This is a genomic window from Streptomyces sp. NPDC014889 (assembly GCF_043081205.1).
Taxonomy (GTDB): Bacteria; Actinomycetota; Actinomycetes; order Streptomycetales; family Streptomycetaceae; genus Streptomyces.
This window is the reverse complement of sequence record NZ_JBIBWH010000010.1, coordinates 1-112,540: the sequence shown is the minus strand read 5'-3', so window position 1 is coordinate 112,540 and position 112,540 is coordinate 1. Positions and strand designations below refer to the sequence as shown.

Below are 112,540 nucleotides of genomic sequence, written 5' to 3'. Positions count from 1 at the left end.
CGTCCGCCCGCAATGTCCGTTACGGCGTCAATAAGGAACCTCGGACATGGGATTTGGCGCCCTCATTGAGCAAATGTGGCGCACCACACGTTTCTTGAAGATATGAAGGAGCCCCTGGTACCGGTTGTTCCCATGTCCCACACCGCTCACATACGCAGCCACCGGAAGCCCCGCCGTAGCGCGTCGAGAGTCGCGATGCGGGCCGGAGTTGCCGGCGGCGTCCTCGGCACGCTTGCAGTGGCCGGCACGTCGGCCTCGTCGGCGAACGCCGCCGAGCCGGCGACCCAGACCCTCGAACTGCCCACCCTGACCTCCGACCTGGCCGCCCAGGTGGCCCAGTCGGCGGACGCGACGGAGCAGGCGGCCGCCAACTACCGCCTGGGCGCCGAGCGCGACGCGGCCGCCGCAAACGCCGCGAAGCGGGCCAAGGCGGACCTTGCCGACGCCAAGAAGAAGGCGGAGGCCCGCAAGAAGGCCGAGGCCGCCCGGAAGAAGGCCGCCGAGACCGCCCGCCAGGCCGCCGCCGACCGCGCCTCCCGCACGGCCGAGCGGCCGGCCCTCAGCGCCACGGCGGGCGTCGGCTCCACCTCCACGAGCGTGTCCACGGCGACCGGTTCGGCCGCTGCGGTGGTCTCGTTCGTCCAGGCCCAGGTCGGCAAGGCCTACGTCTCCGGCGCCACCGGCCCGTCCGCCTTCGACTGCTCCGGCCTGGTGCAGACCGCCTTCAAGCAGGTCGGCATCAGCCTTCCGCGGGTCTCCCAGGACCAGTCGACCGCCGGCACCCAGGTGTCGCTGTCCAACCTCCAGCCGGGCGACATCCTCTACTGGGGCGGCGCCGGCAGCGCGTACCACGTGGGTGTCTACGTCGGTAACGGTATGTTCGTCGGTGCGCAGAACCCGTCCACGGGCGTCGTCGAGCGTCCGCTGTCCTACGACCCGCCGTCCGGCGCGGTCCGGGTGCTCTGAGGACGCCGCGCACAGCCGTATGGACTGAAGGGCCGCAGCCGCTCGGGGGCAGCGGCCCTTCCCGCTTTCCCGGTTCGCCCCGCTTCAACCCCCCTATGACGCGGCAGGGGCCGGCTCATGACCGAGCCGGCCCCGCTGTCGTCCCCGTGTCCGCTCAGGCCTTCGGGGCCACCTTGCTCAGGCCGTTGATGATGCGGTCCATCGCGTCGCCGCCCGTCGGGTCGGTGAGGTTGGCCAGGAGCTTGAGGGTGAACTTCATCAGCACCGGGTGGGTCAGCCCGCGCTGGGCGGCGATCTGCATGACCTTCGGGTTGCCGATGAGCTTCACGAAGGCGCGGCCCAGCGTGTAGTAGCCGCCGTAGGTGTCCTTCAGGACGCGCGGGTAGCGCCGCAGGGCGAGTTCGCGCTGCGCCGGGGTGGCCCGGGAGTGGGCCTGGACGATGACGTCGGCGGCGAGCTGACCGGACTCCATCGCATAGGCGATGCCCTCGCCGTTGAACGGGTTGACCAGACCGCCCGCGTCGCCGACGAGCAGCAGGCCCCGCGTGTAGTGCGGCTGGCGGTTGAAGGCCATGGGCAGGGCGGCGCCGCGGATGGGGCCGGTCATGTTGTCCGGGGTGTAGCCCCAGTCCTCGGGCATCGACGCACACCAGGCCTTGAGTACCTCGCGCCAGTCCAGCTCCTTGAAGGACTCGGAGGTGTTGAGCACGCCCAGGCCGACGTTGGAGGTGCCGTCGCCCATGCCGAAGATCCAGCCGTAGCCGGGCAGCAGCCGGTCCTGGGGGCCGCGCCGGTCCCACAGCTCCAGCCAGGACTCAAGGTAGTCGTCGTCGTGGCGCGGGCTGGTGAAGTAGGTGCGCACCGCGACACCCATCGGGCGGTCCTCACGCCGGTGCAGGCCCATCGCCAGGGACAGCCGGGTGGAGTTGCCGTCGGCGGCGACGACGAGCGGCGCGTGGAAGGTGACCTCGCGCTTCTCCTCACCCAGTTTGGCCCTGACGCCGGTGATGCGGCCCGTGCGGTCGTCGACGAGGGGCGCGGACACGTTGCAGCGCTCGAACAGCCGGGCGCCCGCCTTCTGCGCCTGCCGGGCGAGCTGCTCGTCGAAGTCGTCGCGCTTGCGCACGAGTCCGTAGTCGGGGAAGGAGGCGAGGTCGGGCCAGTCGAGCTGGAGGCGGACGCCCCCGCCGATGATCCTCAGGCCCTTGTTGCGCAGCCAGCCGGCCTCCTCGGAGATGTCGACTCCCATCGCGACGAGCTGTTTGACGGCGCGTGGGGTGAGGCCGTCGCCGCAGACCTTCTCCCGCGGGAACTCGGTCTTCTCCAGCAGGAGTACGTCGAGTCCGGCCCGGGCGAGGTGGTAGGCCGTCGTGGACCCGGCCGGCCCCGCGCCCACGACGATCACATCTGCGGTGTTCTCGGAGAGGGGCTCAGTCACGGTCACGGCGGGATCTCCCCAAGGTCAGGAATTGCGTGCCGACCGGCACTGGACATGGGCAGTCTATGCAGCAGAATTGATCACCCGGCTGAAGGGCTGCCCCGTGAACCGAGCTCTCCCCGTCGTACGCCTGCGCGTCCCCACCGATGAGGACGCCGTCGCCTGGCACCGGATCTTCGCCGACCCGGACGTCATGGAGTTCCACGGCGGCAGCCCCGCGGAGCTGTCCGTCTACGAGGAACTCACCGCCCGTCAGCGGCGGCACGACGCCGAACGCGGCTTCTGCCTGTGGACGATGCTGGACGAGACCGGCCGGGTCATCGGCTTCACCGGCGCCCAGCCGTGGGAGCGGGACTGGGGCCCCACGGGCGAGATCGAGATCGGCTGGCGGCTCGGCCGCGAGCACTGGGGCCGCGGATACGTCACGGCGGCCGCCCGGATGACCCTGGAGCGGCTGCGCGCGGCCGGCCTGACGAGCGTGGTGGCGATGGTCGACGCGCGCAACAAGCGGTCCATCGCGGTCACCGAGCGGCTCGGCATGTGTCTGGCGCAGACCTTCGTGACGCCGGTGTCGGAGCGGCAGGGGCACTGTTACCGGCTGGAGCTGTGAGTACGGTCGGTCACTGTTCGTAATCGACTGTCACAGAAAGACACTTGCCGCTTCCGGGTGACACCCCTGGCCGGTTACCCTGCCAGTACCGCTGGGGGTGACGTCTGTGTACATGACACCCAAGACACCCGAAGTGCGCGTGCCGCACCTGGTCGGACTGATGGCCGTGGACGCACGCGAGACCGCCCGGGCCCAGGGCCTGTTCCTCAACACGCCGGACCGCCCGGAATTCCATCTCACCGTCGTCGAGCACGTCGTCCGCCAGTACCCGCAGCCCGGCGCCGAGGTGCCCCGGGACTCCATGGTGTACGTGTGGTTCGACTTCGGCCCCGGTGAGGGCGGCGGAGGCGTCCGCGAGCCGCGCATCCCGCGACCACCCACCGGCGGCCTCCAGCGCGAGCTGGACGAACCGGGCGACCCGTACGCGGTCAGTCCCGTGTGACCGCGGTCAGGGCCGTACGGCCGCAGTCGGGCCCGTGCGGCCGTGGCCAGGCCCGTGGGCGCCGCGGTCAGTCCCGTGGGGCCGCGGCCGGGCCCCCGTGTGACGGCCCGCAGGGCCGTCAGTCCTTGAACCCCCGGTGCAGGGACACGATCCCGCCGCTGAGGTTGCGCCAGGCCACCTTCGACCAGCCGGCCGTGCGCAGCAGCCCGGCCAGCGCGGGCTGGTCGGGCCAGGCCCGGATGGACTCGGCGAGGTAGACGTACGCGTCCGGGTTGGAGGACACCGCGCGCGCCACGGGCGGCAGGGCGCGCATCAGGTACTCGGTGTAGACCGTGCGGAACGGCGCCCAGGTGGGGTGGGAGAACTCGCAGATCACCACGCGGCCGCCGGGCCGGGTCACCCGGTACATCTCCCGCAGGGCCGTCTCGGTGTCCTGCACGTTGCGCAGCCCGAAGGAGATGGTGACGGCGTCGAAGGTGTCGTCCTTGAACGGCAGCCGCGTCGCGTCGCCCGCCGTGAACGGCAGCCAGGCGTGCCGCCGCTTGCCGACCCGGAGCATCCCGAGCGAGAAGTCGCAGGGGACGACGTAGGCGCCGGCGCGGGTGAAGGGCAGCGAGGACGTGGCCGTGCCGGCGGCCAGATCGAGGATCTTCTGCGCCGGACGGGCGTCCACCGCCCTGGCGACCTCCTTCCGCCACCGCCGGTCCTGTCCCAGGGACAGCACGTCGTTCGTCAGGTCGTACCGTTCCGCCACGTCGTCGAACATCGAAGCGACGTCGTACGGCTGCTTGTCCAGGGATGCGCGGGTCACCGGCCCATTGTGGCAGGCGGGGGTGGCGCTTTACGGAAGTGCCCCGGCGGCACAGCTTTCGGTGGCAGGCTCGGAAGGCGGTTCCCGGTCCGGTGACAGGCTCTCTCCGGACCGGGACCCCGCTGTGTTCGGATCCATGGACGGACGTCACGAGAGCTGGTGTATGCGCAATGAGGAGTTTCCTGACGCCGGTGGCCGGGCTCGCCTGCCTGGTCACCCTGGCCGCCACGGGCTGCTCCCCGATGTCCGACGGCACCTCGGACGCGGCCCGCAAGGCGGGCCGGTCCAGCACCTCGTACGCCCCTTACGTGAGCGCCACCACGGCTTCGGGCACCGACTCCGCCGGCTCGCCCTCGACGTACAACCTCGCCTTCGTCATCTCCGGCGGCAGTGACTGCACTCCGGAGTGGGACGGGATGACGGGGCTGGACGACGCCGAGGCGAAGTCCCGGATCGGGAAGCTGAGGAAGTCGGGCGCCACGGTACGCGTCTCCTTCGGCGGGGCCGACGGCAAGGAGTTGGCGACGACCTGTGAGAGCGCCTCCGCGCTGGCCGACGCGTACGGGAAGGCACTGGACGCGGCGGGCTCGACCCAGGCCGACTTCGACGTCGAGGGACGGACGCTGACCGACTCCGCCTCCGTCGACCTACGTTCCCGGGCGATCGCCCTGCTGCAGAAGCGGCGCCCCGGCCTGGAGGTGTCCTTCACACTGCCCGTCATGCCGTCCGGGCTGGACTCCCACGGCCTGGCCCTGCTGGAGTCCGCGAACGAGCACGACGTCCAGGTCGCGACCGTCAACCTCATGACGATGAACTACGCCGAGTCCTACACCGGCGACATGGGCGACTACGCCCTCGCCGCCGCGAAGGCCGCCCACGCCCAGTTGAAGAAGGTCTTCGGCCTCTCGGACGCCGACGCCTGGGAGGGCATGGCGCTCACCCCGATGATCGGCGCCAACGACATCGCCGGTGAGACCTTCACCCTCACGGACGCGGCCCAGGTGCGCTCCTTCGCCGAGGAGAAGCGGATCGCCTGGGTGTCGATGTGGTCCACCTTCCGCGACCGCCAGTGCGAGAAGGACGACCCGTCCAGGGACGACGCGGCGACGGACTGCAGCGGGGTGAAGCAGAAGTCGGGGGAGTTCGCTCGGGTGTTGGGCGGGTGAGGTTGGGGTGAGGGGGCGGGGGCTCGGGGCCTGAGGCGGGCGCCCGGAGGCCGGCTCGGGCTTCGCCGTCCGAGGCGGGTTGCCAACAGCTGAGGTGAGCGCCCGTCCGGGGGCCCCGGGTCGAGGAGACGGTCCCTTGAACGGTGTCCGCGCCGGTGGGGCGGCGAATGCCCGGCGGCGCACGGCGCGCTGGGGACGGCCGGCGGAGCCCGGAGGGCGGCGAGCGGGTCGGCGGGCTCGGCGGTGAGGCCCGTGAGGCTGGGCGGGGACCTGCATCCGAGGCGGGCGCGCACGGAGGCGGGGGCGGGCTGCGGGCCGGCTCAGCGTCTGCGGTGGACCAGGCGGCCCGCGCACACCGTGGCGAGGCAGGCGCCGGTGTCGTCGAAGACGGCGAGGTCGGCTCGGCCGCCCTCCACCAGAGCGGCGGGCCGGGGCCCGGCGAGGACGGCGACGTCGTTCCGGGCGGCGGCCTCCCGCAGTCCGGGCGCGTCGGCGTGCCCGGCGAGCACGGCCGTCGCGCCGAGCTTGAGGACCGCGTGGACCCGCTCGCGCGGACTCGGCGCGTCGGGCAGCGGCCCCTCGTGCACGCGCCCGGGCACGAGCACGCCCGGCCAGCGCCGCACGCGCGCGTGCGGAAAGCGCCGCTCCAGCTCGGCGAGCGTCCCCACGGCCGCGACCCGGGCGCCCTCGACCGCGACGGCACCGCCCTCGACCGGCTCCGCGTCCCGGCCGGCGCGGACCGCGTCCGCCGCGTGAATCGTCAGCACCCCTGCCTCGTACGTCAGTTGGAGGTGAGCAGCTTCAGCTCGGGGTGGGCCGTCCCGCCCGCGATCGCCGTCGACGAGATGTGGGACATCACGCGGTCGTCGACCGGGTCGTTCGCCGGGTCGTCGTGGACGACGAGGTGCTCGTACGTCGTCGCCCGCTGCGCCGGAACCCGCCCCGCCTTCCGGATGAGCTCGATGATCTCCATCCGGTTCGACCGGTGCTTGGCGCCGGCCGAGGACACGACGTTCTCCTCCAGCATGATCGAGCCCAGGTCGTCGGCGCCGTAGTGCAGGGTGAGCTGGCCGACCTCCTTGCCCGTGGTCAGCCAGGAGCCCTGGATGTGCATCACGTTGTCCAGGAAGAGGCGCGCGATCGCGATCATCCGCAGGTACTCGAAGAGGGTGGCCTGCGTACGGCCCTTCAGGTGGTTGTTCTCCGGCTGGTAGGTGTACGGGATGAACGCCCGGAAGCCGCCGGTGCGGTCCTGCACGTCACGGATCATCCGCAGGTGCTCGATCCGCTCGGCGTTCGTCTCGCCGGTGCCCATGAGCATCGTGGAGGTGGACTCCACGCCCAGCCGGTGCGCGGTCTCCATGATCTCCAGCCAGCGCTCCCCGGACTCCTTCAGCGGGGCGATGGCCTTGCGCGGCCGCTCCGGCAGCAGTTCGGCGCCGGCGCCGGCGAAGGAGTCCAGACCGGCCTCGTGGATGCGGGTGATGGCCTCCTCGACGGAGACACCCGAGATCCGCGCCATGTGCTCCACCTCGGAGGCGCCCAGCGAGTGGATCACGAGCTGCGGGAAGGCCTTCTTGATGGCGCTGAAGTGCTTCTCGTAGTACTCGACGCCGTAGTCCGGGTGGTGGCCGCCCTGGAACATGATCTGCGTGCCACCGAGTTCGACGGTCTCGGCGCAGCGCCGCAGGATGTCGTCGAGGTCGCGGGTCCACCCCTTCTCGGTGTCCTTGGGGGCGGCGTAGAAGGCGCAGAACCTGCACGCGGTGACGCACACGTTCGTGTAGTTGATGTTGCGCTCGATGATGTACGTCGCGATGTGCTCGGTGCCCGCGTACTTCCGGCGGCGCACGGCGTCGGCGGCGGCGCCCAGCGCGTGCAGCGGCGCGTCGCGGTAGAGGTCGAGCGCTTCCTCGGGGGTGATCCGTCCGCCCGCGGCGGCACGGTCGAGGACGGACTGAAGGTCGGCCTTCTCGGTCACCGGCGTCCCTTTCGCAAGGTTCGTAAGGGGTTGTGGACAGACCGAACCAGCCTACGTCAGCCGTTTCGCGGCGCCGCCCTCAGGTTGCGTACGCGCCGATCAGCACGCCCGCGAACGCCCCCGCGATCAGGAACGGCCCGAACGCGATGGCCGTCTTGCGGCCGGCCCGCCGTACGACGACGAGCGCGCCGCCGTACAGCGCGCCGAACAGGAAGCCGGCGAAGGTGCCCAGCAGGACGACGGGCCAGCCGTACCAGCCGAGGACGGCCCCTGCCCCGAGGGCCAGTTTCACGTCGCCGAACCCCATCCCGGCGGGGTTGACGAGGAACAGCACGAAGTAGCCGGCACCGAGCGCGAACGCGCCCTGCAACGCGGTCGGCCAGTGCCCGGCGTGCCCGGGAACCAGGGCGGCCAGGCCGAGGAGCGCGAGGGCGGCGCCGGCGAGGGGCAGGGTCAGGACATCGGGCAGCCGCCGCACCCGGAAGTCGACCACCGCGAGCAGCACACCGACGGGCGCGAGCAACAGCCAGACGACGAGCTCGGGCCGGGCACCGGTGGCAACGGCGAGCACGCCGCAGACGAGGGCCGCGACGACGGCTGTTGGCAGCGCGCGGGGGCCGTAGGAGGCGAGGGCGGGGGGTGGGGTGGGGGTGGGGGGCCCGGTCGGGTCGCCGGCGGGGGTGGTGGCCTGGTCGTCGGCGGGAGTGGTGGTCGAGTGGCCGGCGGGCGTGGTGGGCAGGTCGCCGGCGGGGGTTGTGACCGGGTCGGTCGTGGCCGCGACGTCCGCCGGGGCAGCTGCGGGGTCCGTGCCCGGGACGTCAGCAGGCATGGTGGCCGGGCTGTCAGGAGGGGCGGTGGCCGAATCGCCGACCGGGGTGATGGCCGGGTCGCCCGAAGGGGTCGCATCCGGGCCACCCGCAGAGGCGACAGCCGGGCCCTCGGCAGAGGCGGCAGCCAAGCCGTCGGCAGAGGCGGCGACCGAATCGCCGACCAGGGCCGCCGCAGCACACCGCTCGCACCGCCCGCGGCCGATCCAGCCCCGTACCGGATGCCCGCCCGGGCAGCAGTCCCGCCATCTCTCCCCCGACGGAACGGAAAACCGGTACGCGGCCCGCGGCAGCGACGCGCCCGCCGCCGCACCCCACAGCGCGGCGGCGGCGAGAAGCGGCAGAGCGGTCGACGGCACGGTGGTCATCCCGCCGCGGCGACGGCGGTGCGCCAGGCCGGCAGCAGTTCGTCGAGCAGGGCCTCGGTGCGCGGCGGCAGGCCGCGGGCGCCGCCGCGGCCGACGAGGTCGGCGGCGAGCGCCTGTAGCCGGGCGGTGTCGCCGGTGGCGTGCGTGGCGCGCAGCAGCTCGTTCCACAGGCGCTCGTCGGCCGGGGCGGTGCGCAGCGCGGCGTCCAGCGCCTCGATCGCCTTCTCCGCGCGGTCCCTCTCCAGGTGGAAGGAGGACAGCGCGAGTCCGATGTCCGCGACGATGAGGGGCAGTTGGGCGTCGACGATCTCGTGGCTGAGCCACCGGTACCGGCCCTCGGGCCGGTCGGCGAGCAGCGGTCCGCGGACCACCACCAGCGCGTCGGTGAGCAGCCGGCCGCGTACGGCCCGGCTGTCCGCGCCCTTCCCCTGCGTGGCCTCGTGGTACAGCGAGCGCAGTACGTCCAGGTCGGAGACGACGGACTTGGCGAGGGTGAGCCGCCCGGTGTCGTCCGTACGGAGCCGGGGCGCGCCGTCGGGGTCGGTGCCGAGCCAGGAGCGCAGCCGCTCGACGAGCGCGTCCCGTACGTCGTCGGTGACCCCGCGCGGCCACAGCGCGGAGGACAGCACCCGCGGGTGCACGCCCTCCCGGTGCAGGAGCAGCAGGGCCAGCGCCTCGTGCAGCAGCGCGCTGCGCTCGTCGTCCGGGGTGTCGAGGCCGATGATCTCGTACGGGCCCACGAGCCGCGCGTACACCGCGGGCCGCCCCTGCTCGCTGATGTCGACGAGGAAGGGCGGGGTGGGCGCCGGTCCGTCGGGGCCGTTCTCCGGGTCGGCCTCGACGAACAGCTCGACCACGGCCCGCTGTTCGGCCGACGGCAGCATCTGTGCGTCGAGTTCGAGCCCGAGCAGCGGGGCGAGCAGCCTGCCCTCGGCGGTGATCTCCATCTCCCAGGCGGCGCCGGGCAGTTCACCGGAGTCCGTGCCGACGAGATAGCCGATGCCCAACCGGGCGGCGTCGGCAGCGAGTTCGGCGAGCCTGCGGGCGTCCTCGGCCGAGGGCTCGGCGGCCAGCAGCACCAGGTGCGGGGCCCAACGGGTGTGCTGGGCGGGCCCGGTGCGGCCGGTGAGCACGGAGTCGTGCCCGGCGGCGCCCAGCGCGCCGCGCCGCTGCAGCGTCTCGGCCTCCATGGTCTCGAGGAGCGCCTCGATGCCGTCGAGGTGGCGCAGGCGGTTGGGCGCGAGCGGGGTGAGGTCCTGGCCGAAGCCGACGAGGGTGACGGTCATACGGTCCGACCAGCCGTTGGTGGCGAGTTCGGCGGCGACGGAGGCGAACACGGCGGTCCGGTCGGCAGCGCGGCCGCTCAGCGAGACGATGCCGGGCACGGCCTCCAGGTTGAGGAGCAGGCGCGAGTCGTCCATGGTGCCGAGGCTGACGAGTCCGGGGTACGGGGCGGCAGTGTCGGCGTCCTCGTACCGCTCGGCGTCGGCCCGCCCGAGCACCCAGAACGTCTCGTCCTGTCCGGTCTGCCAGGGCGCCGGGGGCTTGCCGGCCGGCTGCGCGAGCTGGAGGTGCAGGTCGCCTCCGGTGAGCCAGGCGGCGTAGACCACGGGCAGCGGCCGGGACTCGCCCGCGAGGGCGGCGGCGAGCCCGCGCAGGGAACGGTCCAGCCGCCGTACACCCTCGGGGTTGGCGCCCACCAGCAGCGCGTCCTGCACGTCCAGCGCGTCCCCGGCCGGCGTCGGCGGCTCCATGCCGCGCCGCCCGCCGACGGCACCGAGCGCCGACTGCCACAGCGCCTGCCGGCGGCGGTGGCCGAGCGCGCCGAGGAGACCGGCGGCGAGGAGCGGGGCGCCGAGGAGGGCTTCGGGCAGCCCGAAGGAACGCCCCGAGGAGGCGGGGGTGGCGGCGGTGTCACCGTTGTGGTCCTGATGCTGCCGCTGGGCGGGAACGGAGGCGTGGGAGCCGCCGCCCTGCTGGTGCCCTCCGCCCTGCTGGTGCCCGTCGGCGTGCTGCTGACCGCCGGCCTGGGCCTGGTCGCCGCCCTGGGCCTGGTCGCCGGTCTTGGCGTAGTCGTGGATCTGCTGCCGTACCTGCTCGGAGACCTCCGGCGCGCCGTCGGGCATCTCGACGAGCTCGCCGCCGTGCGCGTCCGCGGGCATCTCCATGATCCAGCCGGGCCGGATGAGGCTGGCCTCGGACAGCCGGGAGCCGTCGGGCTGGACCCGGTCCTTGTTGAGCGCGTAGATCTCCTTGTACCGGCGCCCGTCACCGAGGTGTCGCTGGGCGATCTCCCAGAGCGAGTCGTGGTGGCGTCCCTCGGGCGGCTGGATCCGGTAGTACTTCGTATCGCCCTGCCTGGCCTCCGCCTGCGCGGCGGCGCTCGCGGCCTGCTCGGCGACGGCCGCCGCGGCGTTCGCGGTCTGCTCCCGCTGCTGCCCGAACAGTCCCCCCGGCGTCTGCTGCGCGGCGGCGACGGTCCCCTTCTGGTTCCCCTCCAGGCCGTGCCCGAGCTGCGACAGGCCCGGCGTGAGGCTGGCGGCCGTGGCCCCGATGAGCAGCAGCGCGGCGACGAGCTGCCGCGCGAGCAGCTGACTGGGTCCGGCCCCGGGTACCCGCCCCGGCACTCCGACCCCGGAGAGCGCTGCCTTCATCTCCACGAGCACACAGGCGGTGAACTGCGCCCAGGCGAGCCAGACGACGACCGTCAGGATGTTCAGGAACGTCTGGACGGTGATCTCCTGCTGGAGCCAGTCCAGGCTCGGCACGCCGTGCGGCAACGGCCACCCGAACTGCACGGCCAGCGCCAGCGGTACGCCGACGAGCAGGACGAGCAGGGCCAGGAAGGCGAGGAACGCCTTCACGAAGTCCCCGACCGTGCGCCGCCGCACCCGCACCGGCTGGGGCGTCCGGTTCCTCGGGGCCGTCGAGCCTCCCGTCGGGCTTCCCGTCGAGCTTGAACTACGGCGTCGCGGCATGGCGGGCGTCCTGATGGTGTGTGAAGCGGGTGCGGTAAATGGGGCGTACTGAGCCTACAGAGAACCCATTGACGGGGTCGACACAGCTTCCGCCCGTCAACGTCGAACGCCCCCACGCCGTTCACACCAGCTACGCCGTACCTCTCAACTTCCCCCACAGCCCCCACCGAACGCCCAAATCCCCCTCTCGCACCCCTGATAACTTCGTTGCCCACTGCACACGTCGCCATCTCCGGGGGAGATCCACCGTGACCCGCCGCGCCCTGCCCACAACCGCCGCCGCCCTCACCGCCGTCGCAGCACTCACGCTGACCGCTTGCGGCGGGGGCGGGGACGCCAAGTCGGACGACATCAAGGGGGCAGACACCGCGACGGCTACGCCCACCGTGTCGGCGTCCTCCGGTTCCGGCCAACCCGATATGAACCTGCCGAGCGATTTGCAGGTCCAGTTCGACGTCACGCGGTCGTCCGACACCCGCCATGCGGCAGCCCTCGACAGCGCGAAGAACTACATCCTGGCCTTGAACCACGGCATCACGGCCCAGGACCCCGACGATCCTGCCTATCAGTTCTACTCGCTCGGCAACGCCACCAAGTACGCCCGGAACCAGATCCAGGCATGGGTGAAGGACGAGTGGACCGCCACTGGGACTGACAGCTACTACAAGGCCAGGACCGACGACGTCGGCACGTCCCGTGGTGTGCTCGTGACGATGTGCCGGGACCAGAGCAAGTTCTACGGCAAGAACGTCAAGACGCAGAAGATCAGATACACGAAGGAGAGCCTCGACTCCTATCAGGAGTTCCGTCTCTTCATGAAGCCCCCGCAGGGGTCCGAGAAGATCTGGAAGGTTCTGCAGATCGAAGTGCAGGGCCGTGTCAAGGAGTGTCAGCGATGACGCTCCCCGCCCGGGCTCGGCGCTGGTCCGCCGTTCTGGCAACCGCAGCCGTACTCGGGTCCGGGAGCAACGCGTACGCAGACGGCCCGGAGGGCAACACCACGGTGCCGCCGGCTGATCAGCCGAGCGGCAGCACCGACGGCAAGGGAGGCCTCAAGGCCTCTGTCTCCCATATCCGAATCACTTACGTGAGCGGCGGAAACGGCGGGGGCAAGCAGGGCAGCCTCGGTACGGTCGACCCCAACTGGAAGCCCCCGGCGTGCTGGTACGAGCCGGCCTTCACCCCGGCCGGGCTCAAGAAGTTCGTGGACTCGGACGGCGGGGGCGACGTCGGCATCCACGAGTCGTGGTTCGGCAAGGAACTGTGGACGGACCACTATCGCGACGGCAAACCCGCGGACAACTTCGACGCGCACGAGCCCGTCAACAGTTCCGCCGAAGGCTACAAGGACTACAACCTCGGCAAGCGCGGCTACTTCTGGCGCGGCGTCGCCCCCAACGCCGGCGACCCGAACTCCTGGGACTGCGGTCGCATCATGTTCTGGGTCGACGCGGGCAACCTCCCGAACGACCCGAACTCCCCCACCCCCAAAACCCTTGCCGAGTACGCCTACGACAAGATCAAGGTCCCCGGCACCGAGATCAAGGTAAAGCCCGAGTCCAAGTCCACCGTCAACCTCCCGACCTGGATCTGGCTGGACAAGGGCAGGTTCAAGGAGGTCAGGGTCCGTGCAGAACTGCCCAACACGGGCCTCTGGGCCGAGACGACAGCCAAGCCGGTCGCCCTCCACCTGACACCTGGCACGGAGAACGCCGAGACCTACCCGTCCTCCGGCAACTGCACGATCAACGACGACGGCTCGATCGGCACCCCGTACGCGAAGGGCAACGCGGACAAGACCCCACCGTGCGGCATCAGATACCTCCGCGCCACGAACGGACAGCCGTACCACCTCAAGGCGTCCCTCACCTGGCAAATCACCTGGACGGGCTCCGACGGAAGCGGCGGCGACCTCCCCGACGGCACCTTCGAGACAACCCAGGACATGAACGTCCAGGAAATCCAGTCGATCAACCGCTGAGACGAACCAGCCAACCACGACTGCAGAGCATGGGTCCGATTACGCGCCCCATGCCGTTCACAACAGCGACGCCGCATCCCTCGGCCGCCTCCCCAATCCCCCGCCGAGCACGCCAATCCCTTCCTGCCACCCCTGATAGCTTCGTTGCCCGCCACTCACATCGTCGTCCTCCAGGGGAGATCCACTGTGGCCCCGCCGCGCCTGCCCGCAATCGCCACCGCACTCACCGCCATCGCGACTCTCACGCTGACAGCCTGCGGTGCAGGCGGGGGAACCACGTCCCATGACACCAAGGGGGTGGAGACGGCGGGTGACATTCCGTCGGCTTCCGCGCCGGCGCAGCAGGTATCCGGGATCCAGCGCCCCAGCGTCAGGCTTCCGACGGAGTTCCAGCTGACGTTCGACAACTGGACGAGCAGTGACAGTGTCGAGCAGGCCATCCTCAACGACACCAAGGAACAACTCCGGGCGGGTTACGCCGCGATCACCGCCAACGAACCGGACGGCGGCGACGCCCTCGCCTTCTACGACACCAAGCCGGGCCTTACACAGGACCGACAGTGGATCAGGACCTACACGAGCCAGGACCTCACCGTCTTCGGTCAACTGCCGGCGCACGACCCCCGGGCCACCCTCATCGGTGACAAGAAGACGCGTGCCGTGGTGACGTACTGCACGGACGAGAGCAAGGCCTACACCAGGAACCGCAGGACGAAAGAGATTCAAGGGAATCCCGCAGGCTCGGACCCGAAGGTCTTCTACAGCGTCACGCTGACCAAGAACGCCGACGGCGTCTGGCAGAACGTCTCCACCCGCGCGAAAAGAGGTGGCTGCTGAGCGCGGCCGCAGATGACGAGGACGGCACAGCTTCCGCCCTCCACTTCGACTCAAGCCTTCGGCGAAGGCGATACCTCAGACCACCTCATCGCCACCCTCCACGAACAGGTCTTCCGCGCTCGCGGCATGGACCGCCCGCTGGGCCCATGTCCTGAGCTGCTCGCGGTCCGTACACGCCAGCACCCGTTCCCGAACAGCCTCCGGCACCGGGACCCCGCGCCACTCAAGGATGCGGAGTGTCATTTCGACGCTCTCCTCGACCCGCCCTTCTTCCCGTACCTGCTCGGCCACCGGGTGCCGGAAGAAGTAATGAATCGCTGTCATCAGGTCCCTCCAGATCTCCTTCGCCTGGGGGTCGGCCAGGCATGAGTCGACGAACTGCACAAAGACCGCCGCGCTCTCGGCGTCGATGGTCCGCAGGGCGGCAGCCAGCGGTTCCAGTATGGCCGCGGCCTGCGGTCCCCGACCATGCGTCATGGCCGAGAGCACGGCAAGCGACACGTCCCGCTCGGCCTCCTTTTCGTCCGCGATCAGCGGAACATTTTCAGGACCGAGTACAAGCGGCCTCACGGTCAGTGAATGCCAGCCCGGCACTCCCAGCCGGATGGGCCGTGCTGCCCAGCGGGCAGTGGCGCTACTCTGCGTGATCACAATGAGTACTGGCTCGCAGCGGTACTTCGCATACAGGTACGCAAGGTAGTACGGCCAGCTGCTGCGCTTGTCCTCGTCCTTCTTCCCCTGCGCCTCGACGACCAGGAGGTACGCCCCCTCGTCTGTTTCCACCCGCATCAGCGTGTCCACACGCCGCTCGACCGGCTCAATCTCCGTCAGGTCCGCGTTCAGCACCGCAAAGTCACGCGGCTCGGGGAACGGAACGCGCAGCACGCGCTGAAAGGCACGCGTCAACAGTGCGGGGTCTTTCTGGAACACCCGGTGCAACGCCTCGTGCGACGAGCTGACCATCAGCTCTCCTTCCTGTCCGACGTGATCAACGAGCTACGCCGCGGCCAGGTCACACCACACGTACTTGCCCCGGTTGCCTTCCCTGGACAGTGGCTGCCAGCCCCACAGGTCGGCGCAGGCCCGGACCAGGGCGAGTCCGCGCCCCTCCTCCAGGCCGACGACCTGCTCCAGCGGTGCCGGCGGCTCGGGCGGTGCGGGATCGGTGTCCCACGCTCCGATACGAAGTACGCCCGCCGACCAACGCACGCGCAGGCCGGCGGGACCCTTGGTGTGCCGTACGGCGTTGGAGACCAACTCCGTTGCCAGCAGCTCGGCCGTGTCTGCGACCCGGAGGAGGCCGTGCATCGTGAGGATCAGACGGAGAGTCCGGCGGGAGATGGTGACCGCACGGGGGTCGTTGGGGATGTACAGGGTGTACTCCCACGGTTCGTTTTCGGGCATGGGTACTCCAGTGACGTGAGGCGGGGTAGGGATGACGCCGCGGTGACGGGCGGTGGCCTTGCCGCAGCCGTCGTGGCAGGACGGAGCGGTGCGCTTCCGGGGCCCCGGGTTGCCGCAGCGTATGCGTCGCGTCACTGAAGGTAGGGGCCAATTTTGGTCCGGCGCAAGCCGTTGCGTAATCTGCCGCTCGAACGAGGCACCGTTGCAGGGCGGTGGCCTCAGGGAGGAAGCCATGCCACGCAGGCAGCAGGCGACTGCACGCCAGGAGCGTCTCGGCGCCGAGCTACGAAAGCTGCGCGAGGCCGCAGGCCTCAACGGACGTGATGCGGCAGCGCTGATCGGAATCGACTCGGCACGAGTGAGTCAGATCGAGGCCGGGATCGCAGGCATCAGCGAGACCCGCCTGCGCCTGGTCGCGGCTCACTATTCCTGCACAGACCAGGAATTGATCGATGCGCTGGTGAACATGGCGACCGACCGAACACGCGGTTGGTGGGAGGAGTACCGGGGTCTCCTGCCCAACTCATTTCTAGACCTGGCCGAGTTGGAGCACCACGCCAGTCATCGATGGGACGTCGACTTCCTGCATGTTCCTGGCCTTCTACAGACAGGAAGCTACGCCCGCGCCCTCTTCTCCTACGTCAACCCAGACTTTCCGGAGGGTGAGGTGGAGCGCCGGGTGGAGCACCGCATGAAGCGGAGGATCATCATTGAGCGCTCCAACCCGATCCGGTACGAGACCGTCGTCCACGAGGCTGCTTTGCGCATCAAGGTCGACGACCCCGCCACAGCCCGTACCCAGCTCCTCCGGATCCTGGAAATCTCAGAGGCCGATCACGTCACCGTGCGGGTCATCCCCTTCGATCTCGACGGCTTCGCCGGAGCAGGCAGCGCCATGGTGTACGCCGGCGGCCAAGTCCCACAGCTGGACACCGTGGTACGCGACGGGCCCCACGGCACCGTGTTCATCGACGCCGAGGCCCAACTCCGACGCTTTCGAACCCTCTTTCGTAGGGTAGAGGCCGTGTCACTGGAACCCACACGTTCGCGTGACTTCATCCACAGGCTGGCGAAGGAGTTGTGAGGCACACCATGACCACGCCCGACACCTGGCAGAAGTCGTCCTACTCCGGCGGGGGCGACGGCAACGCCTGCGTAGAGATCGCCCACCGCCACACCCGCATAGCCGTCCGTGACTCAAAGGCTCCCGCCCGAGCCACCCTCTCCTTCCCAGCCGGGGCCTTCGCCACCTTTCTCGACTCGCTCAAAGCGGCGGCGAAAGAGGAGCTTTGAGCCTGCGGCGGCACCTGAAGAAGCTCCTGCGCGAAACGGCACAGAACGTCGCGTACATGCAATCCCTGGGCGCACCAAACGTTCCGATCGACGTTGATTTCTCGTACTCAACACAGATCCCGTGGCCGTCGCTCCGGAAGTTCGCGCAGTTCGCGTACCTTGCCGAGCAGTACGGCTACCGCTACGCCGGGCTGGATCCGGACCTGCGAGAGTCCGGCACACCCTTCTTCGTCTTCCGGCGCCTGCCGGACGAGCCTGAGCGGGCTGCGCGCACGAGGGAACGGTATCCCGATGCCACCGACGGCGGTCGGCTGCCCGGAATGCGTTCCTGGCCCGTGCCGGTGCTGACGCTGCCGGAGGCACGCAGCGAGGTGAAGCTGCTGCACGCCAGGATCGCCATCGACTACTACGGTGCGATCCGGCGGCAGCCGTTGCGGCCGGTGCTCATCGGAATCCCGCTCGTCGTTCTTCTCGTTCTGCTGGTGAACGGTGAGCTGCACGCCGCAGGACTGCGGATTGCGGCCGGTACGGTCGCGGCTCTGCTGCTCTTGCTGGGTGCTTCCCGGATCTTCATGCATCGGCGCATCGCGGCGTACCGGCGGTTGCTGTCAGAGTGAGAGCGTCTTCGCGATCTCGTCGGCCTGCCGCTCAGCCGGCTCGTCCAGGACCGGTTCCGTCCAGGAGACCAGCATCGTGAGGGCCGTCTCCATGCCGTCCGGGCGAATGCCGTAGAACACCGTGTGGATCACCGGGCGTGGGCCGAAGAAGCCCTTCTTCTCGCCGATGAGGTTCTGCCGGATGCGGACCGCGTCGCCGAGGGGGAGCCGTACCTCGCGGACGTCCGGTTCGCCGAAGTCGTGACCGGACATGTGCTCGACCAGCAGGTCGAGGGTGACCTCGGGGAACGTCTCGTCGGGGTGGATGGCGTCGAGTTCCATGATGGCCGCCACCGTCTCGTGGCCGCTCACGTACCAGCCGAAGGCGGCCAGTGGCTCGCGGGTGTGGCAGTCGGCGGCCGTGTGCTTGAGGCTCCGGGCCAGGCGGCGGGCGTCGCCCTGCTCACCATCCTGCGCGTATCGCTGGGCGAGTTCCTCCCCCTGTTGCTTGGCCCATGAGTCCAGGTCCACACTCCCGGCGCCGGGGAAGGGAACCCAGTCCTCGGAGAACTCCAGGCCGAGGTTCGAGAGGTCGTCCGTCATGTTGTGGGCCACTCCGTCCAGGTGAGCGAGTCGGCGATCGCGTCGAAGAGTCCCGCCATAGCGTCGGCGATCGCCTCAAGTGGTGTGGAGAAGGTCAGCAGAAGGAACGCGGTGGTGCGCGGGACGGGGAGGTGATACTCCACCGAGAGTGAGTTGTGCGTGGACTCGGTGCCCTCCTCGTCGCCGGCTTGCGGCATCAGCCTGCGGATCCGGACGGCGGGACCCGTGCGCAGTTCCTCGATACTCACCGATCCTTCGCCCTCGGCGGCGAAGCGTTGTGCCAAGGCTTCCAGCGGCAGCGGCTCGGGGTGCCGCAGTGGCGCCAGGGTGACCAGCAGCGAGGCGGGAATGGTGAAGGGGCCGACCTCCTGGAGGCTGAGGTACAGCTCGATACCACCGCTGCGGTGTGCCTTGGCAGCGCGCCGCCGCAGGTCTCTGCGGAGGTCCTCCTTCAGGTGCGGCGCGTTGTCGATGCCGCGGAACTGTCGCTCCACGAGCGCGTCGATCGACTTGTTCCGCTGGTCGGGCTCCAGGAGGATCCGGAACCACCCGTCGGGAAGCAGCAGTCGGTAATCGCCCGGAGGGGCGGTCTCCTCGGTCTGGTTCATACGAACTGCTCCGTGGGTGTCTGTTCCGGCGCCGGTCGTTCCAGCCAGAGACGGCTGCGCAGTTGGTGTGCCGCGTAGGGCGCCGCCTGAAGGACGAGGCCGACCGCCCCCGCGAGGATCGCCGCCATTGCCGCCCGGGGGTGTGCGTCCTCGATCCAGAGACCCTGGCCGATGGAGAACCACGATCCGAACGCCATGATGGCCGTGGACGACAGGCCGGCGATGGTGCTGGGAAAACGGGCCAGACCACGCGCCGTCCGGACGGATTCGGGGCGCAGTTGGGGGCCGAGTACAGATTGCTTGGGCCAGAGAGCCTTCCCGCTCAACCTGCGCTCGGAAAAGGACAGTCCGGTGGCTCGGCGCAGCCTGGACCAGCCGTCCGCGCCACTCTCGCCGCCGAACCAGACTTGCCACGGGAGTACGGCTCGCACCTGGTCGTGTGAGCCTCGCAGTTCGACGCCGAGGGGCTGGCCTGTCCGGTCATGCACGAGCACCAGAGAAGTCAGAGCGTGCGGACCGGTGAGCGGAAGCCAGTATTCCCGCCCGCCGAGGTCGCGCAGGACAAGATCTCGGTCCTGTACACGCAACTCGGTGTCCCGGCAAAACCTGACAGTCGCGCCTAGCCCTGCTGCGGGCACGGGCCGGACCCGTTCCCGTACGACGGGAACGCACCGCCGCAGACGGAGCCGGGTCCACGCCCGGAGGGCAAGCCGCGCCACCGGGCCGACGAGGGCGGCGACAGCCAACAGCAGAATGACCCAGGGCTCAGTCGTCTCGAAGAAAAGGATCACCGTGAACAGGGCGAACCAGACTGCTCCGGCCACGGCTCGAACTCCCCAGTACCACAGCGGGAACGCAGTCCCAGGAGCCAGGGACTTGGCCCGACGGCGACTCGAACTGGGTGTCGCGAGGGGGTCGTTCCTGTCCCTGACTATGTGCAGAGGAATGCCCGCGGCCTTGAGTAGGTCAGCCACGCCGGTGCGGTCGAGTAGCTGTTGCCCCTGGACGGTCCGCTTGGGAAGCACCGGCGACTCGGGCAGCCAGCCCTCGATGTCGAAGGAGGCGATCAACGCACCGTCGCTATCCTGCAACTGGATCTCTCCCCACGAGCCGTCGATCGTGGGCCCCATGCGTTCCATGTCGGCACCGGGAAGGTCGAGAAAGACCGCACGCGTGATCCCGCCGGACCCAACCGGAAAGCGCCGCGTACGCGTCCGGGTCTGCAGTACGAGGTCACCGCCGTCTAGGTAAAGCCGTGAGCGGTGGCACATTTCGAGGCCGGGACCGCGGGAAGCCGCAGGTCTGAGCGCCGGCTCGCGGATCACCGCATGACCTTGTGGGAGAGGCCCGTGACCACTTCGTAGGCGCCTTCGGCCCCAGCCAGCATTCCCGTCGCGGTCGCCCCCGTCCAGACGATGGTCTGCCCCGAGAAGTTGCTCACCCCATGGGCGACATCCGGCAACTTCAGAGCCGCAGGTGCGATGCCCTTGAGATCAGAGGCGGCCCTGGCGAGTTCGGGGTCAAGTGTGGTCAGAGAGCGCGGTGCAGTCATCCCGCGGGCTCCTTCCCGCCAAGCCTGCTTCGAGAACGCGTTACCGATCGACTTCACGCCGCCCACGGTATCCCGGTAGATGGCACCTGGGCTGAACCCCTCCCTGAAGTTGCTCCGCGTCGGTAGCTTCCCTTTCGCCATGGCTGCCAGGGCCTTGGCCGCCGCCCCTCCGCGAATCGTTCCCTGGGCACCGTCGTTGGCGAATCTCCACGCCTTGTTCGTCTTCATGCCCGAGGCGATGGCCTGCTTGAACAGGTTGCTGCGGGCCAGGGCCTTGGTCCCGGCCGCCGCTCCCCTGGCACCTGCCATGGCAGCCCGCCCGATGCCGAACGTCGCAAGGCCCACAGCGTCGAGAAATACCGTTTTCAAGCTTCCCTCGCCGCCCAGCCAGAGCACCACGTCGGTGACAAGCGCGACGATGCTGGCCAGCAGCGCCACCGCGTTTGCCACGGCGGCGATGAACTGTCCGATGACGGGGATCCATCCAAGGGCGAGCGCCGCCACACCCGCCCACAAAGCGATGCGCCCCGCCCATTTGGAGATTTCCTTGAGCCAGCCGGCGTTCTCATGTACCCAGTTCTTGAACTTGTCCTTCCAGCCGTCCTTGAGCCCGTCGCCCTCGATGACGTCGTAAATCGCCTCGGCGGCAGCCTTCGCGGCGCGGTCGCGGATCCCCTTCGCGGTCTGGAGGGCCTCCCTCGCCGCCTTCAGGCTGGAAGAGGCCTGCTCCTTTTGGCGGTTGTACTTCTTGGCGTCCGGATCGTCCTTCGGAGTGTCGTCCGGCTGCCCGTCGAGGGAGCGCTGGGCCGAGGTGATGTCACCGTGGGCCTGCTCCGCGTCGGCCAGGGCATCGTCCGCCATCTGCTGGGCCCGACGCAGTTCGGAGGCGTACTCCTTGCTGCACACGTTCTCGCGCACCTGGGTGCCGAGGGCGGTGGCTGCCTCGTCGTAGCGCTTGAAGGCCTTGCGCAGCTTGTCGCCCGCGCCCTCCGCCGAGTCCTTGAACTCGCTGGCGGCCTCGCCTTTCCAGTTATCGACGGAAGCCAGCGCCTTGATCTCGCGGGCCTCCTTCTCGATGGCCTCGGCGGTCTTGCGCAGCTGTCGGCCGAGCCTCGCGACCTCGTAGGGATCACCGGGAATCGGATCGGACGTCTCGTCCAGCACCGACCAGCGGTGAGCGGCGGGCCGACCTGTCACTTCTTCGCCCCCTTCTGCCCTTCTTTGTCGGAATTCCGCAACGCTTCAGCGAGCTCGTGGTCGATCTTCTCGTACGACTCCGCCGCGGTCTTGGTGATGGCGTGCAGCGACGCCAGCTCCTCGGTGAGCTTTCGCCGGTGGATCTTCCAGTTGCCGTCGAACTTCGAGAAGGCGTCGAGGACCCGCTGCGAGCCGATTTCCGCGACGCCCAACCCCTGGGCCGGGTTGCCCCGTTCGGCGAAGGTGTCCCGGATACGCTTCAACGCCCTCGAGCACTCCTTGATCCGGTCGATGTCCGCTTGCTGATCGCTCACGTCAGGGTCACCCCACCTCGTTCTTCGCCACGGATCGGCCATGGACGGCCACGCTGCCCCCGTAGAACATGCCGGTGAAGACGGGTGAGTAGGTCAGCTGGATCTCGACCTGGACCTCGTCGGCGTCGGCGGACACGCAGTGGCTCGCGGCGATGTCGGCGCCCGTCATGCTCATCTCGCGGGCGAAGGCCTTCACGCGGGCGTCGCAGTTCTCGTAGTTGATCGGGGCGGGACCGCCCTCGTCGTTGTAGAGGGCCTCGCGGTCGATGTCCTGGGCGGCGTAGCGGGCCGCCTGTTCCGCGATGTCCGCGGCACGTTCGCGCTTGGAGATGGACAGGCCGCCGTCGATGACGAAGGCGGACAGGGCCAGGAAGACCAGCGCGAAGATGATGACCGCGCCGGCGCCCGAGCCGCGGTCGGACATCCGGGAGCGACGAGCCTGCCACCAGGTCTGTCGGGTATGCCTCACGCCGACCTCCGGAACGGATCCAGCGGCGAACTGAAGCTCGCCGACAGCCTCGTCGGGATGTTCAGGCCCAGCGACGCCAGGCCGCGCACCTGGCAGCTGACCTCGACCGTGAACAGGGTGTCGGGGGCGAAGCCCGCGCTCGTCTGCACCACCGAGACCGGTCCCGAGCAGACGTCGCCCAGGTCCGCCTCCGCGGCCTTGCGCGCCTCGGACATGGCCGTCGCGTGATCCTTCTGGATGGAGCCCGCGCGTGCCGCGTCCCGTGCCGCGCCGTCGACCGCGCCGCGGCCCTCGACGAGTTGGCCGAAGGCCACCAGCACCAGGATGAAAAGAATCATCACCGGGGCGAGGATCACGACCTCCACGGTCGACAGACCGCTGTCGTCGCGGGCGGACGGAAGAGACCTCCACGTTGTGCGGTTCATCTAGTTCCCGCCATCCCGCACGAACCTCTCCACCGGGCCCGTCGACTGCGCGTGCACCGTCAGGTTCAGGCCCGGGAACACCGTCGGGATACGCGCCGAAATCTCCACGCCCACGGTGTTCTGCTCCGGTTGCAGCGTCCTCACGTCCGGTGACAGGACCAGCTGCGGGCCCAGTTGGCGGATGTAGGCATCGACAACATTGCGTGCCTCGCCCCGCCAGGCGCCGGGCTGCTCGTCGGCCGTGGCGCGGGCCTTGCGGGCGCCGGCCTGGGCCGCCGCCTGGGCGACGTGGTCGGCGAAGAAGTACAGCGCGAACTGCACCGTCGCGAAGATCATGAAGAACAGTACGGGGGTGAGCAGCACGAACTCGATCGCGGTCATCCCGCGGTCGCCGCCGGTGGCGGCCGCCTCACGCGCGGCCCGCACCCTGCGGCGCACTACGCGTCGCACCCGTCCGCCCACGTCCGCCAGCATCCCCGTCCACCCCGTTGTGCTTCCTCGTCGTACGCGCCGCGCACCTGCCTCGTACGTGCCTCGCACGTACGTGCCTCGCACGTACGCTCGCCGTACGCGCGGTCAGCAGGTCTTGCCCGCGTCCGCGCCCTTGATGCAGTTGCCCACCTTGTTGGCGCCCTCGCTCAGCGCGGAGTTGATGATGGCGGCCACCACGCCGACGATGGCCACGACGACCGCGGAGATGATGACCCACTCGACCGCGGAGGCACCCCGGTCCAGTTCGCCGGAGCGGGCGCGCTGCACACGGCCGCCCAGGAAGGTGACCAGGAAGTCCACGGCCGGGATCCCGGTGTGGAAGTCTCGTCCGTTCATGACAGTGGTTTCCTCTCGAATTCGGGGCAGTTGGCAGGGATCGGCAGGGGCGGCGCTCACACCTGGAACACCCGCATCGCCGCCGGGTAGATCAGGAACACCAGGAAGCCTGCGCACAGCAGCAACTGGGCCACGAGCATCGACTGGGACTTCTCGCCCGCGCTGCCCTCGATCTCGGCGAGTTCGCGGTGGCGCATGGTCTCGGCGCGCGAGGCGAGCGACTCGCGCACCTTCGCGCCGTCGTCCGCGACCAGGGCCAGGGAGGCCGAAAGGTCCTTCAGCTCCTCGACGCCCAGTTCCTCGCCGAGCTGCCCGAGCGCCTGCCACTGGCTGAGGCCGGTGATCCGGGCGTCGGCGAGGGCGTTGCGGATCCGCTGGTTCGCCCAGCCGTCGGACACCTCGGCCGCCGCCATCAGCGCCTCAGGCAGACCACGGCCGCCGGCCAGGCTCATGGACACCAGGTCCAGATACGCGCCGATGACCCGGCGCAGGTCACGGCGCTTGTCGGCCGCGTCCCTCCGGACCTCCAGATCGGGCAGGAAGAAGAACAGCGCCGCGCACAGCAGCGCCATCCAGACCGGGATGACCGGGCTGCGCCCGAGGCCCATCGTGAAGACCACGGCGAACAGCAGGGGGCCGAAGAACAGCCCCGCCACCGACAGCAGCACCTTCGTCGCCAGGAACCTCTCCCAGCTGCGCTCCAGCACGGCGAGATCGGCCCGCAGCGAGCGCTGCTCCCAGCCCTGCTGGAGGTAGAACTCGGCGATTCGCGCTCCGACTTGGGCGCGGAAGGCACCGAGGCGGCCCGTCTCCTCGCGGGTCTGGGGCCGGGTCTCGTACGCCGCCCCCCGCGCCCGCATCGCGTCGATCCGCGCGACCTGCGCGACCGCGCTCCGCCGGGACGGCATCAGGGCGCGTACGAGGGCGTAGACGCCGAGTCCGAGGACCGCGCCGACCAGGACCGGCATCGTCAGGTTCACCGGCGTACCCCTTCCTCCTGCTGGGCGGGCGTGCGCGGCCGGACGAACTGCACCGCCGCCTCGTCCCGCACCAGGAAGCGCTCGGGCGTCTCGATCGTGGACAGCTTGCGCAGCCACCAGAAGCCGAGCGCGAACAGGCCGCAGACGAGCGCGAGGACGAGCTGGCCGACCGGTGTGCCGTACGGCGACACGAACTCGCGGTTGAAGACGGACAGTCCGAGCACGAAGGCGACGGAAACGGCCACGACGATCTGCACCGACCGGCGGGTCGAAGCCCGTTGGGCCATCACGCGCTGGCGCATGTCGACCTCCTCGCGCGCGGACTTGGCCAGCGCGCCGAGAACCTGGCGCAGACCGGGGCCGCGCAGCCGGGCGTTGAGGATGAGCGCGGCGACGATGATGTCGGCGGAGGCGTCGTCGATCTCGTCGGCGAGCAGCTGCAGCGCGTCGGGCAGCGGTGTGCGGGCGCGCAACCGGTCGACCAAGGCGTCCAGATGGGGACGCAGGACCGGGGCGGCGGCGCGCGCGGAGGCCGGGATGGCCTGCTCCAGGCCGACCGCGCCGGCGATCGTGTCGCGCAGCGACTCCGTCCAGGAAGCCAGAGCTTCCACCCGGCGCATGGCGGCCCGCTCCTCCGCCGCACCGCCGAAGAGCCGGTCCCAGAAGAAGACGAGGACACCGGCCGCCACGCCGGCGACCGCCCACCGGGTGAGCACGAGGACCGCGAGGCCGATGAGAGCGGCGAGGGAGCCGCGCCGCCCGGCGAAACGGAGCAGCTCGCTCGCCCGCCGGCTCGCCCGCTGCTTCTCGTGCTCGGGCTTGGCGGGCAGTCCGCGTACGGCGACGATCAGCAGCGCGAGACCACCGCCGACGGCGACGCCGGAACCCATCGAGTACAGGACCGTGGTGGAGAACAGGCCCCCCATGGAGCCGAGCGGGGCCAGTGCGGTGAGTGTCATGGTCACCCCCAGGATCCGTGGGGCTGGTAACCGTGCGCCATGAGGTCCTCCAGGCAGGCTATGGGCGCGTGCGGCACGACCCGGCCGTCGGGCGTCTCGGCGAACACCTCGCTGGACAGCACGCGGCCGTCGACGCCGTTGACCTCGCGGACCGAGGTCACCGTGCGCTGAAGCCGGCCGCCGGTCTGGAAGTTGTTGCGCCGCTGGACGAAGACGACGAAGTTCACCGCGCCCGCGATCAGCATCTGGCTGGCCTCGATGGGCAGCCGCTCCGTCGCCTGCAACGCGTAGGTGGAGATGCGGTTGAAGACCTCGCTGGAGCTGTTGGCGTGGATCGTGGACAGCGAGCCGTCGTTGCCCTGCGACATCGCGTTCAGCATGGTCACGATCTCGTCGCCGAGCACCTCGCCGACGATGACGCGGGAGGGGTTCATACGGAGCGACCGGCGCACCAGCTCCGCCATGGAAATGGAGCCCTGCCCCTCGGAGTTGGGCAGGCGCTCTTCGAACGCCACGACATTGGGGTGCAGTTCGGGGAAGGTGTCGAGTCCGAGTTCCAGTGCCCGCTCGACCGTGATGAGCCGCTCGTGCGGCGGGATCTCGTTGGCGAGGGCGCGCAGCAGCGTCGTCTTTCCCGCGTTCGTCGCGCCCGCGATCATGATGTTCTTGCGGGCGCGGACCGCGCAGGCCAGGAAGTGCCCCAGCTCCGGCACGAGCGTGCCGTTGCCGACCAGGTCGGAGATGAACACCTTGCCCATCCGGGCCCGGCGGATGGACAGCGCGGGCCGGCGGGCCACGTCCATGACGGCCGACAGCCGCGAACCGTCCGGCAGCCGCAGGTCGAGCTGCGGGTTGGCGGAGTCGAAGGGGCGCGACGACAGACCCGAGTAGGCGCCGAGCACCTGGATGAGCTCGATCAGCTCCTCGTCGGTCTCGGCGACCGGCTCCCCCTTGACCTCGCGCCCGTCGGCGTATCCGACGAACACCTGGTCGCAGCCGTTGATGTCGATGTTCTCGACTTGCGGGTCGTCGAGCAGCGGCTGGAGCCGGCCGACGCCGAACAGCGCCGCGTGCACGGCGGCCGCGTACTGCTCCTCCGTCTCGGCGTCCAGCGGCGTGCGGCCCGCGTTGATCTCGGCGCGGGCGTACTCCTCCAGTATCTGCGCTATGACCGCGCGGGCGTACTGCCGCTCGTCCTCGCCGGACATCGGCGTGACCCCGTTGACCTGGTCGAGCCGGCGCTGCTCGGCGATGCGGTCACCGGCGTCCTGCCGGAACCGCTTGACCAGCTGGTGGTCCACAGCGGTCATCGCCCGGCTCCTGGCCGGCCGTTGATCTGGGACGGGTACGGCTGCCCGCCCTGGGGCGCTTGCTGGGCCTGCGGCGCCTGCTGCCCGTGGTGGGCCTGCTGGACCTGATGGGCCTGCTGCGCCTGTGCGGATACGGCCCAGGCGGCGCCGTACTGCTGATACAGGTCGGCGGTGACCTTGCGGGCCGAGCGGATCAGCAGGGACTTGTCGAGGCGGCCGCGCCTGCGCCCGGCCAGCTGGTCGGCGCCCGCGGGGTCGTCGGCGATGGTGCCGACGACGCGGGCGCCGGTCTGGGCGTGCACCAGCATGTCGTTGACCTGGCCGGAGACCTTGCCCGCGGTGCCCGGCTCGGCGACCAGCACGACGCCGATCACAGGGGTGGCCAGGCTCGCGGCACCGCGCGGACCGCCGTGCAGCTTCGCGGACAGCGCGGCGGCGCGGTCGCGGACGCGGGCGATGGCCTCCGGTTCGGTGCGCGAGATCAGCAGGACGAGCGAGGCGTGCGGGAAGAGTTCCACGGCGGGGGTGTCGCCGCTGATCCGTCCGCAGTCGGCGACGACGTCGGCGGGCGCGTTCGGGGAGTCGGCGAGCGAGGCGAAGGCGCGGCCCAGGGTGGGCCACAGCCCGGCGAGACCGGCGGCCTGCTCGGCGCTGCCGAGTCCGACGAGGACCTCAAGACCGCCGTTCAACGGCTGTACGTGGTCCCAGAGTTGGTCGGGAACGAGTCCGCGGCGCGCGGTCGCGGCGATGGACAGCATGCCGACGTTCGGGTTGAGCGGACCGCCGTGTGCGGCGGCGCTGCGGTAGACGAGGTCGCCACCGGCCGGGTCCGTCTCGGCGAGCAGCACGCGCCGCGGCCAGACGGCGGACAGCGCGACGGCGGCGGTGGTGACGCCGGGCGAACCCTTGTCGGCGGCCAGTGCGATGAGGGCCATGGGTGTGCCGCCGCCCTCAGTTGCCGGGAACGACGACGACGGCGACGGAATTCGCGGACGCGGCCTGGGCCACGGCTGCGGCGTCGGACTGGTCGACGAGGAGGGTGAGCGACAGGTTGCCGGTGGTCACGGCGGCGTCGCTGTGGTCGCTCTTGGAGCTGACACGCGCCTTGTCCACGATGAGGTTGCCGCCACCGGCGGACGAACCCGTGGAGTTATTGCTGGAGTTGGAGCTCGACGCGTTGTCGCCGACGCGGTAGACGGCGACGATGTCACCGTTCTTGATGTCGGCCGGGTACTGGCCCTCCTTGAGGGCGACGCCGACGAAGGCCTTGCCGGCGGGCAGGCTGCTCTTCGCGCCGAACATCTCCCCCATCACGACCGTGCCCGCGAAGATGGTCGTCCTGGCCTTGAGGGTCTTCAGAGTGCCCAGTTGCGCCCACTGGACGTAGTTGATGGAGTCGTCGGCGGCCACCATCACCGAGGTCACATCACTGGAGGTGACGGACGCTCCGGCCGGGATGTCCTGCGTCACCTTGACCACCTCGATGCGGTGCCCGGCCTGCAGCACGAGCATCGTGGCACCCAGGGCTCCCACCAGGATGAGCAGCACGGCCAGGGCGGCCAGGGCCGGTTTGCGCTCGCGAGGCGCCGTGGGAAGCCGGTCACCGGCCGTCGGCTGAGCCGGAGCCGCGGCACGTCCCGCGCCCGCCCCCGTACGCTCCTGGATCTTCACGCAACCGCTCCCCGTACACCCAAGATGTCGTCTGCCAAGCACTTTGCCTGGGCTGCAAACCCGGACACTTCACCAGCGATCCGGGCGATGTCGCGTCTATCCGGCGCGGGGGCGAGTGTCAAGCCATGGCACGGTATCAGCCGCACATAAGCCCCTCAAGGCTGGCCAGACCCAATGAGCCACAACCGACTTGACGCTACCCGACTGCAACGAGCCGTCGGAGCGGCCCGGTTGAGCACGGGCAAATCATCCACTCCCGAGTGCGCGGCAGCAAATCCGCACCGCTCAGGGGTGAACAACTGGGCGGCTGACGATGCGTCGACCATCGGGTGGCCACGACCCCTGCACGAATTGCTCACGAAGTCGTAGGCCGGTCATGCCGCGCTCGTGGCAACCGGCCACCGTGGGCCTTGCGGCAGCACGGTCGTCAACGGTCACCGAGGAGCGCGAAGGCGAAGGCGAGCCGGCGGTCGACCCAACCGTCCCGCACTGTCACCTTGTCACTGCCCTCCGAGACCATGACGACCTTGTTCTCCGCACGCCACTCCAGGGACCGCGGCTTGGAAGGACGGTCGCCGCCCTCTCCCCCGGAGAGGGCGCTGTCGACGACCTCTTCGAAGATCTTCGCGGCGAATCGCCCCGCGATCTCCTTGGCGTCGCCGCTCGCCCACTCGTTGCGGCCCACGATCTCCGGGTGTCCCGGCTGCTCGATGCGCCAGGTGTGCTTGAACGGCCCGCGCTTGCGCGGAACTCGGACGACGGTTCCGATGCACTCTCCCCGGCCGTCCCGTACGTCGTGCCGTAGCTCCCCGGCACTGTCCACCGCCGGTTCCACGTAGCACAGCAGAGCCCGTGTATCGGCCTCGTACAGGGTGTGTCCTGGCCGGGAGGGCAGGCCCGGCTGCTGCGTATCGGCGGTTCCGAGGAAGGCGCACGGGGCGAGTATCCGAAGGTCCCGCGAGCCCCTGTGCACGCGTACCGCGGGCTTCCCCCACACGGCACGTTTGCGTTTGACGGTCGCCGGGCGCTCCACGGAGGACACGACGAACGTCTGGACATCGGCCCAGCCCACCGTCTCCATCGGCGGTTCCTCCATCCGCCGCCTGCCGAACACCACTTCGCCCCCACACCGTGCATGGAAAACCGACCGCTCGACCCTACCCGTGTGCGAGAACGCCCGCTGGGTCGACTGCGGGCCGTGTCCGAGCACGCCGGCCGCGGGTCAACAATCGCGCACGAGCACGTACGCGAAGACAAGCCTCCGGTCGAGCCAGGACGCCCGGACCAGGAACCGGCCGCGCCCGTCGGATGCCAGCACCGGCTCACCGTCGGCCGTCCAACGAAGTACGCGCGACGCATCGCTCGCCTGATCGCCGCCGTCCGCGCCGAGGTCGGCGACTCCCTGGAAGATGCCCTGCACCAGTTTGCCGGCGCCCCGCTGGAACATCTCCTTGGGGCCACCCTTCGCCCACTCCCCGCTGCTGACGATCTCCGCGTGTCCTGGCTGATCGATACGCCAGACCGGTGTCAGGGCGTGCTTGAGCGGAGCGATACGCCGGATGGTGCCGATGGCCTGCCCTCGACCGTCGCGCACCGCGAAGCGGCGTTCGCCTCCCGCCTTCACGGGTTCGTCGACGGAGCAGAGAAGCGTGCGGCCGTCCGCGTCCTCGTACAGACATGGTTCGAGGCTCTGCGACGACGGCGGCTGCTGGGGAAAGAAGGCACAGGGCGCGTTGACGCACTGCTCGCCTCTGCGCTGCGGAACCCTGAAGGCACGAGGCCCGAGCACAGGACGCCTTCGCCGCCCGGCCGGCGGCCGCTCCACGTCGCCGACGACGAACTCCCAGGCGTCGGCCCACGGCACGACAGGGGCGGCAGGTTCATCGATGTCCTTGTACTTTCCGAACACCCGCTTCTCCAAGGTCGCTCCACAACTGGCCCGCCGGGGCGGATGCCGATGTTACGGGCGAAGGCGACCCTCGCCCGTGCTCCTCCGCCACCCCTCGCATACCGTTACGGCCCATGTGGCCAGGAAAGCAGCAGTCAGGGAGCGGGCGGAATCCGCAACAGCCGTTGCACAGCGGGCAGTCGAACCCGTATCAGCAACCCGGCTACCACCAGCCGAACCCTTACCAGCAGCAGTCCCAGCCGTGGAACGTGCCGACACTGCCGTCCGGCGCGCCGGCACCGCGTCCACCGGGCGACGGTACCAACCGTACGAAGCTGATCGCCGTCATGGCGGCGGGAGCCATCGTGATCGCCGCGGGCGTGACCGGTTACGCCCTGCTCGGCAGCGACAAGGACGAAACCGTTGCCCCCGATCCGACCACGTCTCCCTCTCCGTCTCCGCACAGCGACGACGCCACCGTCAAGGGCTGGAAGGTCGTGGTGAACCCGGCTGTGGGGATCAAGTTCGACGTTCCGCCGGAGTGGGCCCTCCAGTCCCCCGACTGGGTCACCTACGTCTCCGACGACAACGACCCCGACGACAAGCCCCTGGTCGCGGTGCGCGCCCCCGCCTTCCTGAAGGAACGGTGGTGCTCCTCGGACGACGACAAGGACGGCGCGCTGGAGCACACGCCGCTGGCGGCGGCGGGCTCCAGGGGCAACAACGGTGCCAAGAGCACCGAGGAGATAGCCGACGCCGATCCGAAGTCCTGGGTGTACGGCCAGTACACCCAGCCCCACAGGACCAAGGTGAGGTCAGGCACCGTCGAGCCGTTCACCACGGACTCGGGCCTCAAGGGCAGCCTGGGCACCGCTTGGTCCACGGGCGTGGAGAAAACGCAGAAGTGCACCACGGACGGCAAGGCATGGACCTTCGCCTTCAAAAACGCCCAGGGAGACCTGGCGTCCTGGTCGTTCTTCGGCGCGAAGGGCGTATCGGACGAGGTACCGGACGCGACGATACGTCGAATAGCGGCAACGGTACGGGTCTACGAGGCTCCGTCCAACTGATTCGATCGCCTGCTTTGGACCATCGACTTCCCGCGCCTTAGTGCTGGCCGGGAGCCCCACTGTACGGACCATCGAAGGGCCCTGGCGAAGGTCCGGGGTACTGCCCCGGATAAGGCTGCGTGGGGTACGGCGGTGGGGCGGCGTGATCGCGCCATCGACCTCCTGCCCAGAACGCACACGTCACCGCCGCGACGAGGATGCTGGCTTCGATCCCGGAAGCAACATAGGCACCAGAGACGCTGGGGGCAGACAACTCCGGCCGGACTTCGCCCTCTGGGTCCTCGAAGACTTTCAGAGTGTCTCCCACAGCGAGGTGCGCGCAGTCGTCCAGAGCCCTGAGGACTCTTGTGCCGTCCTTCGTGTGCTGCAACTGGCAGAGAGTCTGGCGTCTGGGCCGCTCGATGACCTCGGCCACCCTCACCTCACTCCATCGTCCTCGTATTTGCAGTACATCGGCGGTGTGGCCCCACCACCAGCCCGTGGCCGTGAGCATGACCGCCGACGCGGCGTACAGCAGCGTGAAGTACCAAGCCCTGCCGAAGTAGTTGACCTCGGTGAGCAGGATCAAAAGGCTGAGCGCCACCATTCCGAGCAGGACGTACGCGGGCCAACTGTCCGAACGTACGAACAGCAGCCCCAGCCGTAGCGCGAACACAAGGACACAGGCGAGCAATCCGAGGACAAGGCCAGTCCAGGTCAGCGCAGTCCGTGAGGCCCTGAGCTCGAACTTGGCGAGCCCTTTGCTCAATACGTGGGCTGCGAAGGGGGTGCCGCTGTGCATGGTCACTCCCCCTGACCCATGTCCTGGACTTCCAACCCCGTTGTCCCCTCAACACTTTCGGCAAAGAAGGAGTTGCCTGCGATCAGCGCTACTACGCCGGCTAGCGGCACGACCTGCTCAGCATCCAGGCAGTTTCCCACGACCAGCAGAGCGCGCCCTCCCCCAGGTGGACAGGAGAGGGATATGGCCAGCCCAATGCGCCCCACCGCTGACGTTTCAGCGACCATTTCCTGTTCCTGCGTGGGGAAGAGGGTGAGCTCTCCTTCCGGAGACATCACCGGCTGTGAGATGACACCCAGCCCCAGTCCCATTCGCGTGGGATATGACTCGGTGTAGACCTGCCGCCCTTCCAGCTCCTCTCCGAGTAGGCGGACCATGATTTCGCTCAGATTGACATCTGTTCCAGCCGTGGGCACTTCAACCACCGAGGCCAGGATCTGCCATACAGCTGGGCCACCATCCTCTTCAGGGACACACACCAGACCGTAGGTGATCAGCCCTCGTTCCCGTAGAATCCGTCGCCACTCCATGAGAGCGGCCGTCAAATCGGCACGCAGTGACGGATCATGTTCAGGGTAGCTGCGATTGATGAGATCCGCGCAACGCTCTCGTGCAGACGCTTCGTCGCTGTCGGCTACGAGGTCGAACCAGTCTGTGGGGGCATACAACTCGACAGCACCGGAGGTCTGCCGACTGGCGGTCGGAGAGTCGCTTGCGAGCATGGCGATCAGAAACTCCCGTTGGGCAGGACGAGGGGGCCGGTCGGGGTCGGAAAAGTACCTGGCGTGAAGTTGGGGAATTTAGGCACGGTGAAAATGTCGGGCTTCTCACCTTTGCTGATTTGCTGCAGTGCGTCCGCTCCGCCACCGGGAACCAGCCCCATGAAATTACCTGCGACAGTGGTGGTGAACCGGGTGAACTGATAGGCAAACTCGGGTGTGTGCATGCCACCCTGCCCCAGTTGGCTGGCGAATCGGAAGTAGCCGGGCACGTCGGGCCCCACGTTTCCGACCTTCATCGTCTGCGCTGCGAGCTTCGGGTAGCTTCCAGCGGCGCCAGCCATCCTGCTCAACTTCAGCCCCGCTCCGAAAGCGGCGACGCCACACGCCAGTGTGACAGCATCAGTAATGACTGTCGGGTCGGTGAGGGCTGAGAGAAAGCTGCCAGTCGTTCCCACCGCGGCGAGGTAGTGGCTGGCAAGTCCGATGCCACCGAGGATCAACGCGGGGAGCGCGAGGAACTGAAGTCCGGGAATCAGAGACAGAAGTCCCAGCACGGTGCTGGCGAATCCAGCGAGATCTCCGATGACCTGCAAAAGGGGCGCCAGTTCCTTGAGCGCTTCCTTGACCTCTTTGAGGATCGCGTCTTGCAACTCGGAGATTTTTTCCGCCAAGTCGACAATCGCCTGGGCAATCCTGTCCCAAACGCCCGGCTCGTTGGGCGCGATGTCCATCGCGTGCTTGAGCCGGTCAGCGATGGCCTCGCCTTCCTCAACGTATCGCTCCCGCAGACGCTCTGCCCGCCCACGTACCGCCTCCAGGTCAGCGTTGGCGGTGTGCAGTAGCCTCTCTTTGTCGCTGCGCCTCGCCTCCTCCCGCTCCTGTTTCTCCTTTTCCCCGGGCGTCCTCTCTCGTGAGAGATCCGGGAAGCCGGGTCGGGCTGCCATATGGTCCAGCTCTCGCTGCAACCCGGCCGCTCTGTCCTTGGCGTCCTGGGCCTCGCCCTCGAGTTGCTCCGCGTAGCGTTGGTGGTCGCGCATGTACCGAGCCCAGTTCTCCAACGCCTGGGCGGCATCGGAGAACGAGTCGCGTGCGTCGTTGATCTTGGGCCGAAAGTCGTCATGAAATTGCTCGCGGAACGTCTCAGCAGTCTTACCCTTCCAGGCGCCGCGGCCGGTGCCGTTGAGGACGTCGGCGATGTCGTGCAACGCGCCTGCCGTCCGCCGAACGATCTCTGCCGCATGCATGGCGTCCGCCTGGTTCCCCGGGCAGGGACAGAACCCGATCGCTGGGAAGCGGGCATCGGCGACAGCGTCGGGGCGCAGCCAGACCGGCTGGGGGTAATCGGTCACTTCGCACCCTTCGAGGACTTGACTTTCTCCAGTTCATGGGCGAACTGCTCGTCCAGCTCCTCAAAGCTCTTCTTGATGTGACCCAACGCCTTCGCAGCCGACTTGGAGAATTTCGATAGCTGCTTGATTCCGTAGGACCATTCGTCACCGAAGGCGTCCATACGTCTGGCAAGTTTCGATACACCCATCGAGGCACCATCGACGTCCCCCATCTCCCGGCACGGCGCTGTCATGAGCTCATGGATGTGCCGAATGTCTTTTTGCGTCTTCACCAGCATTTCGAAATCGATGTACAGATCGCTCATGGCTTCCCCGTTCCTCTTGGATCACTTTCTTCTCGTCGGCGCCCATGGTGCCGAGAAGCAAACAGGGTGCGGCGGGACATCGCTCACACGCCCCACCGCACCCCCGGTCCCACAAGACCCCCGCTAGCCCCTCTGGCTCCGCGCCAGCTCCTCGTCCAGGTTCTCGTAGGCCTGCTTGGCCTTCTTCAGGAACTCGGAGAGGCCGTGGAGGCCCTGGATGGTCTTGACGGCGCCCTTGGCGAAGTCCTTCATGGAGTCCTCGTAGGCGCCGGAGGCCTTCTGGGTGGTGAAGCCGTTCTCCACCAGCTGCTTGACCCGCTTCTCGACAGACTTGATCTGGTCCTCGAGGTGGTGCATGTCCTTGAGAAGATCGCCTGCGGTCTTCTCCATCTCGGCATAAGTGAGGTCTGTGTCCTTGCCGCTCTTGCCCATGACGGCTCCCTCCCGTTGTGTTCGCCGCAGGGACTGCCCCCGTGGCGCTGTGACGCGGATGCCTCGGATGCGTCGGCCGGCAGCCCTCGTCCGGCCGTCCGCGTGAGCAAAGATCTTACGGGTGGGGCCGTGGGGATACAGGGATGGCAGTTGGAGGAACCGTGAACCGGTGCACAGCCCGTTGCACCGGGGAACCACCCGGCGGCTAAGGTCACTTCGACTGTGTTCTGCGCTCCGGGGGCGGCCCGAGCACTGCGAGGAGGACGAGTGTGCGCCTGAGTCTGACCGTCGTCGACCCGCTCGGCGGCACCAGTGCCGACGTCGTACTCGACGCCGATCCGGAGTCGTCGGTCGGCGATGTCACCCGGGAACTGGCCGAGCACCTCGGACTCGGCGACGGCGCGCAGATCATCTCCCTGGCGGGACACCAGCAGGGCGCCGGGCACGGATCCGGTGGCGCCCCGCAGGCGTACATCGACGGCTATCCCCTCGATCCCGCCGCCACCGTCGTCGGGTCGCCGCTGCGCGAGGGAGCCGTCGTCAGCCTGCACGATCCCGCGGGCTGCCTGCTCGGAGAGCCCACCGGCATCGTCGAGTTCCGCGTGGCCGGAGGGCCCGGGGCCGGTGCCGTGCACCGGCTCGGTGTGGGGCGGTACGACATCGGCAGCGGGGCCACCGCGCGGCTGCGCATCGACGACCCCGAACTCGCCGACCGCGCCGCCACCTTGTCCATCGCCATCGACGGCACCTGCCAAGTCGCCCTCCATGGCGAGCACCGCGGCGCCGATGCCAGGGACGCCGAGGAAAGTACCGGTGGTAAGCAGAACAGAAGGAGCACGGCGGCCAACGGCAGCGACAAGGACAGCCGTCAGGCCCGCGTCCGGCTCGACGGTGAGGGCTTCGACGGCGGCGACTGGCCACTCGGCGCGCAGCTCGCGCTCGGCAACAGCCTGTTGGAGCTCACCCGTTACAGCCCGCCGAACGCCGCCCTGAAGTGGTCGGACGACGGTGCCGGGCTGGACTACAACCGGCCTCCCCGGCTGCGCCCGGCCGAACGCAAGACGCACTTCCGGCTGCCCAATCCGCCCGGCGAGTACGAGGCGCGACCGCTGCCGTGGCTGATGGCGCTGATGCCGCTGGTGGGTGCCGTGGTCTCGGTCATGATCTTCCACCGCTGGTACTACATGATCATGGCCTTGATGAGCCCGCTGATGCTCCTCGCCAACTACTTCATGGACAAGAAGCAGGGCCGCAAGTCCCATGCGAAGCAGGTCAAGGAGTACAAGGAGCACAAGGAGCGGATCGAGGAGGAGGCACGGGAGGCGCTGCGCACGGAGCGACTCGACCGCAGGGACGCCATCCCCGATCCGGCCGCCGTCCTCGCCTTCGCCACCGGCCCCCGTACCCGTCTTTGGGAGCGCCGGCGCACCGACGCCGACCACCTGCTGATCCGCGTCGGCACCGGCCGGGTGCGCTCCGAGGTCGTCCTCGACGACCCCGAGCAGGACGAGCACAAGCGAGAGGTCACCTGGCGCATCGAGGACTCGCCGGTGGCGCTGCCGCTGAAGGACCTCGGCGTCGTCGGCATCGCCGGACCCGGTGACTCCGCGCAGGCCCTTGGCAGATGGGCCGTCGCTCAGACCGCGGTCCTGCACAGCCCCATGGACGTGCAGTTCTACGTCCTCACCGAGAACGACGCCCACTCCCGCTGGGACTGGGTGCGCTGGCTGCCGCACGCCCGCCCCTCGGGCGGTCAGGACGTCAACGTACTGATAGGGACGGACTCCGAGACCGTCGGCGCCCGCGTCGGCGAGCTGACCCAGGTGCTGGACGCCCGGCAGAAGGCGTTGAAGGAGCAAGGCAACCGGAGTGACGGGCCGGCCTTCTCCGACCCCGACATCGTGGTGGTCTGGGACGGTTCCCGCCGGCTTCGCTCACTGCCCGGGGTGGTACGGCTACTGCGCGAGGGACCGGCCGTCTCGCTGTACGCGATCTGCCTCGACGAGGAGGAGCGGTTCCTGCCGGGCGAGTGCCAGGCGGTGGTGGTGGCCGAACCACGTCGTAGCGACAGCCGTGGCGACGACAGCCTCGCCGTCCCGGCTTCCGCCCCGCAGGCGGCCGCCGGCGGCTTTCCCTCCTTCCAGGCCTGGCACCGGACGGCGCAGCCGAGCGAACAGGCCATCGAGAGCGCCCTCGAACTGCGGTTGCGCGTGGAGCAGACCGATGCGCGGCGACGGCGCGACGTACGGCCCGACTTCGTTTCGCCGGCCTGGTGCGCCCGGGTGTCCCGCTCCCTGTCGTCGCTGCGGGACATCAGCGGCGAGACCGAGGACTCCGCCCTGCCCGCCGCCAGCCGGCTGCTCGACGTGCTGCAACTGGAGCCACCTACGCGGGACGCGATCGCCGCACGCTGGCGGACGGGCGGGCAGTCGACGATGGCGGTCGTCGGCGAGTCGTACGACGGCCCGTTCGGCATCGACCTGCGGCGCGACGGCCCGCACGGTCTGATCGCCGGTACGACCGGTTCCGGAAAGTCGGAGCTGCTCCAGACCATCGTGGCAGCGCTCGCGGTGGCGAACACGCCCGAGAACATGACGTTCGTGCTCGTCGACTACAAGGGCGGCTCGGCGTTCAAGGACTGTGTGAAGCTGCCGCACACCGTGGGCATGGTCACCGACCTCGACGCGCACCTCGTCGAACGGGCCCTGGAGTCGCTGGGAGCCGAGCTGAAGCGGCGCGAGCACATCCTCGCCGCCGCCGACGCCAAGGACATCGAGGACTACCAGGACCTGGTGCGCCGGGACCCGTCGCACGCGTCCGTGCCCCGACTGCTCATCGTCATCGACGAGTTCGCGTCCATGGTGCGCGATCTGCCGGACTTCGTCACCGGTCTGGTCAACATCGCCCAGCGAGGACGGTCCCTCGGCATCCATCTGCTGCTGGCCACACAGCGGCCCAGCGGCGTGGTCTCCCCCGAGATCCGCGCCAACACCAACCTGCGCATCGCGCTGCGCGTGACCGACGCCGGCGAGTCCACGGACGTCATCGACGCGCCCGAGGCGGGGCACATCTCCAAGAGCACCCCGGGTCGTGCCTACGTCCGCCTGGGGCACGCCTCCCTGATCCCCTTCCAGTCCGGCCGCGTCGGCGGGCGCCGGCCCGGCGCGGCCGACCCGCAGGCCCTGGCCCCCTGGGCGGGCCCGCTGAACTGGGAGGACCTGGGACGCCCTGCGTTGCGGAAGCCCAAGCCCGAGGCGCGCCAGGACGACGAGATCACCGACCTGAAGGTGCTCGTCGACGCGGTGCGGGAGGCCAACCGGGCGCTCGGCATCCCCGCCCAGCACTCCCCCTGGCTGCCCGCACTGGAGGACACCCTGCTCCTCGACGACATTCCGGCGGTTCAGGCCCAGGGCTCACTGCCCGCCGCCCCGTACGGCGTGGAGGACCTGCCCGCCGACCAGGCCCGCCGCCCGGTGGCCGTGGACTTCGCCACCTTCGGACACCTGCTCGTCGGCGGCGCGCCGCGTACCGGACGCTCGCAGTTGCTGCGCACCATCGCCGGCTCGCTGGCCCGGACGCACTCCTGCGCCGACGTCCACCTGTACGGCATCGACTGCGGCAACGGAGCGCTGAACGCGCTGACCCGGCTGCCGCACTGCGGCGCGGTCGTGGGGCGCAACCAACTGGAGCGCGTCGTCCGGCTCTTCACCCGGCTGACCGGCGAACTCAACCGCCGTCAGGACCTGCTGGCCGAGAAGGGTTTCGCCGACATCGGCGAGCAGCGGGCCGCGGTCGCCGAGGACGAGCGGCTGCCACACATCGTGCTGCTGCTCGACCGCTGGGAGGGCTGGCTGCCCACGCTGGGCGAGTACGACCACGGGGACCTGACCGACCAGCTCTTCGCGATGATGCGAGAGGGCGCGAGCGTGGGTCTGCACGTCGTGCTCACCGGTGACCGGCAGGTGCTGTCGGGACGGATCTCCTCCCTGACGGAGGACAAGTACGGTCTGCGGCTCGCGGACCGCGGTGACTTCTCGATGCTGGACATCAACGCCCGCAAGGTCCCCGAGGAAATTCCCCCGGGACGGGCCTTCCGCGCCGAGACCGCCGCGGAGACGCAGTTCGCGCTGCTCTGCGAGGACACCACCGGTCAGGGCCAGGCGGCCGCGCTGATCGCCATCGGTGACGCGGCGGCGGCCCGGGACGCGGACGTGCCGCGCTCCCGGCGGCCGTTCCGGGTGGACGTCCTGCCCGGCCGGATCTCCTTCGCGGACGCCTGGGCGATGCGCGACCCGGCGACGTCGTCTTCGCCGCTGTGGGCGTTGGTGGGGGTCGGCGGTGACGAACTCACCGCGTTCGGACCCGATCTGGCCGAGGGGGTACCCGCGTTCGTGATCGGCGGTCCGGCCAAGTCGGGCCGCAGCACGGCGCTGATGAACTTCGCACGGTCCTACCTGGCCCAGGGCGTACGGCTGGTCGTCGCGGCGCCGCGCCAGTCACCGCTGCGTGAACTGGATGGGCAACAGGGAGTGTTGCGGGTCTTCACCGGCCGCGACATCGACGAGGACGAGCTGGAGGAGGCCGTCGGGGCCGCCACGCCCGAGCAGCCGATCGCCGTCCTGGTGGACGATGCCGAGGTCCTGGACGACTGCGACGCCGAGGACGTCTTCAAGCGCATCGTCGAGCGCGGGGCCGAGGAGGGTCTCGCCGTCGTGATCGCCGGTGACGAGGAGGAGATCTGCGACGGCTTCTCCGGCTGGCAGGTCGACGCGAAGAAGGCCCGCCGCGGCATCCTGCTCTCCCCGCAGGACAGCTCCGCGGGCGAGCTGATCGGCATCCGCACGACCCGCAGCATGGTCGGCGGTCCGGTCACTCCCGGCAAGGGGATGCTCCACCTGGGCAGCGGCGAGCACATGACCGTGAGCACGCCGAACTAGCATCCGGAGCCGATTACTTCGGCTACTTGACCTTGGACAGACGTGCCACCGGGTTGCCCTCCGCCGAGCTGTCCGCCGTGTACTTGAGGTCGTCGCCCGCCGGGGTGAGGCGGATGGTGTGGGGGGTCGGGTTGCAGCCCGCGTGGTTGGTCTTGGCGCCGCGGGAGACGGCGACCAGTTGGGTGTTCGTCACCTGCTTCAGGGTGAGCACGTCATTGCAGACGCCGCCCAGCTGGTCCGTCTGGCGGAGGGTGCCCAACTCCTGGCCCACGGCGGCCTGGTGGACGGTCAGGCGGAAGTCGCCGAGGGGGAGGGTGCCGTCGAGGGCGGTGCCCTGGCCCTCCCAGGTGCCGAGGTAGCGGGCGGGGATGGGTGAGGCGGTGGTGGTCGGCGCGGTGGAGCGGTGGTCGCCGCTCGCGGTGGCGGCCGGTGGCGGTGTCGCGCCGGCGCCGCCGCCGCGGTCGTCCCCGAACGGCCGCAGCCACAGCAGCGAACCGGTGGTCGCCACCGCCAGCGCCCCCGCGACCGCGAGGACCATGGTGCAGCTCAGGCGGCGGCCCCGGCCGTCGGCGCCGGGCGCCGCGTCGCCGGCCACGGTGACGGAGAACCGGCCGCGGCCGGCGGCCGGTGCGGTGGTCCCCTGCGGGGATGCGTCCGCCCGCTCGGGGAGGGGAGGGGGCGGTGCGGTCGGCATGGGGGGCGGGGGGCCGAACCCGCCACTGCCGCTGCCCCCGGGCACCGCTTCCGCGGGCTGTGCGAGCCCGCCCGTGGCTTGCGGAGGAGAGCCCGGTACCGAGGCCCTGCTGAAGCCCAGCGGGCCGGACTCCGGCCGGGCAGGGGGTTTCGGGGCCGTCGCCTCCAGGTTCAGGAGCGATACGGCGCTGCGGCTGACCTGTTCGATCAGGCGGGACGGGAGCCAGCCGGCCGCGACCAGACGGGAGGCGCCCTCGGGGGCCAGGCGGCGGGCCACCTCGGCGGGGCCGGGGCGGGCGGCCGGGTCCTTGGCCAGGCAGGCCGCCGCGAGGTCCCTCAAGTCTCCTGTCAGCGAGCCCAGTTCGGGCTCCTCGTGGACGACCTTGTACAGCAGCGCCGCCGAGGAGTCGCCCCGAAACGGGGGCTCGCCCGTCGCGGCGTGCACCAGCACCGCGCCCAGGGAGAAGACGTCGGCCGCGCCCGTGACGCCCTTGCCGAGGATCTGCTCGGGCGACATGTAGCCGGGCGAGCCGACCGAGACGCCGGTCGAGGTCAGGGACGCGGTGCCGTCGGTGGCGCGGGCGATGCCGAAGTCGATCAGCAGCGGGCCGTCCAGGGTGAGCAGCACGTTGGACGGCTTCACGTCCCGGTGCACCAGGCCCAGTTCGTGCACCGCCGCCAGCGCCTCGGCCAGGCCCGCCCCCAGCACCCGTACGGAGTGCCCGGGCAGCGCGCCGGCGTCCACCACCGCCGCGGCGAGGGAGGGGCCGGCCACGTAGGCGGTGGCCACCCACGGCACCGGCGCGTCGGGGTCGGCGTCCAGGACCGGCGCGGTCCAGGCGCCGCCCACCCGGCGCGCGGCCTCGACCTCGCGGCGGAACCGGGCGCGGAACTCCTCGTCGAGCGCGAAGTGCGGGTGCACGATCTTCACCGCGACCGTGCGGCCGCCCGCGCTGCGGCCCAGGTAGACACGGCCCATGCCGCCGGAGCCCAGCCGGCCGAGCAGCCGGTAGGGGCCCACGGTGGCGGGCTCGTCCTCTTCGAGCGGCTGCATGGCGCTCCCCCTCCCCCGTACGCCTCACAGCAGGGTAGTGCGCTACGACCGCAGCAGCTCCACCTTCACGTCCGCCGGGAAACCGGTGGTCGGGCCGACGCGCCGTGCGAACTCGGCCACCGCGGCCAGTTGCGGGGCGCCGAAGCTGAAGTCGAGGGTGGTGAAGTACCGCTCCAGGACCTCCTGGTCGAAGGCCTCCCAGCGGGCCGCCTGCTCGGCGACCTTGCCGACCTCCTCGAGGGAGAGGTTGCGGGAGGCCAGGAAGGCCTCGTGCACCTTGCCGGTGATGTCCGGCTCGCGCTGGAGGTAGTCGCGCCGCGCCGCCCAGACCGCGAAGACGAACGGCAGTCCCGTCCATTCCTTCCAGAGCTGCCCGAGGTCGTGCACGTCCAGTCCGTAGCGCGGGCCGTCGTGGAGGTTGGCGCGCAGGGCGGCGTCGCCGATGAGCACCGCCGCCTCCGCCTCCTGCATCATCAGGCTCAGGTCGGGCGGGCAGGTGTAGTAGTCGGGGGTCACCCCGTACCGCTCGGCCAGCAGGAGCTGGGCGAGGCGTACGGAGGTGCGGGAGGTCGACCCCAGGGCGACCCGCGCGCCGTCGAGCCGGTCCAGCGGGACCTGCGAGACGATCACGCACGACATCACCGGGCCGTCGCAGCCGACGGCGATGTCGGGGAACGCCACCAGGTCGTCCGCGTTCTTGAGGAACTCGACGAGGGTGACCGGACCGATGTCGAGTTCTCCCCGCACGAGCCGCTCGCTGAGCTTTTCCGGGGTGTCCTTCGTCAGCTCGAAGTCGAGGAGCGTGCCGGTTCTCGCGAGCCCCCAGTAAAGGGGCAGGCAGTTGAGGAACTGGATGTGGCCGACGCGCGGCCGGGTGCGAGAAATGTCCACATCGGGAGGCTAGACCCTGCGCGGCACGCTTCCCCCGCCGCCCCCGCCGCCGCTCCGTCGCCCCACTCCGCCGCCCCACTCCGCGGCCGGCCCGTCCCGGACACCCGCGTCGCCACTCCGCCACCGACCCGCCCGGGACACCCGGCCGCCGCTCCGTGCCCGGCCCGCCGTGGACTTCCTGCCTTCACCTCACCTCCGCCCCGCCTCCGCCCCCACGACCCCGATTGGCGCAGTCCCCGCCATCCTTCTCCGAGGCCCTGCCGATCTCGCTGCGTCAACCTCTCGCCAGAACCTTCAAACATCCGGGTGAAGTGATCTTGACCTCTATTGCATTCGGCGGCCCACATGCTAGGCTCGCCAGCAAGTTGCAGTTTGGTTTCCCTTGCAGTACAGAGCCTGCGGAGCATGTGACCGCGGGCTCTGGTCGTTTTCAGACGTATGCAGTTGTGCGGCGATTTCGTTATCACACTTGCAGGTTCTGGAGCAGGGCGACCCTTTGAGCCCAAGGAGGGCTTATGGCTACCGGAACCGTGAAGTGGTTCAACGCCGAAAAGGGCTTTGGTTTCATCGCCCAGGAAGGCGGAGGCCCCGACGTCTTCGTCCACTACTCCGCAATCAACGCGACCGGTTTCCGCTCCCTCGAAGAGAACCAGCAGGTGAGCTTCGACGTCACCCAGGGTCCGAAGGGCCCGCAGGCGGAGAACGTCACCCCGGTCTGAGCGTTCGCGCGCAGTATCCGTTCTGAGTGCAGTACCCAAGGAGCCCCGCGCCGTCAGGCGACGGGGCTCCTGCCTTCCCGGCGAACTCTTTCCACAGCCCCGGCGGACGCTACGCGTACAGCCCCTCCACCTCCCGCGCGAAGTCACGCAGGATCACCTCCCGGCGGAGCTTCATCGACGGGGTCAGGTGGCCCTCCCGTTCCGTGAAGTCCACGGGAAGCACGGTGAAGCGGCGGATGGACTCGGGGCGGGAGACGAGCTTGTTCGCCTCGTCCACGGCACGCTGCAGGACCGCCGCCAAGTCGGGATCGTCGGCGAGGAGTTCGGCGGGGACGGGGTGCTTGCCGTTCATCTGCCGCCAATGGGTGATGCCTTCGGGGTCCAGGGTGATCAGGGCGGAGATGTAGGGGCGGCGGTCGCCCAGCACCATGCACTGGGAGATCAGCGGGTGGGCGCGGAGCCAGTTCTCCAGGGGGGCCGGGGCGACGTTCTTGCCGCCCGCGGTGATCAGGATTTCCTTCTTGCGGCCCGTGATCGTCAGGTAGCCGTCGTCGTCCAGGCATCCGATGTCACCCGTCGCGAACCAGCCGTCGTGGGTCGCCGGCGCCACCCCGCCCGCGTGCGGGTTCCAGTAGCCGCGGAAGACCTGGCCGCCGGCCAGCAGCACCTCGCCGTCCGCCGCGATGCGTATCCGCGTGCCCGGCAGCGGCCAGCCGACCGTGCCCAGGCGGGGCTTCTGCGGGGGCGTGACGGTGGCCGCGCCCGTGGACTCGGTGAGGCCGTAGCCCTCGTAGACCTCGACGCCGGCGCCCTCGTAGAACGCGGCCAGGCGGCGGCCCAGCGGTGAGCCGCCGCAGATGAGGTAGCGCAGGCGGCCGCCGAGGGCGGCCCGGATGCGGCGGTACAGGAGGGCGTCGTAGAAGGCGCGGGCCGTCTTCAGGGCGCGGCCGGGTCCCGGGCCCGTGCCGTGCCGGCGGGCCTCGGCCGCCTCGCCGTAGCGGCAGGCCACGTCGGCCGCACGGTCGAAGGACGAGGCCCGGCCGCCGCGCTCGGCGGTGGCACGCGCGTTGTTGTAGACCTTCTCCAGCATGTACGGGATGGCCAGCAGGAACGTCGGCCGGAAGCTCGCGAGGTCCGCCAGCAGGTCCTCCGACTTCAGGCTCGGCGCGTGGCCCAGCCGGACGCCCGCGCGGACGCAGGCGACCGCGACCATCCGGCCGAAGACATGGGAGAGCGGCAGGAAGAGCAGCGTCGAGGCCTCCTCCGACGTCCTCGCCTTGAAGGCCGGGTAGAGGACCTCGATGGCGTTGTCGACCTCCGCCAGGAAGTTGCCGTGGCTCAGCGCGCAGCCCTTGGGCCGGCCGGTCGTGCCCGAGGTGTACACCAGGGTGGCCAGCGTGTCGGGCCCGAGGACGCCCCGGCGCACGGTGACCTCCTGGTCCGGGACGCCCGCGCCGCACTCCGCCAGACGGTCCAGGTGGCCCTGCTCCATGACCCACACATGGCGCAGGTCCAGCAGGCGGTCGCGTTCCGGGCCGAGGGCCGCCGCCTGCCGCGCCTTCTCCGTCACCAGGGCGACCGCGCCGGAGTCCTGGAGGATGGAGCGGACCTGGAAGAGGGAGGACGTGGGATAGACGGGAACCGTGACCAGGCCGGCGGCCCAGGCCGCGAAGTCCAGGAGGGTCCACTCGTACCGCGTGCGTGCCATGACCGCGATCCGGTCGCCCGGCGCGAGCCCCTCCGCGATCAGGCCCTTGGCCAACGCCAGTACCTGTTCGGCGAACTGCGCGGCCGTCAGATGCGTCCAGCCGCCGTCGGCGTCCGGGCGGCTGATGACCCGGCGCCCGGGGTCGGCGCTCGCGTTCTCGAACGGCAGGTCGGCGAGCGACCCGTGCGTCACCGGCGGAACCAGCGGGGGTACGTACGCCTCGCGCACCTCGCCGTCCAGCCGCCGGGTCTGCGGCGCCACGAACGCGGGGCCCGCGTCGGGGTCGTAGTCGAACCCGGCCAAGGGCGACGGGGCCGGGCCGCCGTGGGACGACGGGGACGGGGACGAGTACGAGAGGGGCATGGCGGCTCCTGGTGCTTGCAGCTTCGCGCTGCTCTGCTGCGGTGGTACGCGCTGCGCTCACCGGTCGTTCACCGCCTGGTGAGCGCTCTCGGGGTGTTACCGCCGGTTGCACACGGGATCGTACGGGGTCGGGATGGGGAGTCCGTGCGGTTTCGGGAAGGGTCCGGAGACGTTCCGGGAACAGGGCTGTGCCCTCGCCGGTCTCGCGGCACGCCGGGTCAGGCGGGGCGGGCTTCCGCCGACGGACTCCAGGGGCGATTGCGCATGAGGTCGCCCAGGCCCGCCCACGCGAAGTTCATCAGGGTCGCCGCCGCCTGGCGGGAGGTGACGCCGGGGGTGGCGTTGGCCCAGGCGGCGAGGGACTCGGCGGCGCCGACCAGGGCCTCGGCGAGCCCGGCGACCTCCCGCTCGGGCAGGGCGGGGTCGTGGTGGGCCTCACGGGCGGCGACGATGATCAACTCGGTGACGAACGCCACGATTTCCGCACGCACGGCGGCGATCTCGGCCGCGAACGGCTCGCCGTGCGTACGGGCTCGTAAGTGCAGCACCGCCCAGCCCTCCGGGTGCCGCGCGGTGTGCGTGAAGAACGCCCGCAGCCCTTCCCAGAGTTGACGGTCGGCGGGCAGCCCGGGGCGGACTCCGTCGCGCACCGCGTCGGTCAGCGCGGCGGCCTCGCGGCGGATGCAGGCGGTGAAGAGGTCTTCCTTGGAGTTCAGGTACAGGTAGACCAACGGTTTGGAGACGCCCGCCAGTTCGGCGATCTCGTCCATCGACGCGGCCGTGTAGCCGCGCCGCCCGAAGATCTCGACGGCGGCGTCGAGCATCTGCTGCTCGCGCACCGCCCGCGGCATCCGCCTGGTCCTCACGGCACCCATGGGGCAAGCCTACGGTTCGGGCGCCGGCCCGGCGGCCACGCGGACGCCGCACCGACCGGATCAGGACGTCAGGACGTCTGCCCCTGAGCCCGCTCCCGGGCCGGCTGCGCCTGGGCCCGCGCCCGGTCGTCGGCGAGGTCCTCCTGGCCCGCGTTGGCCTCGAGGTTCGCCTTCATGCGGTCCACCCGACGGGACACCTGCTCCGAAGCGCGGTCCCGCTCCTTGCGCAGGACGACGAAGCTGATCGGGGCCGAGATCACCAGGGCGAGCGTGGCGATCCACAGACCGTTGGAGCTGCCGAGACCGCGGGGGGCGACACCGGAGTAGACGAGGCCCCAGACGACCACGAGGCAGCCCACGAAGATCCCGAGGCGCATCAGCGTGTAGCGGAGCATCTCAATCCACTCTTCCGTTCCGAAGGTTCCCAAAGGGGCACCGTCCAGTGAAGCACGCCGGACGCCCGATCACGCAGGGGGGTGCCAAGGACCGGTAAAGCCTCAGGTCAGCGGCAGAAGCATGATCACGTCGTCCCGGTCGTCGCCCGGCTCCAGCCGGATCGCGTCGGGCACCCGCCCGACCTCCTTGTAGCCGCAGGAGGCGTAGAACCGCTCCAGGCCGAGCCCGCCGCGGCAGGTGAGCCGGATCGCCTCGATGCCCGGGAAGCCGCGGGCCGCGTCCGCGGCGGCCGCCAGCAGGTCCCGTCCATGGCCCCGGCCCTGGTGGCGCGGGTGCACCATCACCGTGTAGAGCCAGAGCCAGTGCGCCATCAGCCGGTGGGTGTTGAAGGTCAGGAAGGCGGTGGCGGCGACCCGGCCCTCCTCGTCGTGGCCGACCAGCAGCCGGGCGCGGCCCTCGGTCAGCGCGAGCAACTGCCTGACCAGTTCCGGGCGTATCTCCTCGCGTGTCGCGGGCGGCACGAAGCCGACCGCCCCGCCGGCGTTCGTGACGTCGGTCCACAGGTCGAGGATGCCGTCGCGCAGGGCGGGGTCGACGGCGGGATCAAGGGTGAAAGTAAGGGGCACGAGGGGATCGTATCTATTACACCAGGGCGCGCGCAGCCACTTTCAGGTCGGAGAGCAGCCCCCGGTACGCGCCCAGGTCGTCCGCGCGCAGCACGGACGAGGGGTGCACGGTCGGCACCAGCCGCTCCCGTCGCCCGTGGATCTCCTCCTCCAGCACCGTCCCGCGCACCTCGGTGACCCGGAACGAGGAACCGAGCAGCGCCTTGCCGGCCGTCGCGCCCAGGACCACGATCAGCTCGGGCTCCACCAGCCTGAGTTCGGCCGCCAGCCAGGGCCCGCAGGCCACCGCCTCGCGCAGGCTCGGCGCCTTGTGGATACGGCGCTTGCCTGGCCCGGACCGGGTGAACTTGAAGTGCTTGACCGCGTTGGTGACGTACGTCTCCCCCGGGTCGATGCCCGCCTCGGCGAGCGCCCGGTCGAGGAGTTTCCCGGCGGGCCCGACGAACGGCCGGCCCCGCCGGTCCTCCTGGTCCCCGGGCTGCTCGCCGACGAGCATGACCCGGGCGCCGGTGTCCCCGGCGCCGAACACGGTCTGTGTGGCGTCCCGGTGCAGCGGGCAGCCCCGGCAGCCCGCGGCCGCCTCGCGCAGGGCGGCCAGGTCCGCGTGCTCGGGGACGAAGGGCGCGGCGGTGTAGGCGTCCTCGGGCGCCTTCGTGGTGGCCATGCCGGACGGGTACCCGTCCGGCCCGTGGCGTCACCAGGTGCGCGGAACCCGCGAACTCACACCCGCATCGGCTGCGGCGACTCGCGGCGCGCCGGGTCCGGGCCGTCGTACTCCCGGATGGTCTCGTAGCGCGTGTTGCGCTCCACCGGGCGGAAGCCGGCGTCGCGGATCAGGTCCAGCAGGTCCTCACGGGTCAGCTTGTTCGGGGTGCCGTAGTTGTCCGCGTCGTGCGTGATCTTGTACTCGACGACCGAGCCGTCCATGTCGTCCGCGCCGTGCTGGAGCGCGAGCTGGGCGGTCTGCACGCCGTGCATCACCCAGAACACCTTGACGTGCGGGACGTTGTCGAAGAGCAGCCGCGAGACGGCGAAGGTCTTCAGCGCCTCCGCGCCCGTCGCCATGGTGGTGCGGGCCTGGAGGCGGTTGCGGACCTTGCCGTCCTGCATGTCGACGAAGTCGTGCTGGTAGCGCAGCGGGATGAAGACCTGGAACCCGCCGGTCTCGTCCTGGAGTTCACGCAGCCGCAGCACGTGGTCCACGCGGTGGCGGGGCTCCTCGATGTGTCCGTAGAGCATGGTGCACGGGGTCTTCAGGCCCTTCTCGTGCGCCAGGCGGTGGATGCGCGACCAGTCCTCCCAGTGGGTGCGGTGGTCGACGATGTGCTGCCGGACCTCCCAGTCGAAGATCTCCGCGCCGCCGCCGGTGAGGGACTCAAGACCGGCGTCGATCAGCTCGTCGAGGATCTCGGAGGCGGACAGCCCGGAGATCGTCTCGAAGTGGTGGATCTCGGTGGCCGTGAACGCCTTCAGCGACACGTGCGGCAGCGCGGCCTTCAACTCGCGCAGGGAGCGCGGGTAGTAGCGCCACGGCAGGTTCGGGTGCAGGCCGTTGACGATGTGCAGCTCGGTGAGGTTGTCCGACTCCATCGCCTTGGCCAGCTTCACGGCCTCCTCGATGCGCATCGTGTACGCGTCCTTCTCGCCCGGCTTGCGCTGGAAGGAGCAGTACGCGCAGGACGCGGTGCACACGTTCGTCATGTTGAGGTGCCGGTTGACGTTGAAGTGCACCACGTCGCCGTTCTTGCGGGTGCGCACCTCGTGGGCGAGGCCGCCGAGCCACGCCAGGTCGTCCGACTCGTACAGCGCGATGCCGTCCTCGCGGGTCAGGCGGACACCCGCCCCGACCTTCTCCTCCAGCTCGCGCTTGAGCCCGACGTCCATGCCCCTACCTCTTTCCTGAAGACTGCGACCACCGTACGCCCGGAGGGTCAGGCCTCCTCGGGCAGCTCACCCACCCGGTTCTCCCACTTCGTGGACAGCACGATGGTGGTACGGGTCCGGGAGACGCCCTTGGTTCCGGACAGCCGCCGGATGATGCTCTCCAGTCCGTCGACGTCCGAGGCGCGCACCTTGAGCATGAAGGAGTCGTCGCCGGCGATGAACCAGCAGTCCTCGATCTCGGAGAGGTCCTTCAGCCGCTGCGCCACGTCCTCGTGGTCGGCGGCGTCGGAGAGCGAGATGCCGATCAGGGCGGTGACGCCGAGACCGAGCGAGGCGGAGTCCACGGTGGCGCGGTAGCCGGTGATGACACCGGCCGCCTCCAGCCGGTTGATGCGGTCGGTGACGCTCGGTCCCGACAGGCCGACGAGGCGCCCCAACTCCGCGTAAGAGGCCCGGCCGTTCTCCCTCAGGGCCTGGATGAGCTGCCTGTCCACCGCGTCCATGCGATCGAAGCCTTCCACTGAAGAGATCCGACGAGAGATCTGAAGAAAGTTCCTGAAGTGTCGAGTGGTACTGGTACTGCTGGAGAGCGCCGTACGGCGCTCACGCGGGCCGGGAGCCGCCCAGTTCGCCCTCCCAGCGACGGTAGAGGCGGTGGGGTACGCCCACCGCGTCCAGGGCCCGCCCAGCGACGAAGTCCACGAGGTGCTGGATGTGGGTCGCTCCGGCGTAGAAGGCGGGCGAGGCGGGCAGGACGGTGGCGCCCGCGTCGTCCAGGGTCACCAGGTGCCGCAGCGTCTGGCCGTTCAGCGGGGTCTCCCGTACGGCCACGACCAGCGGCCTGCCCTCCTTGAGCGTCACGCTCGCCGCCCGTTGCAGCAGGTCCTTGGACAGCCCGAGGGCGACGCCCGCCACACAGGCCGTCGAGGCGGGCACGATCAGCATGCCCTGCGCCGGGTACGACCCCGAGGACGGTCCGGCGGCCAGGTCACCGGCGCTCCAGTGCCGTACTCCCGTGAGGTCCACGTCGAACGTGCCGGGCTTGCCGTCGGCGCCGAGGGACAGCCATTCGCGCAGGTCGTCGCGCCAGTGGGCGTCCCGGAAGGAGATGCCGGTCTCGTCGAGCAGGGTGAGCCGCGAGGCCCGGCTGACCACCAGGTCGACGCTCTGTCCGGCGTCGAACAGCGCACGCAGCACAGCGGCCGCATACGGCGTGCCGGACGCTCCGGACACCCCCACGATCCAAGGTGCCCGCCGCGTTTCTCCTGGCTTCATATGACGAGCCTATCCGTCGGCGCTCATGATCCAAACCGCGAGGGATCAGACCGTGAGACCGCGCACCAGCAGATCGAGGAGCGCGCACACGAACAGCGCGATGCCGATGAACCCGTTGACGCTGAAGAACGCACGGTTGAGGCGGGACAGGTCGTGCGGGCGGACGATCGTGTGCTCGTAGACGAAGGCGCCCGCGACGACGACCAGGCCCAGCCAGAAGAAGGCTCCGGCGCCGGTGGCGACCGCGTACCAGACGAACAGCGCGGTGGTGACGAGGTGACAGACCCGCGCGCCCCGGATGGCGGTGGGGACGCCGAAGCGGGCCGGGACCGACTTCACGCCGATCTCGCGGTCGGTCTCCACGTCCTGGCAGGCGTAGATGAGGTCGAAGCCGCCGATCCAGACGCCGACGGCCAGGCCGAGGATCACCGCGTCCCAGGACCAGGTCCCGGAGATCGCCAGCCAGCCGCCGATCGGGCCCATCGCCTGGGCCAGGCCGAGGATGGCCTGCGGGAAGTTCGTGAACCGCTTGCCGTAGGGGTAGACCACCATCGGGACCACCGCGACGGGGGCGAGGGCCAGGCAGAGCGGGTTGAGCAGGGCGGCGGCCGCGAGGAAGACGACGAGCGCGACGAGCGCGCCCGTCCAGGCGTGCCGCACCGACATCGCGCCCGTCACCAGCTCGCGCTGCGCGGTGCGGGGGTTACGGGCGTCGATCTCCCGGTCGATGATCCGGTTGACGGCCATCGCGAACGTGCGCAGGCCCACCATCGCCACCGTGACGAGCAGCAGCCTGCCCCAGTGGATGGTCCTGTCCCACTCGTACATCGCGGTCAGGGAGGCGATGTAGGCGAAGGGCAGCGCGAAGATCGAGTGCTCGATCATGACCAGGCGCAGGAAGGCCCTGGTGCGTCCCGGCTGCGGGATCGCGGCGGACGCGGAGCTCACAGGCCGTACTCCTTCCAGCGGCGGTCCACCAGGGCCGCCGTATCGGGGTCCGAGAGGACCATCTCCGGCCACCCGCCGTCCCGCGTGTAGCCCTCCTCGGGCAGCTTCCTCGTCGCGTCGATGCCCGCCTTGCCGCCCCAGAACTGCTGGTAGGAGGCGTGGTCGAGGTGGTCGACGGGGCCTTCGACGACCGTGAGGTCGCGGGCGTAGTCCGTGTTCCCGAGGGCCCGCCAGGCCACCTCGTGCAGATCGTGCACGTCGCAGTCGGCGTCGACGACCACGATCAGCTTGGTCAGCGACATCATGTGTGCCCCCCAGATGGCGTGCATCACCTTCTGGGCGTGCTTGGGGTACTTCTTGTCGATCGAGACGATCGCGCAGTTGTGGAAGCCGCCCGCCTCGGGCAGGTGGTAGTCCACGATGTCCGGGACGATGATCTTCAGCAGGGGCAGGAAGAAGCGCTCGGTGGCACGGCCGAGTGGCCCGTCCTCCGTCGGGGGGCGGCCGACGACGATCGACTGGAGCAGGGGCCGTCGGCGCATCGTCACGCAGTCGATGGTCAGCGCCGGGAACGGCTCCTGCGGGGTGTAGAAGCCGGTGTGGTCGCCGAAGGGCCCCTCGGGCAGCATCTCGCCGGGCTCCAGCCAGCCCTCCAGGACGACCTCGGCGTTCGCCGGGACCTGGAGCGGGACGGTCTTGCAGTCGACCATCTCGATCCGCCGGCCGGCGACGAACCCGGCGAACAGGTACTCGTCGATGTCGCCGGGCAGGGGGGCGGTCGAGGCGTAGGTGACGGCCGGGGGGCAGCCGAAGGCGATCGCGACCGGCAGCCGCTCGCCGCGCCGGGCAGCGACCTGGTAGTGGTTGCGGCTGTCCTTGTGGATCTGCCAGTGCATGCCGATGGTGCGCTTGTCGTGGCGCTGGAGGCGGTACAGCCCGAGGTTGCGGATGCCGCTCTCCGGGTCCTTGGTGTGGGTGAGCCCCAGGTTGAAGAAGGAGCCGCCGTCCTGGGGCCAGGTGAAGAGGGCCGGCAGGGCGTCGAGGTCGACGTCGTCGCCGCGCAGGACGACCTCCTGCACGGGCGCGCTGTCGGACTTCACCTTCTTCGGCGGTACGTGCGCCATCGCGCCGAGCTTGCCGAACGCCTCGCGCACGCCGACGAAGCCGTGCGGCAGCTCGGGCCGCAGCAGCCCGCCGATCTTGTCGGAGACCTCGCCGTACGACTTCAGGCCGAGGGCCTTCAGCAGCCGCCGGTCGGTCCCGAAGACGTTCATGGCCAGCGGCATGGCGGAGCCGCGCACGTTCTCGAAGAGCAGCGCGGGGCCGCCCGACTTCTGCACCCGGTCGACGATCTCACCGACCTCCAGATACGGGTCGACCTCGGCCTTGATGCGCTTGAGGTCTCCCTCGCGCTCCAGCGCCCTGAGCAGGGAACGAAGATCGTCGTACGCCATGGGGTCCAGTATCCCCGAGCGGCTACCCTGGCCCCGTCACGGGGCCGGTGCAGGGCCCCTCCACCGCTTTCCAGGGGGCTGTCCGACATGCTCAGGGTGCTGCTTTACGTCGTGCCGCTGGCACTGACGATCTTCGCGTTCATCGACTGTCTGAACACGCCGGAGGACGAGGCCAAGCACCTTCCCAAGGTCGCCTGGGTCTTCATCATCCTGCTCTTCTGGGTCGTCGGCCCGATCGTCTGGCTCGCCGCGGGCAAGGACCGCCGCCCTCCGGCGAACGGCCGCACGCCCTCGGAGTGGCACCGCAACCAGCGGCTCGACTACGTCGCCCCGGACGACAACCCCGCGTTCCTCAAGTCCCTCGCCGAGGAGAACAAGAAGGACGAGGACCTGCTGAAGAACTGGGAGGCCGACCTCCGCCGCCGCGAGGAGGAACTGCGCCGCAAGGAGAACGGCGAGGAGCCGAAGAGCAGCTGAGCGACGCCCGGCGGCCCGGCACTCGGGTCCGGCCGCGCCGTTGCCGGCCCGGCCCCGGAAGCGCCGGCCGCCGCACCGGGCACGCACGCCCCGCCACCCGGCGGTCCGGCGGCAGTCAGCCGGTGCGGCGCGTTCCGGAGCATGGTGGGCCCGTGGGCCCGTGCTAGCGCAGCCGGGACGACGACAGGATCGACAGCAGGTGGGCCGGGACCATCACCCAGGTGATGGCGGCCAGCGCGATCAGCGCCCAGCGGGTGACGTCGGCGCCGCCGGTGACGGTGTCGCCGATGGCGGCGGCCAGCAGGAGCAGGGACGCCTCGATGCCGTTGGTCACCCGGTGGATCTTGAACGCGGCGACCAGCCGGCGCACCGTGGCCACGCCCTGCGAGCGCGGCCGGGTCGACTCGTCGTCGGCGACGGCCAGCCCGCGCCGGGCCCGGGCCACGTCGACCAGGTCGGTGGACGCCTTCAGCAGGACCACGCCGAGGGCGGTCGCCAGGCCCAGCGACACCCAGCCGCCGAAGCCGGACCGGGCCGCGTGGAAGCCGGCGCCCACCATCAGGGCGGCGTCCGCGAGATAGGCGCCGAGCCGGTCGACGTAGATGCCGGACGCGCTGTTCTGGCCCTTCCAGCGGGCGACCTCGCCGTCCACGCAGTCGAAGAGAAGGAAGAGCTGCATCAGCACGACGGCCAGAACGGCCCCGGTCAGGCCCGGTATCAGCAGCGCGGCACCGGAGGCGATCCCGCACACCACCATGGTCCACGTGAGCTGGTCCGGGGTCACCGGGGTGCGCACCAGCTGCCGGGTGAACCGCAGCGAGACCCTCCGCATGTACAGGCGGCCCGCCCAGTGCTCGCCGTTGCGGCTCGCCAGTTTCGCCTGCGGCTGGCAGACCTCCCGCAGCTCCTCCAGTACCGGAGCAGCACCCATGACCGTTTCCTCCCGCCGGGCCCAACTGCCGCACATGCGGCGATGATCGGGTCAGGGTACAGAGTGCGGCGCGAGCGGTTTCGGGGGGCGGGCGCGGGCCGTTGCCGTACGGGACGCGGGTCGGCACAGTGAGGCCATGGACCAGGAACAGGCACGTTCATGGCTCGCCACCGCCCTCGCGGAGGCCCGCGCCGGGCTGGCGGAGGGCGGCATCCCGATCGGCGCCGCGCTCCACGGAGCCGACGGCACCCTGCTCGGCCGCGGCCGCAACCGCCGCGTCCAGGACGACGACCCGTCGACGCACGCGGAGACGGCGGCGTTCCGCGCCGCGGGACGGCAGCGCTCCTACCGCGGTACGACGATGGTCACGACCCTCTCGCCCTGCTGGTACTGCAGCGGCCTGGTCCGTCAGTTCGGTATCTCACGGGTGGTGATCGGTGAGGCGGTCACGTTCCACGGCGGGCACCACTGGCTCGCGGAGCACGGCGTGGAGGTCGTGGTGCTGGACGACGCGGAGTGCGTCGCGTTGATGCGGGACTTCATCGGGAAGCATCCGGACCTGTGGAACGAGGACATCGGCGCGCCACCACCTCGATCAGGCGTTCGAAGCGGGCCCGCCAGCGCTGCTCCGACTCCGTCTCCCCCAGGAACTCGTGGGTGAAGCGCAGCACGGTGCCGTCCGCGCCGTCGCGCTCCAGGTGGAAGCGGATGCGGCCGCCGCCCTCCAGGGTGTACTCGGCGACCCGCTCCACGTCCCACGCGGTGACCCGCCCGCTGCCGAGGCCGCGCAGGCCCACCGCGCCGCCGAGCCGGGGTTCCAGTTCGTCGGCGCCGGTGAACCAGCGCGCGAGGCCCTCCGGGGTGGTCAGCTCCGGCCAGACCCGCTCCATGGGCCCGGTGAGCCGCACCAGGAAGGTGAGCAGGTGCGAGTTCCCGTGGATCCGGCTGGTGCCCTGTTCGATGGAACCGGTCATGACACCAGTGTCACCGAGGGGCCGGTCAGACGCCCGAGTACGAGTGCTTGCCGCTGACGAAGATGTTCACGCCGTAGTAGTTGAACAGCCAGCAGCCGAACGCGATCAGCGCGATGTAGGCGGCCTTGCGGCCCTTCCAGCCGGCCGTGGAGCGGGCGTGCAGGTAGCAGGCGTAGGCGACCCAGGTGATGAAGGACCAGGTCTCCTTGGGGTCCCAGCCCCAGTAGCGGCCCCAGGCGGACTCGGCCCAGATGGCGCCCGCGATGATCGTGAACGTCCACAGCGGGAAGACGGCGGCGTTGACGCGATAGGAGAACTTGTCCAGGGATGCCGAGGCCGGCAGCCGCTCCAGGACGGAGGTCGCGAAGCGGCCGGGCTTCCCGCCGGAGGCCAGCTTGTTCTCGTAGGAGTCCTTGAACAGGTACAGCAGGGTGCCGACCGCGCCGACGTAGAAGACCGCGCCGCAGAAGATCGCGGTGGAGACGTGGATGTACAGCCAGTACGAGTGCAGGGCGGGGACGAGCTGGTCGCTCGCCGTGTAGAGCACGGTGACCGCGAGGCCGAGGTCGAGCAGGACGGTGGTGGTCAGGAACAGGCCGAGCCAGCGCACGTTCTTCTTCAGCGCGAGCAGCAGCAGGTAGACGCCGACCGCGACCGTGGAGAAGGTGATGTTGAACTCGTACATGTTGCCCCACGGCGCCCGCTGCACGGAGGCCGCGCGGGCGACGACGCCGCCGAGCGCGAGGAGGAAGCCCAGCACGCTGAGGGACACGGCGATCCGGCCGTACAGGTCGCCCTTCTCGTCGCCGCCGTGCGCGCCGGGCCCGTCGGGCACGTCACGGGCGCCGGCGGCGGACCGTACGACCACCTGGGGGCGCTCCAGCACGGCGGTGCCGCCGGCGGACTTCACCGTCACGGCCGGGCCCTGCGCCTTTGCCGCGCCGTCCTTGGCGGTCAGCGCGGCGGCCGTGCGGGCCACCTTGCTGCGGCTGCCGAAGAGCCATTCGGCGATGTACGCGAAGAAGGCCAGGGTGTAGACGGCCATCGCGGAGTAGATCAGCGTGTTGCTGATGTTGGCCAGGTTCTCGTTGGTCGCCGTGGCGAGCTCTGTTGCGGCGGCGAGAGTCACTTCTCCTCAGCCCCTTCGGCGGGTACGGGGGTGCCGGCGTCCGGCTCCCGGTCGGGGTCGGCGTCGGCCTGCGCGGGCGCCTTGTCGTGCACGAGGGCGGCCAGGTCGCCGAGTTCCTCGGGGAGTTTCGCGGACTCGCTGCGGCCCAGGCCCGCCATCTCGACGACGGTCGCGCCGTCGGCGCCCCGTACGGCGCGCACCCAGACGCGGCGCCGCTGGATGAACAGCGAGCCGGCCAGTCCGGCGATGGCGGTGAGCGCGCCGGTGAGCGCCCAGCCGGTGCCGGGCTGCTGCACGATCTGGAAGCCGGCCCATTCGTTGACGTCCTTGTCGAAGGTGATGGAGCCGGCGCCGTTCGGCAGCGTCATGGTCTCGCCGGGCAGCAGCCGGGCGGCCAGGGGGTTGCCCTTGGCGTCCTTGAACTGCTTGAGGTTCGGGTTCTTGGTGTCGAGCTGGTAGACGTTCTGCGGCACGCCCGCGTCGACGCCCAGGTCGCCGTGGAAGCCGGTCAGCGCGAGGACAGGGAAGTCCAGCGCCGGGAACTGGGAGAACATCGTGCCCTTGCCGGCCCCGGCGAAGGTCGGCACGAAGAACGCGGAGAAGCCGAGCTGCTCGGACTTGCCCTGCGGGTCCTTGTAGCCGTCGAGCACCTTGATCGCGCCCTGCGAGGTGACGTTGGAGTCGACCGGCAGCAGCGGCACGGCCTGGTGGTAGACCACCTGGCCCTTGCCGTCCCGGACGGTGACGGTGGGGGCGTAGCCGTGGCTGACGAGGTAGACCCGGGCGTCGTCGACGGTCAGCGGGTGGTTGGGCGAGATGCTCGCCTTCCGCTCCTTGCCGCCGGCGCCCAGGCTGTAGTTGATGTCCGCCCGGTACACGCGCGGCGTGCCCTTCTGCGGGCCAGTGCGCTCGTAGGTGCCGGTGAACTTCTTCAGGTTGAAGCTGAACGGCACCAGGTCGTCGTCGTTGAAGAGGTTGCCGGACTTGAAGTCGTCGTACTGGGTGAGGGTGTTGGAGAAGCCGTCGCCCTCGACGATCAGCTTGTTGCCCTCGGTCTTGTACAACTGGCCCCAGGCGAAGGCGATCAGCATCACGATCAGCGCGATGTGGAAGACGAGGTTGCCTGCCTCGCGCAGATAGCCCTTCTCGGCGGCGACGGCGTCATCGGCGAGGTGGGCGCGGAAGCGGCGCTGCTTGAGGATCCTCAGCGCGGCCTCGCGGACCTCCTCCGGGGAGGAGGCGGTGCGCCAGGTGGTGTACGCGGGCAGCCGGGTCAGCCGCTTGGGGGCGCCCGGCGGCCGGCCGCGGAGCTGGCCGACGAACTGCCAGGTGCGCGGCACGATGCAGCCGATGAGGGAGACGAACAGCAGGATGTAGATCGCGGAGAACCACACCGAGCTGTAGACGTGGAACAGGCCGAGCTTGTCGTAGAGGGGCGCGAGCGTCGTGTGCGCCTTCCGGAAGGCGTCGACCTTCAGCGCGTCGGTGCCGCTCTGCGGGATCAGCGAACCGGGGACGGCGCCGAGGGAGAGCAGGAACAGCAGCATCAGCGCGACGCGCATGGAGGTGAGCTGCCGCCAGAACCAGCGGATCCAGCCGAGGACCTCCCGCCCGGTCCAGGCGAGCCGGCCGGCCGGTCCTGGCGTCCGGTTGCCGCCGAAGGAGCCGGGGACGGCCGTCTCGGTGGGGGCGGTGGAGAGCTGGGAGCCGGCGGCTCCGAGGTCGTCGTCGCCGGGTGGCACCGCCGCCGGGGTCTCGTCGGCCGTCGTACTGGTTGGCGTCTTGCTCATGGATCAGATCCCCACAGTGAAGCCGGTGGACCACGTCTGCATCTCCTGCACCAGCCGGTCCCAGGCGCCGGTCAGCAGCAGCACGCCGGTCACGATCATCATCGTGCCGCCGACGCGCATCACCCAGACATAGTGGCGCTTGACCCAGCCGAAGGCTCCCAGCGCCTTGCGGAAGGCGATCGCGGTGAGCACGAACGGGATGCCGAGACCGGCGCAGTAGGCGACGGTCAGCAGGGCGCCGCGCCCGGCGCTGGCCTGGGCGGAGGAGAGCGCCACGACGGAGGCGAGGGTCGGGCCGATGCACGGGGTCCAGCCGACTCCGAACAGGGCCCCGAGAACGGGTGCGCCCACCAGGCCCGTGGTGGGACGCGTGTGGAAGCGGAACTCACGCTGGGTCAGCCAGGGCATCAGGCCCATGAAGAAGACGCCCATGAGGATCATGAGCACGCCCAGCACCTTGGACAGGATGCCCTTGTACTCCTGGAGGGTCTGCCCGAAGAACCCGAACAGCGCCCCGCCGGAGACGAAGACCACGGTGAAGCCGAGGACGAAGAGGGCGGCGCCGACGGCCATCCGTCCGCGCCGGGCCTCGGCCAGATCGGTTCCGGTGACACCTGTCACATACGACAGGTAGCCGGGGACGAGCGGCAGGACGCAGGGGGAGAAGAAGGAGACGAGCCCGCCGAGTACGGCGATGGGCAGCGCGAGCAGCAGGGCTCCGCTGGACACCGTCTGATTGGGATCAGTGACTGCGGCCAGTAGCACGGCTGCTCACTTCTCCGCGACGACCGGGTCGAGCATCCTGCGCAGCTTGTTCTCGCTGAGCGCCTGGAGGGCGCGTGCGGCGATCTTCCCGTCCCTGTCGACGATGATCGTGGTGGGGATCATCTGCGGGTTCAGGGTGCCCTTCTGGAAGCGGAGCATGAGCTTGCCGGCCGGGTCGTACAGGCTCGGGTACGGCACGTCGAACTGCTTCTCGAACGCGAGGGCCGGTCCCGTGCTGGAATCACGCGTGTTGATGCCGACGAACTGCACGTCCTTGCCGGCGTTGTCCTTGGCCACCTTGACCAGGTTGGGCGCCTCGGCGCGGCACGGCGAGCACCAGGAGCCCCAGACGTTCAGGACGACGACCTTGCCCTTGTACGCGGCCATGTCGAGCTGCTTGCCCTCGAGAGTCCTGCCGGACAGGTCGGGGGCGGGCTTGCGGTCGGCCTTCGGCACGGTCGCGATGCCGTCGGCGCCGGTGATGAAGTTGGTGTTGCCCGAGCCGCCGGAGGTGCCGCCGGAGCCGCAGGCGGACAGGGTGAGTGCCAGCGCGGCGCTCCCGGCGGCGAGCAGGGCGGCGCGGCCACGGACGCGGCTCGGACGCGTGCGGTGCGGACGGGGTGTGCGGTTCGCCCGGTTCGAGCACTGGGGGGCACGACTGACGGCACTCATGTGAAAAGTTTCGCATGCCCCTTCCGAAGATCTTGCACACCCCCCTCACGGCCGGAAAACCGCATTTCAGGCGGCCTTCGAAGGATCCCCCGCGCTGGGCGTGCCGGCGCCGGGGGCGTCCCCGAGGAACTCCTTCCAGCCGCCCGTCGGCCGCTGCCCGACATCGAGGGTGCGCAGCTTGGCGAGCACCTCCGGCTTCTGCACGTCCATCCAGTCGACGAACTGCCGGAAGGAGACCATGCGCACGTCGGCGCCCTTCTCCTTCTCCCGCGCGATGTGCTTGAAGGCCTCCTCGACGGAGTCCATGTAGATGCCGCCGTTCCACTGTTCGAAGTGGTTGCCTATGAAGTACGGTGCCCGGTTTGTCTCGAGCGCCCGCCTGAAGCCCTGGATGTAGGCCTGCGCGGACTGCTTGCGCCAGCCCGGGTAGTTGTGGGCGGGCGCGTTGGTGGAGTTGAGGGACTGGTTGGCCAGCATGTTGTAGTCCATCGAGAGGACCTCGAAGCGGCGTCCGGGGAAGGGCACTTGCTGCAGCGGCAGGTCCCAGATGCCCAGCCGCTTGTCCGGCCACGTCTGGCGGCCGCCGGGCGAGGAGGCGTCGTAGCGCCAGCCGAGTTCGCGGGCGGTGGGCAGCAACTGGTTCTGGCCGAGCAGGCAGGGGGTGCGGCCGCCGACGAGTTCCTTGTCGTAGTCGAAGGGCAGGGCGGGCAGATCGCTCCAGCCGGTGTTGGTCCGCCACTGCTTCACGAAGGACTTGGCCTGGTCGATCTCGCTGCGCCACTGCTTGGGCGTCCAGTTCGCGACCGTGCCGCGGCCGGAGCAGAAGTGGCCGTTGAAGTGGGTGCCGATCTCGTGGCCTTCCAGCCAGGCGCGGCGGACGTTGGTGAGCGTGGCCTTGACGTGGTCGTCGGTCAGGTAGCCGATGTCGGAGGCGCCGCGCGGGTTGTTCGGCGGGTCGTACAGGCGCTTCTTCGACTCCGGCAGCAGATAGAGCCCGGAGAGGAAGAAGGTCATGTGCGCCTCGTGCTCCTTGGCGAGGTCCAGGAAGCGCGGGAAGAGGCCGTTGCCGACCTCGCCGGCCCCGTCCCAGGAGAAGACGACGAACTGCGGCGGGGTCTCGCCCGGCTCCAGCGGGACCGGCGCGGCCGGCTGGCGCGGCTGCTTGCCGGTGAACGAGGTCGAGCCGTCGCCGATGGGACGCGCGGGAGGTGTCGTGGGCGCGCTCGGGGTGGGCGTGTTCGCGCTGGGTGAGGCGGCGGCGCGGCCGGGGTGCGGGGACTTGTCGGTGCCGCAGCCCGCGAGCCCGGCGGCGGCCGCGGCGCCCACGCCGAGGCCGAGTATTCCCCTTCGGGGGAAGGTGCGCATGAAAGATCCCCGATTCGTCACTGCCGCCGATGGTCACTCACTCAGAGGCAGTGACGAACGCAGGGGTTCCGCGAACCAATATGAAATTCACAACAAACACAAAGGCAGGGCGCGCTCCTACGCGCCGAACGCCTTGCCCTGCCCCTTCACCGGCTTGGCGCCCGCGAGGAGATGGGCCGGCACCAGATCGCGGGCCGGCTCGGTGTAGCCGACGGAGACGATCCGGTCGCCCCGGTAGGTGAACGTCGTCAGCGAGGCGAGCGTGCACTGCCGCTTGCGCGGGTCGTGCCACAGCCGCCGCCGCTCGACGTAGGAGCGCACGATCCAGATCGGGAGCTGGTGGCTGACGAGCACCGCCTCGTGACCGCGTGCCTTGTCCTTCGCCGCGTTCAGCGCGCCCATCATGCGCACCACCTGGTCGATGTAGGGCTCGCCCCAGGACGGCTTGAAGGGGTTGACCACGTGCTTCCAGTTGGCGGGCCGGCGCAGCGCGCCGTCGCCCATGCCGAAGGTCTTGCCCTGGAAGACGTTGTCCGCCTCGATCAGCCGCTCGTCGGTGGCCAGGTCGAGTCCGTGCGCCTTCGCTATCGGCGTCGCCGTCTCCTGCGCCCGCTCCAGCGGGGAGGCCACGACATGGGTGATGTCGCGGGGGGCGAGGTGCTCGGCGACCCGCTCGGCCATCTTCCGGCCCAGTTCGGACAGGTGATAGCCGGGCAGCCGCCCGTACAGGATCCCGTCCGGGTTCTCGACCTCGCCGTGGCGCATCAGGTGGACGACCGTGATGTCGTCCCGGCCGCTCTTCTCGGGGGTCTCGCTCATGCCGTCGCCTCCGCAGCCGCACGGGCCGCCGCCGGAAGGGCGTCGGCGATCCGCTGGAGTGCCGTCTCGTCGTGCGCGGTGGAGACGAACCAGGACTCGAAGGACGAGGGCGGCAGGTAGACGCCGTTCGCCAGCATCGCGTGGAAGAAGGCGGTGAAGCGGTACGACTCCTGCGCCTTGGCGTCCTCGTAGTCCCGCACCGGGCGGTCCGTGAAGAACACCGAGAACATGTTGGAGGCGTTCTGCAGGGTGTGCGCCACGCCCTCCTTGGTCAGCGCCTCGGAGACCATGGCCTGGATCTGCCGTGAGACGGAGTCGACCGTCGTGTACGCGGCGTCGTCGAGCAGGCGGAGCTGGGCGAGCCCGGCGGCGGTGGCGACGGGATTCCCGGAGAGGGTGCCGGCCTGGTAGACGGGCCCGGCGGGGGCGAGGTGCGCCATGACGTCGGCGCGCCCGCCGAACGCGGCGGCCGGGAACCCGCCGCCCATCACCTTCCCGAAGGTCATCAGGTCGGGCTCGACCCCGTCGACGCCGTACCACCCGGCGCGGCTGGTGCGGAAGCCCGTCATGACCTCGTCGGAGATGTACAGGGCGCCGTTCGCCGCGCAGAGGTCCTTGAGCTGCTGGTTGAAACCGGGCAGCGGCGGCACCACGCCCATGTTGCCCGGGGAGGCCTCGGTGATCACGCAGGCGATCTCGCCGGGGTGCGCGGCGAAGGCGGCACGCACCGCGTCGGCGTCGTTGTAGGGCAGCACGATCGTGTCGCCGGCCTGGGCGCCGGTGACGCCGGGGGTGTCGGGCAGGGCGAAGGTGGCGACGCCCGACCCGGCCGCGGCGAGGAGGGAGTCGACGTGCCCGTGGTAGCACCCGGCGAACTTGATCACCTTGGACCGCCGGGTGAACCCGCGGGCGAGCCGGATCGCGGACATGGTGGCCTCGGTGCCGCTGGAGACCAGCCGCACCCGCTCCAGCGGGCCGACCCGGTCCACCATCTCCTCGGCGAGCGCGACCTCGCCCTCACCGGGCGTCCCGAAGGAGGTGCCGTGCGCGACCGCCTCCTGCACGGCGGCGATCACCTCGGGGTGCGCGTGCCCGAGGATCATCGGACCCCAGGAGCACACGAGGTCGACGTACTCCCGGCCGTCGGCGTCCTTCAGGTACGGACCGCTGCCGGAGACCATGAACCGGGGCGTGCCGCCCACGGCGCGGAAGGCGCGCACCGGCGAGTTCACACCGCCGGGCGTGACGGCCGCCGCACGGTCGAACAGCGCCTGCGAGACAGGGGCTTCGTAGGGATAGGGCAGTTCGCTCATGACCTGCGACTTCTCCGACTTCTCGGGGGTTCTCCGAATACGGTGGGCTGTGACCTGTTCAGGGTAGGCCAGCCAAGGCGGCGGACCGGGGGCGGAGCGGCCGGCCCGGCCGGTTCCGGGCACGACGAGCGGCGGATTCGCGGATTCCCGGCGGCCCATCTGCGAAACTGGGCTCCGCGTACGTATGAACAAGCGAAGGGTCGTGTCGGGGGCCGCTGAGATCCCGCGGGCAGATGGTTCGGCGCACGTTTCGGCGGGCGGCCGCGGGGGAGGTCACTGACACGATGATCGGGTTGCGCGGCGGGGGCGACGCGTCCTAGAAAAGCAGTCGGGTGGAGATATGCATCGCGGTGGCGGACTGGGCGAGGGGACTGACGGCCTGGGTCCTCGACGTGCCCGGCGGGGAAGGCACCGACGCGACGCTGAGGAAGCGGGCGAAGCACGCCAGGCACGGGATGTACCGAGTGAGTCCGAGCGGAGCGACCGGCGAGGCGACCGCCGGGCCGAGCTGCTGGGGGCAGGGAGCAGGAATGGTGGTCGGGTGGGGGTGACGTACAAGTATTTCGGCGCGCCCGACGGCGCGACGGCGGCCCGCGTCCCGATCTCGATGCGCCCCGAGGAACTCGGTGGCGACGAGCTCGGCATGGGCGGCATGTTCACCAAGATCAAGCCGGAGACGATGGCCGCCATGGTGCTGACCGGCATCGAGGGCGTGCCCCTGCACAAGGTGCCGCCGCTGGAGCTGGTCGTCCTGCACCCCGACTACGCGGTCGTGAAACTCCCGACCACCGCGGTGGACCCCCTGCGCGACATCGGCGAGGAGGCGGTCGGCGCGGCCGCCTTCATCTGGTCCACGGTCCCGGACCGCGGCGGCCCCCGCGACGCGTTCAACGTGTACCAGCTCCTGCACGAGTGGCAGGACTTCTCACACCGACTCCATGAGGCGGGGCATCAGCCGTATTGCCTGGTGTGGCCCTGATCAGGGGTTCCATGCGGTTCGGGCGGGGCTTTCGGGTCCCGCCCTCGTCATGTGCCGGTGTTTTCACCCCCTGACGGCGGCCGTCGCATCCCCCTCGCCCCCCGTGCCGCATCCCGTGGCGACCTCCTCGCACAGGGCGGACAGTGGAAGCAATGGCATCAGGGAAGCGAGATGATCATGGATCGTTACCCGCCCATCGCCGACCACGGCCTCGTCGGCGACCTGCAAACCGCTGCTCTGGTGTCGTCCCGGGGCGTCATCGACTGGTTCGCCGCTCCTCGGTTCGACTCGCCCACTGTCTTCGCCGCCCTGCTCGACCACGACCGCGGCGGCCACTTCCTGTTCGCGCCGGAGAGCCGGAACACCACGTACAAGCAGCTCTACTACCCCGACACCGCGGTTCTGGTCACCCGGTTCATGTCGCCGGACGGGGTCGGCGAGGTCTTCGACTGCATGCCACCGGATCGCACCGGCACCCCCACGGACAGGCATGTGCTGATACGCGGCGTGCGGGCGGTGCGCGGCACGGTGCACTTCACTCTGGAGTGCCGTCCGCGCTTCGACTACGGCCGTGCCACCCACCATCTCGATGTGCGCGACGACGGGACCGCCACGTTCCGGGCACCGGACGTCACCGCCCATCTGCAAAGCACCTTCCCCCTGCAACAGGACGGCAGGGACGTGCGGGGTGCGGTGACCCTTAGGCCGGGTGAAGTGGCCGCGGCGGTGTTCACCGTCGGCGGGCCCGACGGTGACATCCCGCCGCCGGTCACCCCGGACCGTGCGATGGAACGGTTCTGGGACGTGGTGGATTTCTGGCAGCGCTGGGTGCGCCACTCCCGGTACCGCGGGCGGTGGCCGGGTGTGGTGCACCGCTCCGCCATCACGCTCAAGCTGCTCACCTACGCCCCCACAGGTGCTCCCATCGCCGCCGCCACCATGGGTCTGCCCGAGCAGATCGGGGGCGAACGCAACTGGGACTACCGCTACACCTGGGTCCGCGACGGCTCCCTGTCCGTGCGCGCCCTCCTCGACCTGGGGTTCGCCGAGGAGGCGGCGCAGTTCACGCACTGGATGGGCGACCGCCTCCAGGCCGGGGAGGGCGTCGACGGCGAGCCGCTGCAGATCATGTACCGCGTCGACGGGGATCCCGAGCTGCCGGAAGAGGTCCTCTCGCACTTCGAGGGCTACCGGGGTTCGTATCCGGTGCGGGTGGGGAACGCCGCGGCCGGCCAGTTGCAGCTCGACATCTACGGGGAGGCGCTCTATGCCCTGTCGGAGGGGCATGAGGTCGCCAGGGGAGGCAGCTACCACGGCTGGAAGAACGTCGCGCGGGCGCTGGACTGGCTGGCGGATTCCTGGGACCGCCCCGACGAGGGCGTCTGGGAGACCCGGGGCGGGCGCCAGGACTACACCTTCAGCCGGGTGATGTCCTGGGTGGCCTTCGACCGGGGGCTGCGCCTGGCGAGAGACTACAGCCGCCCCGCCGACGCTCCTCGTTGGACCGCGGCTCGCGACGCGATCCTCGAACAGGTGATGGAGCGGGGCTGGAACGAGAAGGAGCAGGCGCTCGTCCAGCACTACGGAAGCGATGTCCTCGACGCTTCGCTGCTGCTCGTTCCGCGCGTCGGGTTCCTGGCCCCCAGGACGCTGAGCTGGCTGTCGACCCTGGACGCGATGGAGCGCAGGCTGGTGTCGGACAGCCTGGTCTACCGCTACGACCCCGAGGCCTCCCCGGACGGTCTGCGGGGCTCCGAAGGCACGTTCAGCCTCTGCACCTTCCTCTATGTGGACGCTCTTGCGCGCGCCGGGCGGATCCGTCTGGCGCGCTATGCCTTCGAGAAGATGCAGACCTACGCCAACCACGTCGGCCTGTTCGCCGAGGAGATCGGCCCCACTGGCGAGCAACTGGGCAACTTCCCGCAGGCCTTCACGCATCTGTCGCTGATCATGGCCGCCACCACGCTGGACGACGCCCTCGACCAGCAGCGCGACTGACGACCACTCAGCCGCCGGTGGCGAAGCCCGGGAAGAGGGTCATGCCGCCGTCCACGTAGAGCGTGGTGCCCACCACGTAGTCCATGAGGTCCGAGGCGAGCCCGACGGCCGCGTGGGCGATGTCCTCCGGATCACCGACGCGCCCGTACGGAATCAGCCCCAGCAGATCCCTCTCGGCATCGGGAGTGTTCCAGGCGCTGCGATTGATGGGCGTCCTGATGGCTCCCGGAGCAATGGCGTTGACCCTGACCCCGTGGGGTGCGAGCTCCTGGGCGAGCGTCTCCATCATCATCTGCACGCCGCCCTTGGAGGCCGCGTAGTTGACGTGCCCGGCCCAAGGGATGAGCTGGTGCACCGAGCTCATGCAGATGATCTTCCCGGCGGCTCGCGACACCTCGGGGACGACCCCCCTTCTCAGAAACTCCTTCGTCGCCTCCCGGGCGCACAGGAACTGCCCGGTGAGGTTGACGTCCAGCACCTTCTGCCACTGGGCCGTCGTCATCTCGGTGAACGAAGCGTCGCGCTGCAGCCCGGCGTTGGCCACGAGGATGTCGATGGTCCCGAACTCCTTGACCATCCGTTCGACCATCGCGACGACCTGGTCCTCCTGGGACACATCGGCCTCGCACGCCATCGCGCGCACTCCGAACCCGGAGATCTCCTCGACCACCTGCTCGGCCTCCTCGCGCCCGGCGACGTAGTTGACGACCACGTCGGCTCCGGCGCGTCCCAGGCCGATGGCCGTCGCCCTGCCGATGCCCGAGTTCGCGCCGGTGACCAGTGCCTTCTGGCCTTTCAGCAGATGCGCGGGAATGACACCCCGAGGGGCTCCCTGAGACACGCTCACCCCGGTCTCCCTCCTCGGTCAGAGCTGGACGGGCAGGTGGCGCGGACCGCGAAGCATGGCGCTCTGCCGGTAGGGAGGCGGGTCCTGGACCAGGCGCGCCGTGCCCAGGCGGGGGATCAGCGCGCCGAGCGCGGCCTGGGCCTCCAGACGGGCCAGGGGGCCGCCGAAGCACAGGTGAATGCCACCGCCGAAGCCGAGGTGCTCGACGTCCGGGCGTGCGGGGTCGAACCGGTCGGGGTCGGGGAACCGTTTGGGGTCGCGGTTGCCCGAGGCCAGCGCGAGGACGACGGATGTGCCCCTGGGGAGCACGGTGCCCGCCACGTCGATGTCGTCGCGGGGGATGCGCTCGCGCATGTGGACCGGTGGTTCGTACCGCAGTAGTTCCTCCACCGCTCGCGGCAGCAGGCCGGGGTCGCCGCGCAGACGGTCCAGATGCTCGGGCCGGCGCAGCAGGGTGAGCACCCCGTTGGTGATCAGGTTGACCGTGGTCTCGTGTCCCGCGATGAGCAGCAGCACGGCGGTCTCCGCGAGTTCCTCCTGGGTGAGCCGCAGGGCCGGATCCGGCTCGTTGACGAAGGCGGAGAGCATGTCGTCGCCCGGGCGGCCACGGCGCTGCTCGGCCAGGTTCACCAGGTACCCGCCCATCTCGACCCGCGCCTGCTCGCCCGCCTTGTCCATGTCGGTGGTGTCCTCCTCGGGCCTGACGTCGGCGGCCGTGACCAGAGCGTCGGACCAGGCCCGGAACAGCGGCTCGTCCTCGCGCGGCACGCCCAGCAGGCGGCAGATCACCGCGACGGGCAGCGGGTAGGCGAAATCGTCGACGATGTCGATCTGCCCGCCGGCCTCCAAGGGCTCCATCAGCTCCTTCGTGATCCGGTCGATCTCCCCGCGCATGGCATCGACCCGGTCCGGGCTGTGCGGCGGCCCGAACGGCCGCATGGCCAGGGTGCGGAGCCTGTGGTGCTCCGGGTCGTCGAGCCGCAGGAAGGGCGGCTTGTGTGTCGCCTCGCCACGTTGTGCCGCCTCGCCACGGGTGCGGGGATCGACACTCATCCGCGGGTCGTGGAGCAGAGCGGCGATCTCGTGGTAGGTGCCGACCAGACAGCTGCCGTCCGCCTGCCGCACCACGGGTCCGGCCTCGCGGAGTTCCGCGTACAGCGGGTAGGGGTCGGGGCGGGTGGCGTAGTCGGTGATCCGTGCCAGCAAGGTCTCGGAGTCCATGATGGCCCCTCGTCGTTGGACGGGACGTGCGTCGGCCCGTGGCTACACCACGGTCAGTCGGCGGTCGGGAAGATAGCCGGTGAGCGCCACGGTGGGGCCGTGGGAGAGCCCCTTCGGATCCGGCACGTCGGACGGGATCGGGACATCGGCCGCGATCGCACGGTCCGCCGCACCGGGCGGGGGCGGGAAGGGCGCGGCCGTCTCGATCAGGTGCCGGTAGTAGTCGAGCGACTTGGCCATGTCGACGGTGACCGCGGCGGTGACCCGGCCCTGGTAGCCGTAGACCATCGCCAGACGGCGCGCCTCCAGAGAGCCCTGGGCGATGACCACGTGGTCGGAGTAGGTCGGTACGCCCACGGACTTGATGTTGAGCCCGAACTGGGTCGACCAGAACGTCGGGACGGCCAGGTGCGGGCGCCGCAGAGGCCCGGGACTGACCATGTTGTGGGCCGCCACCTCGGCCTGCTCGACCGCGTTTCCCCAGTGCTCCAGGGAGAGCAGCTGGTAGCCGAACAGGGGGTGCGGGAAGCGGGAGACGTCGCCGGCCACGAAGATGTCGTCGGTGACGATTCCGTACATGTCGAAGGCGCGGCATCCGGCGTCGCAGGCGATCCCCCGCGGGCCCGCCGCCAGCCCGGACTCCGCCAGCCACTCGACGTTGCGGACCGCCCCCAGCGCCACGACGCACACGTCCGCGTCGACACGCGTGCCGTCGGACAGGTCCGCGCCGGTGAAGCTGCCGTTTCCGCGCAGGGCGGTGACCGTCACCCCGGTGCGCAGGTCCACGCCGTGGTTGCGGTGCATGACGGCCGCGAGCTTCGACAGCGTGCCACCGAGGGCGCCCACCAGGGGTGCGGGGCCGCGTTCGGCGACCGTGACGTCCAGTCCTCGCTCCCGGCAGGCCGAGGCGATCTCCGAACCCGTGAAGCCGGCGCCGATCACCAGCACCCGCTCCGGCCCGGCGGCCAGCCGCTCGGCCAGTCCTGCGGCGTCCTCACGCGTGCGCAGGGTGAGAACCCCGTCCAGGGCGCCCTCCGCCGGATTGGGCCAGGGCCGCGCCCGGGTCCCGGTGGCGATCAGCAGCCGGTCGTACGGCAACGACTCACCGTCGGCCAGCAGTACCCGCTTCTCCAGGGGGTCAAGACCGGTGGCGGCCACTCCCAGCCGCCACTCGGCGTCCGGGTTCCGGCGCATCGGCAGCTCGGTGGTGTCCGGCGTCGCCTGTCCGAGCAGTACCTGCTTCGACAGTGGCGGCCGGTCGTAGGGCGGATGGGGCTCGTCCCCGACCACGGTGAGCGAGCCGGTGAAGCCCTTCTCGCGCAGCGTCTCCGCGGCCCTCAGCCCGGCCAGCGAAGCGCCGACGACGACGACGCGGCCGTCCCTGAGATCACCGGCCGCCATCGGGGTTCACCTCCTCGCCCACGAGGATGGCCTGGACCGGACAGGCCGCCGCGGCCTGGCGCACGCGCTCGGCCTGGTCGTCGGGGATGGCCGTGGTGTACAGGAGCCCTTCCTCGCCGTGCAGTTCGAACATCCTGGGTGCGAGGAACACGCACTGCGCATAGCCCTGACAGCGCGTGAGGTCCACAACGGTTCGCATCCCCACCACTCCCTCTGTCGCGGCCCACCCCCTCCCCTACAGCATGGGCCGGGCGTCGCAGGCTCGCACGGTGGCCGCTGGCGCGGTGGCCTCCACCTGTGCTTCGTCGGCTGCGAGACCCCGTGTCGAGCTCAGGTGGCGAGGATGCTGATGCCGTCGCCCAGGAGCTTGAGGCCGAGCACGGAGAACAGGACGGCCAGAACGGCCACGTTGTGCTGCGCGGCCCAGTCCCGCCAGTTGCCGAGGATGCTGTGGGCGCGTTCGCCCATCACCAGGTAGACGGCGAGTGGTGCCAGCACTCCGAGGGAGGCGATGACCACGAAGATCGCGAGCGTTCCGATCTGCTGTGGCACGGGGAGCCCGGCAGAGCTGATCGAGGCACCCGCGGCAATGGTCAGGGGCGCGTTCTTGAGATTGGCCGCCGAAAGCAGCAACGCGAGGCCGAGGACCTTGACGGGGGTGAAGCGGTCGATCGCCGCCATCCACTTCGGGAGCCGCGCCTGTGAGGCGTCTTGGGGGCGGCGCCGCCATTGACGGACGCCGAACAGGACGAGGAGCGCGCCCAGAGCGAGTTTGAGAGCGCCGACCCAGGTGGCCGGGTGCTTGTGGGCCGAGGCTCCGCCCGTGCCGCCGACGGCCAGCATGACGGCGCCGAGCACCGCGAGCCCCAGCACCCAGCCGAGGGCGAACAGCGGCCCGTTGAGGCGCCCCTGCCCAGTGGCCAGGACGAGGATGATCGCCACGATCGGGAGTGGGCTGATGGCAACACCCGCCGCCAGGCCCAGTACATCACCGACAGCGTGTCCCACTGCGGCCTCCGGGGAGAGACGGTGATCCCGAGCGGACTGCCCGTGTCGGACGGATTGACGCCGGCATGTCTCTACGCGGTACGGGCGCAGCCCTCTTCGCCATCGTGGCGGCCCGCGAGCCCGGCAGCCATCGGCCGGCGGCGAACGGATGACCTGACCACCCATCGAGGCACGGGTCGCCGAGGCCGACGCCCAGCGGGGGGCGTGACCTCGACGACCGGGACTCAGGCGCGCTACGAGGCGCCGCGGTCGTGCCCTACTGGGTGGCGGAGCCGCGGCGGTCGGAACCGCGGCCGCCCGTGCCGGACGAGCCGCGCGTGGCTCCCCCGGCCGCCGGGCGGCGGCCGGAGCCGCGGGCCGGTGTGCCGGAGGCGGAGCCGGGCGCGGTCCGGCGGTCGGAACCGCGGCCACCGGCGGTGGAGGCGCCGCGGCCGCCCGTACCGGCGGCGCCGCTCTTGGCTCCGCCTGCTCCCGCCCTGCGGGCAGCGCCACCGCGCCCGCCCGACCCCGACGCGGAGGCGCCACCGGCCGTACCGGCCGCTGTCGCCCCGGCGGTCCCGGCCGCGCCGGCCGAGGCACGGCGGCCCCGGCCGCCCGTACCGGTCGCGGCGCCCTTCGCCGGGCCGCTCCCGCTCCCGCCGCCGTTGCGGCGTCGGCGACCAGGTCGCCTGCCGGGCTCGGTGCCGGACGCCGGCGGTGCCGGGGGCTGGGGGACCTCGATGGTGACGGCCACGCCGGACGGCTCGCGGGCGCCGGTGAGGGTGGACAGTTCCGCGTCGCTCGACCTGATGCTCGCCGTCCGGGGGCGGATGCCCGCGTCCGACATGAGCCGGGTGACATCACGCTTCTGCTCGGGCAGGACCAGCGTGACCACGCTGCCGGAACCGCCGGCGCGAGCCGTGCGGCCGCCCCGGTGGAGGTAGTCCTTGTGGTCGGCCGGGGGATCGACGTTCACCACGAGGTCGAGGTCGTCGACGTGTATGCCCCGGGCCGCGACGTTCGTCGCCACCAACGCGGTGACCTGGCCGTTCTTGAACTGCTCCAGGGTGCGGTTGCGCTGCGGCTGGGAGCGGCCGCCGTGCAGTGCCGCCGCGCGGACCCCGACGGCGAGGAGGCGCTTGGCGAGCCGGTCGGCGGACCTCTTGGTGTCGAGGAAGAGGATGACCCGGCCGTCACGGGCCGCGATGCGCGTGGTGACCGCCTTCTTGTCGGTCTCGTCCTGAACGTGGAGCACGTGGTGCTCCATGGTGGTCACCGCGCCCGCGGACGGGTCCACGGAGTGCACCACCGGGTCGGTCAGGAACCGCTGCACCAGGCGGTCGATGTTGCGGTCCAAGGTGGCCGAGAAGAGCATGCGCTGCCCGTCGGTCCGCACCTGCTGGATCAGCTTGGTGATCTGCGGCAGGAAGCCCATGTCGGTCATCTGGTCGGCCTCGTCCAGCACGGTGATGCGTACGTCGCCGAGCACGCAGTCCCCGCGTTCCACGAGGTCGTTCAGCCTGCCGGGGGTCGCCACCAGCACCTCGGCGCCGCGCCGCAGCGCACCGGCCTGTTTCGTGATGGACAGCCCCCCGACCACGGTGGCGAGGCGCACGTCCACCGACGTCGCGTAGGGGGTCAGCGCGTCCGTGACCTGCTGGGCGAGTTCACGGGTGGGCACCAGCACCAGCGCGAGGGGCGCCTTGGACTCCGCGCGCAGTCCGGCCGTACGCGCCAAAAGCGCCAGCCCGAACGCGAGCGTCTTGCCGGAACCGGTACGTCCCCGCCCCAGCATGTCACGGCCGGCGAGGGAGTTGGGGAGCGTGGCGGCCTGGATGGGGAAGGGCGTGGTCACGCCCTGCGCGGTGAGGGTCTTCAGCAGCTCCGCGGGCATGTCCAGAGCGGCGAAGTCCTCGACGGCGGGAAGAGCGGGTGTCGTACCTTCCGGCAGCCGGAATTCTCTCGGCGCCGACGGCGACGAGGGCGACGAGGGACGTGCCGAGGCGCGCCGGTGGTTCGGCTTCTGGGGTCTGCGGGACATGCGGTGGAGTCTGCCTTCCTCGAAACAGCACAAACCGGGGTCCGCACCATGTGGTGCCGACCCCGGTGAGCAGATACGCGCCCGGCGATCAGGCGGGGACGATGTTCTCCGCCTGCGGGCCCTTCTGGCCCTGCGTGACGTCGAAGCTGACCCGCTGACCCTCCTGGAGCTCACGGAAGCCCTGGGTCGCGATGTTCGAGTAGTGGGCGAAGACGTCGGGGCCGCCGCCGTCCTGCTGAATGAAGCCGAAACCCTTTTCGGCGTTGAACCACTTCACGGTTCCCTGTGCCATGACTCTCTCCTTCTGTAGGCAGAGGCCCCATCCGGAGATGCCGGAAAAACAAATAATGCGCCTGTGAGAAACATTCCCGTCAGGCGCACATAGGTTCATGGGTACCACAACTGCAACGTGAAAACCCTAGCACAGTCCGGCGAGCCCGTGCCGGATCATCGTGGCACGCCCGAAGGTGACGAGGGCGTTGCGGCCGGACACGGCCGGTGACCGAACGGGTTTCCCTCCGGCAGCGGCCCTACGTACTGTAGGGGGTCGGCTCGCCATTCAACCACCGACGGGGGACCCATGCAGGAAGCACGCGGTACGGGGCGGCCCGGTGCTTCGCCCGGGCAGAACGCGCAGGGCGGGCTCGGGCCGACCGTCGTCCTGCTCGTCGTCAGCCTCACCGCCGCCGCCGTCGGGGTCTATCTGCTGTGCGGCTTCGGGCTGCACAGCCTCAACCCGCGGCCGCGGCTGTTCCGGGCCGGGTTCGCCACCGCCGGGGTGATCGTCGCCACGGTGGCGGCCGGAGCGGCGGTGGGCAATCTGGCCTGGCTGCTGACGGCGTCCCGCAGGCGCGCGGCCGCGGGCGGCGGCCCGCGCCACCCCGCTCCCGCCGAGGGCCGGCGCGCACCCGCGTCACTTCCCACCGAGTAGGGCCCCGGATCCGGCCCGCCCGGCGTCTTCGTTCCCTTTCCTTACCTTTTCCGGACACACTGCGGACAAGGAGCCGATCGGGCCCCGTTACCCTACAGAACGTAGGGTCGGCGCCATCGGCACGGACGTACGACCGCTCGCCCGTCCGGCTGTCCCCGAAGGCCCCCCGGTCCCCCGCCTGTTCCGTCCCCGCCGGTTTGTCCGGCCCGCTCCGAGGTGACGTGTCACCCATGCCCGCACATCAGTCGCTCCTCGTCCCCGCCCAGCGTGACCCCGGCGCCCCCGCACATCCCTCGCCGAGCCCCCGGCTACGGGCCGGCGCCGCCGCGGCCACCGTCTGGTACCTGCGGCTGCTCGCGGTGCTCAACATCGTCGCGGTGCTCTCCCTGCCGTTCCGCGAGGAGGTCCACGAGCACAACGGCGGTGATTTCTTCACCCCGTACCTGGCCACCGCCGGCCTGGTCTCGGCGGCCCTCGCGCTGTTCCTCGCCGTGGTGATGCGGCGCCGCAAACGCGCCGCCTGGGCGTTCAACCTGCTGCTCGCCGGTCCCCTCTTCATCCTCTACGTCCTCGCGCTGACCCAGGACCGGTTCAACGACCACGTCTTCAACTGGGTCTCCGCCGCGCTCACCGGCCTCTTCGTGACCGCGCTGCTGATCGGCCGGCGCGAGTTCCACGCCGTCGGCGACCGCTCCAACCCGAGGCTGGCCCTCGCTGTCGGCGCCGGTGGCCTCCTCGTCGGCGGGGGCCTCGGCACCTTGCTGGTGGACGCCACCAACAAGGCGCACGGCGGCGCCTCCCTGGCCGAGCGGATCGTCTACGTCCTGCTGCGCGGCGTCAGCGTCGGCCCGCTCGCCGACCGGGTACCGGCCGTGCACGCGCCCCACTGGGTCGACATCACCATCAACGTCGCGATGGCGGCGACCTTCCTGCTGGTCCTGTACGCCTGCTTCCGCTCCCCACGCGGCCGCGCCCTGCTCGGCGAGGAGGACGAGAAAAGGCTGCGCGAACTGCTCGACAGGCACGGCGAACGAGACTCCCTGGGCTACTTCGCACTCCGCCGCGACAAGGCCGCGATCTTCTCCCCCACCGGCAAGGCCGCCGTCGCCTACCGCGTCGTCGGCGGGGTCAGCCTGGCCTCCGGCGACCCCATCGGCGACCCGGAGGCATGGCCCGGCGCCATCGACGCCTGGCTGGCCGAGGCCCGCCGGCACGCCTGGACGCCCGCCGTGATGGGCGCGAGCGAGGAGGCCGGCACGATCTACGCCCGGCACGGCCTGGACGCCCTCGAACTGGGCGACGAGGCCGTCGTCGACGTCGCCGACTTCAGCCTCGAGGGGCGCGCCATGCGCGTCGTGCGGCAGGCCCACAACCGGGTCCGCAGGGCCGGCTACACCGTGTGCGTCCGCCGGCACGAGGACATCCCCGACGACGAGATGGCGCTGCTCGTCGAGCGCGCCGACCGCTGGCGCGACGGCGCCACCGAGCGCGGCTTCTCCATGGCGCTCGGGCGGCTGGGCGATCCGGCGGACGGCCGCTGCGTGATGCTGGAGTGCCGGGACGCCGACGGGGTGCCGCGGGCGCTGCTGAGCTTCGTCCCGTGGGGCGAGCTCGGGCTTTCGCTGGACCTGATGCGCCGCGACCGCGAGGGCGAGAACGGCCTGATGGAGTTCATGGTGGTCGAACTGCTGCTGCGCGCCGAGGAGTTCGGGGTGCGGCGGGTGTCGCTGAACTTCGCCATGTTCCGCTCGGTCTTCGAGCGCGGGGCACGGCTCGGCGCCGGGCCGGTGCTGCGGCTGTGGCGTTCGGTGCTCACCTTCTTCTCCCGCTGGTGGCAGATCGAGTCGCTGTACCGCGCCAACGCCAAGTACCGGCCGGTCTGGGAGCCCCGCTTCCTGCTGTTCGCCAAGAGCGGCGACATCCCGCGCATCGGCCTCGCCAGCGCCCGCGCCGAGGGCTTCCTCACCCCGCCCGCCCTGCCGTCCCTCACCCGCCGCAGGGAGCACCACCCGGCCGGGAAGTACACCGGCACACCGTCCTGACCGAGCCTGAGCGAGGCGCCTTCGGAGCGTCCCGCTTCAGACCCCGCGGCCCCTGTCCCGGCCCGGACCATGGGATCCGGCCGCCGGTCCGCCCCGGTCCCGGTGACCCCGTTCCGCGCCCGCCGTGAACCCGATCACCGATCCGCCGCCCTCGCGCCGGAAGGCGAACGGCGCGCCGCCGTGGGCCAGGGCCACTTCCCGGACGATGGACAGGCCGAGGCCGGAGCCGGGCAGGGAACGGGCGTCGGCGGCGCGGTAGAAGCGGTCGAAGACGCGTATCAGATCGCCCGCGGCGATACCGGGCCCGCGGTCGAGGACCTCGACGCGGACCATGCCAGGCCGGGCGGGCCCGGCGACGGCGATCTCGATGGGCGCCTTGCCCTCGCGGTCGAACTTGGTCGCGTTCTCCACGAGGTTGGAGATGGCCCGCTGGAGCATGCCCGGCCGGCCCTGGATCGTGGTGTCGCCGCTGGATCGGACCACGATGTCGCGTCCGCTGCGCCGGCGCGCGAGTCCCGCGACGTCCCAGGCGATGTCGGCGACGTCGACCCGCTGCACGGGCTCCGTGTCGGACTGACCGGCCGCGAGGTCGACGAGTTCGTTGACCAGGTCGGTCAGCTCACGGGCCTCCTGGGTCAGGTCGGCGACCAGTTCCTCGCGGGTGGCGGGCGGCAGTTCGTCGATGCGGCGCAGCAGGGAGATGTTGGTGCGCAGGGAGGTCAGCGGCGTCCGCAGTTCGTGGCCCGCGTCCTGGACCAGGCGGCGCTGGTCCTCCTCGGACTGGGCGAGCCGGCCCAGCATGCGGTCGAAGGAGCGGCCGAGGCGGCCCACCTCGTCGTAGCCGGTGACGGGCACCTCGACGCCGAGCCGCCGGGTGCGGGCGACGCCCTCGGCGGCGGAGGTGAGGATCACCAGCCGGCGTGTGATGCGGCGGGCCAGCCACCAGCCGCACAGGCCGGCGGCGACCACCACGGCGACCATCAGGATCAGCGTGCGCTGCTGGAGCGCGTGCAGCAGGTCCTCGGTGTCGCTGAACTCCTGGGCGACCTGCACGGCGCCGTGGCCGCTGCCGAGGGCGACGGTCGCGATCCGGTACACGTCGCCCTCGACCTGCACGTCCTTGTACTCGACCGTCCTGCCGGCCGTCGCGGCGGCGGCGACGGACTTGTCCCCGGCGGTCACCGGCAACGGCGGAGCGCCGTGGTCGACGATCTCGCCGTGGGCGCCGAGCACCTGCACGTTGGTGCGGTTGGGCCGGACCAGTTCGTGCCCGGGGCGGGAGGAGGTGAAGTCCGCGGGCATGAGATGGTAGCGCCGCACCTCGTCCCGTACGTCCTGCACGACCTGCGTGAACACGGACTGCTGGTCCACCCGCACCAGCCGGGCGGCGGAGTTGTACGACAGGATGCCGACGAGGACGGTGACGGCGGCGGTCACCACGGCGAACGACACCGCGAACGTGGTCCGCAGCGACGACAGCCGCGGCCGCGGTCTGTCCAGCAGCCGCGCGAGGCGGCCCACTCAGTCCTCCCGGAGCACGTAGCCCACGCCTCGGACGGTGTGGATGAGCTGCGGCGCGTCCGGCTCGTCGAGCTTGCGGCGCAGGTAGCCGACGTAGACGGCGAGGTTCTTGGAGCCGGGGCCGAAGTCGTAGCCCCAGATCCGGTCGTAGATGGTGGAGTGGTCCAGCACGATCCCGGCGTTGCGGACGAGCAGTTCGAGCAGTTCGAACTCGGTGCGGGTCAGCTCCAGCTCGCGCGTGCCCCGCCACACCCGGCGGGCCTGGAGGTCCATGCGGATCCCGGCCGCCTCGATCTGCCGCTCGGGCACCTGCGGCTCCTTCGCCGGTACGTCCCCCGCGCCGCCCGCGCCGACACCGACCGGGCTGGTGCGACGCAGCAGGGCGCGCAGCCGGGCGAAGACCTCCTCGACGTCGAACGGCTTGACGACGTAGTCGTCGGCGCCGGCGTCCAGTCCGGCGATCCGGTCGGCGGTCTCGACCAGGGCGGTGAGCATGAGGATCGGGGTGCGGTCGCCCTCGGCGCGCAGCACCCGGCAGACCTGGAGTCCGTCGATGCCCGGCATCATCACGTCGAGGAGGAGGATGTCCGGCGGGCTCTTGTGGGCGTGGGCGAGCGCCTCGACGCCGTCGGCGACCGCCGTCACGTCGTAGCCCTCCAGCGTCAGGGCACGCTCCAGGGCGTGACGGATGGCACGGTCGTCTTCGGCGAGGAGCACAGTCTGAGGCACGCGTCCAGTCTGCCAAGGCCACAGGCCCGCGACCGAGACGAATGGGCCTACGATCACCCTTTTTACCCGCCTCTCACCGACTCGGGGGCAACGCGACGGGCCGCCTACCGTCCTCTCACCGTCGGCGGCGGCCGTCGGGCCGCTGCCCTCGCGAGCAGCGGACACGCGTCACCTCACCTGCGCAGCGCCGCCAGCTGCTCCTCGAACGGCACCACCGTGAAACCGCCGGCCCGCGCGGGCGCGGCCTGCTCCGGCACGGCGGCCCGGTCCGGCCGCCGCCCCGCCGACAGCCCCGTCATCAGCGCCGCCAGTTCCTTCGCCGCCCGCCCGATCCGCTCGGGCAGGCCCTCGGCACCCCAGTCCTCCGAGGCGGCGTAGACGCCGGTGGGGACGACGACGCCCTTCAGGTACGCGAAGAGCGGGCGCAGCGCGTGGTCGAGGACCAGGGAGTGCCGGGCGGTACCACCGGTCGCGGCGATCAGCACCGGCTTGCCGGCCAGCGCGTTCTCGTCCCGTACGCCGAGCACGTCGAAGAAGGACTTGAACAGACCGCTGTAGGAGGCGGAGAACACCGGTGTGACGACGATCAGCCCGTCCGCCTCCGCGACCGCGTCCAGCGCGTCCGCCAGGGCGGGGCCGGGGAAGCCGCCCGTGAAGTTGTGCGCGATCTCCACGGCCAGGTCCCGCAGTTCGATCACGCGCACGTCCACCGCGGCGTGCCCGTCGGTCGCGGCCGCCAGCCGGTCGGCCAGCAGCCGCGTGGAGGACGGGACGCTCAGCCCCGCCGAGACGACGACGAGCTTCATACGGTGGCCGTTCGTGCGGTGGCCGTTCGCGGGGTGCTCGGTCGCGGGGTGCTCGTTCATGCGGTGCTCACCTCTTCCTCGTTGTTCCCGGAGCGGCTCGCGGCCAGCAGGGAGCCGTGGTTCGGCGCGTCCGGCACGTCCGCCGGGCGGCCCTTGGCGAACTCCTCGCGCAGCACCGGCACGACCTCCTCGCCGAGCAGGTCGATCTGCTCCAGCACGGTCTTCAGGGGCAGGCCCGCGTGGTCCATCAGGAACAGCTGGCGCTGGTAGTCGCCGGCGTACTCGCGGAAGGACAGTGTCTTCTCGATGACCTGCTGCGGGCTGCCGACGGTCAGCGGGGTCTGGGCGGTGAAGTCCTCCAGGGAGGGCCCGTGGCCGTAGACCGGCGCGTTGTCGAAGTAGGGGCGGAACTCGCGCACCGCGTCCTGGGAGTTCCTCCGCATGAACACCTGGCCGCCGAGCCCGACGATCGCCTGCTCGGGCGTGCCGTGCCCGTAGTGGGCGTACCGGGCCCGGTACAGCTCGACCATCCGCTTGGTGTGGTCGGCCGGCCAGAAGATGTTGTTGTGGAAGAAGCCGTCGCCGTAGTACGCGGCCTGCTCGGCGATCTCCGGGGAGCGGATGGAGCCGTGCCAGACGAACGGCGGTACGCCGTCCAGCGGGCGGGGCGTGGAGGTGAAGCCCTGCAACGGCGTGCGGAACTTGCCCTCCCAGTCGACGACGTCCTCGCGCCACAGGCGGTGCAGCAGGGCGTAGTTCTCGATGGCGAGGTTGATGCCCTGGCGGATGTCCTGTCCGAACCAGGGGTAGACCGGGCCGGTGTTGCCGCGGCCCATCATCAGGTCCACCCGGCCGTCGGCCAGGTGCTGGAGCATCGCGAAGTCCTCCGCGATCTTCACCGGGTCGTTGGTGGTGATCAGCGTGGTGGAGGTGGACAGGATCAGCCGCTCCGTCCGCGCGGCTATGTAGCCGAGCATGGTGGTCGGGGACGACGGCACGAACGGCGGGTTGTGGTGCTCGCCGGTCGCGAAGACGTCCAGGCCGGCCTCCTCGGCCTTCAGCGCGATGGCGACCATGGCCTTGATCCGCTCGCGCTCGGTCGGCGTACGCCCCGTGGTGGGGTCCGGCGTGACGTCGCCGACGCTGAAGATCCCGAACTGCATGGTCACTCACCCTCCAAGTTGTTGACGGTTCAACTATACCCGCCCAACGGCCCCCGTCCCGGAAGTATTCCGCCCGGCCCGGACACGACCCGCGGACCGCGACCGGGAGGAAGGCGGCGGCCCGGACCGCCCTCGTCCGCGCGGAGGCTCCGTGCGAGGCTGCCCCCATGCTGATCCTCCGTTCCGCCGCCCTCTTCGTCGTCGCCGCGCTGTTCGAGATCGGCGGCGCCTGGCTGGTCTGGCAGGGCGTGCGCGAGCACCGCGGCTGGATGTGGGCCGCCGGCGGCGTCCTCGCGCTCGGCGCGTACGGCTTCGTCGCCACCTTCCAGCCCGACGCCCACTTCGGCCGCGTCCTCGCCGCCTACGGCGGGATCTTCGTCGCGGGCTCGATCCTGTGGGGCATGGCCGCCGACGGTTACCGGCCCGACCGCTGGGACGTGACCGGCGTACTGGTCTGCCTGGCGGGCATGGCCGTGATCATGTGGGCGCCACGGAACGGCGGCTGACGTTCGCCTAGGCTGGACGGCGCACGCACCACCCCTCCGCCCCGAGGAGCAGCCCATGGCCACCGCCGCCCCGTCCGCCGCCTCCCGCATCGCCGTCGTGACCGGTGCGAGCAGCGGTATCGGCGCCGCCACGGCCCGGCAGCTCGCGGCCGCCGGCTACCGGGTCGTCCTGACCGCCCGCCGCAAGGACCGGATCGAGGCACTGGCCGAGGAGATCGAGGCGGCGGGCCACTCCGCCACCGCCTACCAGCTCGACGTCACCGACCGCGCGGCCGTGGACGAGTTCGCCACGGCCTTCAAGGCCGTCGGCGTCCTGGTCAACAACGCGGGCGGGGCGCTGGGCGCCGATCCCGTCGCCACCGGCGACCCGGCCGACTGGCGCACGATGTACGAGACGAACGTCCTCGGCACCCTCAACCTCACCCAGGCCCTGCTGCCCAAGCTGGAGGCCGGCGGCGACGGCACGGTGGTCGTGGTCTCCTCCACCGCGGGCCACGGCACCTACGAGGGCGGCGGAGGCTACGTCGCCGCCAAGCACGGCGCCCACGTCCTCGCCGAGACCCTCCGCCTGGAGATCGTCGGCAGGCCGGTCCGCGTGATCGAGGTCGCCCCCGGCATGGTCAGGACGGAGGAGTTCGCCCTCACCCGCTTCGGCGGCGACCGGGAGAAGGCCGACAAGGTCTACGCCGGTGTGGCCGAGCCCCTGACGGCCGACGACGTGGCCGACACCATCACCTGGGCGGTCACCCGCCCCAGCCACGTCAACATCGACCTCCTCGTCGTCCGCCCCCGCGCCCAGGCGTCCAACACCAAGGTCCACCGGGAGCAGTGATGACCGACTCCCCCGACCGGGAAGAGGAACGCGCCCGCCTCGCCCTGGAGAAGAAGCGCGAACGCTACGTCTGGTACTACCTCGGCTACTTCCTCTTCGGCATCCACGTGGTCGCCTTCGTCATGATCTACGCGGTCCGCCACGCGAAGTGACCGAAGCCCAGGGCTCGGTTAACCCACAGGAGCGAAACTCGCCGATCACCCGAACGGCAGGCGAACAGTCACTCTAGGCTCGCGCCACACCCTCGGACGACGGTCCTCGACCGGGATGGGCATCCGGGGTCGAGGACCTGTCCAATAAGGAAGTAGAGGCTTCCCTGTGGCTGACTGCGAGCCTGACGCTCACCGGTTCATGGACCTCACGGTCCCCAAGTACGCCTACGTGTTCGGTTTCTTACAGGCGGACGGGCATCTGCACCAAGGAGTGGGGCAGAAAGGATGGCTGTCCGTCGAGATCAATGCTCGAGACGCCGACCTGCTTCACACCTTTCGGAAACTGACGCCGTACTACAGCAGGATCGCCGAACGCACTCGGTCGACGAACTTCGCCGAAACTCACCGATCTGCCATCTGGACCCTGTGTTCGCTGGAGGCCAGGACCAAGCTCAAGGAACTCGGCCTGCCCTACGGCCGCAAGTCGAAGACCGTATCTCCACCGAGCGCTCCGTTCTCGGAACGCGACTACCTCCGGGGAGTCATCGACGCCGATGGGTCAGTGGGATACACCAAGCAGGGTTATCCCTTCATTGCCCTGACCACGGCGAGCACGGCGATCGGCGCCTATCTGTGTGCCTATGCCCAGCAGGTCACCGGAGCGGGGCGCACCCTGAGGCGCAACGCGCGGGACGGCGTCTACAACGTCCTGTACACGAAGGAGAACGCCCAGAGGCTGGCGGCCGACCTCTATTACGAAGGCTGTCTTGCGCTGCAGCGCAAGAAGACCGCAGCCGACTCCCTGAGCGCGTGGGTCAGGCCCGCCGACATGAGGGTCGCGCCGGAACGCCGGCGATGGGTCGCACGGGAGGACCACGTACTGCTGCGGCTGGACAACGCCGCCGCGGCCGCCGGGGGGCTGGGCCGCACCGAGAAGAGCTGCTGCATCCGCCTCTGGCGTCTACGCACCGGCCGAGTGCCCATGCCGGGCGGTCAGTAGCGAGCTGAACACGGCCCCCGGTGCCAGTCGGGGGCCGGGGCGTCAGCCCTTCACGCAGACGACCTGCTTCAGCTTCGCGACGACCTCCACGAGGTCCCTTTGCTGATCCATGACCTGCTCGATCGGCTTGTAGGCGCCCGGGATCTCATCCACGACGCCGGAGTCCTTGCGGCACTCCACCCCCTGCGTCTGCTCCTCCAGATCCCGCGTGGAGAAGCGGCGCTTGGCGGCGTTGCGGCTCATGCGGCGGCCGGCGCCGTGGGACGCCGAGTTGAACGCCTTCTCGTTGCCGAGCCCTTTCACGATGTACGTGGCTGTTCCCATGGAGCCCGGGATGATGCCGAGATCGCCGGCCCCCGCCCTGATCGCACCCTTGCGGGTGACCAGGAGGTCCATCCCCTCGTAACGCTCCTCGGCCACGTAGTTGTGGTGACAGCTGACCTCCATCTCGAAGGTCGGCTTCGCCTTCTTGAACTCCTTACGGATCACGTCTTTGAGCAGAGCCATCATGATCGAGCGGTTGTGTTTCGCGTACTCCTGAGCCCAGTAGAGGTCGTGCCGGTACGCGGCCATCTGCGGGGTGTCCGACACGAAGACGGCGAGGTCACGGTCGACGAGGCCCTGGTTGTGCGGAAGTTTCTGGGCAACACCGATGTGGTGCTCGGCAAGTTCCTTGCCGATGTTGCGCGAACCGGAGTGCAGGGTCAGCCAGACCGCGTTCTCCGAATCGACCGACACCTCCAGATGGTGGTTGCCGCTGCCCAGGGTGCCCATCTGCCTCAGGGCCCGCTCCTCGCGGAAGCGCACCGCCTCCGCCACCCCGTCGAACCGCCCCCAGAACCCGTCCCAGCCCGCGGTGGGCAGGCCGTGGAAGTGGTTCGGGTTGACGGGGTCGTCGTGCATGCCCCGGCCCACCGGGATCGCCTGCTCGATCTTCGAGCGGAGGCGGGACAGGTCGCCGGGGAGGTCGTTCGCCGTCAGTGACGTCCTGACCGCCGACATACCGCAGCCGATGTCCACGCCCACCGCCGCCGGGCAGACCGCGCCCCGCATCGCGATGACCGAGCCGACCGTCGCGCCCTTGCCGTAGTGCACGTCCGGCATGACGGCGAGGCCCTTGATCCAGGGGAGGGTCGCGACGTTGTGGAGCTGTCGCATCGCCACGTCCTCGACCGTCGCCGGGTCGGTCCACATGCGGATCGGGACCTTCGCGCCCGGCATCTCCACATACGACATATCGCCCTCATCCCCCGGAAAACAGCATGGAAGTACGGAAACGCAATACCGGCGCCAAGGTCTAGGAAACAGGGCATCGGACCGGCGTCCACGGCAGTGCGTGCGATACACATTGTCTCCGGAGAGCGCCCCCGCCCGGCAAGCGAATAACAAGCGGGGCCGTCGAGAGCGAGAGGAGCCTGACCGTGCTGCGGAAGGCGTACGTACCCGGCGCTGCCGCGCTCGCGGCGCTGCTGCTGGCCGGCTGCACCGGTGGTTCGTCGAGTGACGGCGGGGCGGACAACGCCCACCCCGGCGGCTCGGACCCGACGACCGCGGCGGCCCAGCCGGGCCGGTACCGGACGCTTCCGGAGGCCTGTCACGCGGTCGGGCACAGCGCCCTCGACTCGCTGCTGCCCGGCATCAAGCAGATCATGGACGTGGACCAGCGGGACAAGGCCTACGAGGGCCAGGCGACGCTGACGTACGACACCGACCGCAAGGTCGGATGCCGCTGGAAGGTGGAGTCCTCGGACGCCACCGACCACCTCTACGTCGACTTCGAGCGCGTCGTCTCCTACGACAACACCGTCAGCGACGACAGCCAGGCGCAGTCGGTCTTCGCCGGCAAGCGGGAGGCCGCGCACCTCCCCGAGCCGACCGCCACCGAGAACTCCGCCTCCACGACCGAGTCCCAGTCCGGCTCCGACTCCGGTCCCGACTCCGGCAGCGCCCCGTCCTCCTCTTCGTCCCCGTCGTCCTCGTCGTCCCCCGACGCCCCGTCCTCCTCCGCCTCCGCCTCCGGCGATGCCACTCCGGCCGATCTCCAGCCCCGGATCCTGAGCGACCTCGGCGACGAGGCGTTCATCGACGACGCGCTCGGCAGTGCCGGTTCGACGGCCAGGCAGCGCACCGTGACTGTGGCGTTCCGCACGTCCAACGTGGTCGTGACCATCGTCTACGAGGAGCAGCCCGCGACCGTCGCCATCGTCCCGGACAGCAAGGAAATGCAGGACAAGGCAAGGAAACTGGCGGCTGGGCTGGCCGATTCGCTGGGTGGTTGACGGCTCCGCTGCGGCACCCGGTGCCGCCGCGCGCAGTGGGACAAGTGGGACCGTACGGCTGTCCTACCGCGTACGGTGGCCCCTCGGACCCGATCCGACCGCAGGAACCACGAGCGTCATGAGTGAAGGAACCATGCAGCGAGCAGCCCAGCGAGAAGACCGAGCCCCGCGCACCCCGCGAGCGAAGCGTCCGCGCCGCGCCCTTGTCTGCGCGATCGCCGTCCCCGTGATGCTGCTCGCCGCGGCCTGCTCCTCCTCGGACTCCGGCTCCGGCGGAGATGCCGGGAAGACCACCGCGGGCGACGTGAAGGGCTCCGCGAGCACGAGCGCGAGCCCGTCGCCGACCGTGCAGGCCGCGGTGTACGGGAAGCTGCCCCAGGCGTGCAAGGTGCTGTCGGCCAAGACCCTCGGTGAACTGGTCCCGAAGGGCTCGAAGTCGGGCAAGGAGAGCGCGTCGAGCGACGTCTCCACACGGGCCGGCTGTGCCTGGAACAGCCTGGACAACAACGGTGTGAAGGGCTCTCAGTTCCGCTGGCTGCACGTCTCGCTGCTGCGTTTCGAGTCCGATGCCACCCGCGGCTCGGGCGAGAAGCAGGCGCAGGAGTTCTACCAGCGGCAGGTCCAGGACGCGCAGCACGCGGAGGACGCCCGGAACGTCAAGTCGGAGCCGGCGGGCGGGACGGGCGACGAGGCCACGCTGGTGCGCTACGACCTGAAGAAGAAGGAAGGCGACTTCAAGCAGCAGACGGTCGTGGCACGGGTGGAGAACGTGGTCGTCACCCTCGACTACAACGGCGCCGGTCTGGCCGGTGACAAGACCCCGGACGCCGACGGTCTGGCGAAGGCCGCGCAGAAGGCCGCCAAGGAGGCGGTGACCGCGGTGGCGGCGGCGAACGGCGCGTCCGGCGGCACGGCACCGAGCACCTCGTCGCCCTCGTCCTCCTCTTCCCCCTCGCCGTCGAAGTCCGCGTCCAAGGGCTGACCCCCGGACGGCCCGGAGGAGCGGAGCTACCGGACCGGTACCGCATCCCTCGCACAGATGTGCCACCCTGTTGCGCGCAACAACACGCAAGGGGAGGGAGTTACGGGTGGCCACGCCACAGCTGACCCGGATGCACCGCGTTCTCATCGGCGTGGTCGTCACGGGCGCCGTGATCATCGCCGGTATCGGCTTCGCGGGTTCGTACGCGGCCGTCCGTGAACTCGCCCTCAAGAAGGGCTTCGGGAACTTCAGTTATGTGTTCCCGATCGGCATCGACGCGGGCATCTGTGTGCTGCTCGCCCTGGATCTGCTGCTGACCTGGATCCGGATCCCCTTCCCGCTGCTGCGTCAGACCGCATGGCTGCTGACGCTGGCCACCATCGCCTTCAACGGCGCCGCCGCCTGGCCGGACCCGCTGGGCGTGGGCATGCACGCGGTGATCCCGGTGCTGTTCGTGGTCGCCGTGGAGGCGGCCCGGCACGCGATCGGCCGGATCGCGGACATCACGGCGGACAAGCACATGGAGGGCGTCCGCCTGACCCGCTGGCTGCTCTCCCCGGTGCCCACCTTCCTGCTGTGGCGCCGCATGAAGCTGTGGGAGCTGCGCTCCTACGACGAGGTCATCAAGCTGGAACAGGAACGCCTCGTCTACCAGGCCCGGTTGCGCTCCCGCTTCGGCCGCGCCTGGCGCCGCAAGGCCCCGGTGGAGTCCCTGATGCCGCTGCGCCTGGCCCGGTACGGCGTCCCGCTGTCGGCCACGGCCCCGGAGGGCCTGGCGGCGGCGGGCATAGAACTCCCGGCGCTCCTGCCGGCACCCGCTCCCGCTCCCGCCCCGGCGGCGCCCCAGAGCGAGCAGCGCCCCGAGCTGGCTCCCGCTCCCCAGGCCGAACAGCCCGTACCCGCACCCGCGCCGGTGCCGGCGCCCGATCCGGAGGCGAACCCCTGGCTGCACGCCAGGAACCCCCAGCAGATCGAGTACCACGGCGACTACGACCCCACCTACGAGCCGCCCTTCGACCCTCAGTACGCCGAGGAGCAGTACGCGGCCTGGTACGAGCAGGAGCAGTACCAGCAGGAGCAGTACCAGCCGGAACAGCTTCCCCAGAACCAGTTCCCCGAGGAGCAGCAGCCCTTCCCCGGGGAATCCCCGTCGGAGACGACCGGCAGCTTCCCCATCCCCTCGGGCCCGGGCCGCACCCGCGAGCTCGGAGAGGGCGGCGGCGCCCCGGAACCGACCGAGGAAGACTTCTACCTGGTCTTCAAGAAGTCGATAGACGGCAGCTACCCCACCTCGGGCCAGCTGAAGGACGACGTGGAGGCGACGTACGGCGTCACACTCCCGCAGCGTGAAGCGGACCGCATGGTCAATCGCTTCACGAACCGCCACACGGCGGAACTGCAGGACGACCACATCGCCTGAACCGCGATCCGCGATCCGCGATCCGCGCAAAACGAACGAGGGACCCTCGCGCTGAGGGCCCCTCGTCGTGTCGCTGCGCCGTCTCCGTTACTGCCCGAGCAGGGCCCGCACCCGCTCCTGGCCCACCGCGAGCAGCAGCGTGGGCAGGCGCGGACCGGTGTCGCGGCCGACGAGCAGGTGGTAAAGCAGCGCGAAGAAGGTCCGCTGGGCGGTCTTGATCTCCGGCGGCAGCTCCTTGGGCGTGGCGTCGGCGGAGAAACCGGCCTGGACCTTGGGCACGCCGTAGACGAGGTGGGTGAGCCCGTCGAGCGACCAGTGGTCCTCGAGGCCGTCGAGCAGCAGCCGGATCGACTGCTGGGAGGGCTCGTCGAGGGACTTCAGCAGCTCGGTGTCGGGCTCCTCGCGGACGATGGTGCGCTGGTCGGCGGGGACGTGGGAGTTGATCCACGCCTCGGCCCTGTCGTACCGCGGGCGGGCCTCGTCGAGCGAGCCCAGCGGGTTGGCAGGGTCGAGTTCGGACAGGATGCGCAGCGCCTGGTCCTGGTGGCCGGCGGTGATGTCGGCGACGGACGCGAGGGTGCGGTACGGCAGCGGGCGCGGCGTCCTCGGCAGTTCCGCGGCGGCGGTGCCGACGGCCCGCGTGTACGCGGCGACGTCACCGGGCAGGGCCGAGCTGTCGGCGACCTTGGCGGCGAGCTTGTCCCACTCGTCGTACAGGCGCTGGATCTCCTGGTCGAAGGCGATCTTGAAGGACTGGTTCGGCCTGCGCCGGGCGTACAGCCACCGCAGGAGCTGCGGCTCCATGATCTTCAGCGCGTCGGCCGGGGTGGGCACGCCACCGCGCGAGGACGACATCTTCGCCATGCCGGAGATGCCCACGAAGGCGTACATCGGGCCGATCGGCTGCTTGCCTCCGAAGATCCCGACGATCTGCCCGCCGACCTGGAACGAGGAGCCCGGCGAGGAGTGGTCGACGCCGCTCGGCTCGAAGATCACGCCCTCGTACGCCCAGCGCATCGGCCAGTCGACCTTCCAAACCAGCTTGCCGCGGTTGAACTCGCTGAGCCGGACCGTCTCCGAGAAGCCGCACGCGGTGCAGGCGTAGGTCAGCTCGGTGGAGTCGTCGTCGTAGGCGCTGACGGTGGTGAGGTCCTTCTCGCAGTTGCCGCAGTACGGCTTGTACGGGAAGTAGCCGGCGGAGCCGGAGCTGCCGTCGTCCTCGGACGCGGCGCCCGAGCCCTCCTCGGCCTCCAGCTCGGCCTCGTCCACGGGCTTCTGCTGCTTCTTGGCGGCCTTGGGCTTGGTGCGGTACTGGGCGAGGATCGCGTCGATGTCGCCGCGGTGCCTCATCGCGTGCAGGATCTGCTCGCGGTACACGCCGGAGGTGTACTGCTCGGTCTGGCTGATGCCGTCGAACTCCACGCCCAGTTCGGCGAGCGAGGCGACCATCGCGGCCTTGAAGTGCTCGGCCCAGTTGGCGTGCTCGGAGCCCTTGGGGGCCGGGACGGAGGTCAGCGGCTTGCCGATGTGCTCGGCCCACGACTCGTCGACGCCGGTGACACCGGCCGGGACCTTGCGGTACCGGTCGTAGTCGTCCCAGGAGATCAGGTGCCGTACCTCACGGCCCCGGCGGCGGATCTCGTCGGCGACGAGGTGCGGGGTCATGACCTCGCGCAGGTTGCCCAGGTGGATGGGGCCGGACGGCGACAGGCCGGACGCGACGACGACCGGTTTGCCCGGGGCCCGACGCTCCGACTCCTCGATGACGTCGTCCGCGAAACGGGAGACCCAGTCGGCGGTCTCGTTGCTCTGAGCCACGATCGGCACGTCCTCTTTCCCTGAAGTTTCTCTGAAGGTTCTCCGTGGGCAGCCGCTGCGGTCGCACGGCTGACCGCTCCATTGTCCCAGGCGGGTCGGCATCCGTGAAAACGCCTTTTCAACGCGTTGGACGGGCGCGGGCGGCCCGGGGTTCGCCGGGCGACCGGAAAATTCGCTTTACCCCGCGTGGGATACTGGGCCTGTCTATCCATCCCCACGAGGAGAACGGCACCCTTTCCTATGGCCTCGGTCACGTCCCTCACCGCTTCCGTCCACCAGCGCCTCGCGTCCGCCCTCTCGGCCACCCTGCCGGAGACCGGCGCGGCGGACCCGCTGCTGCGACGAAGCGACCGGGCGGACTTCCAGGCCAACGGGATCCTGGCGCTGGCGAAGAAGGCGAAGGGGAACCCGCGGGAGCTGGCGGCGCAGGTCGTCGGGCACGTGGTCACCGGTGACGTGATCAAGGACGTCGAGGTCTCAGGACCCGGCTTCCTCAACGTCACGGTCACCGACCGGGCGATCACGGAGAACCTCGCGGCGCGGGCGGCCGACCCCGACGGCCGCCTCGGCGTGCCGTACGCGGAGCAGCCGGGCACGACGGTGATCGACTACGCCCAGCCGAACGTGGCGAAGGAGATGCACGTCGGTCACCTGCGGTCCGCGGTGATCGGCGACTCCGTGGTCCAGCTCCTCGAGTTCACCGGCGAGAACGTGGTCCGCCGGCACCACATCGGCGACTGGGGCACGCAGTTCGGCATGCTCATCCAGTACCTGGACGAGCACCCGCACGAGCTGGACCACAGGGCGTCCGAGGTGAGCGGCGAGGAGGCGATGTCGAACCTCGACCGCCTCTACAAGGCCGCGCGCAGGCTGTTCGACTCCGACGAGGAGTTCAAGACGCGGGCCCGGCGCCGGGTGGTGGACCTCCAGGCCGGTGACGCGCACACGGTCGCCATGTGGCAGAAGTTCGTGGACGAGTCGAAGATCTACTTCTTCTCGGTCTTCGAGAAGCTGGACATGGAGGTCCGGGACCCGGACATCGTCGGCGAGTCCGGCTACAACGACATGCTCGCCGAGACCTGCCGCCTGCTGGAGGAGTCCGGCGTGGCGGTCCGCTCGGAGGGCGCCCTGTGCGTCTTCTTCGACGACGTCAGGGGCCCGGACGGCAACCAGGTCCCGCTGATCGTCCAGAAGTCCGACGGCGGCTACGGCTACGCGGCCACCGACCTGTCGGCGATCCGGGACAGGGTCTTCAACCTCAAGGCGAACACCCTGCTGTACGTGGTGGACGCCCGCCAGTCCCTGCACTTCAAGATGGTCTTCGAGACCGCGCGGCGGGCCGGCTGGCTGAACGACGACGTGACGGCGTACCAGTTGGCGTTCGGCACGGTGCTCGGCAAGGACGGCAAGCCGTTCAAGACCCGTGAGGGTGAGACGGTCCGCCTGGTCGACCTGCTCGACGAGGCGATCGAGCGTGCCTCGGCGGTCGTCCGGGAGAAGGCGCAGGACCTCTCGGAGGAGGAGATCGCCGAGCGGGGCGCCCAGGTGGGCATCGGCGCGGTGAAGTACGCGGACCTGTCTACGTCGGCGATCCGGGACTACAAGTTCGACCTGGACCAGATGGTCTCGCTGAACGGCGACACGTCGGTCTACCTCCAGTACGCCTACGCGCGGATCCAGTCGATCCTCCGCAAGGCCGGGGAGGTGCGGCCCGCCGCCCGCCCGGAGCTGGAACTGACGCAGGCGGAGCGGGCGTTGGGGCTGCACGCCGACGCCTTCGCGGAGACGGTGCGGGAGGCCGCCGAGGAGTACGCCCCGCACAAGCTGGCCGCGTACCTGTACCAGCTGGCGTCCCTGTACACGTCCTTCTACGACAAGTGCCCGGTGCTGAAGGCAAAGACGCCGGAGCAGGTGGCGAACCGTCTGTTCCTGTGCGACGTCACGGCCCGCACCCTGCACCAGGGCATGGCCCTGCTGGGCATCCGGACGCCCGAGCGCCTCTGACGGACCGGCCGGTCCGTCCGCCGCGGGCCCCGCCCCGTACCCGACGGGCCGGGGCCCGCGCATGTTCCGGCGGACGGCCGCCGGGCCGCCCGTGCGGAGGCAGGGCGGCCCGGCGGGGTGGGGGAGGGTCAGCGCAGCTTCTGCGCGACCTCGGTGGCCCAGTACGTGAGGATGTTGCGCGCCCCGGCCCGCTTGATGCCGGTCAGGGTCTCCAGGATGGCCCGGTCGCGGTCGACCCAGCCCTTCTCGGCGGCGGCCTCGACCATCGAGTACTCGCCGGAGATCTGGTAGGCGGCGACCGGCACGTCCACGGCGTCGGCGACCCGGGCGAGGATGTCGAGGTAGGGGCCGGCCGGCTTGACCATCACCATGTCGGCGCCCTCCTCCAGGTCGAGGGCCAGCTCCCGCAGCGACTCCCGGAGGTTCGCCGGGTCCTGCTGGTAGGTCTTGCGGTCGCCCTTCAGCGAGGAGCCGACGGCCTCCCGGAAGGGCCCGTAGAACGCGGAGGAGTACTTGACGGTGTAGGCGAGGACGGCCACGTCCTCCCGCCCGATCTGGTCGAGCGCGTCCCGGACGACGCCGATCTGCCCGTCCATCATGCCGCTGGGGCCGACGACATGGGCGCCGGCGTCGGCCTGGACCTGGGCCATCTCGGCGTACCGCTCCAGCGTGGCGTCGTTGTCGACCCGCCCCTCGGCGTCGAGGACGCCGCAGTGGCCGTGGTCGGTGAACTCGTCCAAGCACAGGTCGGACATGACGAGCAGCTCGTCCCCGACCTCGGCGCGCACATCGCGCAGCGCGACCTGGAGGATCCCGTCCGGGTCCGTACCCGCCGTCCCGAGGCCGTCCTTCTTCCCGTCCTCCGGCACCCCGAACAGCATGATCCCGGAGATCCCGGCCTCCACCGCCTCGGCGGCCGCCTTCTTCAGGCTGTCGCTCGTGTGTTGGACCACGCCGGGCATCGCCGAGATCGGCACGGGCTCGCTCACGCCCTCACGGACGAACGCGGGCAGGATGAGGTCCGCCGGGTGCAGCCGGGTCTCGGCGACCATGCGCCGCATGGCTGGGGTGGTGCGCAGCCGGCGAGGACGCGTACCGGGAAAGGATCCGTACTTCGTCATGCCCTCTACGCTACGCCCGCCGTCCTGGTGCCTTTGCCGACGGCGAGTCGGCCGGGGCGGGCCCGGCGGTGCCGCCGTCCCGGCGTCCCCGGCCTCGCGTCAGGCGGTCTTCAGGGCGCCGGGCGCCAGTACGAGTTCGGCCTCGGCGAAGGTGCCGGCCGGCCTCGGGCTGCTGCTCGGGCCGTCCGGTGCTTGCCGACCCCGTCGTCGCCGTCGACCTGCTCGACCCCCCCGACCAAGGGAAACGTATCCTCGGCTGCAACTACGGCTCCAGCGTCGGGGAGATCGACATCCCCAGACTGGCCCGCCTCTGTCTGGCGGGCCGGCTGCCGCTGGACGACCTGATCGGCAGAACCCGGCCGCTGCGGGAGACGGCGGAGGCCTTCGACGACCGCAGGTCGAACACCGGGGTCCGAACGATCCTGACGCCCTGAGCCGCCCCCAGCCCGACAGCCGACCCGCGCCCGACCACCTTCCGGAGGCCTGATGTACGCCGTCACCGACCCGACCACCGGCGAAGTCGCCGAGACCTACGCGACCGCCACCGACGCCGAGATCGAGGCGGCCGTCGCCGCCGCCCACGCGGCCACCGCCTGGGGCCGTACCAGCTCCGTGGCCGAGCGCTCCGCGCTGCTGCACCGGCTCGGCGATCTGCACACCGAGCACCAGGCCGAACTGGCCGCGAGCATCGTGCGCGAAATGGGCAAGCCGCTCGCGGAGGCCGAGGGCGAGATCGGCTTCTGCGCCGACATCTACCACTACTACGCCGACCACGCCGAGCAGTTCCTCGCCGACGAGCCGCTCGACGTCACCTCCGGTCCCGGCAGCGCCGTCGTCCGGCGCAGCCCGGTGGGCGTCCTGCTCGGCATCATGCCGTGGAACTTCCCGGCCTACCAGGTGGCCCGCTTCGCCGCCCCGAACCTCGCGCTCGGCAACACCGTCGTCCTCAAGCACGCCCCCCAGTGCCCGGCCACCGCCGCGCTGCTGGAGAAGCTGTTCGCGGACGCCGGCTTCCCGGCCGGCGCGTACGTCAACGTGTACGCCACCAACGAGCAGATCGCCGAGGTGATCGCCGACCCGCGGGTCCAGGGCGTCTCGCTCACCGGCTCGGAGCGCGCCGGTGCCGCCGTCGCCGAGATCGCCGGACGGAACCTGAAGCGCGTCGTCCTCGAACTCGGCGGCTCCGACCCGTTCATCGTGCTGTCCGCCGACGACCTCGACACGGTCGTCGAGGCCGCCGTCGCCGCCCGGCTCGACAACACCGGCCAGGCCTGCAACGCCGCCAAGCGGTTCGTCGTCGTCGAGGACCTCTACGATGCGTTCGTCGAGAAGTTCACCGCCCGGCTGCTCGCGGGCGAGACCGGTGCCCCGCTGTCGTCGGTCGCCGCCGCCGAGAACCTCGCCCGGCAGGTCGACGAGGCGGTCGCCCAGGGCGCCACCCTGCACAGCGAGGGCGAGCGGCGCGGGGCCTACTTCCCGGCCGGCGTCCTCACCGGGCTCACCACCGAACACACCGCCGCCCGCCAGGAACTCTTCGGACCGGTCGCGATGGTCTTCCGGGCGGCCGACGAGGACGACGCGGTGCGCATCGCCAACGACACCCCCTACGGCCTGGGGTCCTATCTCTTCACCACCGACCCCGCGCAGGCCGAGCGCGTCGCCGACCGCATCGAGGCCGGCATGGTCTTCGTCAACGGCGTCGGCGCGGAGGGCGCCGAACTGCCCTTCGGCGGCATCAAGCGCTCCGGCTTCGGCCGCGAACTCGGCCGCCCGGGAATCGAGGAGTTCGTCAACAAGAAGCTCATCCGTACCGTGGCGTAACGATTCGTCAGCGGGTCCGGGCCTCCGACAGGGGCCCGGACTTCCGCATCAGCTCGCGCGGCCCGCCCGATGGCAGGATGCCGTGCATGGCCGATGTGTGGAACGTGACCTGCCGTCCCCGCTGGAGACGCGCCCTGTGGCCCTTCGTCCGGGTGAGCGCCGACGCCCGCGGTCTGCACATGCGGACGCTGCTGCGCCACCGGAGCGTTCCGTGGGGCGACATCGCCGAACTGCGCGTGCACCGGAAATCCGCGCGAACCGGCTGTCGCGTCAGCCTGCTGCTGCACGACGGACACGAACGACTCCTGCCCCTGCCGCGCGGCCGCTCGTCCGACGACCCGGACTTCGACGCCGAGGTGGAAGCGCTCCGCGCACTGCACCGCCGCCACGCGGCCACGGAGTCGAGCAAGGTCCCCGCCGTGTCGTACCGCACCGCCCGGCGCGGCTGGGTGGGGCTGCTGGTCGTATGCCCTGTGCTGCTCGCGTGCGCGGCCATGGCCGCACAGTCCGTGTCCGGCACCGCGTCGGACGAACGGGCGTGGAAGTCGGCCACCGCGTGCACCGCCCGGACGCCCGCCGCGGAGCGCCGCGAGTGCCTGACCACGACGCCGGCCGTGATCTCGCGGACCGAGGCCGATGTTCCCAAGCGGAGCAGCTGGCTGTACTTCACCGACGGCCGGCCGGTGGAGCGGCTCTTTGTCCCGCGCGACGCCGCCCTGGAATTCGAGGGCGGTGGCAGTGTCGAACTCACTTTTTGGCGCGGCCGGTTGATGAAGGTCTCCGGAAAGAACCACGTGTGGCGCCAGGACATCCCCACGGCCGGGGGCACGGCCGCCTGGGCGGCCGCGTTCCTCCTCGCCGCGGGCTGCTCCGCGGCCCACTCACTGCTGAGACTGCTCGGGCGCCGACTGCGCGACGACGAAAGCCTCCCGCCGGTCCTCCCTTTCGCGGGCGCGCTCGCCGCCACCGCCCTGTGGCTCCTGCCGCTCTGCTACCTCCACCCCACGACCCTGTTCTCCTCGACCGTGGCGATCACGTGGCTGGCCGTGGGCTCGCTGGTCACGCTGGGCCTGTTCGCCGGGGCCTGGCACACCACCTCCGCCACCGCGCCAGGAGCGGCGACCGCGAAGCCCGCCGCCGAAGAGACCGGGGAGGAGTTCCTGCCCGCCCGCTTCCTGGAGGACACCGACTACAACCCGCACGGCTTCGGCACCCACATCGTCCTGGACGGCGGCCCTCTCGCGGTGGCGCCCGGTCCCGGCCGGTTCGCGGCAAGGCCGATACCGGTGCAGCGGCTCACCCTCAAGAACGTACGGCGCGCCCGGCACACCGACCCCGTGGACAGACGCTGGGACGTCGCGGAACTCGACGACGCCGGCACCCCGGTCCGCCTCGCGGCCGAACCCGCCGACCTGGCCCGCGTCCTGCGCGAACTGGCCCGCGCGAAAACCTCCCTGAACACCGCGAACCCCGAGCCGTGAAGGGCCGCGGCGGCCCACGACGGCGACGGGGCCCATGAAAATGAGCTGGTGGCGGAACGCGCCGCTACGGCACGTTCCGCCACCAGCTCAGTCAGCACTCACGTCGCGCTCACGTCGACGAGCGGCGCCTGCGCGCCCCCGGGCGCCGTTCGCTCGGCCGGGTCACCGGGTCGCCCGCGTCCAGGGCCGCGAGGCGGCGGCGTGCGCCGAAGTCGGCCAGGGCCTCGGCCAGCTTGTGGACGGACGGCTCCGGAGCCATCACGTCCACCCGCAGGCCGTGCTCCTCGGCGGTCTTCGCCGTGGCCGGGCCGATGCAGGCGATCACCGTCACGTTGTGCGGCTTGCCCGCGATGCCGACCAGGTTGCGCACCGTGGAGGACGACGTGAACATCACCGCGTCGAAGCCGCCGCCCTTGATGGCCTCGCGGGTCTCCGCCGGCGGCGGAGAGGCGCGGACCGTGCGGTAGGCCGTGACGTCGTCGACCTCCCAGCCCAGTTCGATCAGGCCCGCCACGAGAGTCTCCGTGGCGATGTCGGCGCGGGGCAGGAAGACACGGTCGATCGGGTCGAAGACCGGGTCGTACGGCGGCCAGTCCTCGAGCAGGCCGGCGGCCGACTGCTCGCCGCTGGGCACCAGGTCCGGCTTCACGCCGAAGGCGATCAGCGCCTTGGCCGTCTGGTCGCCGACCGCGGCCACCTTGATGCCGGCGAAGGCACGGGCGTCCAGGCCGTACTCCTCGAACTTCTCCCGCACCGCCTTCACCGCGTTGACCGAGGTGAACGCGATCCACTCGTAGCGTCCGGTCACCAGGCCCTTGACCGCGCGCTCCATCTGCTGAGGCGTGCGCGGCGGCTCTACGGCGATCGTCGGGACCTCGTGCGGCACGGCCCCGTAGGACCGGAGCTGGTCGGAGAGCGAGGCCGCCTGCTCCTTGGTGCGCGGCACGAGGACCTTCCAGCCGAACAGCGGCTTGGACTCGAACCAGGAGAGCTGGTCGCGCTGGGCGGTCGCGCTGCGCTCGCCGACCACGGCTATCACCAGGCGGCCGCCGTCCGGGGACGGCAGGACCTTGGCCTGCTTCAGGGTCTGCGCGATCGTGCCGAGCGTCGCCGTCCAGGTGCGCTGGCGGGTGGTCGTACCGGCGACCGTCACCGTCAGCGGGGTGTCGGGCTTGCGGCCCGCCGAGACCAGTTCGCCGGCCGCCACGGCGACCGAGTCGAGCGTGGTCGACACCACTACCGTGCCGTCCGAGGCGCCGACCTCGGTCCAGCAGCGATCCGAGGCGGTGCGCGCGTCGACGAACCGTACGTCGGTGCCCTGGGCGTCGCGCAGCGGCACCCCGGCGTACGCGGGCACGCCGACGGCGGCCGCGATGCCGGGGACGACCTCGAAGGGGACGCCCGCGGCGGCGCAGGCGAGCATCTCCTCCGCGGCGTACGTGTCGAGCCCCGGGTCCCCGGACACCGCACGGACGACCCGCCTGCCGCCCCGCGCGGCCTCCATGACAAGATGTGCGGCATCCCGCACCGCGGGGACCCCAGCGGTTGTTGACGTGCCGTCAACTACCGTGAGCTGGGGCGTGCCCGTGCCCGGATGCGAGTCCGCCGAAGGACCCGGATCCGTGTGCACGACGGCGACGCCCTGCCTGGCGTGTGTGCGCACGACGTCGAGCACCTCGTGCTCGGCGACGAGGACATCCGCGTTGGCCAGCGCCTCCACGGCGCGCAGTGTGAGCAGTCCCGGATCTCCGGGTCCGGCACCGAGGAAGGTGACGTGCCCGTGTTCGGGACAGGCGGGAAGGGTGGTGGGGCTCACTGTGCTCGCTCCCCCATCAGACCGGCCGCGCCCTGGGCGAGCATCTCGGTGGCGAGTTCGCGACCGAGCGCCATCGCCTGGTCGTGCGTCCGGGGCACGGGACCGGTGGTGGACAGCTGCACCATTGCGGAGCCGTCGGGCCTGCCGACGACGCCACGCAGGCGCATTTCCTTGACAATCCGCCCGTCACTCAAGAGGTCGGCCAGTGCGCCCACAGGGGCGCTGCAGCCGGCCTCCAGGGCGGCGAGCAGTGACCGCTCGGCGGTCACGGCGGCCCGCGTGTGCGGGTCGTCGAGCTCGGCGAGCTGGGCGGCGAGGCTCGCGTTGGCCGCGGTGCACTCGACCGCCAGGGCCCCCTGGCCGGGGGCCGGCAGAATCGTGTCGACCGACAGGAAGTCGGTCGCCTCGTCGCTCCGGCCGACCCGGTTCAGCCCGGCGGCGGCCAGGACCACCGCGTCGAGCTCGCCGTTCTTGACGAAGCCGATGCGGGTGTCGACGTTGCCCCGGATCGGGACCGTCTCGATGTCCAGGCCGTGGGCACGGGCGTACGCGTTGAGCTGGGCCATGCGGCGCGGCGAGCCCGTACCGATGCGCGCCCCGCGGGGCAGGTCGGTGAACTTCAGCGCGTCTCTGGCGACGAGTACGTCGCGCGGGTCCTCGCGCTGGGGCACGGCGGCCAGGACCAGGTCCTCGGGCTGCGTGGTGGGCAGGTCCTTGAGCGAATGAACCGCGAAGTCCACCTCGCCCCGCTGCAACGCCTCGCGCAGCGCGGCCACGAACACACCCGTGCCGCCGATCTGCGCGAGGTGCTCACGGGAGATGTCGCCGTAGGTGGTGACCGGGACGAGCTCGACAGGCCGTCCGGTCACCTGGCTCACGGCGTCCGCCACCAACCCGGACTGGGCCATGGCGAGCTTGCTGCGCCTGGTCCCGAGCCTCAGTGCCTTCTCAGTCATGCTGGCCCTCGGTTCTTGCTGTGCTTCTCGGAGTCGTCGTGCTTCTCGGAGTCTTCGGAATCGCGGTCGGCCCGGGAGACGGAGGCGACCGTCTCGGGGTCCAGGTCGAACAGGGTGCGCAGCGCGTCCGCGTACCCGGCGCCGCCGGGCTCGGCCGCGAGCTGCTTGACCCTGACTGTCGGCGCGTGCAGCAGCTTGTCCACGACCCGCCGGACGGTCTGGGTGATCTCCGTCCGGTGCTTGTCGTCGAGGCTGGGCAGCCGCCCCTCCAGGCGGGCGATCTCGCTGCTCACGACATCGGCGGCCATGGTGCGCAGCGCGACGACGGTGGGCGTGATGTGCGCCGCCCGCAGGGCCGCCCCGAAGGCCGCGACCTCGTCGGAGACGATACGGCGGACCTGGTCGACGTCGGCGGCCATCGGAGCGTCGGCGGAGGCCTCGGCGAGCGACTCGATGTCCACCAGGCGCACCCCGGCGAGCCGGTGCGCGGCCGCGTCGACGTCGCGCGGCATGGCGAGGTCCAGCACGAAGAGGACCGGCTCGGGACGCGGTACGGCGGCGACCGGCTCGGGCCTGCGGTGCTCGGGCACGCGGCCGGCGCCGGCCTGGGTCGCGGCGAGCACGCTGATCAGCTCGGCGTCGCTCTCCGGGTCGGCCCCGGCACGGGCGGCCTCGCGGCGGTCGACGGTCCCGTTGTCCACCCAGGTCCCGTGCTGCTCCAGGGTGGTCGCGTCCATGCCGGCCACGGCGGACTCGCCCATCAGGGAGAATCCGGGCTCGGCGGCGAGGTCCAGCGGGCAGTTCTCGTCGGCGCCGGCGGCGCCCACGAGCGGCACGGGGGTCTCGCGTACGTCGGTGCGGACCGCCCCGCGCTCCTCACCGACGGCGAGCGGCACGGCGACGGTCGCCCCGGTACGGCCCTCGACCGCGGCGGTGACCGTCTCGGCGGTCAGCACGAGTCCCGTCGCGCCGGTGCAGGAGACGGCGACATCTGCACGTGTCAGCTCGAACGGCACCGCGTCCATCGGTACCGCGCGGGCCGACACGTCCGCGTCGTCGCCCTCGGTGAGGATCTGGACAAGGCGCTCGGCCCGGTCCTGCGTACGGTTGGCGATCACTATCTCGCCGACGCCGATCCGGGCGAGCGTGGCCGCGGCCAGCGACGACATCGAACCGGCGCCGATGACCAGGGCGTTCTTGCCGCGCGCCCAGGCCCGCACGTCCGCGCCGCCGGAGAGCTGCTCCAGGCCGAAGGTGACCAGGGACTGCCCGGCGCGGTCGATGCCGGTCTCGGAGTGGGCGCGCTTGCCGACCCTGAGGGCCTGCTGGAACAGGTCGTTCAGCAGCCGCCCGGCGGTGTGCAGGTCCTGGGCGCGGGCCAGGGAGTTCTTGATCTGGCCGAGGATCTGGCCCTCGCCGACGACCATCGAGTCCAGGCCGCAGGCCACCGAGAACAGATGGTGGACGGCCCGGTCCTCGTAGTGCACGTAGAGGTACGGGGTGAGCTCCTCGAGACCGACCCCGCTGTGCTGGGCGAGCAGCGTGGACAGCTCGGCGACACCGGCGTGGAACTTGTCCACGTCGGCGTACAGCTCGATGCGGTTGCAGGTGGCGAGCACGGCGGCCTCGGTGGCCGGCTCGGCGGCGACGGCGTCCTGGAGCAGCTTGTCCTGGCCGTCCGCGCTCAGCGAGGCGCGCTCCAGGAGGCTGACCGGGGCGCTGCGGTGGCTCAGTCCGACGACGAGAAGGCTCATGCCGGCATCACGGCGGGGACATCCCCGTCCGGGCCCTGGTCGGTGGACTCGTCACGGACCGCGGTGGCGGTCGGGAGCGCGCGGTCGGCGACGGCCTCCTCGCCGGCCTTGCGCTGCTCGTGGAAGGCGAGGATCTGCAGCTCGATGGAGAGGTCGACCTTGCGCACGTCGACGCCGTCCGGGACGGACAGCACGGTCGGCGCGAAGTTCAGGATGGAGGTGACACCGGCGGCCACGAGGCGGTCGCAGACCTGCTGGGCGGCGCCCGCGGGGGTCGAGATCACGCCGATCGAGACGCCGTTGTCCCGGATGATCCTCTCCAGCTCGTCGGCGTGCTGGACCGGGATGCCGGCGACGGGCCGGCCGGCCATCGCGGGGTCGGCGTCGATGAGCGCGGCGACACGGAAGCCGCGGGAGGCGAACCCGCCGTAGTTGGCGAGGGCGGCGCCGAGATTGCCGATGCCGACGATGACAACCGGCCAGTCCTGGGTGAGGCCGAGTTCACGGGAGATCTGGTACACGAGATACTCGACGTCGTAACCCACCCCGCGGGTCCCGTAGGAGCCGAGGTAGGAGAAGTCCTTGCGCAGCTTGGCGGAATTGACCCCCGCCGCGGCCGCGAGCTCCTCGGAGGAGACCGTGGGCACCGAGCGCTCCGACAGTGCGGTCAGGGCTCGGAGGTACAGCGGAAGCCTGGCGACGGTGGCCTCGGGAATCCCTCGGCTACGGGTCGCCGGTCGGTGAGTTCGGCCAGTTGCCACGGTGCTCCTGCGGGTAGAGCGGGGCTGCGGGCGGTCATATGTCCCCAGACCGCCCCGTCGACAGCAGGCTATGTCTTTGTGAACGTGTGCACAAAGATGGTGTCCGATTTGCCCGGCCAACGTGACCGGGGTCACGCATGCCCGGCGCGGTTGCCCGGAGCCGGCGCATCCGCACCACCGCGCCTTTCTTGTTGGGGGCAAAACCGCACACTCTCCTCTACGATCCCCACCCCCGAGACCAGGACGCCATCGATCCTAGGCGACTTCCGGCCACTTTGAACTCATCGGTCAGTCTCGATCAACCCGCGAGCTCCTTGCGCAGTCGCTCCTCGTTCACCCGCCAGAAGGTGTGCTGTTCACCGTCGACGAGTACGACCGGAATCTGCTCCCAGTACCGGTCGTACAGCTCCCGGTCCTGGGTGATGTCCTTCTGCTCCCAGACGACACCGAGATCGGCGCAGACCTTCTCCACGACGGCCTGCGCGTCGTCGCACAGATGGCAGCCCGGCTTGCGGACGAGGGTGACGAGCCGCCCCTGGGGCCCGGGGGACTTGCGGCGGAAGATGGGACTCATGTCGGCCATTGTCGCTCCGGCACGCGGCCGCGGAACCCCGTCGGCGCGGCCGCGTGGAACCCGCCGGCGCGGACCGGCGCAACGCCGCCGTCGCGCAGAGTTCACGGCCCGCGAAACCTCTCGACTCCGGAACCACCCCGCCAACTGGCTATGCTCACGCCATGGCCGCTCTCGGATGGCTCACTTCCCGTAGGCGCTCCGCCACGGCGCGAAGCGTGTTGGCAGGCGAGGCCTCGGCGGAGGCAGCGCGCAAATCCTCGCAGGAAGCGGGCGTCCCGCCGTCCCCGCAGGAGGCCTCGGAGTTCCCGGTGCACGGGGACGAGAGGGCCGCGGCCTTCTTCGACCTGGACAACACCGTCATGCAGGGCGCCGCCCTGTTCCACTTCGGCCGCGGTCTGTACAAGCGGAAGTTCTTCGACACGCGCGACCTCGCCAAGTTCGCCTGGCAGCAGGCGTGGTTCCGGCTGGCGGGGGTCGAGGACCCCGAGCACATGCAGGACGCCCGCGACTCCGCGCTGTCGATCGTGAAGGGCCACCGGGTCGCCGAGCTGAAGTCGATCGGCGAGGAGATCTACGACGAGTACATGGCCGAGCGGATCTGGCCGGGCACCCGCGCACTCGCCCAGGCCCATCTGGACGCCGGCCAGAAGGTGTGGTTGGTCACAGCCGCGCCTGTGGAGATCGCGCAGGTCATCGCCCGCCGCCTGGGCCTGACCGGCGCGCTGGGCACGGTGGCGGAGTCCGTCGACGGCGTGTACACCGGCCGCCTGGTCGGCGAGCCGCTGCACGGCCCGGCGAAGGCGGAGGCGGTACGCGCCCTGGCCGCGGCGGAGGCCCTGGACCTGAGCCGCTGCGCCGCCTACAGCGACTCCCACAACGACATCCCCATGCTGTCCCTGGTCGGCCACCCCTACGCCATCAACCCCGACGCCAAGCTCCGCCGCCACGCCCGTGAGATGGACTGGCGCCTGCGCGACTACCGCACCGGCCGCAAGGCGGCCAAGGTCGGCATCCCCGCCGCGGCCGGCGTCGGCGCCGTGGCCGGCGGCACCGCGGCGGCCATCGCCCTGCACCGCCGCCGCCGCTGACACCGGCGCACCGCCGGGCCCCTCACTCCCCGCACGCACCCGTGCCGCCCAATGGCGGCACGGGCCTTCGGTGATCGCGGCTGAGCGGCGCACCGGAACCGCGGGCAATTGACCGAACGTACGCCCATGCCGTTCTGGCCATTCGACTTGGCGGTGCATCGCCATGAAGCGCCCCAGACCTGGACCGAAGACGGAACAGATCGGTCAGCAAACGGTCACCCTCCGACGCTCGAACGCATGCCAATCAGTTACGGAAGCGACGGAATCGGTGATTTGAGCAACTCGGTGTAGCAGCGCCTATACGAAGCGTTATTCTCCTCAGACGCAAACCGGTTCCCCATCGTCGCTACGACGGGTGAACGGTTCCGCACTTCACGTGATGGAAGCTCTGCCTCTGGGAGTCCCGTGTACCCACACGTCGGGGTTGACGCCTCGGGCCTGGCTACGCTCCGCGCAACGGTCCTGGACCTGCTGCGCGGTCTCGTCCCCACCGCGTACGCCGGCCCCGCATTCGCCACCGCCGCGCCGGTAGGCCCTGCCTACGCGCTGGCCGACGGCATGGAGCAGGTGCCGAGGCGCAGCGCCGTGGTCGAGGGACGACGTACGGGCGACGCGCGGGCGGCCGGCAGACGAGGACGCCCGGCCGCGGCGGCCACCGTCCGCCGCCCGGCCGCGGACAGCGACAGCGCCCGGATGATGGAGCTCGTCGAGCGCGCCCAGGCCGGCGAGGCCGACGCCTTCGGACGGCTCTACGACCAGTACAGCGACACCGTGTACCGGTACATCTACTACCGCGTCGGCGGCAAGGCGACGGCCGAGGACCTCACCAGCGAGACCTTTCTGCGCGCCCTGCGCCGCATCGGGACCTTCACCTGGCAGGGCCGCGACTTCGGCGCCTGGCTGGTCACCATCGCCCGCAACCTCGTCGCCGACCACTTCAAGTCCAGCCGGTTCCGGCTGGAGGTCACCACCGGCGAGATGCTCGACGCCAACGAGGTCGAGCGCTCCCCCGAGGACTCCGTCCTCGAATCGCTGTCCAACGCCGCCCTCCTGGAGGCCGTACGACGGCTCAACCCGCAGCAGCAGGAGTGCGTCACGCTCCGCTTCCTCCAGGGCCTGTCCGTGGCCGAGACCGCCCGGGTGATGGGCAAGAACGAGGGCGCCATCAAGACCCTCCAGTACCGGGCCGTACGCACCCTGGCCCGGCTTCTCCCCGACGACGCGCGCTGAGCCGCACACACGCTCCGCGACCTTCAACTCACGCTCCGTCGAGGCACGTTGACTTCTCGATCCGATCCGCCCGGGTCCGTAACCCAAGTGCCGCGCCGCTCGTTGTGCGGGCTAGAGGCTCCCTGTGGTCACGCCTTGGCCAATCCTGATCGACCCGATCGGAAGAAACGGCTGTGGACGTGCACCCTCAGGACCCCCGGGGAGTCGACCGTCATGACGAGAGGAGGTGCCGCCAGTGATCGCGAAAGTATCGGCGCACCGGCGGGCGCACGCCTTCGCCCAGGCCCTGGAAGAGCTGTCCGACCGGGGCACGGCGGCCGAAGAGGCCGAAGGACCGGCACCGGCCACGGCTGCCGCGGAACAGACCGAGCACGGCCGCATGCTGGCCCTCGCCACCGGTCTGGACGCGCTGCCGCGGCCGGAGCTGGACCCCGAGGTCAAGGTCGTCCAGCGGGCCCGCCTGGTGGCCGCGATGGAGGCCATGCTCCAGGAGAGCCCGGCGGGCGAGGCGAGTGACCCACCGGTGCCCAGGCAACGGGCGCGCGGCGCACACCGGGCGAGCGGCCTGGGGAAACTGCGGCCGCGCACGCGGCTGAGCAAGTCGCTGGCCGCCGGCGGACTGAGCGTGGGGGTGGCCGCGGGAGCCTTCGGCGGAGTGGCCGCCGCCAGCTCCGACGCCCTCCCCGGTGACTCGCTGTACGGGCTCAAGCGCGGCATCGAGGACTTCAGGCTCACCTACCTGACCGACGGCGCCGACGAGCAGGGCCAGGCCTACCTCGATCTGGCCTCGACCCGCCTGAGCGAGGCCCGCAGGCTGATGGAGCGCGGCCGCGGTGGACAACTCGACCACGAGTCGATCGGCGAGATCCGCCGCACCCTGTCCGGGATGCAGCACGACGCCACCGAGGGCCACCGCCTGCTGCACCAGGCGTACGAGCGCGACCCCGACTCCCTGCGTCCCATCCAAGCCCTCTCCACCTTCTCGCGGTCCCACCGCGAGGCCTGGGGCGCGCTCCGCGACCGGCTCCCCGTGCAGCTCGGCGACGTCAGTCAGCAGGTGTCGTCGGTGTTCGACGCCATAGACGACGAGGTAGCCCCGCTGCAGTCGATGCTCCCCCAGCCCTCCGCCCCGGGCGGCGAGGGCGGGCAGCACGGCCCCCGGCCGACGCCGTCCGCCGGTTCGCCCGGCGCCGGGCACTCGGCCCAGCCCAGCACCGGCACCGACGCCTCCTCCGGCAGCCCCCACTCCGGCAGTGACGACCCCAGCGCGTCGGCCGGCTCCGGCGGCGAGGACGACGGACTGCTCGGCGGCTCCACCGGCGACCTGTTCGATCCGCCGAAGCCCAGCGGCAGCGCCTCGCCGTCCGCGCCCAAGTCGCCGCCCAGCGGCCCGGACGTGACGATCCCGCCGCTGCTCCCGGGCCTGCTGCCCGGCCTCGGCATCAACGCGGAGGACGCGAAGTAGGCGGTGCGAGCAGCCCCACGACGGCGGGGGCGTCCCTCAACGAGGGGCGCCCCCGCCGTCGTGACACCGTCAGAAGAACACCGACCTGCGCTGCACCAGCAGCTTGACTCCCATGTCTGCCGTCCTCGCACTGCTCCGCAGGCTTCGGACGACTGCGCCGGACTCCGTCCGCCGGCTCCACACAGCCGGATCCCCGTGCTCCAGCGCACCGTCCCACCGAGGGTCCGTCCCCGTCAGAAGAACACCGACCTGCGCTGCACCAGCAGCTTGTACAGCGTGTGCTGGATCTGTTCGCGGACCTGGTCGGTCAGGTTGAACATCAGCATCGGGTCCTCGGCCGCCTCCGGCGGATACCCGTCCGTCGCGATGGGCTCACCGAACTGGATCGTCCACTTCGTCGGCAGCGGGATCGCGCCCAGCGGGCCCAGCCACGGGAAGGTGGGCGTCAGCGGGAAGTACGGGATGCCCAGCAGCCGCGCGAGGGTCTTGGCGTTGCCGATCATCGGGTAGATCTCCTCGGCCCCGACGATCGAGCACGGGATGATCGGCACGCCCTGGCGCAGCGCGGTCGACACGAAGCCGCCGCGGCCGAACCGCTGCAGCTTGTAGCGCTCGCTGAACGGCTTTCCGATGCCCTTGAAGCCCTCCGGCATCACCCCCACCAGCTCGCCCTGCCCCAGCAGCCGCTCGGCGTCCTCCGTACAGGCGAGGGTGTGGCCGAGCTTGCGGGCCAACTCGTTGACCACCGGCAGCACGAACACCAGGTCGGCCGCGAGCAGCCGCAGATGCCGATCCGCGGGATGCCGGTCGTGGACGGCGACCTGCATCATCAGTCCGTCCAGCGGCAGCGTGCCGGAGTGGTTGGCCACGATCAGGGCGCCGCCCTCGGCGGGGATGTTCTCGATGCCCTTCACATCGACCCGGAAGTACTTCTCGTACAGCGGCCGCAGCAGGGACATCAGGAGCTGGTCGGTGAGCTCGGCGTCGTAGCCGAAGTCGTCGACGTCGTAGTCCCCGGTGAGGCGGCGGCGCAGGAACGCCAGACCGCTCGCGATGCGACGCTCCAGGCCGCCGTCCTCCGCCGGCCCGCTCGGCGGCCGCGGCGGCCGTTCCTCACCGGTCACCGGGACATCCTCCTGCGCGGTCCCCCTGCCGGGCAGGGGCTGCACCTCTCCGACCGCCGCCGGCTCGGCGCCGGTGCGGCGGCTCCCCGTGCCCCGGCGCCGCGACGGCCGCTGTCCGGCGCTGCCACGGGACCGGTCGTCGTCGAACGGAATGACCTTGGCATCGGCCATGGTGCTGCGCTCCTCAGTTGGCGCTCTGCGTCTGGGGGTGGCCACTGCCCGGCTGGGACAGCGCGGCGATCCGGTCGACGGCCCCCGCGAGGGCCTCCGGCGGCAGCAGCCCGGGGCCGCGGCTGCGGGCGAACTCCGCGAAGGTCTCCGCGGTCGTGTACTTGGGCGTGAAGCCGAGTGTCTCGCGCATCTGGTCCGTCGCCACGACCCGGCCGTGGGTCAGCAGGCGGATCTGCTCGGGTGAGAAGTCCGTCATTCCCAGCGTACGCACCAATGAGCCCGCCCACGTCACGGCGGGCAGCAGCAACGGCACCGTGGGGCGTCCCAGCCGCCGGGAGCACTGCGAGAGCAGCAGCACGCCGTCGCCGGCGATGTTGAACGTGCCGCTGTTGAGGGTGGCGCGGCGCGGCTCGTGCGAGGCGATCCGCAACACCTCGATCACGTCGTCCTCGTGCACGAACTGCAGCCGCGGGTCGTAGCCGAACACCGTCGGCAGCACCGGCAGCGAGAAGTACGAGGCGAGCGGGGTGTCCGCCGTCGGTCCGAGGATGTTGGCGAACCTGAGCACGCACACGGCGACGTCCGGCCGCCGCCTGGCGAAGCCCCGCACATACCCCTCGACCTCGACCGTGTCCTTCGCGAACCCGCCGGACGGCAGGGACTTGGGCGAGGTGGTCTCGGTGAACACCGCCGGGTCGCGGGACGCGGAGCCGTAGACGTTGGTGCTGGACTTGACCACCAGCCGCTTGACGGACGGGGACTTCTGGCAGGCGCCCAGCAGCTGCATGGTGCCGATGACGTTGGTCTCCTTGACCAGGGCCCGGCTGCCGCTGCCCAGCGCGGTGCCGGTCACGTCCATGTGCACCACGGTGTCGGCGGACGTCTCGGCGAGCACCCGCGCGATCGTGGGCTGCCTGATGTCCGCCTGGACGAAGTCGGCGCCGCCCAGATGGTGCTCGGGCGGGACCGCGTCCACGGCGACCACCCGGTCGACCTGTGCGTCCCGCTGGATACGGCGCACGAACCGGCCCGCGAGCTGACGGGCCACCCCGGTCACGAGCACGACCTGTCCCAAGATCAGCGCCTTCCTTCCCGCCCGGATTCCCACCGGGTTCCCCGTGTGCGGCCAACCTATCGGGTCGGGGCCGCGCCGCGGCGGGGCTCGGTGCGCGACGTGACGGAAGGTACGTGCGTGCGAATGGGATCGAGCCACCACGGCGGCCGGCCCCCGGACGCACGCGACCCCCCACCGGACGGTGGGGGGTCACAGACACGCTTTCGCGTTGGCGCGTACCTCGCGCGACCGGCGTCTACTTCTTGTTGCGACGCTGGACGCGGGTGCGCTTGAGCAGCTTGCGGTGCTTCTTCTTGGCCATCCGCTTGCGCCGCTTCTTGATAACAGAGCCCACGACTACCCTCGCTCACTTCTCATCACTCGGTGTTTGGGCGCCATGGGCCCACACGACCTACGAGGGGCTAGCCTACCCGCCCGAGAGCTGAGGTCGTAATCGAGGTGTCCGGAGGGATCCGGAAGTGTTCCGTACTGTCCTTCACGGACCCCTCCTGATCGTCGTCAGGCGGTGTCCACCCCCACGTAGCTCTCGCGGAGGTACTCGTGAACCGCTTGCTCCGGGACACGGAAGGACCGCCCCACCCGGATCGCGGGCAGATGACCGCTGTGCACCAGGCGGTACACGGTCATCTTCGACACTCGCATGACCGAGGCGACTTCCGCCACGGTAAGGAACTGAACCTCGTTCAGAGGCCTTTCGCCAGCTGCAGCCATGACACACCTGAACCTTCCGCACTCGACGGCCACCGGCTTCCCCTTCCGGTGACTCTTCGTCGCTGCGTGCTCACTCCCCAGGGTAGGGGCGTGTGATGCGAGTGGGGAAGAGGTGGACCATCGGCGTCCTACTGTGACAGACAGGCGCGATTGAGTACGTAGCGGGCCAGCGGGCGGTAGTGGACGGGCCGTACGCCGTCATCAAGTGGAACGACGACGGACACGTGCCCCTCGGCCTGCCCCACGAAGAGCGCGGGGTCGTTCGTGTCGGCCGGACCCATCGCCTCGAACCCCAGCTGACCTGCGCCGCAGACCCAGCCGTGATCCCCGATCACCAGGTCGGGCAGCGGGCCGCCGGCGTCTGCCGCCGCAGCGAGCGCCAGCCGAACCGGGAGCGGTGAATGCGTGTGTGCGCCGGGCTCACCACCGGAGCGTTCGGCGCCGGGAGGCCGGACCAGGGCGACTCCGCGGACGTACTCGAGGCGGTACGTGCGTAGACCGAACCGGGTCGTTATGTCGACAGAACGACCCTGCGCGGGGGTGAGGACGGTACACCCCGCCGCCGACAGGGCGTCCGCCAGCGCAGCGTAGAAACCGAGCAGCCGGTGCGGGTGCCCGGTGCCCAGGAGCACAGGGGCGCCCCGCCGTGCCGCCGCACCGAGCCGGTCCGCGAAGGCGTCCAGCGCGGCCAGCGTCAGATCCGGGTCGATGACATCCGGGCCGAAAGTGTGCCGCGGATCGGCCGAAACACCGCACCTGCGCGCCATCAGCTCGATCAAGTCCCGCTGCCGCCAGGGCCCTTCGGGGTCGATACCGATCAGCACCCGCGGGTCCCGGGCCGCGAACAGCCGGTAGCTGCGCAGTCCGGCCTCCCGCGTCGTGGCCACCGCCCCGGCGAGACGGGCCCGCACCAGATGGGCGCGCAGCGCCGCGATGCTCAACACCCCAGCGATGCTGACGCACGGCCGCCGCGGTCGTCCCGGGAACCCGGGAACACCGCACAGTCGGCCTAATCGAAAAGCCCGTTCGCCAGGAGGCGGCGCTACGGCAACAGGCCCCGCAGCGGGAACACCGCCCGCCGGGTCGCCAGGATCGCCTGGTCCAGCCGGTCCGCCGGGTCGTACCCCGCCTCCCAGTCCGCCCAGGAGACCGGCGAGCGCCCGTCGGTCATCCGCATCGGGCCCAACTGCCGTGTCCGCGCGTACACCGCCTGCCGCCAGCTCTCCGGAATCACCGTCTCCGGCTCCACCGGACGTCCCACGGCGATCCCCACCAGATGCGTCCACGACCGGGGGACGACGTCCACCACCTCGTATCCGCCGCCGCCCAGCGCGATCCACCGGCCCTCGGCGTGCTCGTGGGCCAGTTCGTGGCACGCCATCTGCACCGCACGCTGCGCGTCCAGCGACACCGTCAGATGCGCCAGCGGATCCTCGAAGTGCGTGTCGGCCCCGTGCTGGGTGACCAGCACCTGCGGCCGGAAGTCGGCAACCAGTTCGGGCACCACCGCGTGGAACGCCCGCAGCCACCCGGCGTCCCCGGTGCCCGCCGGCAGCGCCACGTTCACGGCCGATCCCTGGGCGGACGGGGCCCCGGTCTCCTGCGGCCATCCCGTCTGCGGGAACAGCGTCCTGGGGTGCTCGTGCAGCGAGATCGTCAGCACCCGCGGGTCCTCCCAGAACGCGGTCTGCACCCCGTCCCCGTGGTGCACGTCGGTGTCGACGTACACGACCCGCTCGGCACCCAGTTCCAGCAGCCGCGCGATGGCCAGCGCCGCGTCGTTGTAGACGCAGAAGCCCGACGCGGCGCCCGGCATCGCGTGGTGCAGCCCGCCCGCGAAGTTCACCGCGTGCAACGCGTCCCCCTGCCACACGGCCTCCGCCGCCGCCACCGACTGCCCCGCGATCAGCGCGGACACCTCGTGCATCCCGGCGAACGCCGGATCGTCCAGCGTCCCCAGGCCGTACGCGGTGTCCGCCGCGCCCGGATCCGCCGACGCGGCCTTCACCGCCTCGATGTAGTCCTCCCGGTGAACCAGCCGCAGCGTCGAGTCACCGGCCGGCCTGGCCGCCACCAGCCGCGCCTCCCGGTCGAGTCCGAGCGCGTCGACCAGTTTCCGGGTCAGGACGAGGCGGACCGGGTCCATCGGGTGGTCCCGGCCGAAGTCATAGCCCGTTACTGCCTCGTCCCACATCAGCTGTGCGCGGCCGCTCATGCCCGTCACCGTATCGGTCCGGGCGTGGCGCGAACGACCCGGCGCACACCGATGTCACCAGCACCAACGCCATGGGCACCAGCATCGCCCCGCGGTAGCTCCACGCGTCGCCCAGCGCGCCCACCAGCGGGGAGCCGACCAGGAAACCCACGTAGTTGAAGATGTTCAGCCGAGCGACGGCCTGGTCCGACCCGCCGGGGCCGTGGTTCTCAAAAGCGTGCCGCCCGGCCGCGGCGAAGGTCTGCGGCACCAGCACGCACAGACCCAGCCCCAGCAGCGTGAACCCGAGCATGCCCACCCAGGGGCCGGGCGCCGCGGCGACCACCGCGAACCCCAGCGCCGCCACCAGCGCGCCCAGCCGTACGACGGCCACGGCGCCGAACCGCCGCACCCCGGTGTCCCCGATGGCCCGCCCCAGCAGCGTGGTGACCATGTACACGTTGTACGGCACCGTCGCCAGCTGCTCGGAGCTGCCCAGCGTGTCCTGGAGGTACTTGGCGCTCCAGTTGGAGACGGTCGAGTCGCCGATGTACGCGAAGGTCATCACCAGGCAGAGCGGCAGCAGCAGGCGGAAGACGACGGTCCCGCCGGCCTTCACGTCGTCCTCCCCGTCGCCCTTCTCGTCCGCCTTCCCGGGTGCGGTGGCGGCGTCGACGTACCACCGGCTGCCCACGAGGGCCGCCGGCAGCAGCACCGCCACCACCGGCAGGTACGACACCCACAGGGCCAGGTGCCAGTGCGCCCCGGCCCAGGCCAGTGAGGCTCCCAGGATCCCGCCGAGGCTGTAGACGGCGTGGAAGCCGAGCATGATGCTGCGGCCGTACGCCCGCTGGAGGCTCACCCCGAGCATGTTCATCGAGGCGTCCAGCATTCCCACGGCCAGCCCGAACACGGCCAGGGCGACAGCCAGTTCGGCGACCCGGTCGCCCGCACCGACACCGAGCAGGGACAGGAGGACGACGGGCTGGGACCAGCGCAGCAGCCGGCTCGGCCGGACGCGCTTCACCAGTTGTTCGGTGGTCGTGCTGCCGACACCGGCGAGGATCGGCACGGCGGCCAGGAAGACCGGCAGCAGCGCGTCGGAGACCCCGTACCGGCCCTGGATGGCCGGGATGCGCGTCACGAGGAGAGCGAAGGCGACGCCCTGTGCGAAGAAGCTGAACGCCAGCGAGGCCCTACCGCGCCGCAGCACCACTGTCATGGCGGCGAGCGTAGGGCCCTGGGCTACCTGTGGGTAGGTCCGGTGAAAGATGAATTCTGCTCAGCTTCCGCCTAAGCTCCTGGCGAGGGCGAGTGCCTTCGGGGACTTCGCGGCGTTGTGGGCCGTGGCGGGCTGCTGGGTGTCGGTGGGCTCCTGGGCCTGGGTGGATCCCTCGGCTGCGGCGTTCGTCTCCGCGATTGGCATGTGCGCCATCGGCCCGGCGGCCAGACCGCTCAGCAGGAACCGATCACCATCGTGACCGCGAGGATCACGGTGCCGAGCCACACCATGGTGTCCACAGGACGGCCGCCGCGGTGGCCGACGTCATGTCAGCAGGTCGGCCAACTCCTCCATGCGCGAGAAGAGTTGGGTGGCATCGGCGAGCTTCGCGGCCGGGGTCATCGCCGTGAACCCGCAGACGTCCATCCCGGCCGCGACGGCGGCCCGGACGCCCAGCGGGGAGTCCTCCACGACGACGCACCGCTCCGGGGCCACTCCCATCCGGTCGGCGGCGTGCAGGAACAGGTCCGGCGCCGGCTTGCCCCGGCCGACGTCCTGCGAACTGAAGATCCGCTCCTCGTCGAACCACCGGTCCAGGCCGGTCGACCGGTGCCCCACCCGGATCCGCTCATGACTTCCCGAGGACGCGACACAGTACGGGGTCCCGTCCACTGTCAGCTTCTCCAGTACGTCGGCGGCACCGGGCACCGGCTTCAACTCCCGCTGGAAGGCGGCGAACACACGGGCGTGGAAGACATCGTCGAAGTCGTCCGGCAGCCGCTTCCCCGTCCGCTCCAGGACGAGGTCGTGGACCCGGTGCATCGCCGACCCCATGTAGTCGCGGATGGAGTCCTCGTAGGAGGTGGGGTGCCCCAGCTCGGTGAGATAGTCGGCGAGGAGCCGGTTGGAGATGGGCTCACTGTCGACGAGGACGCCGTCGTTGTCGAAGATGACGAGGTCGTAGCGCATGAGTACGAGCCTAAACGAGTGCCGGCCGACCTGCCGTAAACGCAGAAAACCCCCGTGCCGAATGGCACGGGGGTTTTCTCACAATTTGTTCGGCGGTGTCCTACTCTCCCACAGGGTCCCCCCTGCAGT

109 protein-coding genes and 1 pseudogene are annotated in these 112,540 nt (G+C 70.6%); 33 read left to right on the top strand and 77 right to left on the bottom strand.

Annotated features, from left to right (window positions below; all coding sequences use genetic code 11):
* Positions 1–132: 132 nt before the first annotated feature.
* The gene (locus ACF09J_RS21285; RefSeq protein WP_392307018.1) at positions 133–966 is read left to right on the top strand and encodes a C40 family peptidase; all 834 of its coding nucleotides are present in this window, start codon (positions 133–135) and stop codon (positions 964–966) included.
* A 154-nt stretch (positions 967–1,120) separates the two neighbouring features.
* On the opposite strand, the gene ACF09J_RS21280 is transcribed toward ACF09J_RS21285, so the two are convergent.
* Positions 1,121–2,410, bottom strand: a complete 1,290-nt coding sequence (locus ACF09J_RS21280) for a geranylgeranyl reductase family protein (RefSeq protein ID WP_392307017.1) — start codon at positions 2,408–2,410, stop codon at positions 1,121–1,123.
* 97 nt (positions 2,411–2,507) lie between these two features.
* On the opposite strand from ACF09J_RS21280, the gene ACF09J_RS21275 reads away from it, so the two are divergent.
* Together ACF09J_RS21275 and ACF09J_RS21270 are read left to right on the top strand one after the other, a co-directional pair.
* Positions 2,508–3,014 (top strand): GNAT family N-acetyltransferase, encoded by a 507-nt coding sequence (locus tag ACF09J_RS21275; protein WP_392307016.1) that lies wholly within the window; start codon positions 2,508–2,510, stop codon positions 3,012–3,014.
* Positions 3,015–3,126: 112 nt separating this feature from the next.
* Positions 3,127–3,456, top strand: a complete 330-nt coding sequence (locus ACF09J_RS21270) for a PASTA domain-containing protein (RefSeq protein WP_392307015.1) — start codon at positions 3,127–3,129, stop codon at positions 3,454–3,456.
* Positions 3,457–3,574: 118 nt separating this feature from the next.
* On the opposite strand, the gene ACF09J_RS21265 is transcribed toward ACF09J_RS21270, so the two are convergent.
* Positions 3,575–4,267, bottom strand: coding sequence for a demethylmenaquinone methyltransferase (locus ACF09J_RS21265; RefSeq protein ID WP_392307014.1), 693 nt, complete (start codon positions 4,265–4,267; stop codon positions 3,575–3,577).
* A 170-nt stretch (positions 4,268–4,437) separates the two neighbouring features.
* On the opposite strand from ACF09J_RS21265, the gene ACF09J_RS21260 reads away from it, so the two are divergent.
* On the top strand, positions 4,438–5,433 hold the full coding sequence (locus tag ACF09J_RS21260; protein WP_392307013.1) for a chitinase: 996 nt from the start codon (positions 4,438–4,440) through the stop codon (positions 5,431–5,433).
* Between the two features lie 320 nt (positions 5,434–5,753).
* Here ACF09J_RS21260 and ACF09J_RS21255 read toward each other — a convergent pair whose 3' ends face one another.
* The 4 genes from ACF09J_RS21255 to ACF09J_RS21240 form a co-directional block, all read right to left on the bottom strand.
* Positions 5,754–6,200: a hypothetical protein gene (locus tag ACF09J_RS21255; protein ID WP_392307012.1), complete on the bottom strand. Its 447-nt coding sequence runs from the start codon at positions 6,198–6,200 to the stop codon at positions 5,754–5,756.
* A 14-nt stretch (positions 6,201–6,214) separates the two neighbouring features.
* Entirely contained in the window at positions 6,215–7,414 is a 1,200-nt protein-coding gene (gene mqnC / locus ACF09J_RS21250) for a cyclic dehypoxanthinyl futalosine synthase (protein ID WP_392307011.1), read from the bottom strand.
* A 79-nt stretch (positions 7,415–7,493) separates the two neighbouring features.
* Positions 7,494–8,243, bottom strand: a complete 750-nt coding sequence (locus ACF09J_RS21245) for a prepilin peptidase (RefSeq protein ID WP_392307010.1) — start codon at positions 8,241–8,243, stop codon at positions 7,494–7,496.
* A gap of 362 nt (positions 8,244–8,605) precedes the next feature.
* Complete coding sequence (locus tag ACF09J_RS21240; RefSeq protein ID WP_392307009.1) at positions 8,606–11,587, bottom strand: BTAD domain-containing putative transcriptional regulator; 2,982 nt, start codon at positions 11,585–11,587, stop codon at positions 8,606–8,608.
* Between the two features lie 248 nt (positions 11,588–11,835).
* On the opposite strand from ACF09J_RS21240, the gene ACF09J_RS21235 reads away from it, so the two are divergent.
* The 3 genes from ACF09J_RS21235 to ACF09J_RS21225 all read left to right on the top strand — a co-directional run bounded on the left by ACF09J_RS21235 (position 11,836) and on the right by ACF09J_RS21225 (position 14,405).
* Positions 11,836–12,486 carry a hypothetical protein gene (locus ACF09J_RS21235; protein ID WP_392307008.1) on the top strand — a complete coding sequence of 217 codons (651 nt, stop codon included), beginning with the start codon at positions 11,836–11,838 and terminating at the stop codon, positions 12,484–12,486.
* Positions 12,483–13,568 (top strand): hypothetical protein, encoded by a 1,086-nt coding sequence (locus ACF09J_RS21230; RefSeq protein WP_392307007.1) that lies wholly within the window; start codon positions 12,483–12,485, stop codon positions 13,566–13,568. Before ACF09J_RS21235 ends, ACF09J_RS21230 begins: the two co-directional genes overlap by 4 nt.
* A 297-nt stretch (positions 13,569–13,865) precedes the next feature.
* Positions 13,866–14,405 (top strand): hypothetical protein, encoded by a 540-nt coding sequence (locus ACF09J_RS21225; protein ID WP_392307006.1) that lies wholly within the window; start codon positions 13,866–13,868, stop codon positions 14,403–14,405.
* Between the two features lie 75 nt (positions 14,406–14,480).
* Here the strand turns inward: ACF09J_RS21225 and ACF09J_RS21220 are convergent, their stop codons facing one another.
* The gene (locus ACF09J_RS21220) at positions 14,481–15,368 is read right to left on the bottom strand and encodes a hypothetical protein (RefSeq protein WP_392307005.1); all 888 of its coding nucleotides are present in this window, start codon (positions 15,366–15,368) and stop codon (positions 14,481–14,483) included.
* Between the two features lie 33 nt (positions 15,369–15,401).
* On the bottom strand, positions 15,402–15,809 hold the full coding sequence (locus tag ACF09J_RS21215; protein WP_392307004.1) for an ATP-binding protein: 408 nt from the start codon (positions 15,807–15,809) through the stop codon (positions 15,402–15,404).
* A gap of 232 nt (positions 15,810–16,041) precedes the next feature.
* Between ACF09J_RS21215 and ACF09J_RS21210 the strand changes: the two genes are divergently transcribed.
* Genes ACF09J_RS21210 through ACF09J_RS21200 form a run of 3 tightly spaced genes read left to right on the top strand, consistent with a single transcriptional unit; the run spans position 16,042 to position 17,719 of the window.
* Positions 16,042–16,893, top strand: a complete 852-nt coding sequence (locus ACF09J_RS21210) for a helix-turn-helix domain-containing protein (RefSeq protein WP_392307003.1) — start codon at positions 16,042–16,044, stop codon at positions 16,891–16,893.
* A gap of 8 nt (positions 16,894–16,901) precedes the next feature.
* Complete coding sequence (locus tag ACF09J_RS21205; RefSeq protein ID WP_392307002.1) at positions 16,902–17,102, top strand: DUF397 domain-containing protein; 201 nt, start codon at positions 16,902–16,904, stop codon at positions 17,100–17,102.
* Complete coding sequence (locus tag ACF09J_RS21200) at positions 17,099–17,719, top strand: hypothetical protein (protein WP_392307001.1); 621 nt, start codon at positions 17,099–17,101, stop codon at positions 17,717–17,719. Before ACF09J_RS21205 ends, ACF09J_RS21200 begins: the two co-directional genes overlap by 4 nt.
* On the opposite strand, the gene ACF09J_RS21195 is transcribed toward ACF09J_RS21200, so the two are convergent.
* From ACF09J_RS21195 to ACF09J_RS21120, 16 genes are all read right to left on the bottom strand, one after another.
* The gene (locus ACF09J_RS21195; protein WP_392307000.1) at positions 17,711–18,301 is read right to left on the bottom strand and encodes a hypothetical protein; all 591 of its coding nucleotides are present in this window, start codon (positions 18,299–18,301) and stop codon (positions 17,711–17,713) included. The genes ACF09J_RS21200 and ACF09J_RS21195 overlap by 9 nt on opposite strands.
* Complete coding sequence (locus ACF09J_RS21190) at positions 18,298–18,909, bottom strand: hypothetical protein (RefSeq protein ID WP_392306999.1); 612 nt, start codon at positions 18,907–18,909, stop codon at positions 18,298–18,300. The genes ACF09J_RS21195 and ACF09J_RS21190 overlap by 4 nt, the downstream gene beginning before the upstream one ends.
* On the bottom strand, positions 18,906–20,234 hold the full coding sequence (locus ACF09J_RS21185) for a hypothetical protein (protein ID WP_392306998.1): 1,329 nt from the start codon (positions 20,232–20,234) through the stop codon (positions 18,906–18,908). The genes ACF09J_RS21190 and ACF09J_RS21185 overlap by 4 nt, the downstream gene beginning before the upstream one ends.
* Complete coding sequence (locus ACF09J_RS21180) at positions 20,231–21,625, bottom strand: putative T7SS-secreted protein (RefSeq protein ID WP_392306997.1); 1,395 nt, start codon at positions 21,623–21,625, stop codon at positions 20,231–20,233. The genes ACF09J_RS21185 and ACF09J_RS21180 overlap by 4 nt, the downstream gene beginning before the upstream one ends.
* A gap of 29 nt (positions 21,626–21,654) precedes the next feature.
* Positions 21,655–21,972 (bottom strand): hypothetical protein, encoded by a 318-nt coding sequence (locus tag ACF09J_RS21175; protein ID WP_392306996.1) that lies wholly within the window; start codon positions 21,970–21,972, stop codon positions 21,655–21,657.
* Between the two features lie 7 nt (positions 21,973–21,979).
* Positions 21,980–22,396 carry a Tad domain-containing protein gene (locus tag ACF09J_RS21170; protein ID WP_392307179.1) on the bottom strand — a complete coding sequence of 139 codons (417 nt, stop codon included), beginning with the start codon at positions 22,394–22,396 and terminating at the stop codon, positions 21,980–21,982.
* A 41-nt stretch (positions 22,397–22,437) separates the two neighbouring features.
* Positions 22,438–22,866 (bottom strand): TadE/TadG family type IV pilus assembly protein, encoded by a 429-nt coding sequence (locus ACF09J_RS21165; RefSeq protein WP_392306995.1) that lies wholly within the window; start codon positions 22,864–22,866, stop codon positions 22,438–22,440.
* Positions 22,867–23,340, bottom strand: coding sequence for a TadE family protein (locus ACF09J_RS21160; protein WP_392306994.1), 474 nt, complete (start codon positions 23,338–23,340; stop codon positions 22,867–22,869). It lies immediately after the preceding gene.
* A gap of 102 nt (positions 23,341–23,442) precedes the next feature.
* The gene (locus ACF09J_RS21155; protein WP_100569654.1) at positions 23,443–23,694 is read right to left on the bottom strand and encodes a hypothetical protein; all 252 of its coding nucleotides are present in this window, start codon (positions 23,692–23,694) and stop codon (positions 23,443–23,445) included.
* 56 nt (positions 23,695–23,750) lie between these two features.
* Positions 23,751–24,674 carry a type II secretion system F family protein gene (locus ACF09J_RS21150; protein ID WP_392306993.1) on the bottom strand — a complete coding sequence of 308 codons (924 nt, stop codon included), beginning with the start codon at positions 24,672–24,674 and terminating at the stop codon, positions 23,751–23,753.
* Positions 24,671–25,600: a type II secretion system F family protein gene (locus ACF09J_RS21145; protein WP_392307178.1), complete on the bottom strand. Its 930-nt coding sequence runs from the start codon at positions 25,598–25,600 to the stop codon at positions 24,671–24,673. Before ACF09J_RS21145 ends, ACF09J_RS21150 begins: the two co-directional genes overlap by 4 nt.
* Positions 25,601–25,635: 35 nt before the next feature.
* Positions 25,636–26,943, bottom strand: a complete 1,308-nt coding sequence (locus ACF09J_RS21140; protein WP_392306992.1) for a CpaF family protein — start codon at positions 26,941–26,943, stop codon at positions 25,636–25,638.
* Positions 26,940–27,878 (bottom strand): hypothetical protein, encoded by a 939-nt coding sequence (locus tag ACF09J_RS21135; RefSeq protein WP_392306991.1) that lies wholly within the window; start codon positions 27,876–27,878, stop codon positions 26,940–26,942. The genes ACF09J_RS21140 and ACF09J_RS21135 overlap by 4 nt, the downstream gene beginning before the upstream one ends.
* A 16-nt stretch (positions 27,879–27,894) precedes the next feature.
* Positions 27,895–28,614, bottom strand: coding sequence for a hypothetical protein (locus tag ACF09J_RS21130; RefSeq protein WP_392306990.1), 720 nt, complete (start codon positions 28,612–28,614; stop codon positions 27,895–27,897).
* A 427-nt stretch (positions 28,615–29,041) separates the two neighbouring features.
* Positions 29,042–29,695 carry a hypothetical protein gene (locus tag ACF09J_RS21125; protein WP_392306989.1) on the bottom strand — a complete coding sequence of 218 codons (654 nt, stop codon included), beginning with the start codon at positions 29,693–29,695 and terminating at the stop codon, positions 29,042–29,044.
* Positions 29,696–29,836: 141 nt separating this feature from the next.
* Positions 29,837–30,535, bottom strand: a complete 699-nt coding sequence (locus ACF09J_RS21120) for a hypothetical protein (RefSeq protein ID WP_392306988.1) — start codon at positions 30,533–30,535, stop codon at positions 29,837–29,839.
* Between the two features lie 101 nt (positions 30,536–30,636).
* Here ACF09J_RS21120 and ACF09J_RS21115 point away from each other — a divergent pair, with 101 nt between their 5' ends.
* A complete protein-coding gene (locus ACF09J_RS21115) occupies positions 30,637–31,572 on the top strand; it encodes a hypothetical protein (protein WP_392306987.1) in 936 nt (311 codons plus the stop codon).
* A gap of 37 nt (positions 31,573–31,609) precedes the next feature.
* Here ACF09J_RS21115 and ACF09J_RS21110 read toward each other — a convergent pair whose 3' ends face one another.
* From ACF09J_RS21110 to ACF09J_RS21090, 5 genes are all read right to left on the bottom strand, one after another.
* Positions 31,610–32,353: a hypothetical protein gene (locus tag ACF09J_RS21110; protein WP_392306986.1), complete on the bottom strand. Its 744-nt coding sequence runs from the start codon at positions 32,351–32,353 to the stop codon at positions 31,610–31,612.
* Positions 32,354–32,355: 2 nt separating this feature from the next.
* Complete coding sequence (locus tag ACF09J_RS21105; protein ID WP_392306985.1) at positions 32,356–33,075, bottom strand: hypothetical protein; 720 nt, start codon at positions 33,073–33,075, stop codon at positions 32,356–32,358.
* Between the two features lie 5 nt (positions 33,076–33,080).
* Positions 33,081–34,424 carry a hypothetical protein gene (locus ACF09J_RS21100; protein WP_392306984.1) on the bottom strand — a complete coding sequence of 448 codons (1,344 nt, stop codon included), beginning with the start codon at positions 34,422–34,424 and terminating at the stop codon, positions 33,081–33,083.
* On the bottom strand, positions 34,421–34,729 hold the full coding sequence (locus tag ACF09J_RS21095) for a hypothetical protein (protein WP_392306983.1): 309 nt from the start codon (positions 34,727–34,729) through the stop codon (positions 34,421–34,423). The genes ACF09J_RS21100 and ACF09J_RS21095 overlap by 4 nt, the downstream gene beginning before the upstream one ends.
* A gap of 123 nt (positions 34,730–34,852) precedes the next feature.
* Positions 34,853–35,161: a WXG100 family type VII secretion target gene (locus ACF09J_RS21090; RefSeq protein WP_100572421.1), complete on the bottom strand. Its 309-nt coding sequence runs from the start codon at positions 35,159–35,161 to the stop codon at positions 34,853–34,855.
* Positions 35,162–35,430: 269 nt separating this feature from the next.
* Here ACF09J_RS21090 and ACF09J_RS21085 point away from each other — a divergent pair, with 269 nt between their 5' ends.
* Complete coding sequence (locus tag ACF09J_RS21085) at positions 35,431–40,098, top strand: FtsK/SpoIIIE domain-containing protein (RefSeq protein WP_392306982.1); 4,668 nt, start codon at positions 35,431–35,433, stop codon at positions 40,096–40,098.
* Between the two features lie 22 nt (positions 40,099–40,120).
* Here the strand turns inward: ACF09J_RS21085 and ACF09J_RS21080 are convergent, their stop codons facing one another.
* Complete coding sequence (locus ACF09J_RS21080) at positions 40,121–41,845, bottom strand: protein kinase (RefSeq protein ID WP_392306981.1); 1,725 nt, start codon at positions 41,843–41,845, stop codon at positions 40,121–40,123.
* A 42-nt stretch (positions 41,846–41,887) separates the two neighbouring features.
* A complete protein-coding gene (locus tag ACF09J_RS21075; protein WP_392306980.1) occupies positions 41,888–42,736 on the bottom strand; it encodes a menaquinone biosynthetic enzyme MqnA/MqnD family protein in 849 nt (282 codons plus the stop codon).
* 515 nt (positions 42,737–43,251) lie between these two features.
* On the opposite strand from ACF09J_RS21075, the gene ACF09J_RS21070 reads away from it, so the two are divergent.
* Entirely contained in the window at positions 43,252–43,455 is a 204-nt protein-coding gene (locus tag ACF09J_RS21070) for a cold-shock protein (RefSeq protein ID WP_004984723.1), read from the top strand.
* 109 nt (positions 43,456–43,564) lie between these two features.
* Here ACF09J_RS21070 and ACF09J_RS21065 read toward each other — a convergent pair whose 3' ends face one another.
* The 10 genes from ACF09J_RS21065 to ACF09J_RS21020 all read right to left on the bottom strand — a co-directional run bounded on the left by ACF09J_RS21065 (position 43,565) and on the right by ACF09J_RS21020 (position 52,984).
* A complete protein-coding gene (locus ACF09J_RS21065) occupies positions 43,565–45,526 on the bottom strand; it encodes an AMP-dependent synthetase/ligase (protein ID WP_392306979.1) in 1,962 nt (653 codons plus the stop codon).
* 218 nt (positions 45,527–45,744) lie between these two features.
* Complete coding sequence (locus ACF09J_RS21060) at positions 45,745–46,401, bottom strand: TetR/AcrR family transcriptional regulator (protein ID WP_392306978.1); 657 nt, start codon at positions 46,399–46,401, stop codon at positions 45,745–45,747.
* A gap of 68 nt (positions 46,402–46,469) precedes the next feature.
* Positions 46,470–46,796 (bottom strand): DUF4229 domain-containing protein, encoded by a 327-nt coding sequence (locus ACF09J_RS21055; RefSeq protein WP_392306977.1) that lies wholly within the window; start codon positions 46,794–46,796, stop codon positions 46,470–46,472.
* A 102-nt stretch (positions 46,797–46,898) separates the two neighbouring features.
* Entirely contained in the window at positions 46,899–47,423 is a 525-nt protein-coding gene (locus ACF09J_RS21050; RefSeq protein ID WP_392306976.1) for a GNAT family N-acetyltransferase, read from the bottom strand.
* A gap of 16 nt (positions 47,424–47,439) precedes the next feature.
* On the bottom strand, positions 47,440–48,087 hold the full coding sequence (locus ACF09J_RS21045; RefSeq protein ID WP_392306975.1) for a UdgX family uracil-DNA binding protein: 648 nt from the start codon (positions 48,085–48,087) through the stop codon (positions 47,440–47,442).
* Between the two features lie 56 nt (positions 48,088–48,143).
* A complete protein-coding gene (mqnE, locus tag ACF09J_RS21040) occupies positions 48,144–49,307 on the bottom strand; it encodes an aminofutalosine synthase MqnE (protein ID WP_392306974.1) in 1,164 nt (387 codons plus the stop codon).
* A 47-nt stretch (positions 49,308–49,354) separates the two neighbouring features.
* The gene (locus ACF09J_RS21035) at positions 49,355–49,810 is read right to left on the bottom strand and encodes an Lrp/AsnC family transcriptional regulator (RefSeq protein ID WP_392306973.1); all 456 of its coding nucleotides are present in this window, start codon (positions 49,808–49,810) and stop codon (positions 49,355–49,357) included.
* A gap of 100 nt (positions 49,811–49,910) precedes the next feature.
* On the bottom strand, positions 49,911–50,582 hold the full coding sequence (locus tag ACF09J_RS21030; RefSeq protein ID WP_392306972.1) for a UbiX family flavin prenyltransferase: 672 nt from the start codon (positions 50,580–50,582) through the stop codon (positions 49,911–49,913).
* Between the two features lie 45 nt (positions 50,583–50,627).
* Positions 50,628–51,530, bottom strand: coding sequence for a menaquinone biosynthesis prenyltransferase MqnP (mqnP, locus tag ACF09J_RS21025; RefSeq protein WP_392306971.1), 903 nt, complete (start codon positions 51,528–51,530; stop codon positions 50,628–50,630).
* Entirely contained in the window at positions 51,527–52,984 is a 1,458-nt protein-coding gene (locus ACF09J_RS21020; protein WP_392306970.1) for a menaquinone biosynthesis decarboxylase, read from the bottom strand. Before ACF09J_RS21020 ends, mqnP begins: the two co-directional genes overlap by 4 nt.
* Before the next feature lie 87 nt (positions 52,985–53,071).
* Here ACF09J_RS21020 and ACF09J_RS21015 point away from each other — a divergent pair, with 87 nt between their 5' ends.
* On the top strand, positions 53,072–53,461 hold the full coding sequence (locus ACF09J_RS21015) for a PLD nuclease N-terminal domain-containing protein (protein WP_392306969.1): 390 nt from the start codon (positions 53,072–53,074) through the stop codon (positions 53,459–53,461).
* 163 nt (positions 53,462–53,624) lie between these two features.
* Here the strand turns inward: ACF09J_RS21015 and ACF09J_RS21010 are convergent, their stop codons facing one another.
* The gene (locus ACF09J_RS21010) at positions 53,625–54,392 is read right to left on the bottom strand and encodes a CDP-alcohol phosphatidyltransferase family protein (RefSeq protein ID WP_392306968.1); all 768 of its coding nucleotides are present in this window, start codon (positions 54,390–54,392) and stop codon (positions 53,625–53,627) included.
* 136 nt (positions 54,393–54,528) lie between these two features.
* On the opposite strand from ACF09J_RS21010, the gene ACF09J_RS21005 reads away from it, so the two are divergent.
* Positions 54,529–55,053, top strand: coding sequence for a nucleoside deaminase (locus tag ACF09J_RS21005; RefSeq protein ID WP_392306967.1), 525 nt, complete (start codon positions 54,529–54,531; stop codon positions 55,051–55,053).
* On the opposite strand, the pseudogene ACF09J_RS21000 reads toward ACF09J_RS21005, so the two are convergent.
* The 8 genes and pseudogenes from ACF09J_RS21000 to hemL form a co-directional block, all read right to left on the bottom strand.
* Positions 54,974–55,366: pseudogene (locus ACF09J_RS21000) on the bottom strand (SRPBCC domain-containing protein); the annotation flags it as partial. The gene ACF09J_RS21005 and the pseudogene ACF09J_RS21000 sit on opposite strands and share 80 nt — an antisense overlap.
* A 25-nt stretch (positions 55,367–55,391) precedes the next feature.
* Positions 55,392–56,495 carry a c-type cytochrome biogenesis protein CcsB gene (gene ccsB / locus ACF09J_RS20995; RefSeq protein WP_392306966.1) on the bottom strand — a complete coding sequence of 368 codons (1,104 nt, stop codon included), beginning with the start codon at positions 56,493–56,495 and terminating at the stop codon, positions 55,392–55,394.
* Positions 56,492–58,285, bottom strand: a complete 1,794-nt coding sequence (locus ACF09J_RS20990) for a cytochrome c biogenesis protein ResB (protein WP_392306965.1) — start codon at positions 58,283–58,285, stop codon at positions 56,492–56,494. The genes ccsB and ACF09J_RS20990 overlap by 4 nt, the downstream gene beginning before the upstream one ends.
* A gap of 3 nt (positions 58,286–58,288) precedes the next feature.
* On the bottom strand, positions 58,289–59,050 hold the full coding sequence (locus tag ACF09J_RS20985; protein ID WP_392306964.1) for a cytochrome c biogenesis CcdA family protein: 762 nt from the start codon (positions 59,048–59,050) through the stop codon (positions 58,289–58,291).
* Between the two features lie 6 nt (positions 59,051–59,056).
* Positions 59,057–59,722: a TlpA family protein disulfide reductase gene (locus ACF09J_RS20980; RefSeq protein ID WP_392306963.1), complete on the bottom strand. Its 666-nt coding sequence runs from the start codon at positions 59,720–59,722 to the stop codon at positions 59,057–59,059.
* Between the two features lie 66 nt (positions 59,723–59,788).
* Positions 59,789–61,087: a hypothetical protein gene (locus tag ACF09J_RS20975; protein ID WP_392306962.1), complete on the bottom strand. Its 1,299-nt coding sequence runs from the start codon at positions 61,085–61,087 to the stop codon at positions 59,789–59,791.
* 117 nt (positions 61,088–61,204) lie between these two features.
* On the bottom strand, positions 61,205–61,906 hold the full coding sequence (locus ACF09J_RS20970) for a histidine phosphatase family protein (protein ID WP_392306961.1): 702 nt from the start codon (positions 61,904–61,906) through the stop codon (positions 61,205–61,207).
* On the bottom strand, positions 61,903–63,219 hold the full coding sequence (gene hemL / locus ACF09J_RS20965) for a glutamate-1-semialdehyde 2,1-aminomutase (RefSeq protein WP_392306960.1): 1,317 nt from the start codon (positions 63,217–63,219) through the stop codon (positions 61,903–61,905). Before hemL ends, ACF09J_RS20970 begins: the two co-directional genes overlap by 4 nt.
* A gap of 340 nt (positions 63,220–63,559) precedes the next feature.
* Between hemL and ACF09J_RS20960 the strand changes: the two genes are divergently transcribed.
* Together ACF09J_RS20960 and ACF09J_RS20955 are read left to right on the top strand one after the other, a co-directional pair.
* Complete coding sequence (locus ACF09J_RS20960) at positions 63,560–64,198, top strand: hypothetical protein (RefSeq protein WP_392306959.1); 639 nt, start codon at positions 63,560–63,562, stop codon at positions 64,196–64,198.
* A gap of 177 nt (positions 64,199–64,375) precedes the next feature.
* A complete protein-coding gene (locus tag ACF09J_RS20955; protein WP_392307177.1) occupies positions 64,376–66,196 on the top strand; it encodes a glycoside hydrolase family 15 protein in 1,821 nt (606 codons plus the stop codon).
* A 7-nt stretch (positions 66,197–66,203) separates the two neighbouring features.
* Here the strand turns inward: ACF09J_RS20955 and ACF09J_RS20950 are convergent, their stop codons facing one another.
* The 7 genes from ACF09J_RS20950 to ACF09J_RS20920 form a co-directional block, all read right to left on the bottom strand.
* A complete protein-coding gene (locus ACF09J_RS20950; protein WP_392306958.1) occupies positions 66,204–67,043 on the bottom strand; it encodes an SDR family oxidoreductase in 840 nt (279 codons plus the stop codon).
* 18 nt (positions 67,044–67,061) lie between these two features.
* On the bottom strand, positions 67,062–68,264 hold the full coding sequence (locus ACF09J_RS20945; RefSeq protein ID WP_392306957.1) for a cytochrome P450: 1,203 nt from the start codon (positions 68,262–68,264) through the stop codon (positions 67,062–67,064).
* 42 nt (positions 68,265–68,306) lie between these two features.
* Positions 68,307–69,665 carry an NAD(P)/FAD-dependent oxidoreductase gene (locus ACF09J_RS20940; RefSeq protein WP_392306956.1) on the bottom strand — a complete coding sequence of 453 codons (1,359 nt, stop codon included), beginning with the start codon at positions 69,663–69,665 and terminating at the stop codon, positions 68,307–68,309.
* Entirely contained in the window at positions 69,652–69,864 is a 213-nt protein-coding gene (locus tag ACF09J_RS20935) for a ferredoxin (protein WP_392306955.1), read from the bottom strand. The genes ACF09J_RS20940 and ACF09J_RS20935 overlap by 14 nt, the downstream gene beginning before the upstream one ends.
* A gap of 131 nt (positions 69,865–69,995) precedes the next feature.
* Positions 69,996–70,673 carry a GAP family protein gene (locus tag ACF09J_RS20930; protein ID WP_392306954.1) on the bottom strand — a complete coding sequence of 226 codons (678 nt, stop codon included), beginning with the start codon at positions 70,671–70,673 and terminating at the stop codon, positions 69,996–69,998.
* Positions 70,674–70,929: 256 nt separating this feature from the next.
* Positions 70,930–72,693 carry a DEAD/DEAH box helicase gene (locus tag ACF09J_RS20925; RefSeq protein WP_392306953.1) on the bottom strand — a complete coding sequence of 588 codons (1,764 nt, stop codon included), beginning with the start codon at positions 72,691–72,693 and terminating at the stop codon, positions 70,930–70,932.
* 88 nt (positions 72,694–72,781) lie between these two features.
* Entirely contained in the window at positions 72,782–72,985 is a 204-nt protein-coding gene (locus ACF09J_RS20920) for a cold-shock protein (protein ID WP_023544341.1), read from the bottom strand.
* A 288-nt stretch (positions 72,986–73,273) separates the two neighbouring features.
* On the opposite strand from ACF09J_RS20920, the gene ACF09J_RS20915 reads away from it, so the two are divergent.
* Together ACF09J_RS20915 and ACF09J_RS20910 are read left to right on the top strand one after the other, a co-directional pair.
* The gene (locus ACF09J_RS20915) at positions 73,274–73,624 is read left to right on the top strand and encodes a hypothetical protein (RefSeq protein ID WP_392306952.1); all 351 of its coding nucleotides are present in this window, start codon (positions 73,274–73,276) and stop codon (positions 73,622–73,624) included.
* A gap of 230 nt (positions 73,625–73,854) precedes the next feature.
* Positions 73,855–75,666, top strand: a complete 1,812-nt coding sequence (locus ACF09J_RS20910; protein WP_392306951.1) for a phosphatidylglycerol lysyltransferase domain-containing protein — start codon at positions 73,855–73,857, stop codon at positions 75,664–75,666.
* Between the two features lie 36 nt (positions 75,667–75,702).
* Here ACF09J_RS20910 and ACF09J_RS20905 read toward each other — a convergent pair whose 3' ends face one another.
* The 4 genes from ACF09J_RS20905 to ACF09J_RS20890 form a co-directional block, all read right to left on the bottom strand.
* Positions 75,703–77,187, bottom strand: a complete 1,485-nt coding sequence (locus ACF09J_RS20905; protein WP_392306950.1) for an ATP-binding protein — start codon at positions 77,185–77,187, stop codon at positions 75,703–75,705.
* Positions 77,188–77,916: a response regulator transcription factor gene (locus ACF09J_RS20900; RefSeq protein WP_392306949.1), complete on the bottom strand. Its 729-nt coding sequence runs from the start codon at positions 77,914–77,916 to the stop codon at positions 77,188–77,190.
* 173 nt (positions 77,917–78,089) lie between these two features.
* The gene (locus ACF09J_RS20895; protein ID WP_392307176.1) at positions 78,090–78,722 is read right to left on the bottom strand and encodes a CE1759 family FMN reductase; all 633 of its coding nucleotides are present in this window, start codon (positions 78,720–78,722) and stop codon (positions 78,090–78,092) included.
* Positions 78,723–78,778: 56 nt separating this feature from the next.
* Complete coding sequence (locus ACF09J_RS20890) at positions 78,779–79,885, bottom strand: LLM class flavin-dependent oxidoreductase (protein ID WP_392306948.1); 1,107 nt, start codon at positions 79,883–79,885, stop codon at positions 78,779–78,781.
* Positions 79,886–80,052: 167 nt separating this feature from the next.
* Here ACF09J_RS20890 and ACF09J_RS20885 point away from each other — a divergent pair, with 167 nt between their 5' ends.
* From ACF09J_RS20885 to ACF09J_RS20870, 4 genes are all read left to right on the top strand, one after another.
* Positions 80,053–80,391 (top strand): YnfA family protein, encoded by a 339-nt coding sequence (locus ACF09J_RS20885; RefSeq protein ID WP_141359526.1) that lies wholly within the window; start codon positions 80,053–80,055, stop codon positions 80,389–80,391.
* A gap of 55 nt (positions 80,392–80,446) precedes the next feature.
* Complete coding sequence (locus tag ACF09J_RS20880) at positions 80,447–81,223, top strand: SDR family NAD(P)-dependent oxidoreductase (protein ID WP_392306947.1); 777 nt, start codon at positions 80,447–80,449, stop codon at positions 81,221–81,223.
* Positions 81,223–81,375: a hypothetical protein gene (locus ACF09J_RS20875; RefSeq protein ID WP_392306946.1), complete on the top strand. Its 153-nt coding sequence runs from the start codon at positions 81,223–81,225 to the stop codon at positions 81,373–81,375. The genes ACF09J_RS20880 and ACF09J_RS20875 overlap by 1 nt, the downstream gene beginning before the upstream one ends.
* 199 nt (positions 81,376–81,574) lie before the next feature.
* The gene (locus ACF09J_RS20870; protein WP_392306945.1) at positions 81,575–82,375 is read left to right on the top strand and encodes a hypothetical protein; all 801 of its coding nucleotides are present in this window, start codon (positions 81,575–81,577) and stop codon (positions 82,373–82,375) included.
* A 42-nt stretch (positions 82,376–82,417) separates the two neighbouring features.
* Here ACF09J_RS20870 and ACF09J_RS20865 read toward each other — a convergent pair whose 3' ends face one another.
* Entirely contained in the window at positions 82,418–83,611 is a 1,194-nt protein-coding gene (locus ACF09J_RS20865) for an RtcB family protein (protein WP_392306944.1), read from the bottom strand.
* Positions 83,612–83,796: 185 nt separating this feature from the next.
* Between ACF09J_RS20865 and ACF09J_RS20860 the strand changes: the two genes are divergently transcribed.
* The 3 genes from ACF09J_RS20860 to ACF09J_RS20850 all read left to right on the top strand — a co-directional run bounded on the left by ACF09J_RS20860 (position 83,797) and on the right by ACF09J_RS20850 (position 87,056).
* Positions 83,797–84,654, top strand: coding sequence for a DUF3558 domain-containing protein (locus tag ACF09J_RS20860; protein ID WP_392306943.1), 858 nt, complete (start codon positions 83,797–83,799; stop codon positions 84,652–84,654).
* A gap of 118 nt (positions 84,655–84,772) precedes the next feature.
* The gene (locus ACF09J_RS20855) at positions 84,773–85,636 is read left to right on the top strand and encodes a DUF3558 family protein (protein WP_392306942.1); all 864 of its coding nucleotides are present in this window, start codon (positions 84,773–84,775) and stop codon (positions 85,634–85,636) included.
* A gap of 130 nt (positions 85,637–85,766) precedes the next feature.
* The gene (locus ACF09J_RS20850; RefSeq protein ID WP_392307175.1) at positions 85,767–87,056 is read left to right on the top strand and encodes a DUF2637 domain-containing protein; all 1,290 of its coding nucleotides are present in this window, start codon (positions 85,767–85,769) and stop codon (positions 87,054–87,056) included.
* Positions 87,057–87,143: 87 nt separating this feature from the next.
* Here ACF09J_RS20850 and lysS read toward each other — a convergent pair whose 3' ends face one another.
* Positions 87,144–88,883 carry a lysine--tRNA ligase gene (gene lysS / locus ACF09J_RS20845; RefSeq protein ID WP_392306941.1) on the bottom strand — a complete coding sequence of 580 codons (1,740 nt, stop codon included), beginning with the start codon at positions 88,881–88,883 and terminating at the stop codon, positions 87,144–87,146.
* Between the two features lie 231 nt (positions 88,884–89,114).
* On the opposite strand from lysS, the gene argS reads away from it, so the two are divergent.
* Positions 89,115–90,878: an arginine--tRNA ligase gene (argS, locus tag ACF09J_RS20840; RefSeq protein ID WP_392306940.1), complete on the top strand. Its 1,764-nt coding sequence runs from the start codon at positions 89,115–89,117 to the stop codon at positions 90,876–90,878.
* A gap of 128 nt (positions 90,879–91,006) precedes the next feature.
* On the opposite strand, the gene hemB is transcribed toward argS, so the two are convergent.
* Positions 91,007–91,999 carry a porphobilinogen synthase gene (gene hemB, locus ACF09J_RS20835; protein WP_392306939.1) on the bottom strand — a complete coding sequence of 331 codons (993 nt, stop codon included), beginning with the start codon at positions 91,997–91,999 and terminating at the stop codon, positions 91,007–91,009.
* 188 nt (positions 92,000–92,187) lie between these two features.
* Between hemB and ACF09J_RS20830 the strand changes: the two genes are divergently transcribed.
* The 3 genes from ACF09J_RS20830 to ACF09J_RS20820 all read left to right on the top strand — a co-directional run bounded on the left by ACF09J_RS20830 (position 92,188) and on the right by ACF09J_RS20820 (position 95,301).
* Positions 92,188–92,433, top strand: a complete 246-nt coding sequence (locus ACF09J_RS20830; RefSeq protein ID WP_392306938.1) for a hypothetical protein — start codon at positions 92,188–92,190, stop codon at positions 92,431–92,433.
* Between the two features lie 52 nt (positions 92,434–92,485).
* Positions 92,486–93,820 (top strand): NAD-dependent succinate-semialdehyde dehydrogenase, encoded by a 1,335-nt coding sequence (locus ACF09J_RS20825; RefSeq protein WP_392306937.1) that lies wholly within the window; start codon positions 92,486–92,488, stop codon positions 93,818–93,820.
* 86 nt (positions 93,821–93,906) lie between these two features.
* A complete protein-coding gene (locus tag ACF09J_RS20820; protein ID WP_392306936.1) occupies positions 93,907–95,301 on the top strand; it encodes a PH domain-containing protein in 1,395 nt (464 codons plus the stop codon).
* Between the two features lie 109 nt (positions 95,302–95,410).
* On the opposite strand, the gene ACF09J_RS20815 is transcribed toward ACF09J_RS20820, so the two are convergent.
* The 5 genes from ACF09J_RS20815 to ACF09J_RS20795 all read right to left on the bottom strand — a co-directional run bounded on the left by ACF09J_RS20815 (position 95,411) and on the right by ACF09J_RS20795 (position 101,171).
* The gene (locus tag ACF09J_RS20815; protein WP_392306935.1) at positions 95,411–97,117 is read right to left on the bottom strand and encodes a uroporphyrinogen-III synthase; all 1,707 of its coding nucleotides are present in this window, start codon (positions 97,115–97,117) and stop codon (positions 95,411–95,413) included.
* Positions 97,114–98,073 (bottom strand): hydroxymethylbilane synthase, encoded by a 960-nt coding sequence (hemC, locus tag ACF09J_RS20810; protein WP_392306934.1) that lies wholly within the window; start codon positions 98,071–98,073, stop codon positions 97,114–97,116. The genes ACF09J_RS20815 and hemC overlap by 4 nt, the downstream gene beginning before the upstream one ends.
* Positions 98,070–99,827 (bottom strand): glutamyl-tRNA reductase, encoded by a 1,758-nt coding sequence (locus tag ACF09J_RS20805; protein WP_392306933.1) that lies wholly within the window; start codon positions 99,825–99,827, stop codon positions 98,070–98,072. The genes hemC and ACF09J_RS20805 overlap by 4 nt, the downstream gene beginning before the upstream one ends.
* Positions 99,824–100,588: a redox-sensing transcriptional repressor Rex gene (locus tag ACF09J_RS20800; RefSeq protein ID WP_392306932.1), complete on the bottom strand. Its 765-nt coding sequence runs from the start codon at positions 100,586–100,588 to the stop codon at positions 99,824–99,826. Before ACF09J_RS20800 ends, ACF09J_RS20805 begins: the two co-directional genes overlap by 4 nt.
* A gap of 298 nt (positions 100,589–100,886) precedes the next feature.
* Positions 100,887–101,171 (bottom strand): glutaredoxin family protein, encoded by a 285-nt coding sequence (locus ACF09J_RS20795; protein WP_392306931.1) that lies wholly within the window; start codon positions 101,169–101,171, stop codon positions 100,887–100,889.
* A gap of 152 nt (positions 101,172–101,323) precedes the next feature.
* On the opposite strand from ACF09J_RS20795, the gene ACF09J_RS20790 reads away from it, so the two are divergent.
* The 3 genes from ACF09J_RS20790 (at position 101,324) to ACF09J_RS20780 (ending at position 104,945) form a co-directional block, all read left to right on the top strand.
* Complete coding sequence (locus tag ACF09J_RS20790; RefSeq protein ID WP_392306930.1) at positions 101,324–102,250, top strand: HAD family hydrolase; 927 nt, start codon at positions 101,324–101,326, stop codon at positions 102,248–102,250.
* 405 nt (positions 102,251–102,655) lie between these two features.
* Positions 102,656–103,480 carry an ECF subfamily RNA polymerase sigma factor, BldN family gene (locus ACF09J_RS20785; protein WP_392306929.1) on the top strand — a complete coding sequence of 275 codons (825 nt, stop codon included), beginning with the start codon at positions 102,656–102,658 and terminating at the stop codon, positions 103,478–103,480.
* A 235-nt stretch (positions 103,481–103,715) separates the two neighbouring features.
* Positions 103,716–104,945 carry a DUF5667 domain-containing protein gene (locus ACF09J_RS20780; RefSeq protein WP_392306928.1) on the top strand — a complete coding sequence of 410 codons (1,230 nt, stop codon included), beginning with the start codon at positions 103,716–103,718 and terminating at the stop codon, positions 104,943–104,945.
* A 233-nt stretch (positions 104,946–105,178) separates the two neighbouring features.
* On the opposite strand, the gene ACF09J_RS20775 is transcribed toward ACF09J_RS20780, so the two are convergent.
* The 8 genes from ACF09J_RS20775 to ACF09J_RS20740 all read right to left on the bottom strand — a co-directional run bounded on the left by ACF09J_RS20775 (position 105,179) and on the right by ACF09J_RS20740 (position 112,411).
* Positions 105,179–106,240 (bottom strand): lysophospholipid acyltransferase family protein, encoded by a 1,062-nt coding sequence (locus ACF09J_RS20775; RefSeq protein WP_392306927.1) that lies wholly within the window; start codon positions 106,238–106,240, stop codon positions 105,179–105,181.
* 13 nt (positions 106,241–106,253) lie between these two features.
* Complete coding sequence (locus tag ACF09J_RS20770) at positions 106,254–107,315, bottom strand: NAD-dependent epimerase/dehydratase family protein (RefSeq protein ID WP_392306926.1); 1,062 nt, start codon at positions 107,313–107,315, stop codon at positions 106,254–106,256.
* Between the two features lie 235 nt (positions 107,316–107,550).
* Entirely contained in the window at positions 107,551–107,649 is a 99-nt protein-coding gene (locus ACF09J_RS20765; protein ID WP_003948845.1) for a 30S ribosomal protein bS22, read from the bottom strand.
* Between the two features lie 164 nt (positions 107,650–107,813).
* Complete coding sequence (locus ACF09J_RS20760) at positions 107,814–108,026, bottom strand: helix-turn-helix domain-containing protein (protein WP_157842153.1); 213 nt, start codon at positions 108,024–108,026, stop codon at positions 107,814–107,816.
* A gap of 128 nt (positions 108,027–108,154) precedes the next feature.
* Positions 108,155–108,970 carry a phosphatase gene (locus ACF09J_RS20755; protein ID WP_392306925.1) on the bottom strand — a complete coding sequence of 272 codons (816 nt, stop codon included), beginning with the start codon at positions 108,968–108,970 and terminating at the stop codon, positions 108,155–108,157.
* Positions 108,971–109,068: 98 nt separating this feature from the next.
* Positions 109,069–110,241: an acetoin utilization protein AcuC gene (locus ACF09J_RS20750; RefSeq protein ID WP_392306924.1), complete on the bottom strand. Its 1,173-nt coding sequence runs from the start codon at positions 110,239–110,241 to the stop codon at positions 109,069–109,071.
* Positions 110,192–111,442, bottom strand: coding sequence for an MFS transporter (locus tag ACF09J_RS20745; RefSeq protein ID WP_392306923.1), 1,251 nt, complete (start codon positions 111,440–111,442; stop codon positions 110,192–110,194). Before ACF09J_RS20745 ends, ACF09J_RS20750 begins: the two co-directional genes overlap by 50 nt.
* Positions 111,443–111,766: 324 nt before the next feature.
* Complete coding sequence (locus tag ACF09J_RS20740) at positions 111,767–112,411, bottom strand: HAD family hydrolase (protein ID WP_392306922.1); 645 nt, start codon at positions 112,409–112,411, stop codon at positions 111,767–111,769.
* Positions 112,412–112,540 lie beyond the last annotated feature (129 nt).

Coding starts and splice junctions, on each gene's coding strand:
- ACF09J_RS21285 (WP_392307018.1), top strand. CDS start 133: ATGTCCCACACCGCTCACATACGCAGCCACCGGAAGCCCCGCCGTAGC.
- ACF09J_RS21270 (WP_392307015.1), top strand. CDS start 3,127: ATGACACCCAAGACACCCGAAGTGCGCGTGCCGCACCTGGTCGGACTG.
- ACF09J_RS21260 (WP_392307013.1), top strand. CDS start 4,438: ATGAGGAGTTTCCTGACGCCGGTGGCCGGGCTCGCCTGCCTGGTCACC.
- ACF09J_RS21245 (WP_392307010.1), bottom strand. CDS start 8,243: ATGCCTGCTGACGTCCCGGGCACGGACCCCGCAGCTGCCCCGGCGGAC.
- ACF09J_RS21240 (WP_392307009.1), bottom strand. CDS start 11,587: ATGCCGCGACGCCGTAGTTCAAGCTCGACGGGAAGCCCGACGGGAGGC.
- ACF09J_RS21230 (WP_392307007.1), top strand. CDS start 12,483: ATGACGCTCCCCGCCCGGGCTCGGCGCTGGTCCGCCGTTCTGGCAACC.
- ACF09J_RS21220 (WP_392307005.1), bottom strand. CDS start 15,368: ATGGTCAGCTCGTCGCACGAGGCGTTGCACCGGGTGTTCCAGAAAGAC.
- ACF09J_RS21215 (WP_392307004.1), bottom strand. CDS start 15,809: ATGCCCGAAAACGAACCGTGGGAGTACACCCTGTACATCCCCAACGAC.
- ACF09J_RS21210 (WP_392307003.1), top strand. CDS start 16,042: ATGCCACGCAGGCAGCAGGCGACTGCACGCCAGGAGCGTCTCGGCGCC.
- ACF09J_RS21205 (WP_392307002.1), top strand. CDS start 16,902: ATGACCACGCCCGACACCTGGCAGAAGTCGTCCTACTCCGGCGGGGGC.
- ACF09J_RS21195 (WP_392307000.1), bottom strand. CDS start 18,301: ATGACGGACGACCTCTCGAACCTCGGCCTGGAGTTCTCCGAGGACTGG.
- ACF09J_RS21190 (WP_392306999.1), bottom strand. CDS start 18,909: ATGAACCAGACCGAGGAGACCGCCCCTCCGGGCGATTACCGACTGCTG.
- ACF09J_RS21170 (WP_392307179.1), bottom strand. CDS start 22,396: ATGTCCGACCGCGGCTCGGGCGCCGGCGCGGTCATCATCTTCGCGCTG.
- ACF09J_RS21165 (WP_392306995.1), bottom strand. CDS start 22,866: ATGAACCGCACAACGTGGAGGTCTCTTCCGTCCGCCCGCGACGACAGC.
- ACF09J_RS21160 (WP_392306994.1), bottom strand. CDS start 23,340: ATGCTGGCGGACGTGGGCGGACGGGTGCGACGCGTAGTGCGCCGCAGG.
- ACF09J_RS21155 (WP_100569654.1), bottom strand. CDS start 23,694: ATGAACGGACGAGACTTCCACACCGGGATCCCGGCCGTGGACTTCCTG.
- ACF09J_RS21145 (WP_392307178.1), bottom strand. CDS start 25,600: ATGGGGGGCCTGTTCTCCACCACGGTCCTGTACTCGATGGGTTCCGGC.
- ACF09J_RS21140 (WP_392306992.1), bottom strand. CDS start 26,943: ATGACCGCTGTGGACCACCAGCTGGTCAAGCGGTTCCGGCAGGACGCC.
- ACF09J_RS21135 (WP_392306991.1), bottom strand. CDS start 27,878: ATGGCCCTCATCGCACTGGCCGCCGACAAGGGTTCGCCCGGCGTCACC.
- ACF09J_RS21125 (WP_392306989.1), bottom strand. CDS start 29,695: ATGGAGACGGTGGGCTGGGCCGATGTCCAGACGTTCGTCGTGTCCTCC.
- ACF09J_RS21115 (WP_392306987.1), top strand. CDS start 30,637: ATGTGGCCAGGAAAGCAGCAGTCAGGGAGCGGGCGGAATCCGCAACAG.
- ACF09J_RS21110 (WP_392306986.1), bottom strand. CDS start 32,353: ATGCACAGCGGCACCCCCTTCGCAGCCCACGTATTGAGCAAAGGGCTC.
- ACF09J_RS21105 (WP_392306985.1), bottom strand. CDS start 33,075: ATGCTCGCAAGCGACTCTCCGACCGCCAGTCGGCAGACCTCCGGTGCT.
- ACF09J_RS21095 (WP_392306983.1), bottom strand. CDS start 34,729: ATGAGCGATCTGTACATCGATTTCGAAATGCTGGTGAAGACGCAAAAA.
- ACF09J_RS21090 (WP_100572421.1), bottom strand. CDS start 35,161: ATGGGCAAGAGCGGCAAGGACACAGACCTCACTTATGCCGAGATGGAG.
- ACF09J_RS21080 (WP_392306981.1), bottom strand. CDS start 41,845: ATGCAGCCGCTCGAAGAGGACGAGCCCGCCACCGTGGGCCCCTACCGG.
- ACF09J_RS21070 (WP_004984723.1), top strand. CDS start 43,252: ATGGCTACCGGAACCGTGAAGTGGTTCAACGCCGAAAAGGGCTTTGGT.
- ACF09J_RS21065 (WP_392306979.1), bottom strand. CDS start 45,526: ATGCCCCTCTCGTACTCGTCCCCGTCCCCGTCGTCCCACGGCGGCCCG.
- ACF09J_RS21060 (WP_392306978.1), bottom strand. CDS start 46,401: ATGGGTGCCGTGAGGACCAGGCGGATGCCGCGGGCGGTGCGCGAGCAG.
- ACF09J_RS21055 (WP_392306977.1), bottom strand. CDS start 46,796: ATGCTCCGCTACACGCTGATGCGCCTCGGGATCTTCGTGGGCTGCCTC.
- ACF09J_RS21045 (WP_392306975.1), bottom strand. CDS start 48,087: ATGGCCACCACGAAGGCGCCCGAGGACGCCTACACCGCCGCGCCCTTC.
- mqnE (WP_392306974.1), bottom strand. CDS start 49,307: ATGGACGTCGGGCTCAAGCGCGAGCTGGAGGAGAAGGTCGGGGCGGGT.
- ACF09J_RS21035 (WP_392306973.1), bottom strand. CDS start 49,810: ATGGACGCGGTGGACAGGCAGCTCATCCAGGCCCTGAGGGAGAACGGC.
- ACF09J_RS21030 (WP_392306972.1), bottom strand. CDS start 50,582: ATGAAGCCAGGAGAAACGCGGCGGGCACCTTGGATCGTGGGGGTGTCC.
- ACF09J_RS21020 (WP_392306970.1), bottom strand. CDS start 52,984: ATGGCGTACGACGATCTTCGTTCCCTGCTCAGGGCGCTGGAGCGCGAG.
- ACF09J_RS21015 (WP_392306969.1), top strand. CDS start 53,072: ATGCTCAGGGTGCTGCTTTACGTCGTGCCGCTGGCACTGACGATCTTC.
- ACF09J_RS21010 (WP_392306968.1), bottom strand. CDS start 54,392: ATGGGTGCTGCTCCGGTACTGGAGGAGCTGCGGGAGGTCTGCCAGCCG.
- ACF09J_RS21005 (WP_392306967.1), top strand. CDS start 54,529: ATGGACCAGGAACAGGCACGTTCATGGCTCGCCACCGCCCTCGCGGAG.
- ACF09J_RS20990 (WP_392306965.1), bottom strand. CDS start 58,285: ATGAGCAAGACGCCAACCAGTACGACGGCCGACGAGACCCCGGCGGCG.
- ACF09J_RS20980 (WP_392306963.1), bottom strand. CDS start 59,722: ATGAGTGCCGTCAGTCGTGCCCCCCAGTGCTCGAACCGGGCGAACCGC.
- ACF09J_RS20975 (WP_392306962.1), bottom strand. CDS start 61,087: ATGCGCACCTTCCCCCGAAGGGGAATACTCGGCCTCGGCGTGGGCGCC.
- ACF09J_RS20970 (WP_392306961.1), bottom strand. CDS start 61,906: ATGAGCGAGACCCCCGAGAAGAGCGGCCGGGACGACATCACGGTCGTC.
- hemL (WP_392306960.1), bottom strand. CDS start 63,219: ATGAGCGAACTGCCCTATCCCTACGAAGCCCCTGTCTCGCAGGCGCTG.
- ACF09J_RS20960 (WP_392306959.1), top strand. CDS start 63,560: ATGCATCGCGGTGGCGGACTGGGCGAGGGGACTGACGGCCTGGGTCCT.
- ACF09J_RS20955 (WP_392307177.1), top strand. CDS start 64,376: ATGGATCGTTACCCGCCCATCGCCGACCACGGCCTCGTCGGCGACCTG.
- ACF09J_RS20945 (WP_392306957.1), bottom strand. CDS start 68,264: ATGGACTCCGAGACCTTGCTGGCACGGATCACCGACTACGCCACCCGC.
- ACF09J_RS20940 (WP_392306956.1), bottom strand. CDS start 69,665: ATGGCGGCCGGTGATCTCAGGGACGGCCGCGTCGTCGTCGTCGGCGCT.
- ACF09J_RS20935 (WP_392306955.1), bottom strand. CDS start 69,864: ATGCGAACCGTTGTGGACCTCACGCGCTGTCAGGGCTATGCGCAGTGC.
- ACF09J_RS20925 (WP_392306953.1), bottom strand. CDS start 72,693: ATGTCCCGCAGACCCCAGAAGCCGAACCACCGGCGCGCCTCGGCACGT.
- ACF09J_RS20920 (WP_023544341.1), bottom strand. CDS start 72,985: ATGGCACAGGGAACCGTGAAGTGGTTCAACGCCGAAAAGGGTTTCGGC.
- ACF09J_RS20915 (WP_392306952.1), top strand. CDS start 73,274: ATGCAGGAAGCACGCGGTACGGGGCGGCCCGGTGCTTCGCCCGGGCAG.
- ACF09J_RS20910 (WP_392306951.1), top strand. CDS start 73,855: ATGCCCGCACATCAGTCGCTCCTCGTCCCCGCCCAGCGTGACCCCGGC.
- ACF09J_RS20895 (WP_392307176.1), bottom strand. CDS start 78,722: ATGAAGCTCGTCGTCGTCTCGGCGGGGCTGAGCGTCCCGTCCTCCACG.
- ACF09J_RS20890 (WP_392306948.1), bottom strand. CDS start 79,885: ATGCAGTTCGGGATCTTCAGCGTCGGCGACGTCACGCCGGACCCCACC.
- ACF09J_RS20885 (WP_141359526.1), top strand. CDS start 80,053: ATGCTGATCCTCCGTTCCGCCGCCCTCTTCGTCGTCGCCGCGCTGTTC.
- ACF09J_RS20880 (WP_392306947.1), top strand. CDS start 80,447: ATGGCCACCGCCGCCCCGTCCGCCGCCTCCCGCATCGCCGTCGTGACC.
- ACF09J_RS20875 (WP_392306946.1), top strand. CDS start 81,223: ATGACCGACTCCCCCGACCGGGAAGAGGAACGCGCCCGCCTCGCCCTG.
- ACF09J_RS20870 (WP_392306945.1), top strand. CDS start 81,575: ATGGACCTCACGGTCCCCAAGTACGCCTACGTGTTCGGTTTCTTACAG.
- ACF09J_RS20865 (WP_392306944.1), bottom strand. CDS start 83,611: ATGTCGTATGTGGAGATGCCGGGCGCGAAGGTCCCGATCCGCATGTGG.
- ACF09J_RS20855 (WP_392306942.1), top strand. CDS start 84,773: ATGAGTGAAGGAACCATGCAGCGAGCAGCCCAGCGAGAAGACCGAGCC.
- ACF09J_RS20850 (WP_392307175.1), top strand. CDS start 85,767: ATGCACCGCGTTCTCATCGGCGTGGTCGTCACGGGCGCCGTGATCATC.
- argS (WP_392306940.1), top strand. CDS start 89,115: ATGGCCTCGGTCACGTCCCTCACCGCTTCCGTCCACCAGCGCCTCGCG.
- hemB (WP_392306939.1), bottom strand. CDS start 91,999: ATGACGAAGTACGGATCCTTTCCCGGTACGCGTCCTCGCCGGCTGCGC.
- ACF09J_RS20825 (WP_392306937.1), top strand. CDS start 92,486: ATGTACGCCGTCACCGACCCGACCACCGGCGAAGTCGCCGAGACCTAC.
- ACF09J_RS20820 (WP_392306936.1), top strand. CDS start 93,907: ATGGCCGATGTGTGGAACGTGACCTGCCGTCCCCGCTGGAGACGCGCC.
- hemC (WP_392306934.1), bottom strand. CDS start 98,073: ATGACTGAGAAGGCACTGAGGCTCGGGACCAGGCGCAGCAAGCTCGCC.
- ACF09J_RS20805 (WP_392306933.1), bottom strand. CDS start 99,827: ATGAGCCTTCTCGTCGTCGGACTGAGCCACCGCAGCGCCCCGGTCAGC.
- ACF09J_RS20795 (WP_392306931.1), bottom strand. CDS start 101,171: ATGGCCGACATGAGTCCCATCTTCCGCCGCAAGTCCCCCGGGCCCCAG.
- ACF09J_RS20790 (WP_392306930.1), top strand. CDS start 101,324: ATGGCCGCTCTCGGATGGCTCACTTCCCGTAGGCGCTCCGCCACGGCG.
- ACF09J_RS20775 (WP_392306927.1), bottom strand. CDS start 106,240: ATGGCCGATGCCAAGGTCATTCCGTTCGACGACGACCGGTCCCGTGGC.
- ACF09J_RS20760 (WP_157842153.1), bottom strand. CDS start 108,026: ATGGCTGCAGCTGGCGAAAGGCCTCTGAACGAGGTTCAGTTCCTTACC.
- ACF09J_RS20750 (WP_392306924.1), bottom strand. CDS start 110,241: ATGAGCGGCCGCGCACAGCTGATGTGGGACGAGGCAGTAACGGGCTAT.
- ACF09J_RS20745 (WP_392306923.1), bottom strand. CDS start 111,442: ATGACAGTGGTGCTGCGGCGCGGTAGGGCCTCGCTGGCGTTCAGCTTC.
- ACF09J_RS20740 (WP_392306922.1), bottom strand. CDS start 112,411: ATGCGCTACGACCTCGTCATCTTCGACAACGACGGCGTCCTCGTCGAC.